The organism is Oceanobacillus sp. GQ8, assembly GCF_059758495.1.
In genome coordinates, this window is record NZ_JCAXEV010000005.1 from 171,422 (window position 1) to 286,764 (window position 115,343).

Here is a 115,343-nt window from a genome sequence, read left to right on the forward strand (position 1 = left end):
AAAGTGAGCGTGTTTCCACAATCTATGCTGCTCCCGGCAATGCCGGAATGCAGCAGGCAGAGTGTATCGGAATTGACGAAATGGACATCGAGGCACTTGTTGCGTTTGCTAAAGAAGAGCAGATTGATTTAACGATAGTTGGACCGGAAAACCCACTGAATGAAGGGATTGCCGACCGTTTTATCGAAGCTAACCTGCAGGTGTTTGCACCACAAAAAGCTGCAGCACTGCTTGAGGGAAGTAAAAGCTTTGCCAAAGAATTTATGAACAAATATGCTGTGCCCACAGCGGCTTATGCTACTTTCACCTCAGCCGACAAGGCCAAAGAGTATATTGAAAAACAAGGCGCCCCCATTGTAATCAAAGCGGACGGATTGGCAGCTGGTAAAGGGGTTATCGTAGCCGAAGCGAAAGAGCAAGCATTGGCTGCGGTGGACGAAATACTAGTGGAAAAAGCATTTGCGGATGCCGGAGCAAAAATTGTGGTTGAAGAGTTTTTATCCGGAAAAGAATTTTCTTTAATGGCTTTTGTTCATGAACGTAATGTTTATCCAATGGTGCCGGCTCGTGACCATAAGCGTGCTTTTGATAACGATGAAGGGCCTAATACAGGCGGCATGGGTGCGTTTTCCCCAGTTCCTGATGTTACTGAAGATCATCTTGATTTTGCAATGAAAGAAATCTTGCAAAAAACAGCTGATGGCATGATGGAGGAAGGACGACCTTTCACAGGCATTCTTTATGCTGGGCTGATGATGACAGAAGACGGCCCCAAGGTCATTGAATTTAATACCCGATTCGGTGATCCTGAAACGCAGGTTGTTTTACCACTGCTAAAAAATGATCTAGATCAAGTGATTCTTGATGTAATCGATGGCAAAGATCCTGAACTGCAGTGGGTTGAAGCTGCATGTGTTGGGGTGGTTCTGGCTTCCCAAGGTTACCCTGGCTCCTATGCCAAGGGAGTAGATATTCCGGCATTAAGTGAATCGGATACGTATACCGTACACGCCGGAACCAAACAGGTGAACGGCAACCTTGTTTCTGATGGCGGTCGAGTGCTACTTGTTGGGGCTAAAGAAAATAGTTTTGAATTGGCTCGTGAGAAGGTGTATCAGGCCCTCGCTCCAGTCGTGAATGGTAAGGATTATTTTTATAGAACGGATATAGGGAAATAGGAAAAAGCTTGAGGGCATTTAGGTGTCCTTAAGCTTTTTGTATCCCAACTTAAATTTAGCAAGACCATATGTGAATTGAAATAGCAATATCATTTCTTTATACGGGCTTTAGTTTATAGAACTTATCAGACTGTAGAAACCATGAGTAAAGAAGGAGAAAATAACGTTTACGTTGAATCATATATTAAATATCAAAAGCAATAATTAATTAAAATCAAAAACTAAAGGAGCATTCTAATGAATAATATTTTTGATATCACATATACAGATGAAATATTAGAACGTATCGAAAACTTAAAAATAAATTCAGAACCGCAATGGGGAGAAATGGATGTCTCTCAAATGTTAGCTCATTGCTCATCTTTCCAAGATATCGCAATGGGATATTCTTTACCCCCACGAGGTTGGCTAGGGCTATTAGTGGGTGGATTTGCAAAGCCCATTTTTTATAATGACAAACCTTTAGCCCAAAATATGTCTACTATTCCATCTATATTAATTACAAGTATAAAAGATTTTGAAATAGAAAGAGAAAAACTGAAGCAAAAAATTATAACATTTCAAAAGAATGGACCAGACACTTGTACAAGTCACCCGCATCCTTTTTTCGGAAATCTGACTTCCGAACAATGGGGAAAAGGAATCTATAAACATCTTGACCACCATTTAAAGCAATTTGGTGTCTAGTGGTAGGAGTTTAATTAGACAGTACCGTCTTAAAGTACTGCTTAGTTAGGGCAGTAATTTCAATAAAAAGAGCGTTAATCCATCTTCGATTAACGCCCCCGTTAGCTGATTAAGCTCATTTAATAAATTTACTAATAAGTTGTTCTGTTGTAAGAATTGTAGCAAATTCATCATGCAATGTAGCTATAGAAATATTATGTATGGATTCTGCATCATAATATTTTCCATTTTGATCCTGTATACCAAATGATGCTGTTGCATCCGAAACTAAGTATGTATTAAAGCCCAAATTACCACTCATCCTTGTGGTTGTTGATACACAATGTGGCGTAGTCAGGCCAGTTATTACAACAGTTGTAAATTTATTTGTTTTTAAAAACGCTTCTAAAACTGTACCAATAAAGCTACTATTAACTTTCTTTGTTATAATTAACTCTTCACTTTCAGGCTCAACAATTTCCTTTATAGCATATCCCTCATTGTTAGGGTGAAATACCGACGTAGGATCATCAGACATATGTTGTATGTATATAACCTTCCAATCTTTTTCTCTCCATAATTTCAATATCCTGCTAATGTTTTCTTCGGCATTTTGGTTATTTCGCTCTCCCCATTTTTTATCATCAAATGCTTTTTGTACATCTACTATGATTAAAGCCTTCTTTTCCATACTGTTCCCCCCGAAAATATTCTTTCACTTTAAATGCTGACTTCACTTATTCTGTTGTTCATTGTGGGTTTAATTTCATCATTGCTCCAAAATATTGTGAAGCAGAAGTAAAAGAAATAAATGCACAAAGCTCACTTATTTCTTCCTCAGTAAAGCCTCCATGCAAAATTTCAAAAGTTGAATTTGGTATGTCACCCTTTTGTTTTAAAAAAACCTCCGCAAACCCAACCGCAAGAGATATTTTTTCATCAAACTTATCCCAATCGGGTTTACCTTTCGCTTTACAATACTCACATCCATTACTTTGAGCTAATGTTCTCCTTACTTGTTCTTTTAATTCGACAGATAGCAACCCTTCTTTTTCTACTACATTTCCCAGTTGAGTCCACCCTTGCATTACTTCTATGTTATGTCCCAAAAGTCGTTGAAATGGTGTATCTCCAAAATTTGATTCCTTGATTCTTGCCATTTAAAATCCCCCTTTGTTATATTAATTATAGAGGGTTAAATTGTTAAATAACATTAAAATAGTAAATAATTATTGGGAAATACTTTTTAAAATTAACGATTATGAGGGGAAAGTTTAAAAAATGAAAACTGATAATATTGATAGGATGATATTAGATGAATTACTTAATAATAGTCGTTTATCTATGAGTGAGCTCGGAAGAAGAGTTAATTTATCTTCCCCTTCTGTAACAGAACGGGTTAGGCAGATGGAATCATTGGGCATTATAAAAGATTATACATTAGAAATTGACTTTGAGAAATTGGGTCTATCTATACAATGTATTATTGAAGCAACAATCAAAAACGGCAACTATAAGTCATTTAAAAATTTAATTCAGAAACTTCCAAACGTAGAGTTTTGTTATCGTATTGCCGGAAATGCGTGTTATATGTTAAAAATGCACTTTGAGAACTTTTCAGAAGCGGAGCAATTTATTGATGAAGTAAACCCATATGCACAGACGGTAACACATTTTATCTTTTCAAAAGTTCCTACAGTTACTCGAACTAACACTTAACCCTTTCCATATATAAAATATGGAAAGGGTATTCTCATTAGTAATCAATCCTTCAAATTTAGTTTAGTTACTGCATAAGGAGAGCGAAAAGTAACATATTCACTATCAACCCATTTAGCATTATCCACTCCTAATACTTCTAAATTGTCGGCTTGGCTCCTAGTGGTTATAATCTGTAATTGTTCACTATTTAATTGCTTCATTAATCCAAGAAAGTTAGTTTTAATATAAAAATTATAGAAGTGGTGTGTCTCCCCGAGGGTTGCGTCTCTATGCTCTATAATTACGATGTCTTCACCTTTTGGAGACTCTGTAGCTTCATAAGAATTACTCAAATCTACTATTAAATGTATAAAGGCGAATGGAACTAAAAGAAGCAATACTAAAACTGCAATTATTGGTCCCCAGAACTTTACTAGTTTTAACCCTTTTAATAAAACAAAAATGGCAACTAATGCAAGGGAGGTTGGGATAATAAAGCTTGTTGGCTTAAGGAAAATAAAGTAATAATTTTGATTTGATAATAAAATAACTAGTAAATCAACTAACGCTACTGTAACAATAAATATCTTTTGTGGGAGACTTAGCAATTTTAGTCTGCTGAAAATGTTACAGTTCCTTTTTCTTTTTTTACTTGTTTCCTTATTTTCTCCAAGATTTCTAATAACAAATCTGAAAATAGTTGCTACCAACCAAAGTATGATTAGGATAACAATAAAAGTATTCATTTATAACATCTCCTAGGTTAGACTAGATTGCTTCGTTTGTCTTCTTTATACATTCCCTTCAAGGAGATTCATTTCCTAAGTTACCATTAAATTAACATTCTTTTTGTATTAAATAGTTACGAGCTATTGCTCTATCATCAAATTCAATCGTTTTATCTTTAATTGATTGATAGGTCTCATGTCCTTTTCCTGCAATAATAACAACATCTTTAGAATTAGCCATATTGATAGCTCTTTTAATAGCTTCTTCTCGATTAACCGACACTTCATAGCTAGAGGAGCCAATTTTTTTAATGCCTTTTTCGATGTCACCAATTATTTCTAAGGGATTCTCTGAGCGTGGATTATCAGAGGTAATAATTACAAAGTCACTGTAATTACTAGCGATTTCTCCCATAATAGGACGCTTTGCTGTATCACGATCTCCTCCACAACCGAACACAGTAATTATGTTACTTTCTGCAAACTCTTTAACCGTTTTAAGTACATTTTCCAAAGCATCAGGTGTATGTGCATAATCAACCAACACGAGGAAATCTTGTCCTTCCTCAATTATCTCCATTCGACCATCAATGCTTTTAATTTGTGATAAACTTCTCTTTATACTGTCAAGTGGAATGCCCTCAACCAATGTCGCTGCTATACCTGCTAACGCATTATAAATATTGAACCGTCCAATTAATTGGAGATCCAACTCAAGGTCTCCTTTAAAGGTATTTATTACTAAATGAAATCCTTGGGATGTCATCCTAATACCTTTAGTTGTAACATCAGATTGACTGTTAATTCCATATGTAATAATTTCTACAGATGTTGCCTTTTTAAAGTATTCAAAATGAGGATCATCTTCATTTAATATTGCATATTTCCTTTCATTTGCGGTTAATGAGTTTCCAAGTTTTGAGAACAAATGACTTTTCGTTTTTCTATATTCTTCAAAACTCTTATGATAATCCAAGTGATCTTGCGTAAGATTTGTAAATATAGCCGTTCTAAAGTTACAGCCTATGATACGTCCCATATCTAACCCTTGGGATGATACTTCCATTACACAATAATCCGTATCGTAATCTCTCATTTTTCGGAGGTTGCCTTGTAGGATAGGGGGCTCTTGTGTGTTTATATCAGTTGGATACTTTTGCTGAGCTATTTTTATGCCGTTGTTTCCCATTAATCCTGTATTAAAACCATAGTCGGAAAAAATCTTTTCAATAATGAATGAGGTAGTGGTTTTTCCGTTTGTTCCTGTAATCCCTATCAGTTTCATCTCATTTGAAGGATAATTAAAAAAATAAGAAGCAATAACTGCCATTGCACGCCTTGCATCTTTAACAAATATTTTCGGCACATTTATGTCCACATCTCTTTCGACGACTAGTGCAACCGCTCCGTTCCTAACTGCTTCCGCTGCAAAAAGGTGTCGGTCTTCTAGGAAGCCTTCAATAGCAGGTACACAGATGAACAAATTTCCCTGCTCTATTTTTCTAGAATCCATTTGTAACCCTGTAATATCAACATTCATGTTCCCTTGTGTTTCTTTAATCATAAATAGGTTTGCTATTTCTTTTAGTCTCAAATTAGGGCACCTCTCTAAGAATTATATTACGATACAATGATCTTTTAATTTGGGCTTACCTTAAGTTTAATAACTGGTATTTTCGCGTTTAAATCGTCCCATAACAACAGTATTATAGTAATTACCATCAGACAGAAATTTGTCCTTTTTTAAAATACCTTCCACTTCAAAACCATATTTTTTATACAGAATTATAGCTTTATCATTTGTTTCAAGCACATGTAAAGTCATCTTTTTAATATCATTCGAGTCAGCCAAACGAACAGACTCTCCTAAGAGGTTTTTTCCTATACCGTAACCCCAGTAGTCTCTTAATACACAGACTCCGATTTCTACCTTATGAGAAGTTCTTTTTAATTTGTTCCCTTCACACCTGGAAAATCCTACAATCTTCTCATTAACTTCTACAACTAAAAATAAGTTATTAGTAGTGTCGGTATCCTCTGCAATAATTTGTTTAAAGTTTGGCTCATCTATGTATGCCTCGCCTTTTTCTCTATCTAGATTCTCTGTTTCCCCATCAATCTGGAGGCGCAGTTCAGACAAGCTTTTAGCATCCTTTTCTTTGGCAGACCTAACAGTATAATGTAAATTATTAACATGATACTTTTTTGGATTAAGCTTCATAATAAATTCCTCCATTGTTTAAGTTTAAACCTCATACTAGTTACTTTGCATAAAATTAATCAGTATATTTGTTTTAATATATGAACCGAATCACCATCATCTTTTATACTATATGTACTTGTAAGTCCCTTTAATAAAATTACTGCCTGTAAGTCACCTCTTGAAGCATAAAGGTTAATTACCCACACAAATAAGGTAAACCAGATTCCTGCTCCTGAAATGATAAAAAATAGCAACGAACAAATAACTCCAAAAACAATCATAGGTGCCAGGGTTATTATTATGTATGCATTTTTTGTGAAAATCGCTTCACTTTTAGCAAATATAAAAGGTCCGCTAAAGCCGTATTGTGGGCTTACTCCACTGTAATATCTCATCAAAATTCCATGTGTCAATTCGTGTAAAACGGTATACACAAATGCTATAAGAGGGAATGCAAGTATCAAAAAAGGAATTTGTTTTATTAAATCAAATAATTCAAGGAGTGGCACCAAATATTGTACAATCAGGGTACTAATCACAATAAGGCCAATTGTAACTATATTTATTATCCTAGGAATTTTAATTTCTTCCCAATTCAGAGACTTTGATTTTTCGTAATTTGAATACAATTATCCTTCTCTCCTAAATGTTTATAAGTAATTTAATAGATACACGCCTACAAATAGCGTCTAAGTTCAGTTGTCCTCTCCCAAAACGTAACCAACAATAGGATCACCATTAGATTTTACAGTCATTAATAGAACTAACCGACATATTGGAGGATTAACTGATAAATTGCTATGCAAAATCCTAAAATACTTGCTTTCAATTTTGAAGGGTGGTTTCTTTTGTTAAGAAACAAGTATAGGATAACGGCTATAAAACCCAAGGGGATCCATAATTCAAATATACCCTCTTCAGTAACTTGGGAATAAATTGGAGTAATGTAAGTGCTAATTAGAAAGTAAAAAAACACTCTAGAACGTTTGGTTTCTAATTGTTTACTCCACCTTACTAAAAAGAAAATGACGATAATAGCAATAACCGTAATGTGTAAAGGGGGTAAAACAATAGCAGAATTTCCAAATTCAAATACCATTTTGAATAGCCACCTTAAGTCTCTAAGTACATACCCATTAATCGAATGACTAAGTTGTTAGCTGAAGAGCATATTATTAGATGTTTTTAACTATATTTTACCATATTGTAATACCGATATTAGATTTTTCTAATATGATTATATGATTACGACGATAGCACGAAACCACTGATATAGTGCTAATGAAGGGAGTTACTATTCCAAGCATTTATAGCGAAGAAAGTGAAACGACAGCATCGCAAAGTGAAACGACAGCACCCAAAAGTGGAACCACAGCACCGCAAAGTGAAACCACAGCATCGCAAAGTGGAACCACAGCATCGCAAAGTGGAACCACAGCATCGCAAAGTGGAACCACAGCACCAACCGACGCACCACCCCAAAATAATTCACAAAATGGACATACCAATTTAATGGTAACTTTACAGTGTTAAAGTGTTATGTATGGTAAAATAAAGAAAAAGAAGTATTGGAGCGTTGTCTATGTTAGAGAATGGTTATTACTGGAGAAACCGTGAACTGAGAAAGCATGTCAGCGTGATTGATGGATTGGATAAGCCTGACCTGCTTTTAACGAATGCTGTTTATTTAAATGCTTATACGAAAGAGTGGATCTCAGCAAACATTTGGATTGTTGATGATCGCATTGTCTATGTAGGGGAAAAGCTTCCTGTTAATACTGAGGATATAGAAACAATGGATTGTGCAGGGAAGTATCTTGTTCCAGGATATATCGAGCCACATGCCCACCCGTTCCAATTATATAATCCTGAACAGCTCGCGAATCATGTAGCACAAACAGGAACTACAACACTAGTAAATGACAACATTTTATGGTTATTGTTATTGAAGAAAAAGAAAGCGTTTTCTTTATTAAATGAACTACAAAAGCATCCTGTCTCCATGTATTGGTGGGCACGCTTTGATGCGCAAACCGAATTGAAAGATGATACACAACTTTTTAATACGCAGGAGATCCTTTCATGGATAAAGCACCCAGCTGTCGTTCAGGGGGGAGAGCTGACCTCATGGCCTGATTTACTAGCAGGAGACGATCGGCTTCTGCATTGGATACAGGAAACAAAACGTCAAGGCAAGCCAGTAGAAGGGCATTTGCCTGGAGCCTCTGAAAAAACATTAACTAAGATGAAGCTATTGGGTGTAAATGCAGATCATGAATCCATGACAGGTGATGATGTTATTCGTAGGTTGCGCCTTGGTTATCAGGTAGGACTGCGCTATTCATCTATTCGTCCAGATTTGCCGAAGTTGCTTGAGGAATTGCTGGCTATGAATCTAAAAAGCTATGATAATCTTACAATGACCACGGATGGAGCTACGCCAGGATTCTATGAAGATGGCATGATGAACGTTTGTATTGAGATTGCGATAGAAAAAGGCGTACCAATTGAAGAAGCCTATATGATGGCAAGCTATAATGCAGCAAAACATCTTAGCTTAGAGGAGCAACTTGGAAGCATTGCACCAGGTCGAATTGCCAATATCAATATTCTTTCAGATAAGGATAATCCGCACCCTGAAAGTGTTTTGGCTAAAGGACAGTGGATTGTAAAGAATCATAGCCCCCAAGAGATTTCCAATGTAGTGAATTGGGAAGAATATGGGATAGGGAAACTAACCTATGATTGGGAGCTTACAGAAAATGAACTGCAGTTTTCTGTGCCTATCGGACTTGATATGGTGAATGATGTCATTATAAAACCGTATGCGATTGATACAGACATTGCAACAGAACAGTTACCAGAAACGAAGAAGGATGCTTTCCTTCTCCTACTAGATCGTAAAGGGAAATGGCGCGTCAATACGACCATACGTGGTTTCACAGATCGTCTTGGCGGTATGGCAAGCTCTTATTCTACGACAGGTGACTTCATCTTTATTGGAAAAAGTAAAGCCGATATTATCTTAGCAGGCAATCTATTAAAGGAATTAGGCGGAGGAATTGTGATCGTCCATGAAGGGGAAATTTTACTGCAGATCCCACTCACACTATCGGGCACTATGTATGATGGAAACATGCGGGACTTAATAGAGAAGGAAAAGCAGCTTAAAACGATATTAGTAGAATATGGTTATCCTTTTTCAGATCCGGTTTACTCGATATTTTTCTTATCTTCAACACACCTTCCTCACATTCGGATAACACAGCAGGGGATTGTGGACGTGAAGAAAAAAGCAGTGCTATTCCCAGCGACCATGTGTTAGCGTATAATGGAGGAAAATCTAAGTTAACAAGGGTGTTGTGAAAAAATGAAGAAAATCGTATGGATGCTGGTCTTTGCATTCATCTTGTTAGTTGGTTGCTCCGAAAAACAAGAAGCGGAGAACAATGAAACGAAAGATATAGACATGCAGGAGAAGACAGACCAACCGGATGTGTCGGAGTCGGAAGAAATCGTAGCTCCTTTGACAGGAGTGGCAATAGAGGACCCCACTGATAACCGCATTGTCGGTGTGATGGTGAATAATCATTCCAAGGCAAGGCCGCAAACCGGATTGTCTAAAGCGGATCTTGTGTTTGAAATATTAGCTGAAGGGCAGATTACACGTTTTCTTGCTATGTTTCAAAGTGAAATGCCGGATGTTGTTGGGCCTGTAAGAAGTGCACGGGAATATTATTTCAATTTGGCCAATGACTATAACGCACTTTATGTTTATCACGGGGCAGCAAATTTTGTTAATGATATGATTATGAACAGAGGAATTGAACATTTAAATGGATCCCTATATGATAATGATGGTAACTTATTCAAGCGAGAATCATTCCGTAAGGCGCCACACAATTCCTATTTACAGCTCGGGGCTGTATATGACGTTGCCGCAAGTAAAGGCTATGAGACAACTGCTGATATTGAGCCACTTACTTTTGTGAAAAGCGATAAGGAGATTTCTGGTGACCCAGCTCAGCATGCAGAAATTGTTTATTCCGATCAACCAATGGAAATTGTCGAATATGACTATAGTGCAAGCGATGAAGTGTACACGCGCTATAATGACCGTGAACAAACAGTAGAACTGAACACAGAAGAGTCTATACAGGCAGCTAATGTATTTATAGTGGAAACCCCACATGAAGTGATTGATGATGCTGGACGGAGGGCCGTCGACATGGAATCGGGCGGAAATGCATACCTTTTGCAAAAAGGGAAAGTACAACAATTGCAATGGGAGAATAGAGAAGGAAGAATTGTTCCTGTAAAGGATGGAGAAATAGTGGGCTTTGTCCAAGGGAAAACTTGGATCAATGTTATTCCTACCAGTCCTGGATTAACCGAGTCCGTCAACATAACTAATTAGAAGCAGGAGGGCTTGTTTGTGCAAATAGATAAACTACGAGGAGAACAGCTCGATCAATTGTTCGATGCAATTCTTACACTAAAGGACCGGGAAGAATGCTACCGCTTTTTTGATGATATTGCGACTATGTCGGAGATCCATGCCATCTCCCAACGGCTACAAGTGGCAAGAATGCTAACTGAAGGCCGTACCTACACGGTGATTGAACAGGAAACGAATGCTTCAACTGCAACCATATCGCGTGTGCGTAGATGCATTAATTATGGTAGCGAAGGATATAAGATGGTCTTAGACCGACTTACCGATGAAGAGAAGTGACAAACAAAGAGATGCTGGGTCATAGCCCAACATCTCTTTGCTTATACTTAAGAAGATGAGATATAGCTAACACATAAGATTACATCAGACCGCTAAACATGGGAGGATATCATGGAAAAGTACAACAATAATTGGAAAGCGATAGGGTTCTGTTTAGCTCTGACTTTTATCATCACGTTGGTGGGGTGTTCCCAGAATACCGAAAACGGTGTGGATCATGAAAACCAATCAGAGCAAGGCAATAAGGGTGATGGTAAGGAAGACGAAGACAAAAGCAGTGCCCAAGATAATGCTACAGAAGAAGACGAAAAGGACTCCGAAGAATCCTCATTAGATGCAATGAAAGAAGCAGTCCAAGATAAGATCTCTTCTATGACAATTGAAGAAAAAGTGGGCCAGATGCTTATGTTTGGGTTTGAAGGTACCCAAGTGAATGATCAAACGAAGAATTTCATACAAGAAAATCATATCGGCGGAGTCATTTTGTTTGGAAGGAACATTACCGACTCAAAACAATTATTAAATTTAAACAGGGAACTAAAGGAATTGAACGCTGATTCTCAAGATATCCCTCTTTTTATTTCTGTAGATGAAGAAGGTGGGGTTGTATCAAGAATGCCTCCCAAAATAGTAAATTTACCAGACAGTAAAGAGATTGGTGATCTTAATAATACGGAGCTTGCATACCAAGTTGGGGAAGCGATTGGAGAAAGGGTAAACGCATTCGGGTTTAATGTAACAATGGCCCCTGTTATGGATATTAATAGTAACCCAGAGAACCCTATTATCGGAAAGAGATCTTTTGGAGATAACAAGGAGATTGTTTCGGATATGGGCGTTGAAGAGATGAAGGGTATCCAATCAAAAGGCATCATTCCCGTCATCAAACATTTTCCTGGCCACGGGGATACAGATGTGGATTCCCACTTGGGGTTACCTGTAGTGCATAATAGTTTGGAAAGCATCCGAGAAATGGAATTGGTACCATTCCAAAAAGCGATTGATTACCAGGCTGATATGACGATGGTTGCACATATACTGTTACCTGAGATAGATAGTGAATATCCCTCTTCCTTATCTAAAAATGTGGTGACCACTATTTTAAGAGGTGAATTGGGATTTGACGGAGTAACCATAACCGATGATATGACAATGGGGGCTATTCTAGAAAATTATGACATAGGTGATGCTACCGTAAAAGCGGTTCAAGCGGGAAATGATATTGTTTTAGTATGCCATGGTGATGAAAATAAATTGAAAGCTGTTCATAGTTTAACCAAGGCTGTGGAAAGTGGAGCTATTAAGGAAGAAAGAATCGATGAGAGTGTGGAGAGAATTTTACACCTAAAAGAAACATACAACCTTTCCACTACTTCTCCAAGCAATATAGAGCTGGATAAAATCAATCAGTCATCCGAAGAAATAATTCATAAGCTTGAAGAAAATGAATAGTATTCTAAGGAAAATTCATCTAGACCTAACTTGTATTTTGTAGCAATCTATGGCAGAGTAATAGTGTAATGTTGTTAATTGAATAGTACGTTTCGATGTAGGGGGACCAGTGTTGCTGGTTGAGATCATATCCGTAAGATATAGACCCTTGGAACCTGATCTGGCTTAAACCAGCGTAGGGAACATATAGAAGTGAATGTGACGATATATGCGCCTGGGTGAGCCCTGAGCGCATTTTTTTGTGCATGAAAACAATATGTTCCTCCAAACAACAGCATTATGTGTCTTAACAAAAAAGGAGGAAGGAAGAATGAAAAAGCTTTTACTTAGTATGGTTGTCTTGTTCACCTTGATCATTGCAGGCTGTAATCAAGAGGCAACAGGAAATGATCAAGAGGACAGCAGTTTAAAGAAAGTGACAATGGTGCTCGATTGGACACCGAATACGAACCACACAGGATTATATGTTGCCCAAGCAGAAGGGTATTTTGAAGAAGAAGGTTTGGATGTAGAGATCACCTTGCCAGGTGAATCAGGGGCAGACCAGGTGGTGGCATCCGGAAAAGCGGAATTTGGGATAGGGGCACAAGAAGCTGTGACCGAAGCACGTATCCAGGACATCCCAATTGTTTCACTTGCTGCAATTATTCAGCATAATACATCGGGCTTTGCTTCCCCTGTGGATAAAGAAATTACGTCACCTGCTGATTACGCCGGAAAAACATATGGCGGCTGGGGTGCACCTGTCGAGAAGGCAGTTATTGATTCATTGATGAAGCAGGAAGATGCCAGCGCAGAGGATGTCAATATTATAAACATGGGAAATACCGACTTTTTCACGGCTGTCGAAAGAGATGTTGATTTTGCCTGGATCTATTATGGATGGACTGGAGTGGAAGCAGAGCTACGCGATGTTGATTTGAATATGCAATATTTAACCGATTATAGTGACAAACTAGATTACTATACGCCAGTCATCACCACGAATGAAAGTCTGATAGAATCCGATCCAGAAACGATCCAAGCATTTATGAAGGCAGTGGCGAAAGGATATGAGTATGCAATCGAGAACCCTGATAAAGCAGCTGATATTTTAATAGAGGCAGTGCCTGACATAGACCCAGAATTGGTAAAAGCAAGTCAGGAATGGATCTCCCCGAAATATCAAGAGGATGCTTCCCAGTGGGGAGTGCAGGACGAGAAGGTTTGGCAGAATTACGGAGATTGGATGTATGAGAATGGACTATTGGAAAAAGAACTAGATGCGAGCAGTGCCTATACAAATGAATTTTTACCAGAAAAATAGAATTGGAGTGTGAGGAATAATGGCAAATGCGTTAGTAAGTATACAAATTATCCCAAAAACTAAAAACGGCGAAGATAGTATTCCATATGTTGATGCGGCTATTGATGTAATAGAACAGTCAGGAGTAAAGTATCAGGTTAATCCGCTAGAGACCACAATGGAAGGGGAACTGACAGCGTTATTTTCCATCATTGAAAAAATGAATGAAAAAATGGCCAGCCTTGGGTGTCCGAGCATTATTTCTCAAGTGAAGGTTTATTACAAGCCAGATGGAGCATCGATGGACGTGTTAACGGAAAAATACCGTTAAGAATGGAGGTGGAGGGTACTGCTTCTGGCAGTACCCTGATGATTATGAAAAAAATTGTGGAACAAGGATGGCGTCCTGTGTTGGTCGTTATCCTTTTACTTATTTTGTGGGAAGCTAGCAGTCGTTTGTTTGCCATTCCAGCTTGGTTACTGCCATCACCATTGACCATAATGGAAGAAGGGTTAAGCAGCTGGTCTAATTATGCACATCATCTTGTCTCAACCACAAAGCTATCAATACTAGGGTTTGTAATTGGTACAAGTATAGGATTACTTATTGCTGTCTTATTACATTTGATGCCTCGTATACGGCAGGCGTTTTATCCATTGCTTATTCTATCTCAGAATATCCCGATCATTGTGTTGGCACCATTGTTAATTATATGGTTTGGATTTGGAGTCTTACCGAAATTATTTATCATTACCCTTGTTTGTTTCTTCCCGGTTGCGGTAGCGGCCTTGGATGGATTCCGTCAAACAAATGCCGAGATGAAGCATTATATGTACATGGCAGGCGCATCAAAACGGCAGGTTTTTTCGAAGCTAGAATTGCCACATGCGTTGCCGTCTGTATTTTCTGGTTTGAAAATATCTGCTACTTACAGTGTGATGGGAGCAGTCATTTCGGAATGGCTAGGTGCCAACAAGGGCATCGGAGTATATATGACATTGGCACAGTCCTCTTTTAGAACAGACCGGGTATTTGTAGCGATATTTTTCATCATGCTGTTATGTTTACTATTTTTTAGTTTCATTATTGCACTGGAAAAGTTTTGTATTAAAGGACGACCAGAACAGGAGGCGAAATCATGAGTGAACTTAAGGTAAGCGAGGTATCCAAGTCATTTGGGGAGAAAAAAGTTCTTCAGTCTGTTTCCTTTTCTGTAAAAGAAGGTGAATTTGTATCCTTGCTCGGGCCTTCTGGGAGTGGGAAAAGTACACTGTTTCATTTAATTGGCGGTTTATATACACCGGATGAGGGCGAATTTTATTTAGGTGGAGAAAACATTAACGGAAAGCGTGGGGAAATCAGCTATACACCACAAAGCCCTTCTTTGTTTCCATGGCGTACAGTCCTCGATAATGTCGTTCTCGGTGAAGAGTTACATGCAAAGCCTAATAAAGAGAGGGCAAGCGCCATGCTAGAGAGGGCAGGTCTTGCAGATTATATAAATGCCTACCCCCATCAGTTGTCCGGTGGTATGCGACAGCGCGCTGCTTTTGTTAGATCATTGCTAAGTCCGCAGCCTTTCATTTGTCTGGACGAACCATTTTCTGCCTTAGATGAATTTACAAGACTCGACATGCAAAAATGGCTGCTGTCCATTTGGGAAGAAAACCGTAAATCTGTTTTATTTGTTACACACAATATAGAGGAAGCTATTTACTTATCTGATCGAGTATTAGTGCTATCCAGCAACCCCGCCACATTGAAGCGGGAGTTCACAATTCCTTTCGAGCGCCCCCGTCGGGAAGACCTCGTGCTGACGGAAGAATTTTTGGATTGGAAAAAACAAATTTACCATGAGTTGCGGAGTGAAGCATAATGCGAGCTGTTATCGATGCCCATATTCATTTGGATATGTATACCAAACAAGAGCAGCAAAGGATATTGCAAGATTTAGATGATGCGAATGTGGCGGCGCTGATTTGTGTGTCGAACCACTTGCAGTCTGCTCAAAGGCTATTAGAGATAGGGAAAGAGGACGTGCGGGTAAAGCCGGCCATAGGTTACCATCCTGAGCAAGAATTGCCAACTGAGGAAGAACAGAAAGCGCTATGGGAATTAATTGATCAAGAACAACATAGATTCGTGGCAATCGGCGAGGTTGGCTTACCGTATTATATGCGAAAGGAAAATCCTGCATTAGACCTGAGCGCGTACATTAATCTTTTGGAGCGGTTTATCAGAAAAGCCGCCCAACTTAATAAGCCTATTGTGCTGCACGCTGTGTATGAGGATGCACCTGTTGTTTGTGATCTACTGGAAAAATATCAGGTGAAAAAGGCGCACTTTCATTGGTTTAAGGGGGATAAGCAAACAGTAGAGCGAATGATTAAAAATGGCTATTATATTTCCATAACACCTGATTGCATGTATGAAGCGGAAATTCAGCAATTGATTTCTGCTTATCCATTAGAGCAAATAATGGTGGAGACGGACGGGCCATGGCCGTTTGAAGGAGAATTTGAAGGTAGGCTCACCCACCCTCACATGCTGCATCGCATCGTTGAAAAAATAGCCTTTTTAAAAAGGATCGACATAGGGCAAGTTTATCTCCAGCTATATAAGAATACAAAGGAATTTTATAACCTCACAGATTAATGTGGGGTTTTTCTTATTGCTGGAGAGTGAATCGAAAGGGCGGTGAAGTGAAACGACAGCACTCCAAAGTTAATCGAGAATACCTCAAAGTGAAACGACAGCACCCCAAAGTGAATCGAAAATACCGCAAAGTGAATCGAGAGTGACGCAAAGTGAATCGAGAGCGCCCTCAAGTGAATCGACACCAAAACAGACACGCCACCCAACAAAAACCCAGCTCCATCACCACCCACGACACCTTCTAAAAAATTTCACCCTTATCCCTAAATTCCGCTAGGTTTTTTTGGTATAATAAAGTAATGGATTAAGTTAATGGAGGATTAACAATTTGTATACTACAATGAACGAATGGAAGCATATATTTAAACTCGACCCTGCCAAGGAAATTTCAGATGAACATTTAGAAATGATTTGTGAATCAGGAACGGACGCTGTGATTGTTGGCGGTACAGATGACATCACATTGGACGGGGTACTTGATTTGCTTGCCCGTGTCCGCAGATATACTGTCCCATGTATTTTAGAAATATCCTCAATGGACGCGATCACCCCAGGATTTGATTATTACTATATCCCTATGGTTCTGAATTCAAAAGAGAAGAAGTGGATGATGGATATCCAACATCAGGCGATTAAAGAGTTTGTCGACATGATGGAATATAGTGAGGTTTTGTTTGAAGGATATTGCATTTTGAATGAGGAAGCCAAGGCTTTTACCCATACAAACAGTTACTTGCCGGATGAAGAAGATGTCATTGCATATGCATATATGGCGGAAAAAGTCTTCCACTTACCGGTTTTTTATATGGAGTACAGCGGCAAATATGGTGACCCCGAGCTTGTGAAAAAAGTGAAGCAACAGCTTGATGAAACAAAGCTTTTTTACGGTGGAGGAATTGAGACGGTGCAACAGGCGCGAGACATGAAAGAGAATGCTGATGTGATTATTGTCGGCAATATTATATATACAGACATTAAAAAAGCAATAAAAACAGTAAAAGCGATAAAAGATAATTGAGTTAGGCGGTGGAAGTATGAGTCAGACAATGGATGACTTATTAAAAGGATTAAATAAAGAACAACAAGAGGCAGTGAAACATACAGAAGGCCCTTTGTTAATCATGGCAGGGGCGGGAAGTGGTAAAACACGCGTGCTTACACATCGAATTGCTTACCTACTTGGTGAGAAAGAAGTAGCAGCTCGCAATGTGCTTGCGATTACCTTTACGAACAAAGCTGCAAGAGAGATGAAGGATCGTGTCCGCAAACTAGTTGGCCCGGAAAGTGAGTATATGTGGGTATCCACATTCCACTCCATGTGTGTCCGCATACTCCGCAGAGACATCGATCGGATTGGCTATAACCGTAATTTTAGTATTTTGGACAGTGGGGATCAGCTATCTGTAATAAAACAGATTCTAAAAAACCTGAACATCGATCCAAAGAAATTTGATCCCCGAGCGATGCTAGGGCAAATTAGTGCAGCGAAGAACGAACTAATAACAGCAGCTGAATACAATAAGAATGTCGGTAATTTCTTTGATCGACAAGTCGGACAAATTTATGAATCATATGAAAAGATACTGAAAAAGAATCAATCTCTTGATTTTGATGACTTGATCATGCAGACGATTCATTTATTCAAACGTGTTCCAGAAGTCTTGGAATATTACCAGCGCAGATTTCAATACATTCATGTTGATGAGTACCAGGATACAAACCATGCCCAGTATTTTCTCGTTAAGCAACTTGCGAGTCGGTTCCAAAACCTTTGTGTAGTGGGGGATTCCGATCAGTCAATTTATCGCTGGCGTGGTGCAGATATTTCGAACATTTTATCCTTTGAAAAAGACTATCCAACATCACGGACCGTTTTTCTAGAGCAAAATTACCGTTCGACTAAGTCAATTTTATCTGCTGCTAATAAAGTGATTGAAAACAACTCTGGACGAAAACCGAAGAATCTTTGGACGGAAAATCCGGACGGGAAAAACATTCACTACTTCCAAGGGGCAACAGAGCAGGAAGAAGCGCTATTTATTACAGATAAAATTCAAGAGCTGACCCGCCGCGAAGGTTTCTCGCCGGGGGATGTGGCAATCTTATATCGTACCAATGCGCAGTCCCGTGCGGTCGAGGATACGTTAATGAAATCAAATATCTCTTACCAAATGGTTGGAGGTACAAAGTTCTATGAGCGAAAAGAAATTAAAGATATGGTAGCCTATCTGCGCCTTATTACAAATCCTGATGATGATTTGAGCTTTGAGCGGGTAGTAAATGTACCGAAGCGGGGTATTGGAAAAACATCTATCGACCGTTTGCGTGAGCACGCTGCTGCGCATGATATCTCCTTTAACGAAGCGGTAAAAGAGGTAGATTTCACAGGTGTTTCCAAGAAGGCAGCCAATGCTTTAGCGCAGTTTGGCCAGCTCATCCAATCGCTTTCCCAGCAACAGGAATTTCTAACTGCTACAGATATGGTTGAAGCGGTCCTCGAACGGACAGGCTATGAAGAAATGCTGAAAAACGAGCGTACCATTGAGTCACAAAGCCGTCTGGAAAACTTAGAAGAATTTATGACAGTAACAAAAGATTTTGAAGCAACCGCAGAAGATAAAACATTGGTCGCGTTTCTTACAGATCTTGCTCTAATTGCAGATATTGATCGTGTTGATGAAGAAGACCCGGATAATGAGGAAAAGATAACTTTAATGACCTTGCATGCGGCTAAAGGATTAGAGTTCCCTGTCGTCTTCTTGATTGGGATGGAGGAAAATGTCTTCCCACATAGTCGTTCCATGTTTGATAACGATGAAATGGAAGAAGAGCGCAGACTCGCCTATGTAGGAATTACGAGGGCGGAACAGCAACTTTATTTGACACATGCAAAAATGCGTACCTTGTATGGTCGTACAAACATGAACCCGATTAGCCGTTTTATTAGTGAAATCCCTGAAGAATTAATTGAAGGCATTGAACAAGCGAAGTCGTCTATGTTTGGTAGCCCTCTCGGCCAACCAAAAGATAAACCTGCACCATTAAAACGGAAAGCAGAGCGCATGCAAAAGACAACGGGTGCCGAAAGTGAAACATGGGGACCAGGAGACAAAGCAAATCACAAAAAATGGGGGACTGGAACTGTCGTTAAAGTGCAGGGTGAAGGGGAAGCAATGGAACTGGATATTGCCTTTCCTGCACCAACTGGAATTAAGCGAGTTCTAGCTAAATTTGCCCCAATTACGAAACAATAGGAGGTGCTTGGATGGATCAACAGCAAGCACAGAAAGAAATTGAAGCATTACGAGAAGTATTAAATCAATATGGTTATGAGTATTATGTGTTAGATAAACCGAGTGTTCCAGATGTGGAGTATGATCAAAAGCTCCAGGAATTGCGCAAATTAGAAGAAGAATTTCCTGAACTTGTTACCCAGGATTCGCCTACTCAAAGGATAGGCGGAGAACCACTGGAAGCTTTTCAAAAGGTAGAGCATAAAGTACCGATGCTTAGCCTCGGAAATGCATTTAACGAACAGGATTTGCGAGACTTTGCTAAGAGAGCAGCACAGGGAACAGATGAACCTGTCAGCTTTGTCTGTGAACTTAAAATTGATGGGCTCGCCATTTCCCTTACTTATGAGAATGGAAAGTTCATCCTTGGCTCTACGCGCGGAGATGGGTCAATAGGTGAAAATATCACAAGCAATTTAAGAACGATCCGGAGCATTCCTTTAACGATAAAGGAAAAAGAAAACCTGGAAGTTCGTGGAGAAGCCTATATGCCCCATAATTCATTCCTAGCTTTAAATGAAGCAAGGGAAGAGAATGAGGAAGAGCCATTCGCCAATCCACGCAATGCGGCAGCAGGGTCACTAAGACAATTAGATCCAAAAATTGCTGCTAAGCGTAACCTTGATATCTTTTTGTATGGTGTAGGGGAGTGGAATAACAGTAACCTGACAAGTCATAGTGATAGACTCAAAGCGTTAAGCAAGCTTGGTTTTAAAACAAATCCAGAATGGAGAAAATGCGAAACCATCGAGGAAGTGCTCGAGTATGTTGAATACTGGACAAACGAGCGTCCCAATTTAAGCTATGAAATAGACGGGATTGTCGTGAAGGTTGATAATCTTGATCAGCAAGAAGAGCTTGGTTATACAGCAAAAAGCCCTCGATGGGCTATTGCATATAAATTCCCGGCAGAAGAAGCTGTAACGAGATTAACAGACATAGAATTGAGTGTAGGACGAACAGGTGTAGTAACACCTACTGCCATCCTAGAAGCTGTAAAAGTAGCTGGTACCACAGTAAAAAGAGCTTCCTTGCATAACGAAGACCTGATCCGTGAACAGGATATCCGTATAGGAGATACGGTGGTCATTAAGAAAGCTGGCGATATTATTCCGAAAGTAGTACGTGTACTTACTGAAAAACGTACAGGTGATGAAGAAGAATTTCACATGCCAACAGAATGTCCAGCATGCGGAAGTGAGTTAGTGCGACTGGAAGAGGAAGTGGCCTTGCGCTGCATTAACCCCAATTGCCCTGCTCAACTGAAGGAAGGGCTCATTCATTTTGTCTCCCGCAATGCGATGAACATTGATGGACTTGGAGAAAAGGTGATCATCCAGCTTTTCCAAGAAAACTTAGTAAAAACCATTGCGGATATCTACCGCTTAAAACGTGAAGCATTACTTGAACTCGAACGAATGGGCGAGAAGTCTGTTGACAATTTGCTTCAGGCAATTGAGGTGTCAAAGGGTAATTCACTTGAAAAGCTATTATTTGGTCTTGGGATACGATTTGTTGGTTCTAAAGCAGCCAAAACGCTTGCTACAGAATTTGAAACAATGAAGAATATTCAACAAGCAACCTATGAAGATTTGATCGCTGTAGACGAAATCGGCGATAAAATGGCTGATTCGATCGTTCAATATTTCCAAGAGGAAAAGGTAATTAATCTACTCGACGAGCTTCGAGAGCTTGGTGTTAATATGGAGTATAACGGGCCGAAACGTCCAGAGGCAGATGAAGATTCGATATTTGCAGGAAAAACGATCGTTCTTACTGGGAAAATGGAAAAATTCACTCGGACGGAAGCAAAAGAACGGATTGAGGCAAAAGGCGGATCTGTAACAGGAAGTGTTAGTAAAAAAACAGATATTCTGATCGCCGGTGAAGATGCTGGGTCGAAGTATGACAAAGCACAGAAGCTTGGCATCACGATATGGGATGAGCAGGAATTAGAGACTGCTCTTGAGAAATAGGGGAGTGTAAGGAAATGAAAAAATGGACCATATGTCTGCTGGGCGCACTTCTACTTATTACGGCATGTTCACCGGATACCAATGAAGAAGTCGTGCAAGAAGAGGATACGCAACAAGAAACATCGATTGTACCGAGCTACCAGCTTTCAGATGAAAACTATAAAATGATACTTCCATATGAGCCTAGCAAGGCAAGGGGTGTTATTGTAAACCAGGTAGCAAACCGTATGGATATTGATGAAATGGAAGAAGGATTGCGGAGGCACTCCAAAGAAGTGTATGATCCGAACAAGTACTTCTTCCAAGAAGGACAGTATTTAGATGAAGATACAGTTTATGATTGGTTAGGCCGGGAATTGACCGAAAGTCAATTAGAAGAGGCTGTAGCAGATAGAATAGACTATCTAAAGGAAAATGAAATGACGGTAAATGAGGAGAATATTCGCCGTGAATTCCAATTAGGTTTAAACCCACCAATTGAAGATGAATACAATCAAGAGGAGCAGGAAGCTAATCCAAAATATCTTTCCCATATTCTAGAACATAACTTTTTATCAAAGAATGAAGATAACACAGTTAAGCTAGAAGGAATTTCAATTGGTCTTGCAATGAAATCAGTTTACCGTTTCCAGACTAAAAAAGATGGACCTTATAGCTATCTAGATATCTCTCAAAGTGAGATGATGGAACAGGCCACAGTCATTGCAGAGAAAGTGGTAAAACGTATTCGCAATATGGAAGGGCTTGAAAATGTTCCGATCATGATTGCAGTATATAGAGAGCAGGAACGTAGCTCCCCAATTCCAGGGAATTATGTAGCAAAAATGAATGTAGCCGGTGGAGAAACATCATTGAGCGATTGGGATAACATAAATGAGCAACATATTTTATTCCCATCAGATGAAGGTAAGAAAGAATACTTTGATGATCATGAATTAGTAACCAGCTTTGGTAATGAGATTGCAAATTACTTTCCTAACTATGTAGGTATTATAGGAGAAGGCTTCTATATAAATGATGAATTAAAGAAGTTGACAATTGAGATTCCTATTGAGTTTTACGGAAAAGCCGAGGTAATAGGGTTTAGCCAATATGCGTATGGACTTGTGCAGGATATGTTTGAGGATTATTATGATCTCGAGTTGATGATCACCTCAAGCGATAAAGTAGAAAGTACAATCTTTCGTGAGGCTGGATCCGATACACCAACCGTTCGTATTTTCCATTAAGAAAAAAGATTCGTTGAAGTCTGACAATAAATGGGGTAAAATAAGGGGTGGACATGCGCCACTCCTTATTTTTTATGTTTTTTAATAGATAATAATTTTAATCTTTAGAGTGTCTAGCTCCGAGCGACGACAGTTACGTCTAAACGGACGCTTTAAGCTTTTCCTTTGAAAACGCAATCAATAAGGAGAATAGGATAATTTTTAGGAGGTTTTAATATGGTAGTACCTTACAAACATGAACCTTTTACAGATTTCACCGTAGAAGAAAACAGACAGCAGATGCTTGAGGCTTTAAAAAAGGTGGAAGCCGATCTAGGTAAAGAATATCCACTAGTAATTGGCGGAGAGCGTATTACAACAGATGACAAGATTGTATCTGTTAATCCAGCCAACAGAGAAGAAGTAATTGGATATGTGTCCAAAGCAAATAAAGAGCTTGCTGAAAAAGCAATGCAAACTGCTGATAAAACATTTGAAACATGGAGAAAATCTGATCCTAAATTCCGTGCAGATATTCTTTTCCGTGCAGCGGCTATAGTTCGTCGCCGTAAGCATGAATTTACTGCACATCTAGTAAAAGAAGGCGGAAAGCCATGGAAAGAAGCTGACGCTGATACTGCAGAAGCTATTGACTTCATGGAATATTATGGCCGTCAAATGCTAGAATTAAAAGATGGCGTGAAAATTAATAGCCGTCCTATAGAATTTAACCAATATAATTATATTCCACTTGGTGTAGGTGTCGTAATTTCCCCGTGGAACTTCCTATTCGCTATCATGGCAGGAACAACTGTTGCAGCAATGGTAACTGGAAACACGGTATTATTAAAACCAGCAAGTGCTACACCAGTAATCGCTTATAAATTAATGGAAGTATTAGAAGAAGCTGGCTTGCCAGCTGGTGTCATTAACTTTATTCCTGGTCCAGGAAGTGAAGTCGGTGACTATCTTGTTGATCACCCACGTACACGTTTTGTCAGCTTCACGGGCTCACGTGATGTTGGGACCCGTATTTTTGAACGTGCTGCCAAAGTACAAGATGGCCAAAAATGGCTAAAACGTACCATTATCGAAATGGGTGGAAAAGATACGATTGTAGTAGATAAAGAGGCAGATCTTGAGCTTGCAGCACAATCTATCGTGCAATCAGCATTTGGCTTCTCTGGTCAAAAATGTTCTGCATGTTCTCGTGCCGTTATTCATCAAGATGTTTACGATGAGGTGAAAGATCGTGTAGCTTCTCTAACTAAAGAACTTTCTGCTGGAGATCCATATGATAACTCTCACTTTATGGGGCCAGTTATCGATCAGGGAGCATATGATAAGATCCTAGATTACATCGAAATTGGTAAAAAAGAAGGCGAGCTACTTGTCGGGGGAACTGGCGATGATAGCAAGGGATGGTTTGTGAACCCTACTGTATTCGCAGATCTTAAACCGGATGCACGTATCATGCAGGAAGAAATCTTTGGACCTGTAGTTGGCTTAACGAAAGCAAAAGATTTTGATGAAGCAATCGAAATTGCTAACAACACGGATTATGGCCTAACAGGGGCTGTCATCACAAATAACCGTGAGCACCAAGAACAAGCTCGTCAGGATTTCCATGTAGGAAACCTTTACTTTAACCGTGGATGTACGGCAGCAATTGTTGGCTATCAGCCATTTGGTGGCTTTAACATGTCCGGTACAGATTCCAAAGCAGGTGGGCCTGATTACCTAATTCACCACATGCAAGGAAAAACCACATCCGAAATGTTTTAATGATAAGAAAATAGTCACATGAACTCGATTAGCCCCCTTTCTAGCAAAAAAATGCTCAGAAAGGGGGTTAATTTTCCTCTCTCAGGAAAATAGGAAAGTTTTTAGGTCGATAATCGCTATAAACGCCTATATATTTTCCCAATATGAATTATCTGAAATTATGTTATAATAAGACTACAGAAGGCATTAAATATTAGTAGAGGATAGGGTGGGGTGAATTGATAGAAATAGGATCCTTTATCAAGCTGCAACGGACAAAACAAGAGATGACACAGGGAGATTTGGCTAAAGGTATCGTATCATTATCCTATTTATCAAAAATTGAAAACTTAAAAACAGAGGCAAGTCCTGAAATCATTCAAATGCTCTGTACACGCCTGGGTATTCAAATTGATAACTCACTCGATGCCACGATCCAGGAAAAATGTAAGAAATGGTACAGCATGCTTTTTGAAGTGAATGATAAGAAGGATATCATCGCTACATACAACGAGATACAGAATTTAATGGATACCAACCTTACCGAAAGCCTACTTCTATTTGAAATCCACAAGATTAGATACTATCTAATTCTAGGAGATTTTGACGAAGCATTAATCAAGATTAACGAACTAAATGAAATCTCAGGGACATTTGATAACTTGCATTTGTTTTATTGGTATAAGTTTAGAGGGAACTATTGTTCCGTATTGACTGACTTTAGTACAGCAATTTATTTTTACAAGCTAGCAGAAGAAAAATTAAACAAAATAGAATTGGAAGAACATGAGATAGCAGATCTTCAATATACTATTGGTGTAACGCATAGTAAGCTAAGAAATACATTAGAAGCTATTGATTATTCTAATCGAGCTTTAGAAGTATTTATGAAGCAATACAATTTTATCCGTTGTGCTCAATGTCACATCATTTTAGGAATCTCCTATAGGAGAATTCGAATGTATGACAAAGCCATAAAGAATTTAAATTTAGCGCTTCATTTAGGTCAACTAAGTAATAAAAATCAAATTATATTACTAACACATCAGAACTTAGGTCATCTTTACTCAACAAAAGGTGATCCAAAAGAATCTATCAAACATTTTCAAGAGGTAATTCAGGATGATACAGCACAAACGATTGATAATTTAAACTCAGTAGCTGCTTTGGTGAGAGAGTATTATAATATTCAAGATTATTCAAACGCTTGGAAATTTGTGGAGCAAGGGCGAGAGTTAATTAGACAAGATAGTGATAGGGAGCCTTATAGCAAGCATTATTATTATGTGATTAACACATACAACTATTTGCTAAATGATGAATTTGAAAAATTTGAGAAGTTTGTAATTCAAGAATTCATCCCGTATTTAAATAAGCAAAAGGATTTTGCTACGCTGAGTGTATATTCCGAATTACTCGCTAATCATTATGAGAAGTTTGGTAAGTATAAAAAAGCTTCAAAATATTATCAAGTGGCTAATTTTGCCTACAAGCAAATTACTAATATATAAAGACAAGAAAGGAGGATATAATTATGAAGAAATTAATTTCTGGAATTTTAATTGGTGCTGTCCTTTTCTCTGGCTATATGTTCACGCAGCAAGTTGATACAGCTACTGGTGGGGAAAGAGAGCCAAGTGTACTTTCAATTCAACAATCAAGTTTTTTTTAAGCTAATGTGATAATTCTTTACAAGAATTAGTCAGTAATTTTATACCCTATTACAAATATGATAGATTTGCCCGGGATAGTGTGGAAACTATGCTGGGCTTTTTTTGTTCATTATTTCCTGATGGGATCTTAAAGTCAGATGCAATTTTCCAAGCAAAAATGCCAACCTAACAACAACGTCTCAAAAGTTAAAAATCTATAAAATTAACGAAATTTACCTGTTGAATTCCTGTTTATTACAAAAAAACTAAAAAAATTTTGTTGTAATAAATAGCGCGCATACTAAAGAATACAGTCGGTAAAGCCTAAATAACTAACTAAACCTTTATTAATTCGTTCAAACCTTAGTAAATAAAGATTAAAACGATTATATGAATGTATACGATGTTTGGTTCTTAATGAAAGTGTATGGATAAGTTGAAACGAAGTACTGGTCCGCTTGAAATTGACAAAAATATATGAAACCATAGTCTTTGTGTTTTGTTTCATCGATAGACAGATGAATGAAGTACGGAAACGAAAGGGGAGCAATACATGGAATACGCAATAACTGGTGCAACATGGTTTTGGTTGTTTGTGCCAATGCCAGTTGTACTTTTGGCATCCGTTATCACAATGTTTACAGAGAGGGGAAAGTAAAACGTGGGTCTAACAACACTAATAACATTTATCGTATATCTACTAGGAATGCTTGTAATTGGACTAATCATGTACCGCATGACAAATAATCTATCGGATTATGTATTGGGCGGTCGTAATCTTGGACCTGGGGTCGCTGCCTTAAGTGCAGGTGCTTCAGATATGAGTGGTTGGTTGTTACTTGGTTTACCAGGAGCAATTTATGCATCTGGAATGTCAGAGGCATGGATGGCAATCGGACTTGCTGTCGGAGCGTATTTAAACTGGCAATTTGTCGCCAAACGTTTACGCATTTATACAGAGGTAGCAAATAACTCTATTACAATACCGGACTTTTTAGAAAATCGTTTTAAAGATAAGTCACATATTCTTCGTGTTATCTCCGCATTGGTAATACTACTATTTTTCACATTCTATACATCTTCAGGTATGGTGGCAGGTGCGAAACTATTTGAGGCCTCCTTTGGTCTTAGCTATGATTCTGCACTTTGGATAGGGACAATTGTGGTAGTTTCCTATACGTTGCTTGGAGGTTTTCTAGCAGTAGCATGGACGGATTTCTTCCAAGGGATCCTCATGTTCTTAGCACTTATCGTCGTGCCTATCGTAGCACTGAATCAAATGGGTGGTTGGTCAGATGCAGTTCAAGCTGTGGGAGAAATTGATCCAAGTCATCTGAACATGGTTCAAGGTGTCGGCATAATGGCGATAATTTCCTCACTAGCATGGGGGTTAGGATATTTTGGTCAACCGCATATTATTGTTCGTTTTATGGCATTACGCTCACCAAAAGACGTTCCAAAAGCAAAGTTTATTGGAACAACATGGATGATTCTTGGGTTATATGGTTCGATCTTCACTGGTTTTGTCGGACTTGCATTTATTAGTACACAAGACGTATCGGTGCTAAGCAACTTGGGGATTCAAGTCACAACAGAAAATGGATTACAGGTGCTTGCAGATCCGGAAAAAATCTTCATCGCCTTTTCACAAATTCTTTTCCATCCTGTAGTGGCTGGTGTCCTCCTTGCGGCAATACTATCAGCGATTATGAGTACAATTGACTCTCAGTTGCTTGTTTCATCATCTGCTGTGGCAGAAGACTTTTACAAGGCTATCTTCCGAAAGAAAGCAAGTGGAAAAGAACTTGTATGGATTGGTAGAGTTGCAACTATAATCATCGCGCTGATTGCTGCACTCATTGCCATGAACCCGGAAAGTTCTGTGCTAGAACTTGTAAGTTATGCTTGGGCAGGTTTTGGAGCAGCCTTTGGACCGATTATTCTCTTATCCTTATTGTGGAAGGGAATTACGCGAAATGGTGCGCTTGCTGGTATTTTAGTAGGAGCCATAACGGTTATTGTATGGGGAGAGTTTCTCTCAGGAGGATTATTCGATCTATACGAAATCGTGCCAGGGTTTATCTTAAACGTAATCGTAACTTTCATAGTCAGCTTATTTGGTTCCAACAAACCAGAAGTTGTTGAGGAATTTGATAAAACAGCTACATTAATGAAGGAATAAGTTTAAAAGGGCCGTCTCTTTTCTATAATGAAGAGATGGCCCTTTTAAAATTGATTAAAAGTTAATTCACTCCAGCCGCTACGTGGGCCCGGAGGATCCGGGTCATGCCGACGTTGACCTAGGATGGATCGCTTTTAGTCGGCGTTCCCTTGTAGGTGCTCTGCGCTTTTGGTGTCATCTAGCTCCGAGCACCAAAAACTAGGCTGCTTCGCGAATCGCCCTACGATAAGTCATCATCGGTTCGTTCCTCACCGTGATTCCTTTATCTCAGTTGATTCACTCCAGCCGCTACGTTTTTTAACGGTACTCTGCGCTTTTGGTGTCAATATTTGATTATGGGTGGTTGGTTCTGCTATTATCAATAGTGTTATACTTAGAATTAAGACAGGTATGTACTTACAGGTTTTACACGAAGATGTAAATAATGAATAACATTATAAATAGGAAGAGGGAGGGCTAGTTCATGGCAGATATCTCTAAGGATCAAGTAAAACATGTTGCGCATTTGGCAAGGCTTGCCGTAACAGATGAAGAAGTGGACAAGTTTACTGAACAGTTAAGCTCTATTATCACGTATGCAGAACAATTAAATGAATTGGATACAGACGGGGTAGAACCAACGACGCACGTACTGGACTTGAAAAATGTATTACGTAAGGATGAGCCAAAGGAATGGATTACACAGGAAGAAGCATTGAAGAACGCTCCTGATAAAAAAGATGGCCATTACCGTGTACCATCAATCTTGGAGTAGGGAGGGAAATACATGTCATTATTTGATTACACTATAAAAGAGTTAGAACAAAAGCTACATAATAAGGAAATAACCATTGAAGAGCTTGTTGATACGTCGTATAAACGAATTAATGAGGTAGATAGTGAAGTACATGCCTTTTTAACATTAAATGAAGAGGCGGCTCGCAAACAGGCGAAAGAACTAGATGAAGCAGAGGACAAGTCTGCAGCTCTATTCGGTATGCCGAGCGGAATTAAGGACAATATCGTAACAAAGGCATTACGCACTACTTGTGCAAGCCAATTCCTCGACAATTTTGACGACCCTTTATACAACGCAACTGTCGTTGAAAAGCTAAATAAAGAAAAGACTATTACAATTGGAAAACTCAATATGGATGAGTTTGCGATGGGTTCATCCAATGAGAATTCCAGCTACGACCCTACACGAAATCCTTGGAACACGGATTACGTACCAGGTGGTTCTAGTGGTGGATCAGCCGCAGCGGTAGCAGCAGGAGAAGTGTTATTTTCACTTGGTTCTGATACTGGTGGTTCTATTCGACAACCTGCAGCATTCTGTGGAGTGGTTGGGTTAAAACCAACTTATGGCCGTGTATCTCGTTTTGGATTGGTTGCATTTGCTTCTTCTCTTGATCAAATTGGACCGATCACACGTACAGTAGAAGACAGTGCACGCGTGCTAGAAGTTATTGCTGGTCATGATCCAATGGATTCTACCAGTGCGAATGTTGAAGTGCCAGCATATACAGAGGCACTTACCAATGACGTGAAAGGCTTAAAAATTGCGGTTCCAGAAGAATATCTAAGTGAAGGTGTAACACCTGAAGTACGCGATTCTGTCATGGAAGCACTTAAAGTATATGAAAACTTAGGAGCTACATGGGAAAAGGTGTCCTTGCCACATTCGAAGTATGCCGTAGCTACCTACTATCTCATTTCATCTTCTGAAGCTTCTGCTAACCTTGCTCGCTTTGACGGTGTTCGTTATGGTGTACGTTCAGAGAATGCGGACAATATGATTGATATGTTCAAAAAATCCCGTAGTGAAGGGTTTGGCGATGAAGTAAAACGCCGTATCATGCTCGGTACGTTTGCACTTAGCTCAGGTTATTATGATGCGTATTATAAAAAGGCTCAAAAAGTACGTACGTTAATTAAAAATGATTTTGATAAAATCTTTGAAGATTACGATGTTGTTATTGGCCCAACTACCCCGACACCGGCATTTAAAGTCGGCGAAAAAGTGGACGATCCTTTAACAATGTATGCGAATGATATCTTAACCATCCCAGTAAACCTTGCTGGCGTACCGGGTATCTCTGTGCCATGTGGTTTCTCTGAACAGGGCTTACCGATTGGCCTGCAAATCATTGGGAAACATTTCGATGAAAGTACGGTCTTCCGTGCTGCCCATGCATTTGAAAAAGCAACAGATCATCATACGAAGCGACCTCAGCTGGGAGGTGCCAAATAATGAACTTTGAAACAATAATTGGCTTAGAGGTGCACGTTGAACTAAAAACAGATTCAAAAATTTTCAGCCCAAGTACAAATGAGTTTGGAACAAATCCAAATACGAATGTGAACCCAATTGACCTCGGGTATCCTGGTGTTCTCCCGGTTCTAAATGAACAGGCAGTAAACTTCGCGATGAAGGCTGCAATGGCGCTAAATTGTGAGATCGCTACAGATACGAAATTTGACCGAAAAAACTACTTCTATCCAGATAATCCAAAAGCATATCAGATCTCTCAATTTGATAAGCCAATTGGCGAAAATGGCTGGATTGAAATTGAAGTGAACGGCAAGAAAAAACGTATCGGGATCACTCGTCTGCATTTAGAAGAAGATGCTGGAAAACTAACGCACGGCGATGATGGCTATTCCTATGTGGACTTTAACCGTCAAGGAACACCGCTTGTAGAGATCGTATCGGAACCGGACATGCGTTCACCAGAAGAAGCATATGCCTATCTTGAGAAACTTAAAAGCATTATCCAGTACACAGGCGTATCTGATGTGAAAATGGAAGAAGGCTCTCTTCGTTGTGATGCCAACATTTCGTTACGTCCAATTGGGCAAGAGCAATTCGGAACGAAAGCAGAATTGAAAAACTTAAACTCCTTCAGCTATGTACAAAAAGGTTTAGAGTTTGAAGAGAAACGCCAGGAGAAGGAACTTCTTACTGGAGGAGAAATCCTGCAGGAAACACGTCGCTATGACGAAAAAACAAAAGAGACTATTCTTATGCGTGTAAAAGAAGGTTCTGATGATTATCGTTACTTCCCGGAACCAGACTTAGTACCACTTTACATCAATGAAGCATGGAAAGAACGCATCCGTAACGAAATCCCTGAGCTACCAGACGCGAGAAAAGCACGTTATATAACGGAACTGGGGCTCTCAGAATACGATGCTTCTGTCTTAACTAGTTCCAAGCAAATGGCTGACTTCTTTGAAGAAGCGGTTAACAGTGGCGCAGATATGAAGCAAGTGTCCAACTGGTTGATGGGCGAAGTATCTGCCTATATGAATAAGCATTATAAGGAATTAGGCGATTTGGCTATAACGCCAGAGGCATTAGCTAAAATGATTAACTTAATCGAAGATGGCACTATTTCATCTAAAATTGCGAAGAAAGTGTTTGCTGAATTAGTTGAAAATGGTGGAGATCCGGAGCAAGTTGTAAAAGATAAAGGGCTTGTCCAAATTTCTGATGAAGGACAATTGCGTGAAATTATTTCTAGTGTCCTTGCAGATAACGAACAATCGATTATCGATTACAAGAATGGGAAAGATAAAGCAGTTAAATTCCTTGTCGGTCAGGTTATGAAAGCAACTAAAGGACAGGCAAACCCACCAATGGTAAATAAAATTTTGCAAGAAGAACTAGACAAAAAATAGATCCGAACAACTACTGGACTGCCACCAAGCATTTTACATTTCTTGATGGTAGTCCAAATTTTTATCAAGACCCCTTTTCAAATCGTGAGAAAAGGTCTATGATATTGGTTGGACTTAAAAACAAAAAATAGTGACCATTATATATAGCAATGGCCCTGCACATATGTAGCAATGGGGGGAAAAGAAATGAAGAAAGCGAGAATCATTTACAATCCAACTTCCGGAAGAGAGGCTTTCAAAAAAGAATTGCCTTATGTCCTAGAGAAGCTGGAGACGGCCGGTTATGAAACATCTGCACATGCAACAACGTGTGAAGGTGATGCGATTGAAGCAGCAAGAGCAGCTGTTGAGAGGGGATATGAATTAGTTGTGGCAGCCGGTGGGGATGGCACAATTAACGAAGTGATCAATGGTATAGCAGAAGAAGATCATCGTCCTAAGCTGGGTATCATACCAGTTGGTACGACAAATGACTTTGCTAGAGCCTTAAATATTCCTCGCGATATAAAAAAAGCAGCTGATATTATCGTGAACGGCAGAACCAAGTTCTTGGATATTGGAAAAGTAAATGATTATTTCTTTATGAACATTGCCGGTGGCGGGAAGCTGACAGAATTAACATATGAAGTACCAAGTAAACTAAAAACGATGCTCGGCCAACTAGCATATTATATGAAGGGGATTGAAATGCTGCCATCCCTTAAGCCTACAAGGGTAAAAATTGAGTATGACGGCACCGTTATTGATGAAGACATTATGCTCTTCCTTGTAGCCAATACAAACTCCGTTGGTGGCTTTGAAAAGCTAGCTCCAGTCGCTAGCATGGATGACGGTTATTTCGACCTTCTTATATTAAAAAAAGCAAACCTAGCAGAATTTATCCGGATTGCAACACTCGCACTCCGTGGAGCACATCTAGAAGATAAGCATGTTATTTATACAAAAGCAAAGCATATTAAAGTAAGCACAGAAGAAAAAATGCAACTTAACATTGATGGAGAGTTTGGTGGATTACTTCCAGGAGAGTTCATCAACCTGCAGCAGCATATTGAATTCTACGTGCCAGATGATTTTACAACTGAGTGATTATGTAGAGAGAAGATTACTTAATGGGTAGTCTTCTTTTTATTTGGTTCATCTACTGGTAACATAATGAAAATGTGAATCCAGTAGAAGATATGATAAGATAAGAACCACATACTATGAACGTAAAGGAAGATAGAAATGGGAAAACAGGAAGTACCTGTAAAGAAAAATGAAACAATAACCCTAACCTTTGAGGACCTTACACATGAAGGTAATGGTGTAGGCAAGGTGGACGGTTATCCCTTGTTTGTACCATATGGCCTTCCAGGTGAAGTAGCAACAGTCAAGGTTGTAAAAGCAAATAAAAACTTCGGATTCGGCAAGTTACTAGTAGTAAAACAATCAAGTGATCAGCGAGTAGAGCCGCCTTGTAATGTTTATTATCAATGTGGTGGCTGTCAGCTACAGCATATGAGCTATGATCTGCAATTGCAAATGAAGCAAAACCAAGTAAAAAGTGTGATGCGTAAAATAGCTCATCTTGACCACGTGCCAGTTCATCCAACTCTCGGAATGGAAGACCCTTGGCGCTACCGTAACAAAGTGCAAATGCCAGTTGGCGAGCATGATGGTGAATTAATTACTGGATTTTATCGCAAACGTAGCCATGACATTATTTCAGAAATGGAAACTTGTGTCATCCAGGACGAGCTAAATGATCGGTCTGTCCATGCCGTACGAAGAGTAGCAAATCGGTTAGGCATTAAAGCATATGATGAAAAAGCAGACCGCGGTGTTCTGCGCCATATTATGGTCCGAACTGGTAGAGAAACCAATGAAACGATGATCGTACTCATCACTCGAACCGACAAACTTCCACATCAAGAGGAGTTAATTCGTGAGCTAACGGAAACGTTCCCTCATGTTAAATCCATCGTTCATAACGTCAACAATAAACGTACGAATGTGATCCTTGGGAGAAAGACAAAGGTTATTTGGGGAGAAGAATACATTTACGATACGATCGGCGATATTAAGTTCGCCATTTCAGCAAAATCGTTCTATCAAGTTAACCCACCTCAAACAAAGGTGCTCTATGACAAAGCGTTAGAATATGCACAGATTGGTACAGACGATATAGTGGTGGATGCCTATTGTGGAATTGGAACGATCTCCTTATTCCTCGCACAGCAAGCCAAGAAAGTGTACGGCGTTGAAGTAGTGCCAGAGGCAATTAGTGACGCGAAAATGAACGCGAAGCTAAATGGCATCACCAATGCTGAATTTGTTGTTGGAGAAGCGGAAAAAGTCATGCCTTGGTGGAAAGCACAAGGACTACGCCCAGACGTTATCGTCGTCGACCCTCCACGCAAAGGTTGTGAAGTAGACTTCCTACAAGCCATGATTGAAATGGAACCTAAGCGTATTGTGTATGTTTCTTGTAACCCTTCTACTCTAGCTAGGGATTTAAGCATTTTAGAAGACGGTGGCTATGAAACGAAAGAGGTTCAGCCTGTTGATATGTTCCCGCAGACAAATCATGTGGAATGTGTGACGGTTCTGGAGACAAAATTGTCTAACTAAAATAAACACCTGACAATTAAAATAAACATTTGCTATTCCGGCCCTGATTTCGTAAAAATAAACATTTGCGAATTCGGGGTCTTTTTCGTCCAATCCCTTGTCCTGCCTGTCTTATCTCGATTTTATTCTTTCTTCTGTTATCGCAAAACTTTATTCCAAATACGGAAAAAATGGTGGAAAAACAGGTGAAAAAGAGGCCAAAAACGTCCATTTTTGAACCAAAAAACGTCCAAAATAGATGATTCGTAGCAAAACTTTATTTTAACTTGAACGGTGGAATGCGGGTTGGAAGGGGGAGTTTTCGGGGATGTTTATTATGGTTGTACAGAAAGTGTCCAACTAAAATAAACACTTCGTGTAAGCATTATAAGTTTTTAGGTAGTTGCTGAAGGCCAAGCCTCTGGTAATAATTTTGTATATAAGACAAAAAAGGCCTCGAAATATCAGAGGCCTGTAATTCCTTTCATTTTATATACCGTTTAGGATTTAATTTGTATTTGCTGTATAATTCCCCTTCGAAACTCTCTGTAAATAATTTAATCGACTCTATAAGAGAGTCAGTTTTCGCTGTCGCAATTATTTGACTTTGCCCCCATGGCGAGGAAATAAAATACTTGTTATCAGAAGCAACAAACTTTATTAAAGGATTATCTTCATCTTCGACCTCAATAGTATTATAATAAAAACTTCCATCTAATTTATTTCTAAACCATTTCTTCACCTGAATATAAAATTCAAGTAGAGCTATTTCTTCTGAGAAAAATAATTCATTATTTATCCTTATATTCAACATCCCTTGAATGTTGTAGACATTAGAATAATCTTTCTTTTTCTTATAGTCGATATTAAAAATATCACTAGTTAATTTAAAACTTATATTTATTTGACTGGATGTGTTGTCCATATTTCTCCGTTCGCCCCTATTACTATCTTAATTTTTGTTTGCCCTTTTGTTCCAATTTTCTTTCCAAGATTTTTAGTTACAACAAAAGATAATATGTCATTATCATTCAGGGTAAAAGAGAAGTCTTTGGAGTTTAATGCCTCTTCCATCCATCTTTTAACAGTACTTTGACTACTCGTATTAAATTTTGCCCATCTTCCACCAGTAGAGGTCAAATGTTTGGATTTCACTGTAAAACTACCAATTTTTTTAACAGCTTGTTTTGTTACATATCCCTTAAATGTTTTTAAAGATAAGTTTTTTTCCGTATTTTTTTACTAGTTTTTTTATACCAAGTTTACCTGCAAAACTTATTAATACTGCCACAAGTGGGGCTACTGAAGCACGCATTTCGGTTGAGTCATAGTGATACGAAGTACCATTATTTTGGTCAACAAAAGCAGCTTTAAAGTCTTCACCATTTATTTCTGTGATAATAACATCAACTGATTTCTTTTCTTTTTTTCCATTAATCTCGTTGTCTATTTCCACGTCAAAAACAAGTTCCTCGTCTTCTAAATTTAATTCCAGATTATTTTCTATAGATACATTATTGTTGTCTAGTGTGTAATTTATAATTTCTCCATTTTTTTGAATAGTATTTTCTACTTTTACAGCAGTACCTTCATTAAAACGCTGGTTTTCAATTCATAGTGGGGATCCACTTCTTGCCCAATCTTTTCAGTTTCATTACTAAATATGTAATTATTATAGTTCACCTGAGCATTAGCATTCTTGCTGATAACACTAACTAGAATTTCTAGTAATAAATTCTCCGGTATATACCTTTTTAATAGGAGTTTGTTTTACTCCATTAACCTTATTTACTAAGTGATTCACTAAGTCATTAGACATATCATGAAGACGATTACAAATGGTAGAAATTTGTGGATTAGTAACTAATGAGATTGGATGATTATCAAAACCAACTATTGATAACTGTTGTGGTATTTGAATGTTATTTCTAACAGCCGATCTTATTAATCCAGCGGCAACGAAGTCACTTCCAGCAAGAATACCATCTAGTTCTAAATTATCCTTAAAGAGCTTCTCACCTAATATGATTCCATCTTCTATAGTTGATATCTCGTTAAAGAGAAAGTCTATATTATAATTTAATCCTTTTTTATTGTGAGCTAAAATAAATCCCTTTAATCTTGCTTGTTGTAAAGGAGAAGAAATGTTGTCTGAACAAAAGCCTAATTTCGTAAATCCTTTACTTAGGAGGTGCGATGTTGCTTCCATCGTTACCTCTTCTTCATTTAAACAAAAGACATCAAAATAGTCTCCATCATAATTCTCATTACAAGCAACAACTAAATTATCTCCTGTACATTCAGCGATTTCCTCCTCTGACAATGCAGAGGAAGTTAGAATAAGGGCATCAAATTCTTTTCTCTGAAGCTGAGTGTATACCTCTCGCTCTACATTTTTGTCTGAAAAGGTTTGATGAACGACAGTTTTAAATCCACTTTTATAAGATTCAGCAGATATGTATCTAACCAATTCACTAAAATAAGGATGCTGTAGATCAGGGATAAGAATAGCGATACACTTTGTTTTCCTTTGACGAAATTGTTTAGCAAGAGAATTTGGAACATAATTATGTTCTTGCATAACTTTTATTACTTTGCTTTTTGTTTCAGCTGATACATAAGACTGATTTGAAATAACCCGAGAAACTGTTGATTTAGACACACCACTTAGTCGAGCAATATCATATATAGTTACCATTTTGCACCTCTAAAAAAGTATTGACATGGGACCAATCCCAGGAATTATATTATAACAAAGTAAAACAATGGGGTGATTAATAGTGAATTATAAAATAAATAAATCTTTTTCAACTTCTGGTGATGTAAACTATCTAATCTTTTTTGATTTTGATGAAACTTATTTCCCTCACGATTGTACAAAGGAATTATTGGATAAATTATGTGAAATGGAGGAGTACCTTAATAATCTCGTTCAGAAAAGATGTGTCAAAATCGGTTGGGTAACTGGAAGTGACCTAAACAACATTGTTCATAAAATGGAGCGGGCAAATATTACTTATGGTCCTCATTTTATAGCAAGTAACTTAGGTACTGAAGTATATAATGTAAGAGAAAATGGAGAATTGATAATTAATGAGAAATGGAAAAAGAGATTGAGGAAAGCTAATTTCTCAAACTACAAAGTAAAAGAACTTATTAGTGAATTGTATAATGTATATAAAATAAAACTTGTAGAGCAAACTCAGTTTGGACAAAAACGTTATAAGTTTAACTACTACTATTTTGAAAATTCCAAGCCGCAAAGCCAATATGATTTAAAGATAATTAGACATTTAGCCAAAATAAACGGTATAGGAATAAATATAAACCGATGCAATCCAAAAGCAGGAGACCCTGAAGGTGCATTTGATGTTGACTTTATTCCTCTTAATACCGGAAAAAAAGAAATAGTAAGGTTTATGATGAACTATTATCAAGTCCCTTTAGCTAACACAATTGCTTTTGGTGATAGTGGTAATGATGTAGGGATGTTAAAGACAGTAAAACACGGCTATTTATTAGGAAACGCCACCGAAGAGGCCAAGAGATTACATAATAAAGTAACAACATCTCAATATTCTAGTGGGATACTAGAAGTTCTTAAAAAACTCTTCTAAAGGATAATGGGCAATCGACCAAAGGAAACCCATTATTTTAAAAAAGAGAATCCATACCCGATAAAAGTAAAATTCCCCTTTTAATGATTTATCTGGGTCAAAAAATGAGCGGTTACTTTTGTTACTAGTAGAGGATAAAAGAAAATAGGTTATAGAATATTGTTTAACATCGCACCTTAACAAATGTTATCGCCCAATCAAAAAAATGTGGCAAAACATTCTTGTGAACAGGAATCTGAAGATTGACTATGAGACAACATGGATATGTCGATCCATAAAAAATAAATATGAATATAAACGGTTGATGAACAACGCCGAAACCTCTTTAAGGGGCTTCGTCCTTATAGGAAGCAACTATACGCTCGTTTTATGGATGGATAGTTGCTTCGTTCAATATTCCCTCAATCCCTTAGTGTCTTCATGAGCTATCCATTTCCTATTAGTAGTTTTCTAACTGTAATGCCATCCCGAAATTGCTATAGCCCCAAACTTTTATCATTACTCTTACGTCAATTATAAAAAAGAACTTAACAACACAACTTCAATTTGTTGCAACAATTATTTGAATGAAAATTCCTCGTTGCTTGAATTATTGGAGTCGATGAAGACACTTTTAGCAACCTTTAAAAATTCTTTAACAGCTGGAGATGCTTCAGAGATTGAAGAGCAAGCTAATGAAACTTCACGGTAATTTAATAAATTTAGATTTCCAACTTTGATATTTTGCTGAGTTTTTAAAAACAATTCCGGTCCGATTGTGATACCAAGTCCTTCTTGTACCATATTAGCAATGGTATTGCAATCATGTACTTCAAAACGGATAAACGGTTTAATTTGTGCTTGTTTAAATAACTCCTCTACATGTGATTGGTACATTCCTGTTGGCATGATGAAAGGTTCTTTCTCGATATCGTGCATATCTATTGTATCTTTATGAAGGAATTTGTGCTCGGCATGAAAGGCTACAACCATTTTATCCTTTATGAGAGGAACTGTATCAAATTCAGTATTTGATTCGACTTCTACAACAAACCCAATGTCAATAATTCCAGATAGCAACCATTCTGTTATCTCTTCATATGTACCTTCATAAAATGTAAATTCAATATTAGGGTGTTTTTTTTGGAATTTCACAAGCAATTTTGGTAATAAACAGGAAGAGGCACTGGCAAAGGTACCTATACGAATTGTTCCTGTCTCTATGTTTGTTGATAACGAAATCTCTTGGTTAATAGTTTCCAATCTATTCAATACTTCTCTTATATGCGGGATAGTTTTTTGTCCTATTTCAGTAAGTGATATCCCTTTTTTACGGTCACGAATTAATAATGAAATTCCCCATTCCGTTTCTAAACTAGAAATAGCATGGCTTACTGCTGATTGTGTCATATTTAATCTTTTAGCAGCTTTGGTAAAACTCCCTAACTCTATTACTTTAGAAAAAACCTCAAATCGAACAATACTCATGAGTTATAACTCATCTCCTTCATCAAAATTATCAATTTTACTAATGGTAGCATGACCCTTAAAATGAAATCAACTTGTTAAATACTAAAGGAGATGTACATTTTGCAAAAAAATATTAATGAAGTAATTATTATTCTATTATCTTTAGGAGCCTTTGTAACAGGAACAGCAGAGTTTGTTGTTTCGGGTATATTAGGAATTATATCTTCTGATTTAGATATATCTATCTCAACAGCAGGACAATTAATAACCGTATACTCGTTATCTTATGCGATTGGGGCGTTGGGTCTTGTTATGTTAACGGCAAAATTTGAGCGGAAAAAGGTGTTATTATATTCTATTATCACTTTTATAATAGGTAATGTAGTCGCATTCTTTAGTTATAATTATTTCTTATTAATCCTTTCTAGGGTCATTATGGCAATGAGCGGTGGACTATACATAGTCGTTGCGACAAACTATGCCGCCCAAATTGCTACAATAGAAAAAAAGGGTAGTGCCATAGCAACAGTTATCACTGGTTTTACTGTATCATTAGTACTTGGTGTGCCTATAGGGACATTTTTAGCTGCTTATTTGGACTGGCATTATATTTTTCTGATCATTGCTGTCTTTACAGTTCTCCTATTATTATTACTTTACAAATTATTACCTAGTATAAAGGGAAGTAGGCCCGTGCCATTTAAACAACAAATTAAAGTTATCAAGGATAAACGAGTAATCACTGGGTTAACAACTACTATCTTTTGGATATTAGGGTATACGATGGTATTTGCTTATATTTCTCCGTTATTAAGTAACAGTGCAAACTTTTCTATAGAAATGACTAGCATTGCATTATTAGTTTTAGGCACTTTTGCTTTTCTAGGATCACGTTTTGGCGGATATGCTGTTGACAAGTGGGGACCAAATCGAACGATATCCATTAGTTTGTTAGTTCATGCAATTTCTTTGTTTGTATTAACAGTTACACAACATTCCATAATAGGAGTGTTTATAACGTTGGCAGTATGGGGTGGAGCGACTTGGACAACAACACCTGCAAAGCAATTTTATTTGATTTCACTAAAACCACAATCATCTGAAACCATACTAAGTTTTAATACTGCTTTAATGAATATTGGGATGATGTTTGGTTCAGCTTTAGGGGGGATCCTTATACAATATACAGATATTATAAATTTAAGTTGGGTTGGCGGATTATTTGTAATTCTAGCTTTCATTTTTATAAATTATTCATTTAATTTAAATAAATTAAATCCAAGGAATACTAAATAGCGTGTTTTGGCACTTTTCTCGGGTATTGAAAATAATTTTCTTCATGTAAAGAAGCCGGATGATATCGCTATAATTAACAATCAACGAGGTATTGTGATCAGGGAAAAATTAAGGAGATTTCCTGCTGTTTATGTTGTTCCATCAAATTCGAAAGAACCAAGAGTGAAGGTTAGGGCTTTGAGCTTACTGAAAACTAAAAGGAATAGAACCAATAGATTTAATCCTGGAAGAAATAGAACAATTTATTGAATAGCAAATCAGAAATAAGTTAGAAGATTTATTGGCCCCTAAAATCAAGAAGGTGATTAGGGATAAAGCTCCTCTAAGAATGGACAAACATAACAAGGACATGGGTAAGGGTGCTTCCGACTGTGTCAATCGAAGGAAATAATAGAGATGAAGGACTAATATATAATTTCCTGAAATCATGAACATAAAATTTTTTAAAGTATTTTATTTGAATTTTACCTAATGAAGAAGAATTATGGGTTATTTTGATAAAGTGTTTTTAAGTAGGTGATGAAAATATTAGATAAATTTATTAATGACTTCTTTGTTTTTTATGATAAAAGAACCAAAAAGGGGTATCAAGTGATAGGGAAAAAGATGACATTTACATTCTTTGGAACTATAATACTCCTAATTGTTGCTTCTTATTTGTTATCAGTTAACCAAGAGTTATGGATGCTATTACTGGTAGTGATCTTAGTATTAGCATTATTTAAGACGAATAAGAAAGTAGATAAAATACTTTTAAGAAGCGTAGAGAAAAAGAGGTCAGAGCATAAAGAATATATATCAAAATATTTAAAAGATGAACTAGGTTTCAATAAATCTATACAGTATAAAGAAATCTCATTGTTACTAAAAAATAAAGGAGATAGGGAAACCCTTACTTACAATCTAACTCCATATCTAGCCATGATATTAACAGCTATTGTTACTACATTAGGTTTAATTGCCAAAGAGGGTTTGAGCCATGTTACGTCTCTAATAGAACTCCTAATTATTATTACGGTGGTTCTTGTTTCAGTAAACCCAGTAGTTAACGGGTTTAGCAACTTATTTTTAAATACCAGACCAAAAAAGGTTTTACAAATCTCCGAAATTATTCAGGAATTGTTTATTGAGAAGTCGGTGCAAGAACATAGTATGGAAACAAGAGATAAAATAATATGAATAAACAGGTACTGGGGAAATACCGTTTTTCAAATTAAAAGACCAAATACCGGTGGTAGAGTAGCATACGGATTATATTAGAACTAATTGAAAGAGAAGATACTACAAGGTATGAGTGAATAAAGTGGTGAATCCCCTTTTTTAATTCTTTTCTCCTTAACTCTTTCTTCAACTATGTCTAACTAAAATAAACACCTGACAATAAGAATAAACATTTGCTATTTCGACTCTGATTTCGTAAAAATAAACATTTGCGAATTCGGGGTCTTTTTCGTCCAATTCCTTGGCCTCTCAATTTTCTCTTCCTTCCATTATTCCCAACACTCTATTTAAATCTTGAAAAAAGGTGAAAATGATTTTTATTAAAATTAAAAGTTAAAATGTAGGAGTTCCGCAGTAAAACTCTATTTTAACTGCGGGTTGGAAGAGGAGGCGAAATCAGGTGTTCGGGTAGAATTATATAGCAGAAGGGAAAAATGAAATTCTTTGGGGAGTGATTTTTAGTAGGTACATATAATAGACGAAGAACAAGAGTCTTATATAGAGGAAAATAAAAAGGACTGTTCTGATTTAACAGGTCAGCCCTTTATTAAGGAGAAAATTTTTTTATTCAAAGGGAGTTAATTCATTCTCCGTTACCCATTTATGATTTTCCACTTCTTCTCCGGTTTCCGTATCTGTATAGCTTACCATGTAGACAGTAGTACCTTTTGCAGAATCAATGGTAGCAGTAGCTCCTTCCATGCCTTCCATATGATCTGCCTCAAGAACAACTTCATCTCCTTGTTCATTTGGTTGTTCTTTTGTATTCTCGATTTCTTCATGGATAACCCACTTATGGTCTTCTACCTTTTCTTCTCCAGAAGTTGGCGTATAGGTAACAGTATAAACAGTCGTGTCATAAGCACCATGAATAGTTGCTATAGCTCCATCCATGCCACCCATATGATTGGCCTGAATCACTGCTTTGCTACCTACTGGATATGTTGGATCTTCAGCATTTGCTAATCCTTCCGGGACTTTACCTGAGCTTGAGTGATCCATATCTCCGTGTGGATTAGATTCAGTTTCCATATCTTTTTCATTTGTGCTGGATTCCGCTTCTGTGTCTGTACTTTCATCTCGACTTGTTTCCTTATTATCACCAGTACATGCAGCTAAAATAAAAATCGAGACTAAAGAAATGAATCCTATCATTAACTTTTTAATTGTCATATAAAGACTCCTTTCACAATGCTGTGCTTAAAACTTTACCTATAAAATGTGCAAAAAATATGCAGACTTAATTACAACTTCATAAAAATTCATTTTTCATAGAATAAAGGTAGTAACTAATGCAAAATTTAACTTTTTATTTGAAAAAACTTTTTAAATAGAAGTTGGAAATATTGCATTTTCTTCATGGATATAAATCAATTTGACCAATGTTAATTATGATAGATTTCTTGGATGGGATTATTAGTTAGTGGGTATTTATCTCATCTTAAGCTATGTTAATGGAGGTCGAAAAAAGAATCATTAGGAATTTTAAAGTAAAGAATAGCAAGGCGAAATAGAGTGTGAACGACTGAAATTCAATTTTAACTAAAAAATTAATTTGCATAAAAAATGGATACTTTTATTGTATTCTATTATAAACTTCACTTACCAAAATTAGGGTTTGAGCAAATATTAAAATAAAATAAGAATATTTATCCTATAAGGGATAAGCCTATCTAGCAATATGATAGATTAGTTTCAAAGAGAGTTAGGCATTTTTTTATGAGGGTAAGTTTTTCCCTGGCATTTTGTCCAACGATGTTTGTACAGGTATCCACGACATAATGCCGTCGTTATGATTACATCATATATTGTTATATTACATTCTGATTTGAAATTGGGACATCCCTTCCATTTTGTTGATAATATTTCGGACTTGGTATTTTGGTGCAAGTGGAATAATCTTATAGAAAAGCAAAATAATAAGTGATATTACTCAAAAAATTACAGGCGGGTTTCCTCCTTCTTGGTATTTTGGATACAATAACTTATTGGTTGTAGCGAGGTCAATTATGTTTAATAAAATATCTTTAAAAATAGGTTTCTTGTTTTTCGTGTTTATTTTAATCATTGAGTCTATTTTATTTTTTATATTGTACACTAATTTAGTTGATGACCGAATCGAAGAAATAATGGATAGCTTATTAGCACGTGGTAATACTCATAGTGCTGTCTTAGAAGATGACTTCAACAGTCCAACATTAGAGCATGTAGGGCTCATGGAGTCTGCTTCCGATTTCGCTGTTATTATAACTGACCCAACAGGGAGTATCATTATAAACTCTGATCCAGTCAATCAAGAAATGAGAGAAATAATTGAGCATAATGATTATGAAAATATTCCAACAGAGGGCAAAATCGTTGAAGAACAATGGAAAGAGAAAGAATATATAGTAGCAGATAGCCCAATTACTATTGAGGGTGAGCATCAAGGACACGTCTTTATGTTTGCACATACAAATGGTGTGAAAAAAGTTGTCGATCATTTAAGTGATCAATTTCTGGTTGGCGGCATAATAACTGTATTTCTGACTATTGTCACGATTTTTATTCTGTCTAGATTCATCACTCTTCCATTGATTAAAATAAAAGAAGCGACGGAACAATTGAATAATGGGAATAAAAAAGTTGAATTAAATTTAGAAAGAAAAGACGAACTTGGAGAGTTATCAAATTCTATCAGAACATTATCTCAAGACTTGGACCGTTTAAGAAATGATAGAAATGAATTTTTAGCAAGTGTATCTCACGAACTTAGGACGCCATTGACCTATATTAAAGGTTATGCGGATATAATTAGTCGCTCTGATATTAATGTGGAAGACAGAAGAGAGTATATAAGTATTATTCGTGAAGAAACAGAACAACTGAATAGTCTTATAAAGAATTTGTTTGAATTAGCCAAGGTTGACAAGAACAATTTTGTTATTTACCCTGAAAAGGTTTTATTAGAAGAGTTAATTAATACACTTGCAAATCGTATAAAACCCGCCTTGGCAGAAAAAAATATAACATTTTCAGTATACTGTCCGAAGAATATAGTAGCATACGTCGATTCGGAAAGATTTCAGCAGGTTTTGCTAAATATATTAGATAATGCCGCAAATCATTCATTTGAAGGTGGAAATGTTAAATTAGAGGTAAATGAGACAAATCAAGACATTCATATTATTATTTCGGATAATGGGGAAGGGATTGCACAAGAAGACCTACCAAAAATATTCGATCGTTTATACAGGGTTGAAAAATCGAGGTCACGAAAAAGTGGTGGTTCAGGTTTAGGATTAGCAATCGTTAAGGAAATTATAGAATCACATGAGGGAAAATTGGAAGTACGAAGTGAATTAGGGAAGGGTACAAGTGTAATAATTACGTTAAGGAGAGTCAACAAAGATGAATAAAGCACTATTAGTAGATGATGAGAAACGCATGTTGGACTTATTAGCTTTGTATTTGCAACCTTATAATTATGAGTGTACAAAAGCTCTTGGCGCAGATGAAGCCCTGATTTTTTTAGAAGAAGGATTATTTGATATTGTATTGCTTGATATAATGATGCCCAAAATGGATGGGTGGGATCTATGTAAAAAAATCAGGCAAATTTCTGATGTTCCAATTATTATGGTAACTGCCCGTGAACAAAAAGAGGATATTGTTAGGGGTTTGAAATTAGGCGCAGATGATTATATAACCAAACCATTTAATGAAGATGAATTATTAGCCAGAATGGAAGCATTATTACGCAGAAGAAATCCAAATGATTCAATTGAAATAAATGGGTTAATTTGGAATGAAACGAAGTATGAAATTTCCTATCAAAATAAACCAATTATGTTAACCCCAAAGGAGTTTGCCATGATTGGGTATTTGGTGAAAAATCCAAATCAAGTATTTGAAAGGGAACAATTAATTGACTTAATTTGGGGATTTGAATCGGAAACAGGAGGAAGAACGATTGACTCCCATGTACGAAATATAAGAGAAAAAATCCGGCAGGCAGGATTTCCTATTGATGAACATTTTATAACCGTTTGGGGTCTAGGGTATAAATGGATTAACACTCCCATCAATTGATTTCTAAATTAGAAAAAGAGGTTTTCTTTCTTAAGAAACCCTGTTCTTTTTGTCATTAATTTGTAACGCCTTCTTGATATTTAATTGAAAAACTTTTTTTAAAAGTTACTCTATGGATTATAGAATTATCAAAATAGGATGGGACTTTATTAATTAAAGATTTAAATTACCTTACAGGGGTATAGTATTATAGAGTGTATTATTGAAAAGTAGAATACAAAATAAATTCATATTATACAAGGAGAGTTATACAAGTGGATAAAAATAGAACCGAAAACCAAAAGTACAATCATAGTGAGCACAATCAGCCCCATGACCAAGGCGGGCATGAAAGTCATGGGGATCACAATAATCATCATGGTGGTCACGGAGATAATGGACATCATGATCATGGGGGTATGGTAAATAATTTTAAGAAACGCTTTTTTATTTCATTAATTATTACTATTCCAATTCTCGCACTTTCACCGATGATTCAGGATTTTATTGGAGTAGATTGGCGTTTTACCGGTGATATGTACATTTTATTTGGTTTATCCTCTATTCTATTTTTCTATGGTGGCTTGCCGTTTATAACTGGGGCTGTAAGTGAGTTAAAGGAAAAGAATCCTGGAATGATGACGCTAATTGCGTTAGCTATAACCATTGCATATGGCTATAGTACTCTTGTTGTATTTGGTTGGGAAGGTCATCAGTTATTTTGGGAATTAGCAACACTGGTTGACATTATGTTATTAGGTCATTGGATTGAAATGCGTTCTGTTATGGGGGCATCCAATGCACTTGAACAGCTTGTAAAACTAATGCCAAACGAGGCTCACAGATTTGACGAGAATGATCAAATTCAAGATATCCCGTTATCGGATTTGAAAAACAATGATCGGGTGCTTGTAAAACCTGGTGAGAAGATTCCTGTTGATGGAAGAATCTTAAATGGGAAATCAGCAGTTGATGAATCCATGCTAACAGGGGAATCTATTCCAGTTGAAAAGAATAAAGGCGATGAAGTAATCGGCGGATCAATTAATAAAGAAGGTTCACTAACGATTCAAGTTGAAAAAACTGGTGAAGATTCATATTTATCACAGGTTATCACAATGGTTAAAGAAGCTCAAGAATCAAAATCCAAAACACAAGATCTAACAAATCGTGCTGCAAAATGGTTGTTTTACCTTGCTTTAATAGCTGGATTTGCTACTCTATTTATTTGGTTATTACTTGGTTATTCATTTGATATAGCAATAGAACGCATGGTAACAGTGATGGTAATAACATGTCCACATGCACTTGGGCTAGCAGCTCCACTTGTTGTTGCAGTTTCTACTGCAATTTCTGCAAAAAAAGGGCTATTAATCCGAAATCGTGCAAATTTTGAAGAGGCACGAAAACTAAATGCAGTTGTATTTGATAAAACCGGAACCTTAACTAAAGGAGAATTTGGTGTGACAGACATCATACCTATTGATGGGTATAGTGAAGAAGAAATTTTGAAATTTGCAGCTGGTATAGAGCAAAACTCCGAGCATCCAATAGCAACGGGTATAGTAAAAGCAACAGAAGAGAAAGGGATTCATATAGGAAAGATTACAGACTTTGAATCCATCACAGGTAAAGGCATTCAAGGAAAAGTAGATGGAAAAAAAGTAAATGTTGTTAGTCCAGGTTTTGTGAACAGTAATAATTTGATATACAACGAAAAATTATTTAATAAAATGTCAGAAGAAGGGAAAACGGTTATATTTGTCCTTCTTGCGGATGAGCTAATAGGCATGATTGCACTTGCAGACATGGTTCGGGATACAGCAAAGGAAGCAATTGCAATACTAAAAGAGAATGGAATCCATTCAATTATGCTTACAGGTGACAATAGAAAAGTGGCAAATTGGGTCGCCAAGCAATTGGGTATAGATGAAGTTTATGCTGAAGTGTTGCCAGATGATAAGGCCAATCAGGTGAAAAGAATTCAAGAAAAGGGGTGGAAGGTTGCAATGACAGGGGATGGAGTCAATGATGCTCCTGCACTTGCAACAGCAGACTTAGGTATTGCAATCGGAGCGGGAACGGATGTAGCGATGGAGACTGCAGACGTTGTTCTTGTTAGAAGCAATCCAAATGATGTAGTCGACTTGATGGACTTATCAAGGAAGACATATCGTAAAATGGTTCAAAATTTATGGTGGGCAACTGGTTATAATATATTTGCAATTCCACTTGCTGCCGGTGTTCTAGCCCCAGTTGGAATTGTTTTAAGTCCCGCAGTAGGTGCTGTACTGATGAGTTTAAGTACAATTATTGTTGCTATTAATGCAAGGTTGTTGAAAGCATAAAATCCACACTTAAAGTAAATATAAACCAATAAACCCTAGGATTTGTTCTATTGGAATAGTTCTAGGGTTTTTAATCGTAAGACAAGTAGTGTTTATATCTGTTTGTAGAATAGTTAAGTTATTTGTCTTAACACAAAAGAACTTAATTATAAGAGTTAAGAATATTATTCTGTTTTAACTAAGCTCTATTATAGTTTTTACTTTTGAGTAAAATAACTGATTCGTCAATAGATATATAAATATGAAATACTTCGCCCTTTTTTAGATATAATGTTCTCATTAATTCTTCTGGAATTCGAATGGATCCCTTGTTTGAAATTATCATTATGTTTTCTAATGTTTGGCCTATTAGTTTCTGAATTAACAGCTCTTTTGAATTGCTAGTTAAACCAACTATAACCTCATCCCCTGCCGTTAATGAGAGTGTATCTCTGATAATAATTGGAATTGTTATAGATTGGATTCTATTTAAGATACAAAATAAACCTGTATCAGTTAGCTTATCTGAAAAAGTACCTATTTCATACATATTCAAACACCCCATCGTTTTAAAAAAATAATAACTAGAAAATGTTAATAAATTATGCAGAAATTGAAAATGTGTAAAAAGAAAGAATCTAGTAAATAAACCTTGATTAAACCCGATTCTAATAGTTCGTTTTCCTATGTTACAAAAAGAAAACAATTAGAAAATAACACTATGTTAACTGCATTGTTGTTATACAGGTATTCTCCCCTTCAAACGTCGAAATCTCAGATTCTGCTAGTTTTCCATCATATTGAACCTTTACATTATATGTTTTGTTACTAGGCAACCAAAAATCAATAAATCCATTTTTAAACGATGTCATGGTTTCATCAACAAGCACATTACCATCCTCATCTTCAATGTATACATCGAATTCTGTTTCTGCTAATTCTCCTTGGCAGCCAGTTAAGTTATGATTAGTACAAGGATGTGTTGTCTCAACGAATGGTGCAATGGATACAAAAAATATATCATCAGGAAGTTCATATGTAGTCTCTTTATTATTACTATCCGTTACGATAAGGTCGTTTGAAGTAATGGATGCTTCCACACCCTCAGAATTTCCTCCACTGTAATCTTGGACAATTTTCTTGATATCTTGTGTCTCTTCTTCGCTTGATGTACTCTCGGTTACGTTACATGCTACAACAATTAAAATTAGTAATAAACCAGTCACTCCCAATAAACTTTTTTTCATATATCGTCTACTCCTTTTCTAGTGAATCAGTTAAATTTAGTATATTTTGAAGTATGAGTTAAGGTAATACTCATTAAGCAAGTTTTTTACATTACTTATGAAACAAATTATTATATCTAAATATATGACTATGTTTTCTTATTCACTTTAATTTGCCAATAAAGAATGTTATTAATAGAAACGGAAAAGAAAAGCCTAATACATGTCAAAATTGATATTTGTTGCAGCGAGTGACCAGTAGTTCGTCCCAAGAATGCCAGGTCTAAAGTAACCTCCTGTCGATATTGAGTGCAAAAGCACTTAGAATTGGAAAGGTTAAACCTATGCCTCCCAAAAGTAAAACCTCATGACATGTCGCTCTTCTATTTTTAGGGAAGTATGTGCATAAAGTGTCAAGATTTATTGAAAATTTTATGAAATATTAAACTCTCGCTCATAAATTACTAAATTCTAAATTAAACTGCTATGAAAATCTAAGAAAGTGGAATAAATTAGTGCATTTTAATTTCTTAATGAGGAGTTTAGTTGAAGAAGAGATGGTGAATTTTTATATCTTATTTGAAACAATTAACAAAACATTTTTACTAAAAAACGCTCAACGTTATTGACTACGTAGAAGCCTCATCATTTCAATTCTTAATGAGGTGGCTATTATTTATATTTAATTAACAAATGCTTTGATGAAAAATAGCTCATTAGCATTAGGATCTCTTTTATTTTCTGCCTTAAAGGACTCTATTGCATTTTCATAGTGGCGATATGTTTCAACTGAACCATTTCATCTATCCAGCACACGGGAGCTTTTTATTCTCTATAGTTCTTGCCAAAAGAGAAGTCGCATGTTAAATTTATAATGATCGTTCAATATAAAAGGAGTGGTTATACATGAAAAAGTCTAAAAAAAGAGAAGCTATATTGAATGAGGCAGAGAAATTATTCTATCAACATGGTTTTCATGCTATTGGTGTGAAATCTATACTGGCACAAGCTGGAGTGGCACCAATGACGATGTACTATCATTTCACCTCAAAGGAAGAAGTAATTAAAGAAATATTGGCCCGTAGAGAAAATCAATACTTTGAATTATTGGCTGATAAAACCAATAAAGGTGTTGATATTCATTTTTATATAGAGTCCCTGCTTCAAGCTCATTTGGATTGGATAGAAGCAGAAGGCACAAATGGTTGTTTGTTTTTAAGGGCAAAGCAAGAGTATGAAGGTGTAAATGAGGAAATCGCTTCTATAACTAGAGAACATAAAAAAACACTGCTAAACAGGATAGAAAATGATTTAAAGCTATTTCATGTTCCAGGATCACTAGGTGTCCAGTTATCTATTATATTAGAGGGGTTAACATCAATAGCCCAAATTCAGGATTTAGAGGAAGTAAAAGAAGCTGCAATGAATTTAAGGAAAAGTATAAGGGTTTCTAATAAATAAACTATAATATTTAGTGGGAGACAAATGTTGTAAATAATATATTACTTTGATCCCTATTTTTTTGGCCATTTATTATAATGATCGTTATATATAAAAAGGGGTGAACTATATGTATGAAAAGAAATTGATAGTAGTGGGTTTACCAATGATTGCCGTAACTTATGGCTTATCTCGATTTAGTTATGGACTAATGCTGCCATACATTAACGATACACTTAAAATGGATCAATTTACCAGCGGCGTCATTTCGTCTTTATCCTACATCGCTTACTGTATCGCAATCGTATTAGCAATGGTACTTTCTAATAAGGTTTCCTCAAAGTCTATACTGATCATAGCTGGATTATTATCGACTATTGGTTTGGCGATTATCTCTATCTCACCTAATGCAGGCGTACTAGGCCTAGGTATCTTCTTGGCAGGATTAAGTACAGGTTTCTCGTCGCCACCATACGCTAATATTATTGATCAAAATGTTGAATCAAGATTACAGAATCAGACAAATTCATGGATTAACTCAGGTACGAGCATTGGTACTGCTTTTACTGGGGTAGTTGCTATCATAATGGCAGATAGTTGGAGAGAAACGTATTTTATATTTATGATCATTGCTATATTTGTATTGATCTCTAATTACAAAGTGCTTCCAAAAAATCAACCTTTAGTAGGAAATGGAGCAGTTGGTTTTATAAAAGAAGAGTGGAGAAGAGCCACACCTTTAATCCTGGCTTCTTTATTATTAGGAATATCCTGTTCGGCCTATTGGACGTTTTCAAGAGATTTCATGTTAAATAACGACAGTGTACCTGGATATCTTGGAGAGTGGCTGTGGGTAATTATAGGACTTGCAGGTTTAGTAGGAGGGGCTGCTGGGGCATTTATAAATAAGTTTGGTTTAATGCCTGCATATAAGATTTCTGTAATAGCACTCTCAACCTCTTCTCTGCTACTTGGGGCATTTGCAGATCACATTGTAATAGGATTTCTATCGCCTTCCCTTTTTGGTAGCTCGTATATATTTATGACAGGTGTTTTAATCGTGTGGGGGATTTCCCTGTTTAAGTCCAATCCATCATTTGGTCTAGGAGTACCTTTCTTAATACTAGCACTTGGTCAAGCAATAGGGGCCTTTTTCTCCGGGATGATCGCAAGTATAATGGGGTTTCATGCTCTTTTTATAGGAGCTTCTATCATAGGTTATATAACGTTAGTATTTAAACAAGAAAATTAAAAAATGTCTTAATTTCATAGACTGTATAATAAGGTGTATTAATTAATTGATCAAAACAGGAGGGAATACCTAAAAAATCACTCAATGGATATTTTGAATTTAAGGTAAAACAAAGTTAAAGAAATTTTGAAATAGTGTTCTTAAACCAGCACAACAGATTAGTTGAACAATTGCCTTTTTCGAAACCCATATCCTTACCGACAGATTTAAAAGCCATCTCATTTCAAATTGTAATGAGATGGCTATGGTTGATATATTATATAGAATTATAGTGATTCAATAATATGGTCGTTAACAAATGCTTTTATGAAAAATGACTCATTATCATTGGGGTCTCTTTTATTTTCTGCCTTAAATGACTCTAATGCATTTTCTAGTGAGGTGGACTTTACAGCTTGACTTGCTGCTGTTAACTCTTCCCAATATAGATTCATTTCATTTAAATCACAGATAGATTCATGACCAAGTAGGAACATTTCTGCACCATATTTTTGAATGTCTTTGATCATAGGCGATAACAGTGATTGCTTGTAATGAAATAAAGAATTTGTGGTTGTACCATATGCACAATCCCCTAAAAAAACAACCTTTTCATCCGGAATATAAATTATTGTAGCGTCATCTGTATGAGTACTTTTGATTCTTTCGATAACACAAATTTTATTACCCAAATCAATCGTTAATGTATTTTCAAAGATTATGTCTGGAGATTTTAACTTAAAACTCTCCCTGTTTGGCATATCAGTTTGGATAATCTTCATACATATTGGACTCATCTGTTGAGTAGTCACATACTTTTGTAGTGAACACTCGTCATAGGACAAACCTTGCCATTCTTTTATCTTTTCTTTTGTTAGACTATTAACTATAGCAGTAGCATCAAATTCATTCATTCCTAGGAAATGATCCCAATGTGCATGGGTAATAACAACATATTTAACTGGTGGTACGTTTAGATTCTCGATTTCTAGTAAAAAATCCTGAGCATGCTGAGGAGAATTACCAGCATCTATTATAAGGCTAAATTGATCACCACATACCAGTCCTAATGTTGGTCGTTCTTTATCATCTTGATTAGATAAATAATAAATCGTATCACTTAATTTATTTAACATGTTATTTTTCCTCTTTTCTATATATCATTCTACGAAAGAGAAAATCTACATGTTTATTCTAAAATTATTAAAATAATTTAAGATTTTCTCTTGTTATTTTTTTACCATTGGACGAGTGCCTCCTTGTTTTATTAGGAAAAGTATAACACACACCAACTATAGATTAAGAAATTTCAAAATATTAATGGTTTGCATTTCAGTTATTTATAGTTCGCAGTTCGTACCTTAGTTGTAATTGAAAGGAAGGACAGTTTAGTTTAAGATGACATAATTAAACTAATTAAATTTTTTTAAGGAGAAGTATAGTTTTGGATGAAAAAGTTATTAAATTCTATGAATTCGGTAGTCCTAAAGATGTATTAAAAGTTGAATATAAAAGCATTGAACCACCTAAAGAAGATGAAGTCCTTGTTCGAATGTTAGCACGTCCTATCAATCCTTCTGACTTAATCCCGATTAGAGGAGCATATTCTCATCGAATTATATTACCAAATATTCCTGGTTATGAAGGAGTTGGAGTTGTAGAAGATGTTGGTTCTTTCGTTTCTCCAAATCTTATTGGTAAACGTGTTTTGCCTTTACGTGGGGAAGGAACTTGGCAAGAATTCGTTAGGAGTAGAGCAGAATTTGCAGTTCCTATACCAGATTCTATTGATGATTTCACGGCAGCACAGATGTATATCAACCCAATAACAGCATGGGTGACTTGCACGGAAGTTTTAAAATTAAAGCCAAATGATATTTTATTGGTTAATGCATGTGGTTCTGCTATTGGTTGCATTTTTGCTCAATTATCGAAGATTTTAGGATTTAAATTAATTGCAATAACTAGAAATGGTAACTATTCAGAGGAATTACTTAATCTAGGTGCGTCTTATGTTATAGACACCTCTATTGTTCCACTCTATGAAACAGTTATGGAATTAACAAGCGGAATTGGTGCAGATGCTGCTATTGATTCTATTGGAGGTTCATCTGGTAACGAATTAGCTTTTTGTGTACGCCATAACGGCAATTTTTTAACCATCGGTCTTTTATCCGGGATACAAGTAAACTGGGCAGATATTGTAAATAAAGCCAAAGTTAATGCTAATATGTTTCATTTGCGGAATTGGAATAAAGACGCCTCCCTAAACAAATGGCAGGAGACCTTTAGTTGTTTGATAAGGTTAATAGGTGAGGGAAAATTACAGCTTATGAGCGTAGATTCTAAGTATGACTTATTGAATATAAAAACAGCTATTAATGTTGTTGAAACTAAAAAGATAAAAGGGAAAGTGTTTTTAACAAGCTACTGAGTTAATTCTTATTCAATTAACTGGTAAAGAGAGGGATGGGTATGATTAAACTTGTTAGAAGTGATGTAAATCAAATAGATATTGAACAGAAAATCTTCAATTCTAACTCTGAATATAATTCGATAGCATTTAATAAAAAGCATTTAGAAAACAAGGACATTTTAAATCAATACTCTGAATCGGAAAAGTTAAAAACAGAAAGATATTTAGTAAGTAAAGAGGAAAGCTTTATCGGAATCTTAGAATTCGGGATGTCGAGCCCCCGTGCAAAAAAACCTTGGTTAAGTTTGCTTATAATAGACAAACAGTATCAAGGACAGGGATATGCAAAAGAAACTTATTTCACTTATGAAAATCAAATGAAGAATAACCAAGTTAAAAGTATTCAAATTGCAGTTCACGCTATAAACAAAAATGCGCTAAACTTTTGGACTTCTTTAGGCTTTGAAAAGTATGATGAAAGATTTTTTGAAGATATTCATTTTTACAGTTTTGAAAAACAATTAAAATAAAAAATAAAGGAATTTTAAAGTTTTCAAAAATAACATAATGATATTTATCTAATGAGTCAAGATGCACAGAGCACTTCACTACGTTCGTATGTTTGTTGTTTTCATGCCATCTCAGTCTTCTCTATATAATAGGGGAGGGGGGTGACAAGGTATTTATTTCAATTGTACAATATTATCTGACTTAAATGAATATTTCACTAAGAGAATAAACATTCCAACCAGATTGATAAAAAGTATGGAATCATGGTATAAATATAGAAGGAGCAGGGACATTTTCTGCTTTTTTTATTTTGTGAGATTAAAGTTTAACTTGTTATTCCGTAATGAGAGGATTTGAATATATATGAAAGAAAATTTCTGGCGTGATTTACCACGGCCGTTTTTTATATTAGCACCAATGGAAGATGTGACAGATGTAGTATTTCGTCATGTAATAAGTGAAGCAGGTAGACCTGATGTGTTTTTTACTGAGTTCACTAATTCTGAGAGCTATTGTCATCCAGAAGGAAAGCAAAGTGTACGTGGGCGTTTGACCTTTACAGAGGATGAGCAACCGATTGTTGCGCACATTTGGGGAGATAAGCCTGAATACTTTCGCCAAATGAGTATAGGAATGGCAGAACTAGGATTTAAAGGACTAGATATCAATATGGGCTGCCCTGTAGCAAATGTGGCAGGGAACGGTAAGGGAAGTGGCCTGATCCGACGCCCAGAATTAGCAGCAGAGCTGATCCAAGCAGCGAAAGCGGGTGGATTACCTGTAAGTGTGAAAACACGACTTGGTTACACACAGGTAGATGAATGGCATGATTGGTTAAGGCATCTCCTAGAACAAGATATTGTGAATCTTTCCATTCACCTGCGTACAAGAAAAGAAATGAGTAAGGTAGATGCTCATTGGGAGTTAATCCCGGAAATTAAGAAACTTCGTGACGAGGTCGCACCAGATACACTGTTGACAATTAATGGGGATATCCCAGATCGTCAAACTGGTATGGAGCTTGTTGAGAAATATGGTGTGGATGGAGTTATGATTGGACGCGGTGTTTTCACAAATCCATTTGCCTTTGAAAAAGAGCCGAAAGAGCATAGTAGTGAAGAGTACCTTGATCTTTTAAGAATGCAGCTGGATCTTCATGATAAATATGCCAAAATAGAACCACGGCCGATGAAGCCGTTGCGTCGCTTCTTTAAGATTTATGTGCGAGGATTCAGAGGGGCAAGTGAATTAAGAAATCAATTGATGAGTACAGAGTCAACAGAAGAAGTACGAGCATTGCTAGATAGCTTCAAAGAGCAGAGTGCTGAGGAAGCAGTGGAACAGGGAAGCGTTAAATAAAGGGACAAGCGTTAATTAATTTATATCCATTAGATTATTGGCTGGAATTGAGAACGGTATTAAATCGAGCTCACTCCAGCTATTTTTGTATTATAAATTTTTATTTAGAAAATTAAAAGAACGAATATAGGAGATTACAATTTTTAACCTGAATATAGTTGAGATAGTATGAGAGGATGTATGATTGATAAAAGATGGATTATTGATAGGCCCTTTTGCATCAGTCCCTTTAAGAGAGAAAAACTTATTCATTAGGACTAACCTACATCATGCTACTTTACATTAAAGCTGTATATTGTATGTTGAATGGTAATAAGTGATCGTGCATTTGAGTTTAGAAATATTGAAAGGTATCTTTAATGTGTAAAACATGTAACGGTACAGGCGTTGTTAACACAAACCATAATTGCGTAATAACTGCCGATTCGCGCCCGCACAAGCTTACAGATGTGTGGAAAAGAAGTGATTGATGAAGCAGTAAGAATTTTGAAAGGGAAGATAAGAGAGATAGAGGAAAAAAGGGAGATCAGTGTAAATTATTACTTATACAAAAAGGCTATTGCCCTCCCCCATTGAATAAATGGGGAAAGGGATCTTACTAGCTATTCTAATTTTGTTGAGATAATTATGTTGGGATTAGTAAACCATACAGTGGTTGGTGTAGCAAGTAACCCATCCTTCATAATGCCCCATTCTATTACCAGGAATATCATGAATGAATTGTAAGTACAACGTGCCACTGTAACCATTTCGTTTGTAATTATAGGTGGTAGGAACACTTCCTTCATTGTAGGTAATATCTAAAGAAATATATCTAGAGTAATTTTGAACTGTAACCTCTTTTCCTTCTAAACTAGTAGGTGTAATTGCTCTAGTGTTAGCAGAAACTACACTGCCAAACGATGCAATTAAAATCAAACTTAATACAATTAAACATAAAAAATTTTTCAATAGATTACCCCTTCTCTATTTTAAGAAATTTTATAATTATTAAATAATTCTAACATAAATTCTATTTTTTAGTCAACCCCCTCGTTGCATAACATCGATCTATGGATCTAAGCCAACTGTATCCAATATTTCAGTGAGACAAACAATTTATTTTTTTATCAGCTATAAATTTATATAAATTATTGAATATAATCGTTGAATTAGAGAAAAATAAATTCATCTACTTATTGGAGGGATTTTATGCAGGGAGAACAAAACTCACGATTAACATCATCAGAGATTTCTGTTATATGGAGTGCCTATCAGAACAGCAGCTTTTCTGTATGCGTAATGAAATATTTTTTAGCTAATGTTGATGATTCAGACGTGAAATCAGTCTTAAAATTCTCATTAGATATATCGCAGAAAAATTATGAAATGAGCAAGGAAATTCTTAAAAAAGCGAATCAACCCGTTCCAGTTGGATTTACAGATGAAGATGTGAGCCCAAGTGCGCCTCGCCTATTTTCGGATGCATATTACTTATATTATCTTAAAAATATGGCGAAAGTTGGTTTGTCTGTTTATGGTGTTGCTTTAGCAGCTGCCGCAAAATCAGATGTTCGTCAATTTTTTAGTCAAGCGATTCAAACATCGACCGAACTCTATAATATGACAGCCGACATTTTATTATTAAAGGGATTATTTATTAGACCACCTTATGTTTCAACTCCTGATACAGTTGATTTTGTCGACACAAAGAAATATTTAGGGGGAGTTCTAAATTTCAACAACAGACCTTTGAATGTTGTAGAAATTACTCATGTTGAAGCAAATACGGATGCAAATTCAGTTGGTAAAGTCCTTTTAGAAGGCCTTGCTCAAGTGGCGAAGTCCAAGAAAGTTAGTGATTATTGCACCAGAGGTTCGGAAATTGCAAAAAAACATATGAAAGTGTTTCAAGATATTTTAACTAATGACGACGTACCAACTCCTTCTGCTTGGGACGTTGAAGTAACCGATTCGACTGTATCTCCTTTTTCCGATAAATTAATCATGTTTCATACAACCTTGTTAATTGGATCAAGCATTTCGAACTATGCAACAGCTTCCGCAGCAAGTTTAAGAAAAGATATTGCTGCATCTTATGTTCGCCTTACCACAGAAAGTGCACAATTTGCAAAAGATGGAATGGATATCATGATTAAAAACGAATGGATGGAACAGCCCCCTCAAGTCCCTGATCATAAGGGGTTGGCAAAGGATTAAAATTTTCAAATAGTCCTGTACTAACTTTTAACAATGCTATAATCTGAAGCTTTCACGGGGATATTTTTTGTACTGATTCAAGCATCAGCACATGTTTTATACTTGTTTATTTTTTTCGCTATATGGGATGCATATAAGGATGGCAAAGGAGAGAAATCTCCTTTTTTTATGAACATATTAGGTGTAATATATTCGCCTGTTGCGGAAGTTTTTATGGAGTATTAATTGGATTCGTATTTATACCGTTGTTATTTTTATTTCAGTTTTTTTGACTGGTCTTTTTATTTGACACTTCTGTTTTACATATACTATTTATAAAAAATGGAAGTAAATGAAATATTAAAATCCATTTACATTAACTATGTAAAAATTAGAAGATATTTTATCGAATATGGTTTTATGAAACGTAGTAGGTATTGTACAGAGTATTGGGTGAAGGGATAAATAGAGTGTATGGAAAAGTATTAGAAGGACTGTATAGTTGACCCATATAAAGTCGCATTGTAAATTCGCAATGAATTTCGCATGTAGCTTTTCTTTCGATCGAGATCTATAAAATAAAGTTGGTTCAGTCGGTAGGATTAGCAAGTGGTTTCGCATTTTGAAAACAATAATTGTATAGGTGGATCGTTTGTGATTTAATTAAAAGGTTAAATAGAATTTACATAAATAAATCAAATAAAGAGATTGTGAACGAGTACACTTAAGCTAACGGACAGTTTAGTATAACTTTTTTGCCACTTGCTTAATTAGGAAACGTTTTCTAATTAGTAGACGTGGTTATTTGCTTTACACACTAATTTCTCCTTCCACTTTTAATTCTAAATTGGGATGGTGAACACCCGCATATTTTTTTAAAATGTCTGTAGAAACTTGAAAAATTCTTGTATCCTACTTGAAAGCAAATTTCAGTGCTATTAAGAACTGTATTCAATAATAATTGTTGCGCTTTATGAATTCTAATAATTTCTAAGTAGTTATGGGGGGAAATGCCTAATTTTCCTTTGAAGATCCGGCTTAAATAATATGGGCTCACCCCAATTTTGAAGGCAAGGGAGTTTAATGTTATTTTTTCATGATAGTGTTGTTTTAAATAATTAATTGCTTCTTCCACTATATCTTGCTGAGGATCATATGTCACAATAGATAGTTCAGATTGGCATCTTTTACATGGCCTAAATCCTTGTTTTATAGCATCCGCAGCATTTTCAAAAAAATATATATTATCATAACTTGGAGCTTTAGATTTACAAGATGGTCGACAAAAAATACCAGTTGTCTTTACCGCATAAAAAAACTTCCCATCATATTTTTTATCACATTTAACTACTGCATCCCACATTAACTCGAAAGAAAATTGGGTATTTGGCTTCATGAAATAATCTCCCTCCAATCAATAAAGAATCTCCATGCTAACGTACAGTATTGGAACACCCTATTATGTTAAATTTTAAATTCCTTCTAACTTGATTGCTTTTTATTCGAAGATATAACCCATTTTTGAAATGTCATATAGCTAACGTATAAAGCGACAATGATTATCGGAACAAAAATGTACAATTGAAAAAACGGCAATACAATAATACAAAAGATTATTGATACTAAAGAGGACCACCAAGGTAAGGATTTATTCTTAAAAAGTTTAACACCTGCAGCCATAGAAAAAATATACACAAACACTCCTAACGAGGTCGGGATAAATAAAATATCATTAAATGTCATTGAAAAGAATTCTGTAATAATAACTCCGATACTTGCGAAGACAATTACAAAAACAACCATACGTCTTGGAATTTGTTTAGTTGGGTGTATATGTGATAATTGTTTTGGAAAAGCACCGTCTCTGCTCAAAGAGTATCCGAGTTGCGTCAGACTTGCAACAAACGCATTCGAAGTTCCGACACATATAAAAAATGCCAAAATGGCGGTCACAATTTGTGCACCTATTCCTAGTGTTGCCCCCATTATAGCACCAATAGGTGAAAGATCACTCTCTTTACTACCATAAGTCCCAGTTCCGATCGTTACAAAACTTAAAGCTAAAAATAATATCCCAATAATTATTACGCTAATGATGGTACTATTCACAATGTTTTTATTGGGGTTTTTAAAGTGGTTCGCAAGATTACAAATAGCCTCCCATCCAAAAAATGCCCAAAATATCGCTGTTATTGCTATTCCAATTGAATGCCATCCATTAGATACAAATGGGGTGAAATTCTCTAAATCAATACGCGGTATTGAAACAATAATAGCGAGTGTAAGTAATAATAGTAAACAACCACTCAAGATTAATGCAACTCTACCGCTTACCTTAACTCCATTATAATTGGCTATACCTGCAATAACTAGAATTGTGAATGCAAGTAAACTTCTTGTAAAGTCAGAAATTCCAAAAGCCTGACTAACGTAAAATGCCCCAGTTAAAGACACAACTGTTTGTCCAACTGCAGCAGTGACAAAGTAAAACCAACCTACAATATTTCCAGAATGAAAACCAAAGGATTTTCGGACAAAAGTAGCTGCACCCCCGGCATCCGGATATTCTCGTGCCAGACAAGCAAATGTGTAGGCAAGTGGAAGATTAGCAAGAATCACAATTATCCAAGATAATATGGATGCAGGGCCCGCAATAGAAGCAGTAACTGATGATATAAAAAGAACACCGGAGCCCAGTATTGCGGCAATATATAATGCTATACCTTCATATAAACCAATTGAACGATTTTCCATAATACATCCCTTCCTTTAGTAAAACTTTATCACTTGGAGGGAGTATATTACTTCTCATTTCTTGCGTTCTAATTTTAATTATCCTGAAATGTTATTGATTTTATCTTGTGGTTTTTAACGAAATAGATATTTTTCAATAAAGGATGCTTTAGTTGAACATTATAATACCCAAAAAGAGCTTGGATTACCGAGGCTCTTTTTAAGTGATTACACTTATCTTTTCTCAGTGTTTAGACTTGTATATTGCACAGTTATTTCTAGTTAATTGACGTTTGCACTTCAAAATGGAAACAAGTGATATTTGACAAATCTACTTTTTTATTTGGTACTTTTGGATTTTATCCATACAACTAAAAGCACATACAAAAAGAGGAATTATTATATAAATATAGAATTTAAAAGCTAACCCTAATTTAAGGTGTAAGGAAAAATGATGAATTTTTTATTAAAGTCACACTGTATATTTCCGACATCTAATATTAACGAACAAGATGAAGTATTATTACGAAAAAGACACGATGGGAATTGGGAATTACCAGGTGGTTTAATGGATCTAGGAGAAAGTTTTGAACAAGTAGCTAAAAGAGAGGTTTTTGAAGAAACAGGATTAGTGATCGATAACTTAAAATTAATTAATATCTTCTCGGGTTCTGAATACTATTTTAAAGTTTCAAATGGCGAGTAATTATATTTTGTAACAGCTGTTTATCATACTAATAATGTAAGTGGATTATAGCGAGTCGGAAAAAATGCAGTACTTCCCAACAAGTGATTTGCCAAATGACTTAACAGATGAGTACAGAGGGTTTGTTGAAGAATATATAAATTGTAAAAAATGTACTTAATATGAGTGACCTCCTTTTTCAAAAAAATAGAAAAGAGTTGGAGGGCAATATATGAATTTTAATCTCAAAGAAGCAATTGAGGTTTTAGAAAGAACGCCAAAGACATTAGAAAGCTTCTTGGTTGGCTTATCCGACGGTTGGTTGCAATGCAACGAAGGAGAAGGAACATGGAATTCAACCCAGGTGATTGATCATTTAATTGAGTGCGAGAAAAGTAATTGGATTCCAAGATTGAAAACTATTCTGGAGGAGAGAGGAAATAGGGTATTCCCACCATTCGATCGTGATGCTCACCTATCGAATCCGACGCAGACCTCTATCATTGTAAAGCTGGAGGAGTTTAAACGTCTACGAGCACGAAATATTGAGTTTGTTAGGGCAGAAATTATAGCGGATTTTCAGTTTGAATTAGCAGGAGAACATCCCGTATTTGGGAAAGTGAAACTGCGAGAATTACTCTCCACATGGGTGGTTCATGATTTAACACATGTATCCCAGGTAGTAAGAGTGATGTCAGAAAGGTATAGAGAGGATGTCGGGCCGTGGGTAGAATATTTAAGTGTGCTCAAAGACTGAAGATTAATCCTCTTTCTAAAACAGATGGAAATATAAAAAACACGAAGCGTACAATTTTTGCAGGGGTTCTTTTTATATTCGTACTGACAGGGTGCATTGGCGAGGATTATGATGTTGGTGTTCCAGCTGCTCATTTACAAGCTGGTTCAAAAAATTAATCCAACACAATTAACAGAAGCAAATGTTAGTTGGCGTTCATCGAGTGGAGTAGTAGATGAAACAATCGATAATATCGAAGAATATGGATTAGCACAAGGTGAAATTAGGGTTTCTCCAAATCAAAAAGCCTCCTTGGAATTTAAAGAGAACGAAGAAAATGGTGGAGATATTTGGACGGATCCAACGATAACAGCTTCCTTTTGGAAAAATGGAAAGCAAACTAACATTGATTTAGAAGATAGTACAGAATTCCATTTCCCAACAATTGAAGGAAATTATGTATTAGAGGTTAACTTTATAGATTCGGCTAACAAGGCTCAATACTTAGGGAATATTGTTATTGATAAAACAAGCCAGCAGACTGAAGTAACTGGAGGAAAGCTTCCAAAGTTTACATTTATGGCAATGCCTACTATTAAAAAAGTCAATTCAGATGGTCTGGTATTTGATAATAGTTACTCCGAAGTATGTTGGAATAATTGTAGTAACGACAGCACATATAAATATCCCGAGATCCATTCTGGCGATGTGGAAATAGGCGATAAGTTATTAATTGAATGGAACGAGATGACCCCCCATCCGACTGAAATATATTTACATCAAATAGATACCGAGAATTATAAAGCAATAGAAAAGGTTGAAATAGACCAGAACACTGCTTCTTTAGAAGTTGAAGTGGGGGAAGAGAATAGCAATGCACAGTATGCTGTAGAATTTTTGTGGACAGAAGGAAACGAGATTGTTGGAAAAAGTATATTGAACTTTAGGTTTGAATAGTTGCTGACTATTATCAACTGAATATTTAAGTGGGGGAGAAAAGCATAGAGTCTCGGATTGTGACAAGCTTATTCACAAAGAAGATCATTCAGAATAACTCACTAAATTTATGCTGGATTCAAATAGGATCCGGTTTTTTATTTCCGTCTATAACATTTTCAACTGCATCTAAAGGTGAAAAACTTTAATAGATTATTTTGAATATATGGTAAAATATACTTGGTAAAAATTAAAAGGACAAGAAGGAGTGATTACAGTTAGCATTTTTGAGAAATATAAAACATTTAAAGTTGAAGATATACAAGGGTACTCGCCTCAAATAGGTCATTTGGTATCTATGATGAATTATACAAGGTATACCACATTAAAAGCGGTTGAAGGATTAAGTATTGAACAGTTGGATTATTTGCCACAAAAGAATGGCAATTCAATTGGTGCGTTATTACTACATATGGCTGCGGTTGAATTTGGATTTCAAGTTGAGTTCTTTGAGAATAGAAAGCCGAATGAGCGAGAGATGGAAGAATGGGGAGCTGCTTATGACCTTGGTGAATTAGGGAGAGAGCAGATTAAAGGTAACCCCTTAAAATTCTACATTAAAAAATTGGAAGATGTTCGTAGTAGAACGTTGGAAGAGTTTAAAAGCAAACAAGATGAGTGGTTATATGAAGAGGCACCTTGGGGCGGTGTGTCTGCCAATAATTATTTTATATGGTTCCATACCTTTGAAGATGAATTAAATCATAGGGGCCAGATTCGGATATTAAGGAACACGCTACCTTCTAACTTATAACGGTAATCAATCAATTAAAAAAACTATTAATAAGTAAGAAATAAATTGGTTAGGAGGTGTCTGTAATTAATATAAATTTTACTTTTAATATCATAACGATTTTAACTGGGGTTTTAGCATGGAGCGTCATTGCCTTTTTTACTTATCGTATTTATAAGAAGCAAATGGTAAAACCAAAGATATGGAAGATTTTAATTGTTATCCTGGTTGGGCTTTTCTCATTCTCTATTAATTGGAAGATGTTTAACGCATTAATAGAGTTTGCGGTCCTGCCACTCGGTGTATGGATATTCTATTTATTTCTGAGAAGAAAGAATGGGCGGTGGCAGGTTTATCGTCCTTATGCCTGGTTAGGATTTTTTGCGAATTATCTATTCTTGGCATCTACTTTACTTGCATTACCAATCCATGAAGTTATTTATCCAAAAGATGATCCAACTACATATATAGCAAACCTTGATGACGCGTCTCTGATAACTATCCACCCATCAGGGAAGGAGGCTTCACTAGATGAAGAAACTCTATTAAATCAACTCCCAACCTTGGAACAAGAAGACGTTGATAGTATCCCATGGTACGAAGATACAGTCATAGATATTGATTCAAATGAAATAAATGAACGTTTTCCTTATCAGCTCATTGGAACTTCACCTAAATGGGGCAGTGGTCTTCTTTCTATGATCTATATTGAAGCGGATGGAAAAGGCATATTACTTTCAACAACGAATGAACAACTTTATTTTCGTGCTGAAAAAGCGGTTATAGAGGGGGTTGAGTAAAAATAATGAAAAAAAGACTTTGGCTTATCGTAATTAGTATTATAATTCTTGTAGTGCTTGCAATTATATATTGGTTTTATTTTTCTAAGCCCGCTTCTTTTCCAACTAATGAACGACTAGTCGAAGAAATGAATAACAGTTTTCCTAGTGCGGCAGCAAGCGAGATCCAAGATACGATTCCTGTTGATGACAACAATGTGCTTGTACCTTTTATCTCCAAAAATGATGACTACAGTTTAAGCTATTGGGTGTGGAAAAGACATAAATGGAGAATTGCCTCCATTGATACAAATGGAAGGCCAATGCTTTGGAAAATTGACAAAAATGATCCTTATTCATACAGAGTAGTTTGGAATATCCATCCCGAAGATCAATTGAGCTATGCAGCGTTTTATTTACTGAAGGATAGAGGATACCGTATTTCTGAAGGGGTAGAACATTACGAACCAGGAGTACAAATGATGAAGGAAGTCTCCCTCGAAGAGAAATCTTATGGTACGTTTATGCTACCAGAGGAATGGGCGGCCTTTATGGATTCATTTTCAGAATTAGGAGCAGCTAAACAACAGGATTCATTTTTTCATCGTTTTTTCCCCGAACAGTATATATCTATTGGATGGATTCCATATGATCACAAGAATCAAGAAACCTATCCAGAGCGTTCTGTTAACGGAAGCGGGTTTTCAAATGAGAATGCGTATTTGGACTACGTAAGGATATTGGATGAAAGTGAGATTGAGACTGCGGAGTAATTCTTTTAATCATATATTGAAGTAACAATAGGGTGGGAGGACATTTGTATGACAATTCTTAGGCCTGGGTATGGCTTAGACGCTAATGGTTTTATTGTAAGCGATGTGAGCAGAGAGAAGATTGAAGATGTTTATATGTCCTGTATTCAAGAATCTATCGAGAGCCTAAAAGACTTATTTCATCAGCAATTGCACAGTGTTTATGTGTACGGTAGCGTAGCGAGAGGGGAGGCAATTGTAAGAAATTCAGATTTGGACCTTATCGCTATGGTTCATGGTAAACTGACCTCTGCTAAGTTGAATGAATTTAAGGAGCTTACTGTAAAATTGTCTCAGAAATATCGCTCTCTGGTACGTGATGTGGGTATAGCTATTGCCTATTACGATTATACAATGGACCCCTCAAATTACTACGAAAATGCATTTCTAAAGGAAATCTGTGTTTGTGTCGAGGGAGAGGATGTAGGAGATCAGTTTGGCCCATACAAGCTAACACCGGAGATAGCTATTCGCTTTAATGGTGATATTGGTGATTCTCTTACTCGAACATTAGCTAAGTTAGAAAACGCTTCTAGTCAGGATTTCAAAACATTTTCACAAGGATTCGCTCGTAAGCTGATTCGAACATATTATTCAATGGTAATGGCGCGCTCTCAGATTTGGACTACACGACTTCACGAGCAAGCGGAAGTCTTTCTTCAGTACTTCCCAGATAAAAAAGCGATTGTTGACACTTTGGTAAATTGGATAGACCTACCTCCGACAGGTCGTGAGGCTGTTTATGAATTGTATAAAAAAGAGGGAGAGTGGGCTAGTGAAAACTTTACACGTGAGGCAACTATTTCTTCCGTACTATGAGGATATGCACATGCCAAATAACTATTTTGTTCATCTCATCATAGTAAGAAGAGTCCGATATCAAGAAAACCTATCATCCCTAGAAGACTAATTAAACCATCCTTATGATAAAATAACTCTAGTAGATCTCCATGAACATGAATTCTCAAATGGAGAGCCGTCAGTGGAATTTGGTATTATGAACACATTACCAGAGTTCGCAGGAGTGCAATTAGACGATTTAGTGATGCATAAAGAAGGGGAAGCGAAGTATTATTTATTAACTCAAAGACAATATTTGCTGTTTATGAGGCTTCATCTCTGGATAGTTACCGGCAGATCAGAATAATAATAAAGACCTTAGGAAAATTGATTTTTTAAAAGATATGATAGATAAATAAGGAGGGGATCAAATATGACTCAGAGTAATAAGAAGGAACTATCACAAGAACAACGTGAAACATTATTAAATACATTGAAAACACGCTTTGAGAAAAACATGCATCGCCATAAAGATCTTGAGTGGGAAAAGGTGCAAGCAAAGCTGGAAGGAAGCCCTGAAAAACTATGGTCACTAAATGAAATGGAAAAAACAGAAGGGGAGCCGGATGTTGTCGACTATGATGGTGAGAAGGACGAGTATATTTTTTGTGATTGTTCAAAGGAGAGTCCTAAAGGTCGTAGAAGTGTTTGCTTTGACCGGAAAGCCTTAGAGTCAAGAAAAAAACATAAGCCAGATAATAACGCGGTAGATATGGCTGCAGACATGGGCATTGAAATACTAACGGAAGAACAGTATAGAGAAATACAAGAAATAGAGGAATTTGACAAGAAAACATCAACGTGGGTGCAAACACCTTCTGATATTAGAGAGCTTGGTGGCGCCCTCTTTTGCGACCGTCGGTTTGGGCACGTTTTTTTGTATCATAATGGAGCGGAATCCTATTATGGTTCAAGAGGTTTTCGTGGCTCATTAAGGGTTTGAATGAAAAGACTTACATGAAAAAATACAAATTTTGTCGGGAGAGTTTTTATGCCTAATTTAAAAGATCTTGTCATCCTCGTAACAGGAGCGAATCGGGGACAAGGGAAAGCAATTGCAGAACATCTAGCAGATTTAGGTGGAAAGGTAATCGTTGGTGCTCGAAATTACGAAAGTGCATTAGAAGTAGCAGAGGAAATAGGGAATGAGCGTGCTTATCCAGTGCAATTGGATGTTACCAAGGAAAGTGGTTGGAGAACAGCGATTAAGGATATTGTCGATGAATTTGGGAGAATTGATGTATTAGTAAATAACGCTGGTATTTTAAAACGTAAGCCATTTACGGAGATTTCTGCGGAAGAGTATCTGGAGTTAATTAACGTCAATCAAGTTGGGGTATTCCTTGGAATGCAATCAGTGATTCCTTATATGGAGAAACAAGGAAAAGGTGCAATTGTAAATAATGTTTCGATATCTGCTTTTTCCCCGATAGCGCATTCTTCCGCTTATGCTGCAAGTAAAGCGGCTGTAGTGGCGATGTCTAAATCAGCAGCTATTGAGCTAGGTTCAAAAGGTATTCGGGTGAACATGATACACCCAGGTGGGGTTAATACCGACATGGCGAAAAATGGGAATGAGGTTCCTACATATTATCAAACTCTACCTTTAGGACGGATTGGGGAACCAACTGAAATCGCCAAAGCTATTGCCTTTTTTGCTTCTGACGAAAGTTCATACTGTACAGGAGCAGAGTTGGTCGTTGATGGCGGGATGACATTGGGAAATGGAAATGATGAATGATTAAATGGTGCACAAACTGGGAGAGCTCATAATCTAATGGAGCTCTCCTTTTCCTTAAAGATCAATGTAAGAAAGGATGAGTAAAGAGCGAGAAATAAAACTAGATCATTTCCTTCCCAAGCATGGGATCATTAGTGAAGATAATGAAAAAATTTGAAAATTTTTCTATTAAAGTGCTCAGCATAAATGTTACGATATACTTGGATGCATACACTTCTTAATGGGGTATTCTAATTCTTTAATAATCTTCTACTACATATTTTTTACTACTTACTGCAGTGTTTGCCGGTCAGATTTAGGGTATATAAGGGAATTCAAAATTCGGTATTCATGAGGTGATGTTTTTGGTTAGTATATTGGAAAGCATATTTCAGTTTTCAATAATACTGTTATTTTTATGCTCCTTCTATTTTTACCGACATTTTAAAAAGATTAAGAGAGAAAGGAAATTAACCGCAACTGAGCTTTCTGTCTATCTGATAGCTCAAGTTGCTGCATTTCTTTGTGCAGGGAGTTATTTACTTCTAATCTTGGACAGGAGCTTTGGTTAATAAGTATTGTTTTATCAGTAAAAATAGGAGGGGATACGATGGAAACGTTGGAAGAATATGTAGCGCAAATTGACCCGCAACATAAAGAGCGAATGATAGAGGTTTTGACTTGGGTAAAGGAAACCTTTCCTAATTTAAAGTCCAGAATAGCTTGGAACCAGCCTATGTTCACGGATCATGGCACCTATATTATTGGATTTAGTGTCTCCAAAAAGCATTTAGCTGTTGCCCCAGAGGCGGTAGGAATTAACCATTTCGCTCATGACATTGGAGAGGCTGGTTACGATTATACAAAGCAGCTTGTCCGCATCCCTTGGGACAGTTCTGTTGAGTACACATTACTCGAAAAGATGATTCGTTTTAATATAATGGACAAGGCAGAGTGTACCACGTTTTGGCGAAAGTAAGGGGAAAGGTGACCTAAAACAGGAAATCTTTCTATATAATTTTCTAATTAAGGAGAAGTTATGATGAATAGTAAGAAGAAAACAGGTATGATATTAGGTATTGCTTCACTACTAATGGTGTTTATTTGCTTTATTATATTTCTCTTTAGAGGGCCTAATCCTAATATTCACATAGACGCTACAATTTTTATTGTGTTATCAGCCATTGGGATTGTATTAGCTATCCTTTCTTGGGTTAAGTCTAAACGACTTACCTTTTTAATTGTTGGATTGCTAGGGAATGGTGTTGTTATGGGGTTTGGATTTCTATTATTATTAGCGATGGGGTTAAGTGAAGCAATGAATGAGGTAGGGCAAGCACCTTTTCTTATATGAAGGATCAACTGGATATGTGAATGAAGTTCATATCTAAACCTGCGTTAGTGTTAGCGCTAGGGTGTAAGGGGTGGCTATAATGAAAAAGTATATTCTATTTGCCGTTAGTTTTATATTGCTGGTCACATTATTTCAAATTTTAAATGGTTTATTTCTAACACTTGCTTATAATCCAGATATAGAAGAGGCTTGGGACAGGAGCGCTAGTTTCCCTAGGGAAACTGTTATCATTAAAGGGGAACAAACCTCATTTTCGTTTACATTAATATCTGCTTTTTTGCTGCCTCTGTTGCATACTTTATCCCCAAAATGATTAAAAATAATCCGACTAGTAATTGAGGAAGTCATCCAGTTGTATACCTTCACAGCTCTATTATAATTAAGCGTACCCTCTATAATTAAAATAGTCTACAAACTACGGTTTTCTAGGCTCTTATGAGTTTTAGATTCTTTTTTAATAAAAAAATTTCCAATAATACTTGCCATTCTATATTTTATCTGTTATTCTAAAGAAGAATTATTTTTGTTCGGTCTCGATCTGAGAGGAAAGTATCGCAAGACACGCTTCACCTTTTATCTAAATTGAGCATTAATAGTAATAAATTGTGGGAATACCACGCAGGAGGAAACAAACATGCAACAAGGTACAGTAAAATGGTTTAACGCAGATAAAGGCTTCGGTTTCATCGAAGTTGAAGGTGGAGATGATGTATTCGTACATTTCTCAGCTATCCAAGGAGAAGGCTTCAAAACTTTAGACGAAGGTCAATCAGTTTCTTTTGAAATTGAAGAAGGTCAACGCGGACCTCAAGCGACTAACGTTACTAAAAATTAATTATAAAAGGACTCTTTAATTAGAGTCCTTTTTTTATGCGTAAAACTTCAACACATGTCCTTAACTTCTTTGAATAAGGTCATGTGTTTTTTAGTTTCTTAGAATAAACTTTTTGTTTTCTTTAAGAGGGTGAAACCACTTATATCGAATCTCCCGTTACGCTACACCTATTCAATCCCCTTGTAGCAAACTGTATTAATAATATCTGCAATTTGTTGAGGTGTCCTGTCCATATTGCGGGAGAGCCAGTGTTTAATGACATGAATGCTTCCACTAATAATGAATGTACTAATATAGGCAGAATCAGCAGAATCCCTGTCATACTCATCCGTCCAATTATCAATTAAGAAGCTGCGGGCTACCTCCATAACTCTTTCCTCGAAAGATGTATCTTTATTTTCAATTAGAAGGGTATAGCAAATTTCATGTTTTGATTTAATGTACTCTAATAGTTTAATCGTGGTTTGCATTGCTTTTTCTTTCTGGGCGAAGTTATGAGCGTTTAAATAAGTATTCATATCTGCAATAATCTCTTCTTCAATTTTATTTAGCAGATCGTAGTGGTCCTTGTAATGTGTATAAAAGGTAGAGCGATTAATATCAGCGTGATTACATATCTCTTTTACAGTGATTGTGGAGAGAGGCTTAGACTTCAATAATGCGATCAAACTATCCTTTAAGACCATTCGAGTATATTTTTTTCGTCTGTCTAGTTTTTCCGTCATAAAAAATTCACACTTTCTACACATATTTATCCAACATTATTACTATTTCCGTCGGATATTGTACGTAAATTAACATACTGGTTGTTGTTAATCCAACACCGTGTATATTATAATATATAGGATTTCAATAAAGGACGCAAGAGAGGGTGAGCTTCAATCGGCTGGACATCACAGATTATTAAACGAAAAAAATCGATTGTTATTACATTTATTATAGTAGCTATACTTAGTGTGTTTGCGCAATTTGCGGTATCTGTTAATTATAATATGGTGGATTATTTACCAAAGGATACGCCGTCTACAACAGCAATGGACGTCATGGAAGAGGAATTTGATGGGGCTGTTGCAAATACCCGTGTGATGATGCGGGATGTCAGTATTCAAGAAGCCTTGGCATTTAAGGAAGAACTTAAAGCAATTGAGGGCGTATCTGAAGTAACATGGCTGGATGATGCCCTTGATGTGAAAACACCAATTGAAATGGCCGACCCGGATACCGTTGAATCCTATTATAAGGATGGAAATGCCTTGTTTTCTTTTCATATTGAGGAAGGCAAGGAAGTGGAAACAACGGATGCCATTTATCAATTAATCGGAGAAGACAATGCGATGTCTGGTGAAGCACTAGATACCGCAACTTCACAGAAGATGACAGGGAAAGAGTCTATGTATGCAGCAGCATTGCTCATACCAATTATTATTTTAATTTTGGTCCTATCAACCAATTCTTGGGCAGAACCAGCCCTTTTCCTAACAGCTATCGGAATTTCTGTGCTGATTAATTTAGGTACAAATATCTTTCTTGGTGAGATCTCTTTCATAACACAATCGGTGGCGCCAATTTTGCAGCTAGCAGTATCGCTTGATTATGCTATATTTCTACTGCATAGTTTTGCAGATTATCGCAAGACAGAAAAGACGCCAGCGAAGGCGATGCAGATGGCTATGAAGCGATCTTTTCCAGCAATCGTGGCAAGTGCCTCTACTACCTTTTTTGGTTTTATTGCACTGACATTTATGGATTTCGAAATTGGAGCAGATTTAGGTGTAAACCTGGTGAAGGGTATTGCACTTAGCTTTATTAGTGTCATGGTATTCTTACCAGCATTAACTTTAATGTGCTACCACTGGATCGATAAAACGAAGCACAAACAGTTGCTGCCGAGCATCCGCAATGTTGGGAAAACCTTAATTAAGTTCCGTATACCAGCATTGCTCATTCTATTATTATTGATTGTTCCTGCATACTTAGGACAGGGTAAAACAGACTTTATGTATGGAATGGGGGAACAACCAGATTCAACAAGGTCTGGTAGTGATTCTATTGCGATAGAACAAGTGTATGATAAACACACCCCGATGGTTCTGTTAGTTCCAAAGGGAGACATTGCAAAGGAAGAAGAATTGGTTCAAGAAATAAAAGATTTTTCAGAAGTAAAAAGTACTGTATCGTATGTAGATGCGATTAGTCCGGCGATACCGGCTGAATATCTCGATGAATCGGTTACGGAACAATTCTTTTCAGAGAATTACAGTCGGATTATCATAAACTCAGCTGTTGATAATGAAGGGGAGGAGACCTTTGCCTTCATTGAGCAATTAAAAGAGAAAGCTTCCCACTATTATAATGATGACTATCATCTATTAGGTGAGAGTGTCACCCTGTATGACATGAAGAATGTGGTGGAAGATGATAATACGGTTGTTAATGTCTTAACAGTAGTGGCAATCGCAATCGTGCTGCTTATAACATTCCGTTCTCTTTCCTTCCCAGTTGTACTGCTGGTGACTATTCAGTCTGCGGTATGGATTAATTTATCCATCCCTTACTTTACAAATATATCACTGGTTTACGTAGGGTATTTGATTATAAGTACAGTGCAATTGGCAGCAACTGTCGATTATGCAATTTTGTTAACGGAAGCCTATAAAGAAAATCGCAAAGAATTGCGTGCATTACCTGCTGTAAGGAAAACCATTGATGAAAAGATATTCTCTATTGGAGTATCTGCATCCATTCTATCAAGTGTCGGATTTATTTTATGGCTGACATCTTCCAATCAGATTGTTGGCTCAATTGGATTATTATTAGGACGTGGAGCATTACTTGCGTTCATTATGGTAGTCCTCGTACTTCCTGCAATGCTAATTGTACTTGATCGTATTATCGAAAAAACAACATGGAAACCAAACTTTTACAAGGGGGAATGATCCATTGCGCAATAAAAAAACTGTTCCAGTACTATTGGGCACAATGCTCGTGTTTTCCTCCTTCTCAACAACTGCTTTTGCTGATGAAGTGAAGGAAGAAAAAGCGGGCGACTATACGTCAAAAGATGAAGTGATCTATGGAAATATGGCTGCCAGCGGCCAATTGCAAGACATGTATGTTGTAAATACGTTTCGTGTGACAGACCCAGGAGAGATTGTGGATTATGGTGCATATACCTCTGTTCGTAATTTAAGCAATCTGACTGACATTGTAAAAAATGAAGATACAGTGGAATTTAAAGCTGAAGATAAGGAATTTTATTACCAGGGAAATATGGAGAATAAGGCACTGCCATGGGACATCTCGATCACGTATATACTGGATGGAGAAGAAGTAAAGCCACAGGATCTAGCTGGACAGAGCGGGACATTAGAAATACAGATTTCTACCTCTGCAAATGAAGAGGGGGATGCTGAGTTCTTTAAAAACTATTTGCTGCAAATTGCGGTTACCCTAGATCCAGCGAATTTTGATAATATACAGGCACCAGAAGGAACAAAAGCCAATGCAGGGCAAAATAAACAAATTACGTTCTCTGTCATGCCTGATAAGGAAGAAACGTACATTATTTCCTCAGATGTTACCAATTTTGAGATGGATCCAATCGAAATTAATGCTGCGCCATACTCCATGTCGATTGAAAGCCCTGATCTTGGTGGGGTGACAGGTGAAATGCAAGATTTGGCTGATGCTATTAGTCAAATCCATTCAGGTGTTGGTGATCTGAAAAATGGTGTCTCTGAACTTGATCAAGGTGCACAGGAATTAGGGGATGGGTCTACTGAATACCGGAACGGGATGGAACAACTAAATTCTTCCTCCAGTGAATTGGTTAATGGATCTGCAGAAATAAAGAACGCATTAGCCACTATTAATCAAACGGTTCAAGACAGTACAGGAAATTTAGATGTAAGTGCACTTATGGAATTTCCGTCCCACTTACGTGACGTTGCAAATGGCTTGAACGAATCTGCACAGGCACTAGGGGAATTGGAAAAAGGATACAGCGAAGCTAATCAGCAACTGGAAAAAGCAATGACTGCTATTCCTTCCTATGAAATTAGTGAAGCGCAGATAAAGGCATTGAATGGAAGCAACGCAGATGAAGAAGTAGTCGCGAAACTAGTCGAAACGTACCAGGCTGCAAATACAGCCAAACAAACGTACAATGCCGTGAAAGAAGCATTTAATGGGGTATCAGGAGCAATAGAACAATCCTCTGGTGCTACGCAAGAGATGGCTTCCAACTTAGAAACAATGGCAACAGAGATTGAGAATGCCATGGCTTCTACAGGAGGCTTAGACTCCATTGCTCAAATGCAACAAGGATTTTCTGCTCTATCTTCGCAGTATCAGACATTCCATAACGGATTGGTAGATTACACAGATGGTGTCGGACAATTGACTTCATCGTACCAAGAGCTAGATGCGGGGATTCAAGATTTGGGAAATGGAACTTCTGCAACTCGTGATGGGGTAAGTGAGTTACATGACGGTACGAAAGAATTGCAGGAAGCTACTAGTGATCTGCCTGGTCAAATTGAAGAGGAAACAGATGAAATGATGGAAGAGTTTGCTAACTCTGATTATGAACCTAGCTCCTTTATTTCCGATAAAAATGAAAACGTGGAAGTAGTTCAATTTGTCCTAAAAACGGAAGGGATTGAAATTCCTGAACCGGAAACAAAAGAAGAACCGAAAGAAGAAGAAAAAGGAATCTGGGAAAAATTCTTAGATCTTTTTCGGTAAATTAATATATGCTTTTTAGCGCTCAGCTCAATGATAAAAACCTCCTTGTGAATAAAACAAGGAGGTTTTTATTTTACTTCCAAATTGATATGAATGTATTTTCTGCATTTGAAGTTCTTAGAAAAGATATAAATAGCTTCTAATAAATTGATTTTTGAAACAATTAATTAGAATAAATGGTAAAATTATAGGTAACACCTTTTGCACTTAGATGGAATACCCAATGTTAGGTAATACGTAAGATATTAAGACAACAGTTAATTAAAATAAATTGTACTAAAGTTAGGGCCATAGATTTTCTAACAAACAAATAAACTACTTTGCGAAATACATAATTTGCTTTGGTATGGAATCAATTCAAAAGGAGGCTATACAAGTGCAACCACCAAAACATATCGTTTCAGCTGCAACAATCGTACTTAATGACAACCAAGAGATCCTTCTAATAAAAGGACCTAGAAGAGGTTGGGAGATGCCTGGAGGTCAGGTAGAAGAAGGGGAGTCGCTGAAAGAGGCAGCAATAAGAGAAACAAAGGAAGAGTCAGGTATAGAAGTAGAGATAACAAGATTTTGTGGTTTGTTTCAAAACGTAGAAAGATCGATTTGCAATACATTATTTTTAGCAAAGCCGATAGGTGGAAGACCAACGACAAGTCCTGAGAGCTTGGAAGTAGGCTTTTTTCCCATTGAGCAGGCGTTAGAAATGGTCAAATGGGCAAATTTTAGAAAAAGGATTGAATACTGTTTAGATGAAAAGCTGCACCCATTTTGTATTGAATTTTAAAAGAAGCGGGTGATTTCGTTGTCGAATAAAGGAAAATTTGTGCTATGTATGGTTGCTATCATTCTTGCAACCATACTCGTTCCAGAGCTCGTTACACGTTATATGCGTGGAGGACAAGAAAGTGTGATGCTGACAACAGATTACTATGTAACATACTTTTCATATGTTTTTAGCGCACAATTAGGGCTCTTTTATCTCGTGTTTCTTTCCTATGTTGTTTTTGTGAAGAAAGATAAATAACTTTTAGAGGTGAACTAGATTGAAAGAATGGTGGAAGAGGAAGAAAGCCAAGACGAGAAGGGCCAGTAAGGATTACCAGCACTATACGAAGTGGGATGTTTTAGTGGATATCCTTATATGGGTTCCGGAATTAATTATCTTACCTTTTAGGATCATTTTTTGGCTAGTTAAGGGACTAGGGAGATTCTTAGATATTACATGAGGTGGGGATTTCGTAGAACAGTAGACAAGTGTTGGAACCTATTTCGGAACAACTTTGAAAGTTATGGTAGTGGAGTGGAGGGGGTAATCATTGAAGGACTTTATAGAAAAAGCAAGTAATTTAGAAGAATTGTCCTTATTCCTAACCAGGTTGAACAATCAAAAATGCTCGCACATTGGCTATTGTGGAGATGAGGCAAAGGAAATCTATCACACATTAAAGGATGACTTCACCGGTGATAATGGGGATGTAAGGTTTCTAGTAGCACGGAGTAATACAGGAGAAATTGAAGCAGCAATTGGAGTGGATATCGACGGGGATACTGCAGAAGTATGGGGCCCGTTCAACCAGACTTCTTCTATTCAACTACAACATCTACTGTGGGAAAAACTACTTCAGGAAAATCCTAAACTTAACGTGTTCCATTTTTTTATTAATAAAGAGAATGTGCAACAACAGCATTTTATGGATGAGATAAAAGCGGAAGTAACAGGAGAACACCTTCTTTTGGAATTGAAAAAGGAAGAGTTTGAAAAAGTAACCCAGATGGAAAGTACCTTGTTTAAAGAAAGTGACTTTCTTTCATTTAAAAAGTTACACAACCAAATTTTTCCTTCTACGTATTATAACGCTGATGCAATTAAGGAAAGGTTAAGCTCTGTAAATATTTTAAAGGTTCTCAAAAAAGAGGGGAAAAAATTCAAGCTTATGCCTACTTTGAAGTGAATCCAGATATAGCAGAAGCTTCCCTAGAATATGTAGGGGTAGCAAAAGCTTGCCGGAATAGTGGGCTGGGGGCAAAGATGTTAAAAGAAGCAGTGAGCGAGATGTTTTCCTTTCCATCTACTAAAGAGATTAAATTGGTTGTACAGTATTCCAATGGTCCAGCAAATCACATCTATTTTAAAACAGGGTTTAAACGGCAAGATACGTTAATAAGTTATGTGTTAAAACGGTGAGGGATTACACGGAATAAAATTAATTAAATAAATTAGAAGACTGGAGGGAACTCATTGCGGAATGAACAAGAAATGATGGAGCTTATACTACATACAGCTAAGAATGATGCACGAATTCGAGCAGTGTATATGAATGGGTCTAGAACAAATTCGAATGCCCCAAAAGATACCTTTCAAGACTATGATATTGTGTATGTTGTGACGGAGACATACCCGTTTATCAAAGATAAGAAGTGGCTTCGGGTTTTTGGTGAATTACGTATGATGCAAGAACCTGATAAGAACGACTTTAGTAGAGAAGCGGAGAATAATAAATCTTCTAGCTCTTATGGATTGTTAATGCTTTTTACAGACGGCAACCGAATCGACCTTCAACTCTTAACAAAAGAAAAAATGGTGGAGGAGTATGAAAAAGATAAGCTCACCATCCCCTTATTAGACAAAGATAATATCTTGCCATCAATTGCGCAGCCGACTGATGTGGATTATCATGTACAGAAGCCATCCGAAGCTATATATGACGGTTATACAAATAACTTTTGGTGGTGTTCGCAAAACGTTGCAAAAGGTATATGGCGTGATGAACTACCTTACGCAAAACAGATGTTTGAGCTAACAATGAGAGATGCACTAGACAACATGGTTAGCTGGTGGATTGGAATAAAAACAGGTTTTCAAGTTTCACCAGGGAAGCTAGGAAAATATTTTAAAAACTATCTACCTGATCCGTATTGGAAAATGTATGAGAAGACATATTCGGATGCAGATTATGAAAATATGTGGGAATCTATATTTTCTACATGTGAATTATTTAGAGTCCTTGCTAAAGAGGTTGCGGCACATTTCAATTTCTCATACCCAATAGAAGATGACCAAAATATGACGGCTTATTTAAAACATGTTCGTGACCTACCAGCAGAAGCAAAGGATATATTTTAGACTGAAGAAGCATTTACCTAGATGCTTCTTTTTTTTAATTTGTTTTAAGGACAAGTATTTATTTGACACACATATTAGGAACCGGTAATATGATGCTAAGAAACATATTAGTATTAGCTAATGTAACCAGGGGGATAATGAAATGTTGCAGGTTGATATCGATACAAAAATGAAGTTTTTACATGGACTTTCTAATAAAACAAGAGTACAAATTCTTGAGAGTATAAAAGAAGATGAAAAGACCGTTTCGCAAATAGTTCAAGACCTTAATGGCAATCAATCGAACATATCTCAGCATCTAACATGTTTAAAAGGCTGTGGGCTAGTTGTAGGGAGACAAGATGGAAAATACGTTTATTACCGTGTGCGTAACCAGCTAGTTCGAGATCTATTAACAATGATTGATGTGGTTCTAGAAGATGTGGAAAAGGATGTTGCTTGCTGTGACAGTCATATAGATTAAGGAGTTGAAAATAAATGGCAGACAAATGCTGTGGACCAACTGAAAGTGAAGTTGCTCGAGATAAACAAGGTTGCTGCAGCAGTCAACCTAAAGCTGTACCCATAGAAGCAAGCGGTTGCTGTAGTGGGGCGTCCAATAATCAGGAGGAAACAACATCTTGCTGTAGTAATGAAAAGGATGAACCAGAATCTCATACATCAAAGGAAGAGGAATCTAGTTGTTGCGCTAGCCCCGTTCCTCCAATGGAACATAATCCTAAATCGTCTTTAACAGGTGAGGCAATGGAATACAGCGTACAAGGAATGGATTGTCCATCCTGTGCTTTAACCATTGAAAAAGGGGTGCGTAGCCTAGATAACATTCAAGAAGCTAAGGTAAATTATAATACTGCGAAATTAAAAGTAGTAGCAAGCGGGAATGATTCCCTCGACCAAGTAGAAAATACGGTTGAAAAGCTAGGCTACAAGATAGCTCCAGTGCATCAAAATAAGAAAATTAAAACGTATGATGTAGAAGGCATGGACTGTGGAAGTTGTGCTAAAAGTATTGAAAACCACTTCAATCATCATCCTGCTGTTAAAAGTGTAAATGTCCATTTTTCGACTGGTAAAATGAAACTTGAACACGAAAATTCAGTTGAAGATATCGTTTCAGAAGTATCTAAACTCGGTTACCGTGCTACATTGCTTTCAAACAAAGGCCAACCTGTGGAAACAACGAAAAGAAAGCGCACTTATGGCGGCGCCACTACTCTATCTGGTTTATTAATAGCATTTGGCTTTATTGGTTCTTTTAGTGGGCTTGCTCCAATTATATCCACGATTCTTTATGCAATCGCAATTGTGATAAGTGGTGCTAAACCGGTGAAGAGCGCTTATTTTGCCATAAAAAGCGGTTCATTAGACATGAACGTTTTGATGTCAGCAGCTGCGATTGGAGCCGCAATTATAGGTGAATGGTTTGAAGGGGCAACGGTAGTATGGTTGTTTGCAATCGGTACTGCACTTCAAAATAGGTCTATTGAACAGACAAGGAAATCCATTCGTAATTTAATGGACTTGGCGCCAACAGAGGCTTGGATTAAGGCTGGCTCAGAATTAGTCAAAAAGCCAGTAGATGAGGTTACAGTTGGAGAGGTCATTGTCATCAAGCCTGGAGATAGAATTCCACTCGACGGTGAAATTATCCAGGGTGAAACAAGTGTTAACCAGGCACCGATCACAGGAGAATCTATTCCAGTTGATAAGATGAATGGTGATACTGTCTATGCAGGTACGATTAATGAAAGTGGCTCACTTGAAGTGAAAGTTACAAAATTAGTTGAAGATACGACTATTTCAAAAATCATCCATTTAGTAGAAGAAGCACAGGAGCAGAAAGCACCGACGCAAGCATTTATAGATAAGTTTGCTAGTATCTATACCCCTATTGTGTTTCTGCTGGCCCTATCTGTGATCGTTATTCCACCAATTCTCGGACTGGGAACATGGGGTGAATGGACATACAAAGGACTTGCATTATTAGTTGTTGCCTGCCCTTGTGCATTAGTTATCTCCACACCTGTAGCTATTGTATCTGCTATCGGAAATGCTGCGAAAAATGGTGTGCTTATTAAGGGCGGGACATTCTTAGAGAGTGCTGGCGCTATTGAGACTATCGCGTTTGATAAAACAGGCACATTAACAGAGGGGAAGCCACAAGTTTCTGATATTACGCCACTAACCATTTCAGAAGGCGAGCTATTTTCTGTCGCTTTGACATTAGAGGAATACTCCACACATCCAATCGCGAAAACAATTGTTGGATATGCAAAAGACAAAGGCTTTCAAGCGAAGGATGGGGAATTATATAAAAGTATTGCTGGTAAAGGCGTCCAAGCAACCATTAATGGAGAGATTTATTTTGCTGGTAATCTAAAATTATTTGAAGAGATGAATATCCCGCTTAGTGAAATTAAACCTGAACTAAATGAAATACAGGGTCAGGGAAAAACAGTTGTCATCATAGGTACACAGACAGAAATACTTGGTGTTATTTCTGTTTCGGATACGATTCGCCCGACGACTCTAAAGGCATTAGATGGCTTGAAACAGGTTGGGATAAACCAAGTCGTCATGTTAACAGGAGATAATGAAGGCACGGCAAAAATGATCTCAAAAGAAGCGAACGTCACGCGTTATTTTGCTGAACTATTACCGGAAGATAAGGTTAAGGTAATTAAACAGTTACAAAGTGAAGGCCATAAGGTTGCCATGGTGGGGGACGGAATTAATGATGCTCCAGCACTTGCGACATCTGACTTAGGTATCGCTATGGGTGGGGCCGGAACTGATACTGCAATGGAAACAGCGGATATCGTGTTGATGGCGGATAATCTGGAAAAACTGCCACATACCATTAAGCTAAGCAGAAAAGCATTAGCCATTATTAAACAAAATATATGGTTTTCGGTAATTGTTAAGCTTATCGCATTTATTTTGGTTTTCCCAGGCTGGCTCACACTTTGGTTAGCCGTATTGAGTGATACAGGAGCAGCTATCATTGTCATCTTAAACGCTCTACGCCTATTAAAAGTTAGGGATTAAATATGAAAGATGATTGTTCGGTATTTTTATATCATTTCGAATGAAGGACACGTCAATTAGCGAAGGAAAATACATTCCGACCGAAAAAAACCCCTCCTGATTTATCAGGAAGGGGTTTTTCTTATGCTTTTACCCAATACGCTGCATCATTACTTGAAGGGGAAGGAGGGAATTGTTCTCCTTTTTCGATGTCAATGGTTGTATCATCGTTGTTTGATCCACCATTTACTAGACTATCAACCTTGTATTTACCGCTCTCTGGTGCATTTTCACCTGTTTTATACTTTTCGTTTGTAGCCATCTTATCCACCTCCGTTAGTTTTTTAAAAGAATCCTTTATGACTCTACTATACTGTTACCGGGATTTAACTCTATTAAACATATAAATTTAAGATAGTTTTTTAAAACATGGCTTTTTTACAATGCCTTCACATCGATGGTTTGAATGAATTGCACAAAGGCTTTTACAATATTTAATTCAAGGGTATCTTCATGATAATACATCCAAGTTTTTCGTGTAATTGGCTCCCCGTCAGGCAGGTATAGTGGTTTAATGAAAAGCTCTGGGTGTGGACGCACAACTAAATTAGCTAAAATCGCATAGCCCAATCCGTTTGTGACCATTTCTTTACACGTCTCAACTTGGTTCACCTGGATATTAATATTTGGTTGTTGCTTGTAATTGTTATACCACCAATGTTCAACAAGAGACCGCATTTTTTCATCTGTATAGTAATCAATCCGTGGCAAGGTTGGAAGGTCTTCCATTTGAAATTCCCACGGTGAGGCAATACAGATCTCTTCCTCATAAAGAAGGTCTTTTTGTTCATTCCACGCATAGTCCCCTTTAATAAAACTAATATGGACATCATGATTCGAAATAAGACGATGCATATCACTGCTCCATCCTGTCACAACTTGAAATTCTACATCTGGATAGCTTTGCTTAAACAAGCGGAGGAGCTTCGGCATTTTATTTAGTGCAAAGAAATTGGAAACACCTACTCGAAGTGTCCCTGCTACTTGATTTTTCATGTTATGTAATTTTTCCTCAATCTTACGCTGCTCATACAGCATTCTTACGGCATGTTGTGCCAGTTGCTCACCTTCAGGGGTAAATGTGATTCCTCGTTGTTTCCGGTTCATTAGTTGCACGCCATAATAGTTCTCCATATTTTTTAATCGGGATGTTAAAGTCGGCTGGGAGAGAAATAGTCGTTCTGCTGCCTGCGTAATGTTTTCTGTCTCATACAAGGTCGCGAGCATTTCCCAATCCTGAAATTTCATAACGCTGCCTCCTCCGTGCCATTGAAAAAATCTATGGCTAGTTATTAAAATTATATATTTTTCTTATCTTTCATTCAATTTTATAATAAAATTATAATAAGATAGCGAAGTTTTTGAAATTTCAAAGGAAAACTGCACAATAAATCAGGAGGTTAAAAATATGGACACGAAAGAAAAGTATGTTCCTGGCCTAGCAGGGGTGGTTGCTGCAGAAACGGAGATTTCTTTTTTAGACACGGAACAGGAAAAGATTATTATAAGAGGGCATGAACTCATTGACCTTTCGCAAAAAAATGATTACCTCGATATGGTGTATCTCCTTTTAGAAGGAAGCCTGCCGGATGAAGCAGTGAGAAGCGACCTAAAAGAAAAACTTATGACTCATTACGATATCCCGCAAAATGTATTGAAAGTGCTTGATCTCTTACCAGAAAACACCCATCCAATGGATGCTTTGCGGACAGGTTTGTCAGCGCTTTCAGGATATGATGACGATATAGAGAACCGCTCGGTGGAAGCAAACAAGGAAAGGGCATACCGCCTGCTTGGGAAATTACCTGCCATTACTGTAAACAGTTATCGGCTAATCAATGGGCAAAAAGCAGTGCAGCCAGATCAGGATTTGTCCTATAGTGCTAATTTCCTTTACATGATAACAGGGGAGAAGCCGGAGCCATGGCAAACGGAAATATTTGATCGTTCCCTTCTTTTATATAGTGAACATGAGATGCCGAATTCAACGTTTACGGCAAGAGTTATCGCGTCTACGAACGCTGATCTATATGGCGCCCTAACTGGTGGTGTTGCTTCCTTGAAAGGAAACCTGCACGGTGGAGCAAATGAAGCGGTCATGTACATGTTAAACGAAGTAAAGTCGGCAGCAGCCTTTGAAGAATTACTTATGAAGAAGCTTAGTCAAAAAGAAAAAATAATGGGGTTTGGGCATCGTGTATACATGAAGAAAATGGACCCAAGGGCGCTCGTGATGAAACAGTCCTTAAAAGAGTTATGTGATAAGAAAGGCGATCATACATTACTGGAAATGTGTGAGGCTGGTGAAAAGGTGATGCGTGAGGAAAAGGGACTATATCCAAATCTGGATTACTATGCCGCTCCTGTGTACTGGATGTTAGGGATTCCAATCGGCTTGTATACACCGATTTTCTTTAGTGCCAGAACTGCTGGTTTATCCGCACACGTGATCGAACAACATCAACATAATCGTTTGTTCCGCCCACGTGTGAATTATATTGGAAATAGCTACTAATCGAAAAAGGGGAGAAGGCTTTTGCAAACAACGAGTGAACAAAACAAAACAGACGTTTTACTAGAGGAAATTGCGGATTATGTGTTGAATAAAGATATTACGAGTACTGAGGCATACAGCACAGCACATTATGTGCTATTGGATACATTGGGATGTGGAATTCTTGCATTAAATTATCCAGAATGTACGAAGCTACTCGGACCAATTGTTCCGGGCACCGTCGTGCCTAAGGGGGTAAGAGTACCAGGCACTTCTCATGTGTTAGATCCAGTCCAAGGAGCCTTTAATATTGGCGCAATTATTCGCTGGCTTGATTATAACGATACCTGGCTGGCAGCTGAGTGGGGTCATCCATCAGATAATCTGGGTGGTATATTGGCAGTCGCGGATTATGTTAGCCAGGAAAGACTAGCAAAAGGCAAAGCGCCATTAAAAGTGCAGGACGTACTAGAGATGATGATTAAAGCACATGAGATTCAAGGTGTGCTTGCCCTGGAAAATAGCTTGAATCGTGTTGGACTAGACCATGTATTGTATGTGAAAATTGCCTCCACAGCAGTTGTTACAAAAATGCTTGGTGGTGGCCGTGACGAAATTGTAAATGCATTATCAAATGCTTGGCTGGATAATTCAAGCTTGCGGACGTATCGTCATGCACCAAATACAGGCTCTCGAAAATCCTGGGCTGCTGGTGATGCGACTAGTCGTGGAGTACGCCTTGCGATGATGGCAATGAAAGGTGAAATGGGCTACAAGACGGCACTTAGTGCACCAGGCTGGGGATTCCAGGATGTATTGTTCAATAAGCAGGAACTAAAAATAAATCAGCCTCTTGATAGCTATGTGATGGAAAATGTGCTGTTTAAAGTGTCCTATCCTGCAGAGTTCCATGCACAGACAGCTGCAGAGGCAGCCGTACAGCTTTATCCGGAAGTGAAGGGTCGCTGGGACGAAATCGATCAAATTACGATCTCTACCCATGAATCAGCAATTCGTATCATTGATAAAAAAGGACCATTGCACAATCCGGCAGATCGCGATCATTGCTTGCAATACATTACAGCAATCGGCCTTTTAAATGGGAACATTGTGGCAGAGGATTATGAAGATGAAGCTGCTGCTAATCCACTCGTTGATAAATTAAGAGATAAGATGGTCGTAACAGAAAACAAAGTATACACCAAAGACTATCTAGATGCTGACAAAAGGTCTATTGCGAATTCTGTACAGGTTCACTTTACAGATGGAACATCGACAGAAAGTGTAGCTTGTGAATATCCACTCGGACATCGTTTCCGTCGGGATGAAGCGATACCAAAAGTATTAGAAAAATATGCAGCAAACCTAGCTACACAATATTCAAGAAAACAGTTGGAGCAAATTGAAGCGGTCAGCTACAATTACGAGACACTTGCAGAAATGAACGTGAATGAATTTATGGAGCTTTTTGTTAAATAGGAGGAATATACGATGGCGTGGATTGTAGACGAAGCTGTACCACAGCAGAAGCTAGCCGAGCAATTTAAAGAATTAATTCAACAGGAAACCATCTTGCAAATCCCGGGTGCCCATGATGCCATGGCAGCACTTGTTGCCAAAAAGGCGGGATTTTCCGCCCTATATTTATCTGGTGGGGCTTATACCGCAAGCAAGGGACTGCCAGATTTAGGAATGGTCACCTCAACTGAGATGGCTGATAGGGCACGTGATCTTATTCGTGCAACGAACCTTCCTGTGTTGGTTGATATTGATACAGGATTTGGCGGGGTACTTAATGTCGCACGTACTGCAAGGGAAATGGTAGAAGCAAACGTAGCTGCCGTACAAATTGAGGACCAACAGCTTCCAAAGAAATGTGGGCATTTAAATGGAAAACAACTTGTAACGACAGAGGAAATGGCGCAAAAAATCCAGGCCATTAAGAAAGCAGCACCTTCTCTTGTCATTGTCGCTAGAACGGACGCCAGAGCCGATGAAGGCATGGAGGCAACAATAGCGCGCGCATTAGCGTATGTGGAGGCAGGAGCAGATGCGATATTCCCAGAGGCCCTACAGTCAGATGAAGAATTCCGCCTCTTTGCCGAGAAGGTGGATGTCCCTTTACTTGCGAATATGACCGAGTTTGGTAAAACACCATATATTTCTGCCGAAGCATTTCAGGATATGGGCTTTAAGATGGTGATCTATCCAGTTACCTCATTACGCGTAGCGGCAAAGGCATATGAACGGATTTTCCAATTAATAAAAGAGGAAGGGACACAAAAGGAAGGTGTCTCAGATATGCAAACAAGAAAAGAGCTATACGAAACAATTTCCTATCATGATTTCGAAGAGTTAGACCAGAACATCGCCAAGACGGTGCTGGATAAATAGGTAGAATTGAAACTCCTTTAGCAAGGTGAGTCTTTCTTGCTAGGGGAGTTTTGTTTTGTGGACATGCTTGCTGTGGAGTGAATCGAGAGTGAGGCAAAGAGAATCGAGAATGAGACAAAGAGAATCGAGAGCGAGACAAGTGAAACCAGAACACCACAAAGTGAATCTCTATGTGGATTGTTTCAAGATGCCTGGTTAAACTAGGGCTAGTCAAACATTGTATAGAGAGGAAGATTAGCAAAATGCCCCAATACAAAAAGCCGGAAAAGCCAGTAATACTGTTAAACATAGATTCATTAATGTCCTATCCACTTGAGGTAGCTGTTCAGACAGGGCGTGCACCAGCACTAAAGTTCCTAATGGAAAATGGTACCTATTTTCCTGAGATGGTCAGCTCGTATCCGACCATGTCCGTTACTATAGATAGTAGCCTTTTAACAGGCACCTACCCTGATCAACATCATATTCCGGGTCTGAATTGGTTTGATACGAACAAAAAGCAATTTGTTAACTATGGAACTGGCGTTAGGGAGACCTTTCGAATTGGTATGCGCAAATCTATACATAACATGCTCTACCGACTAAATAATGAGCATATGGGTACAGCAGTAACTACCATTTATGAAGATCTTGCAAAAGAAGGGGTGTCCTCAGCGTCTATTAATTCGTTCGTCTATCGGGGAAATACGCCTAAAAGGTTGAAGGCACCTCTGTTACTGCGTGGATTAACGAGATTTGAAAAGGGCACCTGGATTAGTCAGACGACGCCTGTTTTTTCCTTGGGTGTCTTTTCTAAAATTAGGAGATGGGGTTTTCCTACACAGCTAGCTGCAGGGAATCACAAATTTACGGCACGGGAGCTACGCCATTTAATTCACACGAATAAACTTCCGGGCTTTACCTTTTGTATATTTCAGGACTTGGACGCTCGGATTCATTTTAGAGGACCCATGGATATAAAAGGAATTACAAAAATTGACCGTGAAATACAAAAGACATTAAACCTATACTCAAGCTGGGAAGAAGCTCTAAAAAAGAATATCTGGCTTGTAATTGGTGATAATGGCCACGCACCTTCTGGGATGAGTTACAAGCAAGTTGTGATTGATTTACGCAAATCACTCTCTAATTATCGGATCGCAAAGATTCAACGCCCTGTTCAGAAAAAAGATCAACTCGTTTTTAGTGTGAACCAACGTATGGCTTATATTTACGTGCTAGATGAAAAGCTGCCATTGTCACCATTAATAGAGCCCCTTAAAGCGGATGAGCGAATTGATGTGATTGCCTGGAAGGATCAAAACAGTATTCAAGTTGAATCTGGGATAGTAGATGGACATTTAACCTTTTCTCCAGGTGGATGCACACAAGATATTTATGGTCAAAGCTGGCATATTGAAGGGGATCTTGAAGTGCTTGATTTAAAAAGGACCGATGGAGACAGACTTGCCTTTGGTAAGTTTCCAGATGCTTTATCCAGGTTGTACGGTGCCCTTCATTCCCAATCGGGTCGGTTTATTGTGGTAAATGCCAAGCCAGGATGTGAATTCAAGGCCCAGTCGACACCATTTCATTTGGCAGGGGCAGCGCACGGCTCCTTGCATAAACAGGAGTCGCTCGTACCGTTAATTATTGCAGGTTCAACGGACAAGCCCATTTATCCACGATTTGTAGATCTAAAGGCGTTTATATTCCAGCAAATCATGAATCAATTCCACTCTAAAAAGGACGATCCAAAATTATGAGGACATTATTCTTCACGTACTAATATAGCAAAAGCATATATTGCTGTTCCAATCAGTTCACCATCCCATTCTGTAATAATGTTACAGTAGTATTTTCCTTCTTCAGTGGGTGCAGTCATACTGCTATTTTCTACATTATGACGGACTTCTTCTACAAAATGAAGCAACATGGTATCAAAGTTTTCCAGCAGTTTTCCTCCTGGCGGTTCTCCTGCTTGGATGGAGCATACATATGTTCAAATCTAGTAAACGAGAAGGGTAAAGTATTATCCTTACTTATTGACTTCGATTATGAATTGGTATTATGCGGAGAGTAGATAGCGGGGTATGATAAAAGAAAAACAGGTGGGGATGACTATGGACATAACTGTTCGTTTTCGTATAGCTAGGGAAGAGGATGTAAGCGAGATTGTGCAAATGCTTGCAGATGATAAGCTTGGGAGAAGGCGAGAGCGTTATGAACAGCCACTACCTTTGTGCTACTTGGAGGCTTTTCAGGCAATTGATCAGGATCATAACAATGAATTAGTTATCGCGGTAAAAAGTGAAAAAGTTATCGGGGTTCTCCAGCTAACCTATATCCCGTATTTAACCTACCAAGGTGGGTGGAGGGCTTTAATTGAGAGTGTTAGAGTAAATTCAGGGGCACGTGGGAGTGGAATTGGAGAGCAGCTCATGAAATGGGCTATTCAACGTGCAAAGGAAAAAGGATGCCATATCCTGCAACTGACGACAGATAAACAGCGGCCAGACGCACTTCGATTTTATAAAAAGTTAGGCTTTATAGATTCTCATGAAGGAATGAAATATCATTTATAGAGTTGACATGAAGCGTAATTTCAGCTATGATTACAAAAATTATAAGTAAATTCTGTGAAGAAGAGAGTAATTATCATAGATTCTTAAGCGAGTTAGGGATTGGTGTGAGCCTAACAGAACAGTGATAATGAAGCGGACTTCTGAGAAGCAGCCTGAACGAGTGCTAGTAGGGTGTGCCGGTTGATGAACGTTAATCATTTTAAGCTTGGTTCAATTTGAACAAAAAGAGTGGTACCGCGGGTAATCTCGTCTCTATATAGAGGCGGGATTTTTTTATATTCAAAAGGAGATGATGGGGTGAAGGGTAAACAGTTATTTGCTAAGAAAATAGCGGAAAGTACGGTAGGGGTATTAACAGAGGATGAAGTATTAAAGAGAATAGAGTTACCTAAGTATCAGGAACAAGGGGATCTTGCTTTTCCGTGTTTTGAACTGGCAAAGGTATACAAGAAAAATCCAGCTTCCATTGCAACGGAACTTGCAACTAAAACAAAAGCTTCTTATTTTAGTAAAACCGTCTCTGAAGGACCCTATGTAAATTGTTTTTTAAATAAGAAACGCGTTAGTAAGGAAGTATTAGCACACATCCAAACAAAAAAAGAAGCATATGGGTCACTGTCTATAGGGCAAGGAGAAAAGGTAACCATAGACTTTTCTTCTCCCAATATTGCAAAGCCCTTTTCAATGGGCCACCTCCGTTCCACGGTAATAGGAAACGCTTATGCCAATATATTAGAAAAATGCGGTTACAAGGCGGTACGTATTAATCATTTAGGAGATTGGGGCACACAGTTTGGAAAACTCATTGCTGCTTATCATCGATGGGGAAATGAACAAGATGTTCGCCAAGAACCAATTAAGGAACTATTAAAGCTTTATGTTCGTTTTCATGAGGAAGCGGAAGTGGACTCAAGGTTGGAAGAGGAAGGACGTCTCTGGTTTCTTAAACTTGAGCAAGGGGATGCGAGAGCTTTGGAATTATGGCAGTGGTTTCGAAAAGTCTCCTTGGAAGAATTTAAAGGGATTTACAAGCTTTTAAACGTAACCTTCGATTCATACAATGGGGAAGCTTTTTACAATGATAAAATGGAGGAAACGATTCAGTTACTAAAGGGAGAAGGGTTGCTATCTAATTCTGAGGGAGCAGAAGTCGTTTCCTTGGAACAACATAATTTACCGCCTTGTCTAATTCGCAAGTCAGATGGGGCAACACTTTATGCGACAAGAGATTTGACTGCTGCCATCTACCGACATAAAAAATATCAGTTTGCCAAATCAGTCTATGTTGTTGGACAGGAGCAAAGTCTCCATTTTCAGCAAGTCTTCCTTGTTTTACGAAAGTTAGGGTTTAATTGGGCAAGTCAGCTACAGCATCTTCCTTTCGGGTTTATTTTGCAAAACGGTAAAAAGATGTCAACAAGAAAGGGAAAGGTCGTCCTTTTAGAGAATGTATTAAGAGAAGCGATTGCGATGGCAGAGAAGCGTATTGAAGAGAAAAATCCTACTTTGCAAAACAAATCTAAAGTCGCCCACGATATTGGAATTGGGGCAATCATTTTTCAAGATTTAAAAACAGAGCCACAGCATTCTGTTGAATTTTCCCTTGAGGACATGCTGCGATTTGAGGGTGCGACCGGTCCATATGTGCAGTATACGCATGCAAGAGCCTGTTCCATTCTAAGAAATTCGAATCGTTATAAGGGTAATGAAAGCCTTGATGGGTTGTCAGATGAGCCTAGTTGGTCTGTAGTGAAAAAGCTGATGGATTTCCCGTATAAAGTTCAAGAAAGCTATGAACAGGCAAAACCTTCTGAGATTGCAACCTACCTTATCTCGTTATGCCGAGAATTTAATAAATACTATGCGCACTGCAAAATTCTACAAGAGGATAATCAGCTAGCAAGTCGATTGGCCTTGGTCGAATGTACTATCATTGTCATAAAAGAGGGACTACGCCTGCTTGGAATGCAAGCTCCAAGCGAAATGTAAAACGACAAGAAAGGTGATTAACTATGCTTGAGATAGAGAAATTACAGTTAGAACCAGGTAAAAGAGTTATCATTGTCTCTGATATTCATGCAAGCAAGGAATTATTTAAAAGACTGCTAGATAAAGTAGTCTACACGTCAGAGGATTATCTATTCATTAATGGCGACCTTTGTGAAAAAGGCCCAAATAGCTTGGAGGTTGTACGTTATGCCATGGAGTTGCAACAATCTTCAAATCGTGTGTTTATAACAAAAGGTAACTGCGACATTCTCTTTCAGTATGTACTGGATGAGAAGGAAGCAATATGGAACTATATCAAAAATCAACCCAATTCTCTTTTTCATGACATGCTTCATCTTAAACAAAAGAAGCTAGATGACTTTTCAAGCTTAAAGGAACTGGGTGATTTTTACAGAGAGCATTTTTCTAACGAGATGGAATGGCTAATAAGCAGGCCACTGGCTTATGAAACAGATGCATTTATCCTTGTACATGCTGGAATTGAGAACAGGCTTGACTGGGAAAATACAAGTGAACAGTCAGCTCTTGCTATGCCTTCCTTTTACCAGCAAGGTCACGAGGCAGAAAAGCCAGTTATTGTTGGCCACTGGCCCGCGGTAAATTATACCGCGGATAAAATCAGTTCCAATAATCCAATCATAGATACAGAAAAAAAGATAATTACCATGGATGGTGGGAACCAAATAAAATCAGATGGCCAGCTGAACGCGGTCCTCTATGAGAATGGGCATTTTTCCTATACATTTGTAGATGAAATATATAAGCGAGCCACCGTCCGACAAGAACATAAGGACCTGACAGGACGTATTGGCACAGTCACCTATCCCAATTATGAATTTACGTTGCTAAAAGATGATACGTTTTTTACAATTCTGTGAGAATAAGAGCCTAGGAGTAAAACAATGGGTGAAAAATGAATATCTTATCCATTCAGGAAGAACAATACGTAGCAAAGGTGATGTGAGTACAACTTTCTTATCTGTACACGAAGGTGACGTGATTTCTATTATAAATGCTGACTGCACTGGCTATGTATTAATTAAAAACAAACAAGGTGAGGTTGGCTGGATACCGAAATCCTGTTTATAAGCAAAACGAAGAGTCATGGTGATCTATCTGAGTTCTTTACCCAGTTAGCGAAAGGGTTGATTTTAACTGTTTGTTTAACAAGACATCAAGCTGCTGGCTACACAAAACGGTACGACGGTCGGTCATGCCATAACGTTTAGCATAATCTAGCATTTCCTTTTGTTTGTTGATAATTGCTGAGTTTAGTTTGGCTTCGGCTGGTTTAATAACTTTCATAACTAAAAAGCTCCTTTTCTTCATATATGAAAATATTTTGGGACGTTCGTCACAAACGCACAAAAGTAAGTATGCAAAACTTTGCTTGGTAATGCAATAGTTTCTACAAAACAAGCTAAAACAGCATAAAATGTGACAAAATTCGCTTGAGGAGATAAAACGTCCATTATCATATAACCTCGACAAATGAATTGTAAATCAAATCCATATTCCTGCTTATTTATCTACTAAAAAACGAAGTTCCAAATTTAAATATCAAGTAATTGGGAAAACTATCCGATTTATAAAAAAGAAGAGCCTAATAATCGTTGTTCACGCAAAAAGTGGATGGACAACCATGTAAAGTTAAAAAGAAGAATGTTTGTTCATAGCAGACATGCTTCTTTACTCTTCAAAAAATTTGTCAATCAATTTTAGTTTGTTACTTTCAATTATTTTATAATTAGAGCTGTCTCCTTCATCATAGTTAAATATGGATACAAAATCGTCTTCTTTACCTAACATAAGCGTTACTCCATATCTTCTCTGCTTTTTTTCTTTGATTGTAATCCAATATAGCTCATTAATATTGGAATAATCGCCATCCGTTTCTTTAATTTTTCTAATACCTGAAAAGATGTTTATCACTTTTTCGATCTCATTTGCATTTTCCATAGTTTTAACAGCACTATCAGAAGATCTGATAATATCAATCTGGGATATTTCTTCTTTATGAATATCATTCAGATTTTCAAATGAAGTATGATCATTTAATTTTAAAAAATATAGCAAACCAGCCATTGCAATAAGAAACACACTAATTATAAGTAAAAGACTTTTCTTATTTCTCATTAAATCCCTCCAATCTGTACGTGTTTTTTATTCTATATAAATTATAATATTCTATATATAGAATTAAATTAACACATAATGCTTGAACATAGCATCATGGATTACCTATCAATTAAAAGAAGCACCAACGACCTAAAGTAGGTTGCCGGTGCTTATATAACTATTGTGCCATATGCGTCTCTCTGCTAAGAGAGACGTCCCTTGGAGCACTTATTCCATTGCTACAATGATCTTCCCAATATTTTTATTTGCTTCCATATGGCGATGTGCCTCAGATATCTCTTCCATAGGGAATACACGGTCCACGATTGCTTTTAGTTTACCCTGCTTAAACAGTGGCAAGGCGTTTTTTGCAAAATCATTCGTAAGTTCTTGTTTATAGTCATCACTTCTTGGGGTGAGAAGTGTCCCTTTAAGATGGACTCGTTTGCCCATAAGAGACATGAGGTCAACCTCATCTACCTTACTTCCTCCAAGCATGCCAATTAAGACCCAACGCCCATCTACAGCGATGCTTTTCAAGTTCTTTTCCCAGTAGGAGGCACCGATAAAGTCTAGAATGACGTCAGCACCAACACCATCTGTTTCTTTTAAAACTTCTTCAGCAAAATCTTGTTCTTTATAATTAATCCCAACATCTGCTCCAAGTGATCGGCAGTTATCTAACTTTTCCTTGGAACCAGCCGTTGTAATGATTTTAGCATTGGTTAACTGGCTGGCCAACTGAATAGCAGCAGTTCCTACACCACTTCCCCCTGCGTGAATTAACACGGTTTCTTTTTCGGAAAGTTCACCAAGCCAAAATAGGGTTTGGAATGCGGTAAGAAACACTTCGGGTATAGCGGCAGCTTCTTCATAACTGAGACTATCTGGGACAATCATTGCCCGATCAGTTGGCATCACTGCATATTCTGCATAACCCCCACCATTAACAAGCCCCATTACACTGGTACCGAGTGGGACAGTTGCTTCCTCTCCACCATCTACGACTTCTCCCGCTACTTCAACCCCGAGAATAGGGTTTTTCATATAGCCTGATTTTCCTTCACGTGAAATAATATCTGTACGGTTGATAGCTGCTGCTTTTACTTTTATGAGAAGCTCCCCTTTTCCGGGAGAAGGCTTGTTAACCTCTTCTACTTGAAGCTGTTCTGCACCACCAGGTTGATTAACGACAACTGCTTTCATGACGAACGCTCCTTTAAATCATTATTTTGTAGCACTTATCCCGGTGAAACCGTCCGTAAGATCCCACTCCAAAGCATGAAGTGATACAATGATGTTTAAGTGGGAGTAAACGGACGCTAACACCCCGATTCGTTTAACTAACAATCAGTGGGGAAAGAACGAAAACCCCCACTGATTGAAGTTTCACTTTATACTACGCCAAAAAGAAATTACCGGCAAACGATTTGAACTAACATTTCGAGACGCTTCTCATTAAAAAAAAGTGTTCCCATTTTTCACAATAAAGGATAAGCTTATGAATAACGTCCACAAAGAGAAGGGGGAGTTGGATGAGAGAGTCCATTGTCTCAGAAATAGCAACATGTATGGCAGTTAAAGGGGAAATTCAAACAGATCAAACAGAACATCGCGTAAAGCTAGCGGAATCATGGGGGATCGAAGCAGGGAGTAAGATTCTAGAAATAGGGTGCGGACAAGGTGATACGACAGCAGTACTGGCATATTTCACAGGGGAAAAGGGACATGTCCATGCAATTGATATCGCAGGTCCTGATTATGGAAGTCCTGTGACACTTGGAGAATCAAGAGATTATTTACTAGCATCTTCATTGGGTAAGCAAATGGATATCCAGTTCCAAGTCGATATGTTAGCTGACAATGTAACTTTTCCAGAAAAGCATTTTGACTATATCGTATTTTCGCATGCCTCATGGTATTTACGTTCCGCTGATGAACTTGCTGCGATATTGAAAAAATCCAGGAGTTGGGGAAAAAAATTATGTTTTGCTGAATGGGATCCTGCCATCCAACATGTTGAGCAACAGTCTCATATATTAGCGGTCCTTCTGCAAGCGCAGTACGAGGCATTTAAAGAGAGCAGTGAATCAAACATTCGGAGCCTTTTTACTGTGGAAGATATCAAAGATATTATAGAAGGCACAGGTTGGAATGTTGTGAAAGAGGAATCCATTTATTCACCAAAGCTTAAGGATGGAGAATGGGAAGTAGACATGGCACTAGAATTTGCCGAAGAGGAATTAAAACAGTTACCACAAATACCAGGAAAACTGAAAGAATTAATTCAATCCGAAATACGTATATTACAGAGAAATAAAAGCATGTTCCCAATTCGTCCGTTATCTACTATTGCGCTAACCGCAGAATAATATTAAAGGGAATCAGCTGTCAGCTGGTTTCTTTTTTTACACATTAGGAAGTATTAAATTTTAGCTAGGAAGCAATTACGATGCAGTTAAAATTTTAATGTCCAAGTATGAGAAAAACGTATAAATTCGCTAAAAGACGAGCGAATGCGAGATTTTATAATAAATTCACATGTAAAGGCTTTGCTTTTTTTGCTACAATTATAATAATTGTATGAATTGTTTGTTCTTGTTTTAAGTAATGAATCCAATGAAAAAAGGGGGAGATAGTTTGCAACAGTTATTTAAGTATAATTGGCAGGTCCGCGATGAATGGTTCGATTGGTGTGACCAATTACCTGACAGTGAATTAAACAAGAAAAGGATTGGTGGAACAGGAAGCATTTTGTATACACTCTTCCACATTATTGATGTCGAGTACAGTTGGATACGTGCTATTGAAGGAAAAGAAGACGTGGCGTTCTCCTTTGAAGAGTATCAAAGCATAAACAAATTAAGGAAACTCTCAGATACCTTGAGACTTGAATTGGACTCGTTTCTAGATAGGTTAGAAGAAATAAACATGGAGGCAAAGGTAAAGGCATCATGGCAGGAGGATGAATACATAGCAGAAGATGTTATGAACCATGTTCTCGTACATGAGATCCATCATATTGGGCAGCTTTCCGTGTGGGCAAGGGAGCTAAATAAGAAACCAGTATCAGCTAATTTGATTGGGAGAGAGTTATAAAAAGCGGTAAGGGGGAGAGTCTTTGGGGTATAAAGGATCGGCTGTATACGATAATGAAGAGTTTAATAGAAATTACATTGCTAGAAGAAACCGCAAAGAGAGTCCGAACAACATAATAGAGTACCCCACATTGATGCGGTTTATCGGTGACGTGAAAGGTAGTGAAATTCTTGATCTAGGCTGTGGAGACGGGTTGTTTGGGCTAGATCTTTTAGAAGCCGGCTGCAAAGGCTATGAGGCGGTAGAGGGTTCAGAGAAAATGGTGGAAGCTGCTAGAGAGAACCTTTCAAATGAATCTGCTTCTATTCATCATGCGCCATTAGAAAACTGGAACCTTCCGACAAACCGCTATGACTTGATTACATCTCGACTTGTTTTTCATTATATAGAAGATCTTTCTGGCATTTTTGAGAGAGTCTATCAGGCATTACGTGCAGATGGTAGGTTTATTTTTAGTGTCCAGCATCCAGTGCTTACTGCATCAAAATACGGAGCCTTGGAGGGAAAAAGAACGAGCTGGAATGTAGACCATTACTTTGATTTAGATGGAAGAGTGGAAAATTGGATCGATAAAGAGGTAGTGAAATACCATCGAACAATAGAAGAATATTTTCGTCTGCTAACGGAAGCGAGTTTTCAAATAAAAAACCTAAGTGAATGTCCTCCTGAGCGGGAGAATTTTAAAACAGAAGAAGAGTTTGAAAGGAGAAAAAGGATCCCTCTGTTCCTTCTGTTTTCTTGTGAAAAATAATATCGGAAGGGTGTTGAACTATGCTGACAAAACCGAACAAACTGCAACCTGGTGACAAGGTCGCTACCATTAGTCCTTCATGGGGAGGAGCAGGTGACCCTGAAATAAGGTGGCGTTATGAGCAAGGTGTACAGCGTCTAGAAGAAGTCTTTGGCCTAAAGGTGGTGGCAATGCCGCATAGCTTAAAAGGGACGGACTATATCGATTCCCATCCTGAAGCAAGAGCGCAAGATTTAATGGAGGCATTTCAGGACAAAAGCATAAAAGCAATTATTGCTAATATCGGGGGCAGTGACAGCATACGAATGCTTCCCTATATTGATTTTGACATCATCCGCCATAATCCAAAGATCTTTATGGGTTACTCCGATGTAACAATTTCCCATTTGCTTTGTCACAGGGCAGGGCTCTCTTCCTTTTATGGGCCTGCGATTTTAACAGACTTTGCTGAAAATGTAGAGATGGATGCTTATACAGTCGATCATATAAAACGAACATTGTTTCAAGATAGCGCTGTAGGTGAAATATTACCAGCGGAAGAGTGGACTAGTGAATTTTTAGAGTGGGATATTGCGAATAAGAATCAGAAAAGAAAAAAGCAGAAAAACAAAGGGTTTGAGTTGCTACAAGGGGAAGGAACTGTAACAGGTCGATTAATCGGCGGCTGTATCGAAGTTCTTGAATTTGCAAAAGGAACTAAGATTTGGCCAGAGGAAGCTTATTGGGGAGATGCTATCCTGTTCTTTGAAACTTCAGAAGACAAACCAGCCCCACAATCGCTCATCTTTTGGTTACGAAACTATGCTGCTCAAGGAATCTTAGAAAAAGCCAAAGGGATCATCTTTGGTAAACCACAGGATGAGAGGCATTATGAATCGTATAAAGAGTCCATTCGCCTAGTCCTTAAAGAATATGGGCTGGAAAAAATGCCAGTACTTTATAATCTGAATTTTGGGCATACAGAGCCAAAAATTGTGTTGCCTTATGGAGTGAAGGCAGAGATAAATTGTCAGCAAAAAACATTTTCAATTGTAGAAAATGCTGTTGTATAAGGGAAACTGTTAGACAAAGGATTGTTTGAAGTGGAAAACATAAAAATAGTTGAACTCATCACGACGATTTTGGGGATTGGTTGCATTCTTTTATTGGTATATTACTTTTATAAAAGAATGGAAAAAGGGAATCCGAAGCCGTGGCTGATCCTAATCATTACTTCTATTGGTCTTCTCAATATCAAATATGAAATCGCCTCCTACTCGGTCCCTGTTATCCCAATAGGCGTTATGATAATATATTTCGAATTTCTTATAAAAAGGCGCAATTGGCATTGGTACCGTAAATATGCTTGGACCGGCTTTTTGGGAAGCTATATTTTGTTTGCAACAACAATGCTAAGCCAGCCAATCCAAGACTTTTTTTATCCAAATGAACCAGAGACTTATTTAGCCAATATCCACGAGCCCGAATTAATTACCAGCAACTTCATCAGTGCGGGAGGGAAGACTTTACATAAAGAAAAACTAAACGATGCACTCGCTAATCTCGAACGACAAAAGCTAAAAAATGACAAATGGATAGACAGCCTTTATGACGAAGAAGAACGTTTCCCCTATCTTATAACTGGCATAGATCCAAAATGGGGCAGTGGAATCGACACCATGGTATTTATAGAGGATGATGGGAAGGGTTGGCTCATTACAACGCCAGAAGCGCATTATTATTACCGCTCTCCGATTTCTATTTTTAAGGAGGAGAGTAACGAATGAAAAAGATGATCCCTCTAGCAATATTGATTGTTTTAGCAGCTACAGGAACACTTCTTTATTACTTTTATCCGTCTTCTCCAGAGAAATTTTATACGACAGATGAAGCAAAAGAGCTAATAAATGAGGTGTACCCCGAAGCGAAAGTGGATGTAGTGCAGGAAATAGTGAAAGTGACAGATTCTCATGCTTTTGTTCCGTTTATCTCAGAGGATAACTATATGGGCGCAAGTTTTTGGGAATGGAAAAACCATAAATGGAAGCTGACTATTGTAGAGAACAGCTTGTTACCAAAAATTTGGAGAATAGATAAAGAAGATCCAGAAGAAGCGTATATAGTATGGAATATCCATCCAGCTATGGAAACAGATAAATTAGGCATCTATATGCATCGACCACGACATTTTTATGAAATGAATGAGGAAGAGCATTATGAGCCCCAATTACAGTTTGAGGAGATTTATTCTTTAAAAGAACACACCTACGGGGCAAAGCAAATCCCAGAAGAATGGGCAATCACCCTAAAAAATTATTATCGGCTAGGAGAGTTAGACAATTTGCAAGAATTCATCACCGGTAATGCGCTTATGAGGATAGGCTGGTACCCCTTAAACGAGGCCGAAGAAGAGACGTTACCAGAAGGGGGATATTATCAAAAGAGTGGAGTCTATGATAATGATGAAAAATACCAGACATTACAATACTTACCCATGTTATCTGAACAGGAATTGGAAAGGGATCTTGGTGAGAAAGAGTAGAGGAAGATGAGGAAGTGATATATCCCCAATTTTGACTACTCATGATTCTATCATTTCTAGAACGTTGTTTTATAGACATGATACAGGGAAAAACTAATACTAGAAGAGTCTCCATGAGGATGGTGAGAGAATGCAGAGGCTTATCTTGTTTGACGGGGTATGTAACTTTTGTGATAGAAGTGTTCAATTTGTAATGAAGAGAGACCCGGAGGCTAAGTTTACATTTGCCTCGTTGCAAAGTGGAGCTGGTGAACGAGTGAAGGAATATTACAAGATTGATCCTTCACTAGATAGTATGATTCTAGTTGAGGATGGGACCTTTTACACTAAGTCCACTGCAGCATTAAAAATATGCAAAAACTTGAAAGGATTATGGAAAGTATTTTCTGTGTTGCTTGTTATACCGAAGCCGATACGAGATTTATTTTATAATATTGTGGCCAGGAACCGATATAAGTGGTTTGGCAAAAGGGAAAGCTGTAAACTGCCCTCCCCTGAGGAAAGATCCAGGTTTTTGGAAGAGCGTACAGAGGTAAATCTACCGTAATTATAAATAGAATTATCAAGTGAAACGATGCCCAATACAGTTTAGGGCATCGTTTTTTTGTCTTGCCCGGGGGTTAAATTGAAATTGATACAGGGACAACTTCTCGAATGTTTCTTCCTATCTAATCAAATCCTGACAATCTACTACAATCTCCATACGATAGTTGTCTAACGAATCTTTGCATAAAATAATCATGGGTGAAAAATAGAGTAAACAAAAGAAATTTAGAGATATTTAACTATAAATGAGATAGAACACTAGATTTACTAGATTGCATTCTAAACTTTTGTGTTCTATAATACGATTTAAATGTTCTTGATATAGAACGAAAGAACTCGAAGTCCCATACGATTCTTAAAAAGGGGGGAGATCTATTCATGTATTTGCTTAAAGGAAAGGTTGTATTGGAATGAAGCGGTTGGGCATGGCTCTATTAATGCTCCTAGTTCTATTGCATGCAGGGACTGCGTTTGCTGAAAAGCACGCATCACCAAACAACTGGTGGGATGCTTCTCACCAAATTGATACGTATATCCAGTCGATTGCAATCGCAAGGGAAGTTGTGCAAAAAACGGTAGATACAGTGTTGGAAGAAAATGCGGAACAACTGCAAACACATGGTGTAACGGTTACCAAAAATGCTAAGAAAGAAATTATCAAACAAAAAGAAGCCTACTTAACACAATTGAAAGAATCAAAAAAAACGTTATTGGAATCTGACATTTTTCATAGCTTACATGACGAAAAGAAAGCTGAGCTAGATGAATCCTTAGAAGTGGAAACAAAAGCCATTATAAAATCAATTCTTATGGAATCCAAAAATGAAACCAAATAGAAAAGGGGTATTTGAATGAAAGTATTACGTACAGTAAAAGGGAAACTTGCAGTTGGTGTGATTACAGTAGGAGTGATCTCCGGTACAGGCGCGGCATTAGCAGGTACAGACGCAGGTGCTAATTTGAAGAGTTGGTATGATGGTTTGTTTAATGAAACAGCGGCTGAAATTGAAGCCGATGTAACAGCATATGGAGAAGGGAAATTGCCAGGACTTACTGCAGAATATAATGGTCTTAAAGCAGATGCTAGTGGGGACATTGATGGAAAAAGAGCAAGCGAAACCGAAAGTGCTGAAGCGGCCATTACCCAAGTGAAAAATAGCCATATCGAATCACTTGAGGGAACAAAAGCTGAGATTTTAGAAGGCATGGGTGTCAAGTTTTATAATCTCTTCCTGGAAGGGTATTTCGAGATTGAGAGATTAGGAGAAGAAGGAGTCAATTATGCAACAAATGACTTGACAGCCTTCACTGGTACAGAAGGCGAAGAAGCACTTGGACAATTGACCGATGATTTGACTGTAGCGAAAGACTCTGCAGTTTCAGAATTGGAAGAAGCAATTCGACAAGCTCGAGAGGAAATTGAGGCTGAGGTCGATAACCAGCAAGAAATCAACACTAGGAACCTTAAAAACCAAATTAATTGGAAAATTGATGATGTGAGAGAAGTTGTAGAAGAATTACTTGAAGATCTGGTAGAAGAACAAAAGGCAATCATCACTGCCGCAGCTCAGACTCTAGAAGATGAAGCAAAAACAGCTTTAGATGATGTTGTTTCTTCTATGTCAAGCAAAGAATAAAAGGATGGCAACGTCTGTGCAGTGGCATAGGCGTTGCCATCTATTAAAGGAGTGACCAAATAGTGGAAGATAGTAGATTGGTCAAGCACCAACAACGGAAAAAAAGACGGTTTTTAGTTGGCGCTCTTATTCTCTTTATCATCTTAGGTAGTGGGATAAATGTAGTGTTTGCCGATGAGGACGTAAAAGGAATGCTGGCAGGTTGGTTTGATCAAAAGAAGACGGATGCTATTAGTGAGATTGAAGAGGCACTTGCAGACGAACAGATGAAGCAAACTAAACGGATTAAAAAAGAACTAGAAACAGAATTACAAGGAACATCAGAAAAGCTGCAGGAATTTACTACAAAGGAAAAAGAGCAACGCGTAAAGGCTTTGCAGGATTATGCGGATGAGCTATTAATTACTTTGGAAGACAGCGAGAAAGAAGAAGTACAAGCGATGTTAGAATCCATTTTTCTAGAAGCAAAAAAGGAGATGGAACAAGTAAGTAAGGGACAGGGAAAATAATTGCTTGCTTTGCTTTAGAGTGGAGAACGAAAAGGGATTTGTAACTATTAACAGCAGAGGAAGTACCATCTTGCTACTGCTACATATGAGAGAAGGAGGACTATGACTTGAAAAAGGTGCTGAAAGGCTTGGGGAACATAGGCATTGTTCTCTTAATCGTTTTTATTCTTCTACTTGGTTATTCATTGATCCAAACGGTAAAGCAACCGGGAAGCAATCCTAACCTACTTGGTTATCAGCTAATGAATGTCCTTTCTGACAGCATGGACCCAATCTTTCATGCGGGAGATATGGTGGTGTTATCTGATGATGTTGATAGCGTGAAAGTTGGAGATATCATTACGTTTGAGCAAGAGGGTGGGACCTTGGTCACACACCGTATAATCAATGAACAAATGACGGATCAAGGGACAGTATATGAAACGAAGGGTGATGCTAACAATGTGGCAGATGAGAGCCTTGTAAATGGAGAAGATATTCACGGAGCCTATTCCTTTCATATTCCAATGGCAGGATCTGTTGCCATGTTTCTAAAGTCGCCTAGTGGCTGGGGTGTGGTGGGAGCAATCCCTCTACTATACGTAACAATCGTTTGGATGAGAAAGCTATATGTTCGGCGAAGAGAGCAAAGTCCAACTTAAATAACAAGGTTACTTTTATTTATGAATCCTAAGGAGGAGAAAGAATGAGGAAGAAATTAACACTTGGCTTAATTGCTTTATCTTTTGTATTGATGGCCATTATTGGAACAGTCGCTTATTTTACAATAGGTTTCTCAAGTGAAGACAATATTGCAAAGGCTGCTGACTTTGATGTCGAAGCAGTTAATAAGGAAGGCAAAGTAATTGGGGACGCAGAGTTTGATCTTGACGAAGACCTAGTACCTGGCATGGAGAAAAAAGAAGTATATGCTTTTGCAGTGAATAAAAACAACACAACAGTACCAGTAGAGTATCAAGTTAACCTTGGATTGTCGGGTGACTTATTTCCTAATAATGGACAATCTCCAATAAACCTGGAGTTCGAACGTTTAAAAGACGGAGTCTGGGAGCAAGTGGAGTTAGAAAATACCTTCCATCCAGAACAGGATTCTGAACAGTTTAGAGTTATGGTAGATTGGCCACACGGGGAGAATGACATTGCTTTTCAAGGGAAAACAGGAAACATTCATTTAGAAGTAGTTGCAACACAAGTAGATAAAGAAGAGGAAGGACCGCCATACATTACTGGCGAAGTTGCTTTTAAAGCAACACCACATGGTGCAACAAGAGTAACAGAAGGAAAGGAACTAAACTTCTATACAAAGGATGACGGCTATAAATTTATTGAATTATCGGTTGGCGATGGCGACGGTGAATTTGAGAAAAAGGTTGGAAATATCACGGTGCGTGAATACGAAGCAGGTGGTATAACGTGGTTTCAAGTTTATACAGACCATGAATACTATGCCAGTGAATCCCAAATGTGGCGGGTAAGAGATAGCTATCTTGACTTTTCGGAGGAAGGAAAAGTTATATTTCCTAAACTTAACGGTCCACATCTAACGATTGAATCAGACGCACTCTATAACTGGTTTACAAAATAAGCAAGAACGTACAGGTGATAAAACATCTGTACGTTTTTTACATAGAACATTTTCCATTGAACATACTTTTAAAGAACAGTAGGCTTTCAACTTAAAAGGTCATACTTAGACAGTAAGTACTTATCATCTTTTTTCGGCTGTATACAAGCTATGCAAAAAATATTACGTACACATTCGGAGATTCTTACTACATGTAGTTTGGTTTGACGAAAACAATTTAAAGGAAAAGACTTAAAAAAGGATAAGGAGCATATAAAAATGACTACAATCAAAGAAGGTTCACAATCATTTTATGTTGGCGAGAGTGAAACAAATCCCGAGGCAGAAATTGGCTATACTTTTTCAGAGAACGGTGACATTGTCATTGATCATACTGTAGTATCTGAATCACTACAAGGCCAAGGACTTGCCGGAAAGCTTGTCGAACGGGTCGTAGAGCAAGCCAGACAGGATGGAAGAAAAATCGTTCCCCAATGCTCTTATGCCAAAAAGAAATTAGAGGAAACCTCAGACTATCAAGATGTGCTGAAACAGTAATACAAACACCCTCCAAACAAACTTCATGCTGGAGGGTGTTTGTACATGTGCATTGCTCTTCTGTTATACTAGTATAGTTCAAATAATCACATGATGTATAAGTAAAGAGGGGAAATAGATGTATCTTAACATTGAGGAAACAGCAGAATTCTTATCAATGGATGAGTCAAAAGTAAAAGCACTGGTGTTGAACGGGCGAATTCGTTCTCTTCATGATGGAAAACAGTACCTCATTAATAAAGAACAGTTCAACACACACTTTGAGCAGGTGGAGAAATACCGTAAGCTTATCCAGGACTACCTCAATGAACCAATTCCAGAAGATATTGATGTGCATGATGAGGATTAAACCTATATGTTTTAAAGAGAGCAATGTCTCTCTTATTAAAGGAGAATAAATATGCCCAAAAATCAAAAAGCCCAGGCGAATACACTTATCTTTCGTGTAAAAGAAAAATCAGAACTGCTTTCCTTTCTTTTAGAAGCAATGCCTAATCGTAGCAGGAACTCTGTGAAATCTATTTTGACACGAGGACAGGTTACAGTGGATGATCATATTGAAACAAAGCATAACTATCCATTAAAGCCAGGACAAACGATTACGATACTTAAAAATAAAGCAGCTGTAAATAGACAGGCATTAATTGGGATGACGATTTTATATGAAGACGATGATATTATCGTCATAAATAAAGAAGCTGGTCTGTTATCCATTGCCACACAAAAAGAAAAAAAGCAGACGGCCCATTATCAGTTAATGGAGCATGTGCGTATCCAAGATCCTGCAAACCGCATTTTTGTAGTGCATCGACTCGATAAAAACACATCTGGTGTAATGATGTTTGCTAAAAGCGAAGCAGTGAAGCTTAAGCTACAGGACAATTGGAAGCAGGCTGTCAGGGAAAGAAAATATGTGGCAGTAGTAGAAGGAAAGGTCAAACAGGAGAAGGGTTACGTTTCCTCCTGGCTGTTAGAAAGTAAAACACATGTTATGTATTCAACGCAAAATAAAGACAACGGCCAATTTGCTAAAACGCATTATAAAAGGTTGAAAGCAAATGATAGTTTCTCTTTGATGGAATTAGAGCTAGAGACAGGACGGAAGAACCAAATTCGTGTCCACATGCAGGATCTCGGACATCCGATTGTTGGAGACAAAAAGTATGGCTCCACTCAAAATCCAATTGGACGAGTCGGGCTTCATGCACATGTATTATCTTTTTACCATCCAACAACAGAACAACCGATGTATTTTAAAGCAGATGTTCCGAAATCATTTTTAACGAAAACAAAATAAGCAACGTACAGAATAACCTGCTATTGAAGCAGGTTATTTTTCTCGTAAAAAACAGAAAAATCGAAAAAGTGATTGAGTCTGGTAGAATTTTCTAGGTATAATGGAAGAAAAGGAGGTACTATGAATAAAAAGCTTATCTTGCTTGATATTATATGCTATGCCGTTGTCCCATATCTTATCTGGAATTACGGGAGAGAGATTATAGGGGATTATTGGGCGATTATATTGTCAACCGTACCTGGTTTTATCTACACGGTTTATCGATTTTTAAAGGAAAAACAATTCAATATTGCTGGCTTATTTATCTTGGGTTCCCTGGCAATCAGCACGACTGTAAACCTTCTTTCCTCCTCTGCGGAAAGTATGCTCTGGAATAAAGTTTATTTGGGCATGGCCTACGGAGTAGTATTCTTATTATCCATTTTTATCAAACAGCCGTTAGCTTTACATTTTATGGTGGATTGGGCTTACTTACAGGGGTTTGCGCGGCAAGATAGTAGGACATTATATTTCAAACCGCAATTATTGAAGTGGTTTCAACTTTTGACGTTGCTATTTGTTGCTCGAAGTATTTTTATGAATGGATTGAAAGCTTTCTTGTTACAAACATACGGCGCAGCGGGCTATGGTAAAATGCTTATTTATATGAATATTAGCGGGTGGACCTTTTCTGTCGTGCTGACTTTGGGATTTGTGTTCATTGGTGTGAAAATCAATCAATACGTAAATGGTGGAGAAGAAGGAAAAGTAGCTGTTAAGTAAATGGAGCGACAAGGAAGGTGGAGATGGTCATAGACCCTATTAATTTCAAAGAAAAATTATCTTTATTCCACGAGCACTAGTCACCAAAAGTCATTGGAGAAATGGATGATTATCAGTTTAAACTGGTTAAGGTGGAGGGTGAGTTTGTTTGGCACTCCCATAAAGATACAGATGAAGTATTTATCGTACTGGAAGGTGAAATGAAGATAGCCTTTCAAGATGGTGAAACGCAGCTGTCCAAAGGAGAAATGTATATCGTCCCAAAAGGTGTCGAGCACAAACCTATTGCCGAAACAGAATGCAATATTATGCTTGTCGAACTAAAAGGCGTGGTGAACACAGGTGAGGCTAGCTCTAAGTTAACAGCTGAACAGGATGGTTGGATTTAGCTTGAACAAATACATAATGTACTAGGGAGAAGGTAGAAACTATGAGCAAACAAAATGGAAGAGTTGTAGGTTTTGAGATAAATAGCCAGGAACCTGAGAAAGCAGCTGCCTTTTATGCGAATGTTTTTGGCTGGGAAGTCGCTGAGCCAAAATGGGATTATTGGGCTGTGAAAACTGGGGAGGATGGGATCGGAGGCGGGATTGCAAAAGGACCACAGGATTACCCACACGGGATAAGAGTGCAAATTGAAGTAGAATCGATAACTGAAACGATAGCTCAGGCTATTGAAAACGGAGCTATGGTTGTAAGAGAAAAAATGGATTTTGATACATTTTACCTCGCTTATCTTGTAGACCCCTCTGGAGTAGGCATTGGTTTAGTAGAACAGAAATAGTCTGCAAGAAGGGGCTCGATTTTGAAGTGAATCAAGAATGCTGCAAAGTGAATCGAAAACGCCAAAAGTGAATCGAGAATGCGTCAAAGTGAATCGAAAGCGACATAGAGTGAAACCAAAAGGCGTCAAAGTGAATCGAAAGCGACATAGAGTGAAACCAAAAGGCGTCAAAGTGAATCGAAAGCGACATAGAGTGAACCCAAAAGGCGTCAAAGTGAACCCACAGCACCCGAAAGAGCAAGCGAGACTAATACGTCTCACCCGCTCTCGCCAAGCAATAGCTTAAAAAGGTGCTTTTTCTATTGTTCTACCTTGTCTCCCATGGGTGGTTTCTGCCATTTGCAATGAACGAATAACTGCTTCCTCTGTTGTTTCCACTACAGCTTGGAATAGCTGATTCATAACCTCATGATCATCTCGCAAGTAGACCATTGTCTCATCAGTTTTCCCAGCATGGTGTTCATAGGTATTTGCTGTCGAAAATGCAATGGCGATGTCCCCACTGCCGTTGTCCAGATGACTTCCTGTTCTACCAAGCCCAGCTGCGCAGCGTTTGGCTAGTCTATTTAATTGCCTGTCATAGAGAGGGGCATCTGTTGCAACAATCATCATAATCGACCCGTCTGGTGTCTCAAGTTTATGTTTGCCCCAATCTGCAAACAAAGCTTCTTCCCGTTTTCCGAAATTACTTACCACCAGGCAACCCAGCGTGTAATGTTCTTTTTCAGTTGAGATAATGCGAGATGCTGTCCCTACACCACCTTTATAACCAAAGCAGACCATGCCTTTTCCTGCTCCTATAGCGCCTTCCTTAGCCGGCTGTTCAGTGGCTGCTTCTATTGCCTGTATCGCATGGGCTGGTTTAATAGCTTGCTCCCGAATCGAGTTCAGGTAACTGTCATTACACTCCCCAACTACAATATTGATTGAGCTTGTTGTATCCCCAATATCCTTTGTCGTCTGAAGCATATACTCCAATGTCCCTTGCCAAACCGCCCCCACACTAAAAGTGTTGGTGAGCATAATGGGAGCTTCAAGTAGCCCTATTTCCTCTAGTTGTGCTAGACCTGTAGTTTTCCCATAACCGTTTATAATAGCACTACCAGCACGGACTTTTTTGTAAAATAAATTATCTTCGTGGGGAAGAATGGCCGTTACTCCCGTACAAATTGTCTTATTTTTGTCCAGCTCTTCATACAATGTAACATGTCCTACTTTTACACCATTTACATCAGTAATACAGTTTGACTTTCCCTTATTAAGTGCCAAATGCCCAGCTCCCTTTCTCTATTTTCTATAGTATAACAAAATAGAATATCAAAAACGCTGTGATTTTAGTGAGCGAACTCTGCTTTTCTTAGTATGTTATGTGCTGGAAAGAGACAGACTATACATAACTGAATGAAACGGAGGCATCGTGATGAAAAGGATTTTGTTCATCGTATTTGCTATTAGTATTGTAATAGGCTCTGTATATAATCTTATGCTTGCCGATAAGAAGGCAGAGCACTCCAAAGGTTTATACAATGGGGAAGAAAGTGTGGAAGTTAGCGGAACCGTTCCTCTAAGCGTGAATGTAGGGGATAAGGCACCGGACTTTGAACTGAAAACACTAGAAGGTGAACAAGTGAGGCTCTCTGACTATAGAGGAGAGCGAGTATTGTTAAACTTTTGGTCTACCTGGTGCCCACCGTGCAGACAAGAGATGCCAGATATGCAGCAATTTTTTCAGGATAAGGGTCCTGTCATCTTAGCCGTTAACCTAACTGATACAGAAGTGAATCAAAAGACAGTGAGAGAATTTATAAAGGAATTTGGCGTCACCTTTCCAGTCTTATTGGACGAAAAGGCTAAAGTAAGTCAGTTATATCGTATACAACCAATTCCTACTACGTATTTCATTGATGCTGAGGGGAAAATAAGGTATAAAGCCTTTGGTGCCTTAACCTACGAACAGATGATACAGGAATATGAAAAATTGAGTGAAACATCAAAATAGCCGTTTAATTATTTGGAGATAGGGTATAAAATACCTAGCGTAGCGCGCTACTGGGAGGATATATTAGTGGAGTATACGAAAGAAGAGCTGTTTTATTTTAAAAGAGACCGAGAGTATTTAACGGAGCTTCTTCAAAAATATGAAGATGACCAGATAAAAATAAAAATCCAGGAAGAGATCCGTTTTCTTGAATCGATCCTAACACATTAATTTAAGCCCTTTATGGATGCAAAATATACACCTGATTCTGATTCAGCAAGAGCTCCAAATGCGGGGCTTTTTTTGTATGTTAAAAGTATTAGCCAAGAGGCAATGACAGTAGCTATAACTTTAAATTCCCAGTATATGAAAAACGTAAGTACTCGGTAAAAGAGGCGAATGCAAGTATTTCTATTATGTCAGAAATTGTTATCGATGTATGTGAAAGCAACAAGATACGTATTGATTGAGTTGCTTGCATTCTAAATAAATTTAAGTTATAACATAGATACAACCGAATAATTAGAATTTCCTTCGGGGTCGGGTGAAATTCCCAACCGGCGGTGATGAAGTGTTAAGCTTCTAAGTCCGTGACCCGTGCGGCGCAATGCCAAGCGGTGGATCTGGTGAAACTCCAGAGCCGACAGTAAAGTCTGGATGGGAGAAGGAATTGAAAAGCGAGCATGTTTATGATAAAACGCCTTATTATGCTATGTGCATTTTCCACTGTTATAGTGGAAGTTTGTTTTATCAGCGTGCTTTATTAGCTTATTAAATTCTGCCCTTTTACCCTCTGAAGCGATTTTCAGGGGTTTTTTAATGCAATTAAATTTGAAGGGGAGGATCGTATGTTTACAGGAATAATAGAAGAAAAAGGAACATTGCAGAGAAAAAAACGGGTGTCAGAACGTGCTGTTACGCTAACTATTAAAGCAGAACATACCCTGTCAGACATGAAAATTGGAGATAGTATTGCGATTAATGGTATTTGTTTAACGGTTACGCGTTTTTCTGATCATTCATTTGAAGTGGATGTCATGCCAGAAACGATTAAAGCAACGTCCCTTAACGCCACACAAGAGGGGGACTTCGTCAATCTAGAAAGGGCGATGGTTGCAAACGGTAGATTCGGTGGTCACTTTGTATCAGGTCATGTAGATACTACAGCTGAGATCATACACAAAGAACCGCAAGAAAATGCGATCTATTTTAGGATCAAACTACCTGCTAACTACAAAAGCTTATTGCTGCCAAAAGGATCGATCACAATTGATGGTATTAGTCTGACCATATTTGACGTGCAGGATAGTACTGTTACGATTTCGATTATTCCGCATACATCAGCACAAACTACATTAGGTACAAGAGAAGTGGGAGATTTCGTGAATATTGAGTGCGACATGCTAGCCAAGCATGTACAGCACCTATTGCAGTTTTCGGATCAGACACCAGAAAGCAATCTAAATAAAACATTTCTACAAGATAAAGGTTTTTTATAAAGTTAAAGAAAGGAGTGCTGATTATGTTTCATACTATTGAAGAAGCAATCGCGGACCTACAAGAAGGTAATATTGTGATTGTAGTAGATGATGCAGATCGTGAGAATGAAGGAGATTTCGTGGGTTTAGCAGAAAAAGCGACTCCTGAAATGATAAATTTTATGATTACACATGGCAAGGGGCTCGTTTGTACAGCTATCACATCAGACATTGCAAAGGCTGCAGGGCTAGAATTAATGAAGCGTAACAGCACGGATCCGCTGTCGACAGCCTTCACTGTCAGTGTAGACCACATTACGACAACAACGGGAATTAGTGCACCAGAAAGAGCTAAAACTATTCAAGCGCTAACGGATAAACAGGTAACAGCTGATCAATTTAAACAACCAGGACACGTCTTCCCACTGATCGCTAAGGAAGATGGGGTACTCGCCCGCCGAGGTCATACAGAAGCTGCGGTTGATTTAGCTTTGCTAAGTGATGCAGCTCCCTCTGGTGTGATTTGTGAGATTGTCAAAGAGGATGGCACAATGGCGCGAGTTCCTGATTTAGCCGTTATGGCCGAACGGTTCGGATTAAAAATGATCACAATAGAAGACTTGGCTGCATACAGGAAAAAACAGCAACAGTATATAATGGAGAGGGGATAATGAAATGGGAAACGTATTTGCAGGTAACTTAGTTGGTACTGACATGAAAATAGGAATAGTGGTTGGAAGGTTTAATGACTTTATCACTAGTAAATTATTAGAAGGTGCAAAGGATACATTGATGAGACATGGCGTGCCTGAAGAAAATATTGATGTGGCTTGGGTTCCAGGAGCATTTGAAATTCCACTTGCTGCAATGAAAATGGCAAAAAAGGAACAATATGATGCTGTGATTACATTGGGGACGGTCATTCGTGGTTCCACTCCTCATTTTGATTATGTGTGTAATGAAGCAGCAAAAGGTGTGGGGCAAGCTGCAATGCAAACAGAAAAACCAGTCATCTTTGGTGTGTTGACAACCGAAACAATTGAACAGGCAATTGAACGCGCTGGAACGAAAGCAGGAAACAAAGGTGCAGAGGCAGCAACAGCCGCCATTGAAATGGTAAGCTTACTGAAACAATTTTAATTAAACGTGAGGAAAGACCGGGGGCAGTGCCCCGGCCTTTTTTTAATGTAGAGAAAACAGAGTTATAAACAATGCTTACTATCCACTGATTTTTCAGCTAATACTCCCCTTGTTAACTTATGTGAATTTATTAGTAGTTAAGTTGTAATGTTATTAATGGGGAGATGGATTTTAAGAATAAACCAGTCATCATTAAGTTCTGCATCGATATTTCCATTCATTTTTTCCACTAATTTTTTAGAAAGATAAAGACCTAATCCACTTGATTCGGTGTTCGTTCTACTCGTAATTTCTGTGTAGAATCGCATAAATACTTTTTCTATAGCGACTTTGCTATCTGTTTTAATGTCATTTTGAATTGTGAGAGTTAGATGGTTTTCTTTCATGTTATAGTCGATAATCGTTTTGCTTTTAGCGTAACGTAGGATGTTTTGGATAACATTTTGGATAACACGTATAAGCATTATGCTGTCAGCTATAATTTTCTGTTCATATATTTCTTCTGGAAATTGAACTTCAATTTCTTTTTTCTCCAATTGATCGTAAAAGTCTAAGAAAGTTTCTTCTACTAGCTTGGAGAGAGAGAAAGTAGATAATGCTATTTCTTTTTGATTCGTTTCAATACGTGCTAAGTCATAAAAGTGATCGGTCATTTCCATAAGTCGCGTGATAGAGTGTTCAATAATCCTGAGATAGTTCGCCCTGTTAGCTTCATCTGTAGACGCATGCAATAGTTGAACATAACCTTTAATGGACGTAAGAGGTGTCCGTAAATCATGAGACAGACCAGCGATGGATAACTTCACATTCTCTTCCATTTGTATTGCTTGGCGATTTTTTTCTTCATATTCATCAATCATATGATTCAATTCATCGACTAAATCTAGCAATGTCTTCTCACGGAAATCTAAAAATAACCTGCTTCCAAAACTGGACTGAGCTGGGATTTCTCTGATCTTCCATGTTAATTTCCTTTGTTCTCTCTTTAAAAAGAAAATATAAAGAAGAAGTGATAATGCCAGGAAAGCAAATATCCATCCCCACATAACCTTCACTTCTCCTTCCTTAGTTAACAAATTTGAAGCCTATGCCCCATACCGTTTTAATATAGTTTGTGCCATCTATGTTAAGCTTATTTCGTAAATTACTAATATGCATGTTAATCGTTTTATCGCTGTCAAAATAAGGTTCATTCCAAACACTTTCATAAATATTGGCACGACTAAATACCTTTTGTGGATTCTCGAGAAATAATAGAAGGATAGCATATTCCCGGCCAGTAAGATGTAGTGTTTGATCATTTATCTTCACTTCACGCGTCTCTAGATTGACATTAATATTTTTGTAATAAATTTCTTTCGTATTGGTAATCGAAGGTTTTGTTGCATGCCGTAATTGAATGTTAATCCGCGCAAGCAGTTCTTTTAGATCAAAAGGTTTTATGATGTAATCATCTGCCCCATTTGTCAAAAGTTCCAATTTTGAATTTTGATCATTCTTTGCTGAAACTACAATTACAGAGGTAGTTGAATTTCGACGGATGTCTTTAAGGAAATCTTTTCCATTCATTCCTGGAAGCATCAAATCTAAAAGAACTATATCAACTTGATTTTGTTCAAATAGCAATTTTCCCTCTGTCCCTGAGTACGCACTAAGGGTTTTAAAATCCTGTAAATCTAACGTATCTTTGATAAGTGAATGAATTGCATTATCGTCTTCAATGATTAAAATCGTAGCCATATCTATTCGACCTACTTTATATCTGTTCTATTAAAATGAAGGATTCCTAACGTTGATGATAGCACAATGGTGATAAGACTGACTAATATCATTTCAGGATATTTTGCGATATCAGCTAGGTTTGCAAAATCTGAATAGTTCAAGTAAGTTTCCGTAAACCAGAACGTGATATATTTAAAATGCTCGGTTTGTAGGAAAATTTCAGGTAAAAAAGCCGTCGCCATTGTATATAGAAAACTCCAAATAAGTGAGATACTGCTATTTTTTGTTAGAAAGCTAATCATCACATAGATCGATACATTCGCCAAAATTAATAAATAAAGCGTGCTAAAAGTCTTAATAGCATAACCTAAGTAATCGCTAATCCCTGCAACTTCACCAAAACCAAATACTAATGAAAAGAGTATAATACCGATTGCCGTTAAGATGATTACGCCAATGAAAGAGATTAAGGCAGTTATCACTAGCTTTGACAAATAATAGAGAGTACGACCACGACCTAATGATAGCGCATTTCGAATTGTTCCATTTTGAAATTCTTCCCCAACAAAGAAACTAATAAAAGCACTGAAGACAAGTAAAATTGTAAATCCGTTTTTTTCCATCATCAGAATACCAGTAGCTCCATTGATGACTGTATCCTTTACTTGGACGAGTTCCTTCCCATTATCCACTTCTAATATACTGTTGACGGCTTGCATAATCGGGAGTAAGAGTAAGATACCTAGGACGATCCATAACTTTTTACTTCTATATAATTTAAATTTTTCCGCTGTTAAAAGATTAAGCATTTGGTGTTCCTCCAGTTAATTGTAAGAAATATTCTTCAAGTTTTTGTCTGGTAGTACCAATTCTCGAAATATCCACGTTTGCTAAGACTAACGAACGGTTGATTTTTGCAACATCATCTAAGTGTTCATAGATGTTGATTCCCGTCCCACTGATTACTTCATAATCACGAATCCCTA

General features: G+C 37.5%; 124 protein-coding genes, 2 pseudogenes, 2 riboswitches and 1 other annotated feature (2 of these 129 running past the window's edge). Of the genes and pseudogenes, 95 read left to right on the top strand and 31 right to left on the bottom strand.

The window, feature by feature from the left end:
* Positions 1–1,178: the 3' portion of a phosphoribosylamine--glycine ligase gene (gene purD / locus AC6CHS_RS16085; protein ID WP_498237657.1), read on the top strand. It extends 61 nt beyond the left edge of the window; 1,178 of the gene's 1,239 nt are visible here — the last part of the coding sequence; its start codon lies off the left edge, out of view; its stop codon occupies positions 1,176–1,178.
* Positions 1,179–1,415: 237 nt separating this feature from the next.
* On the top strand, positions 1,416–1,865 hold the full coding sequence (locus tag AC6CHS_RS16090) for a DUF1569 domain-containing protein (RefSeq protein WP_498237659.1): 450 nt from the start codon (positions 1,416–1,418) through the stop codon (positions 1,863–1,865).
* Between the two features lie 115 nt (positions 1,866–1,980).
* Here AC6CHS_RS16090 and AC6CHS_RS16095 read toward each other — a convergent pair whose 3' ends face one another.
* A complete protein-coding gene (locus AC6CHS_RS16095) occupies positions 1,981–2,535 on the bottom strand; it encodes a cysteine hydrolase family protein (protein ID WP_498237661.1) in 555 nt (184 codons plus the stop codon).
* 58 nt (positions 2,536–2,593) lie between these two features.
* Positions 2,594–3,004: a carboxymuconolactone decarboxylase family protein gene (locus AC6CHS_RS16100; protein WP_498237662.1), complete on the bottom strand. Its 411-nt coding sequence runs from the start codon at positions 3,002–3,004 to the stop codon at positions 2,594–2,596.
* Between the two features lie 121 nt (positions 3,005–3,125).
* Here AC6CHS_RS16100 and AC6CHS_RS16105 point away from each other — a divergent pair, with 121 nt between their 5' ends.
* The gene (locus tag AC6CHS_RS16105; RefSeq protein ID WP_498237664.1) at positions 3,126–3,563 is read left to right on the top strand and encodes an Lrp/AsnC family transcriptional regulator; all 438 of its coding nucleotides are present in this window, start codon (positions 3,126–3,128) and stop codon (positions 3,561–3,563) included.
* Between the two features lie 44 nt (positions 3,564–3,607).
* Here AC6CHS_RS16105 and AC6CHS_RS16110 read toward each other — a convergent pair whose 3' ends face one another.
* From AC6CHS_RS16110 to AC6CHS_RS16130, 5 genes are all read right to left on the bottom strand, one after another.
* The gene (locus AC6CHS_RS16110; RefSeq protein ID WP_498237666.1) at positions 3,608–4,291 is read right to left on the bottom strand and encodes a hypothetical protein; all 684 of its coding nucleotides are present in this window, start codon (positions 4,289–4,291) and stop codon (positions 3,608–3,610) included.
* A 91-nt stretch (positions 4,292–4,382) separates the two neighbouring features.
* Positions 4,383–5,867, bottom strand: coding sequence for a UDP-N-acetylmuramoyl-L-alanyl-D-glutamate--2,6-diaminopimelate ligase (locus tag AC6CHS_RS16115; RefSeq protein ID WP_498237668.1), 1,485 nt, complete (start codon positions 5,865–5,867; stop codon positions 4,383–4,385).
* A 66-nt stretch (positions 5,868–5,933) separates the two neighbouring features.
* On the bottom strand, positions 5,934–6,494 hold the full coding sequence (locus tag AC6CHS_RS16120; protein WP_498237670.1) for a GNAT family N-acetyltransferase: 561 nt from the start codon (positions 6,492–6,494) through the stop codon (positions 5,934–5,936).
* A 59-nt stretch (positions 6,495–6,553) separates the two neighbouring features.
* Positions 6,554–7,105, bottom strand: coding sequence for a DUF3267 domain-containing protein (locus AC6CHS_RS16125; protein ID WP_498237672.1), 552 nt, complete (start codon positions 7,103–7,105; stop codon positions 6,554–6,556).
* 134 nt (positions 7,106–7,239) lie between these two features.
* Complete coding sequence (locus AC6CHS_RS16130) at positions 7,240–7,575, bottom strand: hypothetical protein (protein ID WP_498237673.1); 336 nt, start codon at positions 7,573–7,575, stop codon at positions 7,240–7,242.
* A gap of 182 nt (positions 7,576–7,757) precedes the next feature.
* Here AC6CHS_RS16130 and AC6CHS_RS16135 point away from each other — a divergent pair, with 182 nt between their 5' ends.
* From AC6CHS_RS16135 to rlmD, 23 genes are all read left to right on the top strand, one after another.
* Positions 7,758–8,009, top strand: a complete 252-nt coding sequence (locus tag AC6CHS_RS16135; RefSeq protein ID WP_498237675.1) for a hypothetical protein — start codon at positions 7,758–7,760, stop codon at positions 8,007–8,009.
* A gap of 49 nt (positions 8,010–8,058) precedes the next feature.
* Entirely contained in the window at positions 8,059–9,801 is a 1,743-nt protein-coding gene (locus tag AC6CHS_RS16140; protein WP_498237677.1) for an adenine deaminase C-terminal domain-containing protein, read from the top strand.
* A 45-nt stretch (positions 9,802–9,846) separates the two neighbouring features.
* Positions 9,847–10,893 (top strand): DUF3048 domain-containing protein, encoded by a 1,047-nt coding sequence (locus AC6CHS_RS16145; RefSeq protein ID WP_498237679.1) that lies wholly within the window; start codon positions 9,847–9,849, stop codon positions 10,891–10,893.
* 18 nt (positions 10,894–10,911) lie between these two features.
* Positions 10,912–11,211 (top strand): YerC/YecD family TrpR-related protein, encoded by a 300-nt coding sequence (locus tag AC6CHS_RS16150; protein ID WP_498237681.1) that lies wholly within the window; start codon positions 10,912–10,914, stop codon positions 11,209–11,211.
* 111 nt (positions 11,212–11,322) lie between these two features.
* Positions 11,323–12,663 carry a beta-N-acetylhexosaminidase gene (gene nagZ / locus AC6CHS_RS16155; RefSeq protein WP_498237682.1) on the top strand — a complete coding sequence of 447 codons (1,341 nt, stop codon included), beginning with the start codon at positions 11,323–11,325 and terminating at the stop codon, positions 12,661–12,663.
* A gap of 89 nt (positions 12,664–12,752) precedes the next feature.
* Positions 12,753–12,862, top strand: a riboswitch (TPP riboswitch).
* Between the two features lie 111 nt (positions 12,863–12,973).
* Entirely contained in the window at positions 12,974–13,969 is a 996-nt protein-coding gene (locus AC6CHS_RS16160; protein WP_498237684.1) for an ABC transporter substrate-binding protein, read from the top strand.
* A gap of 19 nt (positions 13,970–13,988) precedes the next feature.
* Complete coding sequence (locus tag AC6CHS_RS16165) at positions 13,989–14,279, top strand: thiamine-binding protein (protein WP_238020253.1); 291 nt, start codon at positions 13,989–13,991, stop codon at positions 14,277–14,279.
* A gap of 44 nt (positions 14,280–14,323) precedes the next feature.
* Positions 14,324–15,091 (top strand): ABC transporter permease, encoded by a 768-nt coding sequence (locus tag AC6CHS_RS16170; RefSeq protein ID WP_498237686.1) that lies wholly within the window; start codon positions 14,324–14,326, stop codon positions 15,089–15,091.
* Complete coding sequence (locus AC6CHS_RS16175; protein WP_498237687.1) at positions 15,088–15,825, top strand: ABC transporter ATP-binding protein; 738 nt, start codon at positions 15,088–15,090, stop codon at positions 15,823–15,825. Before AC6CHS_RS16170 ends, AC6CHS_RS16175 begins: the two co-directional genes overlap by 4 nt.
* Complete coding sequence (locus AC6CHS_RS16180) at positions 15,825–16,604, top strand: TatD family hydrolase (protein WP_498237689.1); 780 nt, start codon at positions 15,825–15,827, stop codon at positions 16,602–16,604. The genes AC6CHS_RS16175 and AC6CHS_RS16180 overlap by 1 nt, the downstream gene beginning before the upstream one ends.
* Positions 16,605–16,944: 340 nt before the next feature.
* The gene (pcrB, locus tag AC6CHS_RS16185) at positions 16,945–17,622 is read left to right on the top strand and encodes a heptaprenylglyceryl phosphate synthase (RefSeq protein ID WP_498237940.1); all 678 of its coding nucleotides are present in this window, start codon (positions 16,945–16,947) and stop codon (positions 17,620–17,622) included.
* Positions 17,623–17,638: 16 nt separating this feature from the next.
* The gene (gene pcrA, locus AC6CHS_RS16190) at positions 17,639–19,858 is read left to right on the top strand and encodes a DNA helicase PcrA (protein ID WP_498237691.1); all 2,220 of its coding nucleotides are present in this window, start codon (positions 17,639–17,641) and stop codon (positions 19,856–19,858) included.
* An 11-nt stretch (positions 19,859–19,869) separates the two neighbouring features.
* Positions 19,870–21,873 carry an NAD-dependent DNA ligase LigA gene (gene ligA / locus AC6CHS_RS16195; protein ID WP_498237693.1) on the top strand — a complete coding sequence of 668 codons (2,004 nt, stop codon included), beginning with the start codon at positions 19,870–19,872 and terminating at the stop codon, positions 21,871–21,873.
* Positions 21,874–21,887: 14 nt separating this feature from the next.
* Positions 21,888–23,102: a CamS family sex pheromone protein gene (locus tag AC6CHS_RS16200; RefSeq protein ID WP_498237695.1), complete on the top strand. Its 1,215-nt coding sequence runs from the start codon at positions 21,888–21,890 to the stop codon at positions 23,100–23,102.
* A 216-nt stretch (positions 23,103–23,318) separates the two neighbouring features.
* A complete protein-coding gene (pruA, locus tag AC6CHS_RS16205; protein ID WP_106895853.1) occupies positions 23,319–24,866 on the top strand; it encodes an L-glutamate gamma-semialdehyde dehydrogenase in 1,548 nt (515 codons plus the stop codon).
* 218 nt (positions 24,867–25,084) lie between these two features.
* Entirely contained in the window at positions 25,085–26,356 is a 1,272-nt protein-coding gene (locus AC6CHS_RS16210) for a helix-turn-helix domain-containing protein (protein ID WP_498237697.1), read from the top strand.
* Positions 26,357–26,379: 23 nt separating this feature from the next.
* Positions 26,380–26,517, top strand: coding sequence for a hypothetical protein (locus tag AC6CHS_RS16215; RefSeq protein ID WP_238020260.1), 138 nt, complete (start codon positions 26,380–26,382; stop codon positions 26,515–26,517).
* 641 nt (positions 26,518–27,158) lie between these two features.
* Entirely contained in the window at positions 27,159–28,679 is a 1,521-nt protein-coding gene (gene putP / locus AC6CHS_RS16220; RefSeq protein ID WP_498237699.1) for a sodium/proline symporter PutP, read from the top strand.
* 463 nt (positions 28,680–29,142) lie between these two features.
* Positions 29,143–29,433: an Asp-tRNA(Asn)/Glu-tRNA(Gln) amidotransferase subunit GatC gene (gene gatC / locus AC6CHS_RS16225; RefSeq protein ID WP_036577287.1), complete on the top strand. Its 291-nt coding sequence runs from the start codon at positions 29,143–29,145 to the stop codon at positions 29,431–29,433.
* 12 nt (positions 29,434–29,445) lie between these two features.
* The gene (gene gatA / locus AC6CHS_RS16230; RefSeq protein ID WP_498237701.1) at positions 29,446–30,912 is read left to right on the top strand and encodes an Asp-tRNA(Asn)/Glu-tRNA(Gln) amidotransferase subunit GatA; all 1,467 of its coding nucleotides are present in this window, start codon (positions 29,446–29,448) and stop codon (positions 30,910–30,912) included.
* Entirely contained in the window at positions 30,912–32,342 is a 1,431-nt protein-coding gene (gene gatB / locus AC6CHS_RS16235; RefSeq protein ID WP_498237703.1) for an Asp-tRNA(Asn)/Glu-tRNA(Gln) amidotransferase subunit GatB, read from the top strand. Before gatA ends, gatB begins: the two co-directional genes overlap by 1 nt.
* A gap of 186 nt (positions 32,343–32,528) precedes the next feature.
* Positions 32,529–33,428: a diacylglycerol kinase gene (locus AC6CHS_RS16240; RefSeq protein ID WP_036577290.1), complete on the top strand. Its 900-nt coding sequence runs from the start codon at positions 32,529–32,531 to the stop codon at positions 33,426–33,428.
* A gap of 138 nt (positions 33,429–33,566) precedes the next feature.
* Positions 33,567–34,952 carry a 23S rRNA (uracil(1939)-C(5))-methyltransferase RlmD gene (gene rlmD / locus AC6CHS_RS16245; RefSeq protein ID WP_498237705.1) on the top strand — a complete coding sequence of 462 codons (1,386 nt, stop codon included), beginning with the start codon at positions 33,567–33,569 and terminating at the stop codon, positions 34,950–34,952.
* 463 nt (positions 34,953–35,415) lie between these two features.
* Here rlmD and AC6CHS_RS16250 read toward each other — a convergent pair whose 3' ends face one another.
* The 4 genes from AC6CHS_RS16250 to AC6CHS_RS16265 all read right to left on the bottom strand — a co-directional run bounded on the left by AC6CHS_RS16250 (position 35,416) and on the right by AC6CHS_RS16265 (position 37,629).
* Complete coding sequence (locus tag AC6CHS_RS16250; RefSeq protein ID WP_498237707.1) at positions 35,416–35,856, bottom strand: DUF7878 domain-containing protein; 441 nt, start codon at positions 35,854–35,856, stop codon at positions 35,416–35,418.
* Complete coding sequence (locus tag AC6CHS_RS16255; RefSeq protein WP_498237709.1) at positions 35,832–36,086, bottom strand: hypothetical protein; 255 nt, start codon at positions 36,084–36,086, stop codon at positions 35,832–35,834. Before AC6CHS_RS16255 ends, AC6CHS_RS16250 begins: the two co-directional genes overlap by 25 nt.
* Before the next feature lie 46 nt (positions 36,087–36,132).
* On the bottom strand, positions 36,133–36,543 hold the full coding sequence (locus AC6CHS_RS16260) for an SAR2788 family putative toxin (RefSeq protein WP_498237941.1): 411 nt from the start codon (positions 36,541–36,543) through the stop codon (positions 36,133–36,135).
* 99 nt (positions 36,544–36,642) lie between these two features.
* Positions 36,643–37,629, bottom strand: coding sequence for a LacI family DNA-binding transcriptional regulator (locus AC6CHS_RS16265; protein WP_498237711.1), 987 nt, complete (start codon positions 37,627–37,629; stop codon positions 36,643–36,645).
* Between the two features lie 82 nt (positions 37,630–37,711).
* On the opposite strand from AC6CHS_RS16265, the gene AC6CHS_RS16270 reads away from it, so the two are divergent.
* Positions 37,712–38,548 carry an HAD-IIB family hydrolase gene (locus AC6CHS_RS16270; RefSeq protein ID WP_498237713.1) on the top strand — a complete coding sequence of 279 codons (837 nt, stop codon included), beginning with the start codon at positions 37,712–37,714 and terminating at the stop codon, positions 38,546–38,548.
* Positions 38,549–39,106: 558 nt separating this feature from the next.
* Here AC6CHS_RS16270 and AC6CHS_RS16275 read toward each other — a convergent pair.
* The gene (locus AC6CHS_RS16275) at positions 39,107–40,015 is read right to left on the bottom strand and encodes a LysR family transcriptional regulator (protein ID WP_498237715.1); all 909 of its coding nucleotides are present in this window, start codon (positions 40,013–40,015) and stop codon (positions 39,107–39,109) included.
* Between the two features lie 93 nt (positions 40,016–40,108).
* On the opposite strand from AC6CHS_RS16275, the gene AC6CHS_RS16280 reads away from it, so the two are divergent.
* Positions 40,109–41,293 (top strand): MFS transporter, encoded by a 1,185-nt coding sequence (locus AC6CHS_RS16280; protein ID WP_498237717.1) that lies wholly within the window; start codon positions 40,109–40,111, stop codon positions 41,291–41,293.
* Between the two features lie 519 nt (positions 41,294–41,812).
* Positions 41,813–42,472, top strand: a complete 660-nt coding sequence (locus AC6CHS_RS16285; RefSeq protein ID WP_498237718.1) for a hypothetical protein — start codon at positions 41,813–41,815, stop codon at positions 42,470–42,472.
* Between the two features lie 606 nt (positions 42,473–43,078).
* On the opposite strand, the gene AC6CHS_RS16290 is transcribed toward AC6CHS_RS16285, so the two are convergent.
* A complete protein-coding gene (locus AC6CHS_RS16290; RefSeq protein WP_498237720.1) occupies positions 43,079–43,687 on the bottom strand; it encodes a YdhK family protein in 609 nt (202 codons plus the stop codon).
* An 836-nt stretch (positions 43,688–44,523) separates the two neighbouring features.
* Between AC6CHS_RS16290 and AC6CHS_RS16295 the strand changes: the two genes are divergently transcribed.
* From AC6CHS_RS16295 to AC6CHS_RS16305, 3 genes are all read left to right on the top strand, one after another.
* Complete coding sequence (locus tag AC6CHS_RS16295; RefSeq protein ID WP_498237722.1) at positions 44,524–45,912, top strand: sensor histidine kinase; 1,389 nt, start codon at positions 44,524–44,526, stop codon at positions 45,910–45,912.
* Positions 45,905–46,585 (top strand): response regulator transcription factor, encoded by a 681-nt coding sequence (locus AC6CHS_RS16300; protein ID WP_498237724.1) that lies wholly within the window; start codon positions 45,905–45,907, stop codon positions 46,583–46,585. Before AC6CHS_RS16295 ends, AC6CHS_RS16300 begins: the two co-directional genes overlap by 8 nt.
* 470 nt (positions 46,586–47,055) lie before the next feature.
* Positions 47,056–48,912, top strand: a complete 1,857-nt coding sequence (locus tag AC6CHS_RS16305) for a heavy metal translocating P-type ATPase (RefSeq protein WP_498237942.1) — start codon at positions 47,056–47,058, stop codon at positions 48,910–48,912.
* Between the two features lie 178 nt (positions 48,913–49,090).
* Here the strand turns inward: AC6CHS_RS16305 and AC6CHS_RS16310 are convergent, their stop codons facing one another.
* Both AC6CHS_RS16310 and AC6CHS_RS16315 read right to left on the bottom strand, forming a co-directional pair.
* A complete protein-coding gene (locus tag AC6CHS_RS16310; RefSeq protein ID WP_498237726.1) occupies positions 49,091–49,441 on the bottom strand; it encodes an AbrB/MazE/SpoVT family DNA-binding domain-containing protein in 351 nt (116 codons plus the stop codon).
* A 169-nt stretch (positions 49,442–49,610) separates the two neighbouring features.
* Entirely contained in the window at positions 49,611–50,138 is a 528-nt protein-coding gene (locus AC6CHS_RS16315) for a CueP family metal-binding protein (RefSeq protein WP_498237728.1), read from the bottom strand.
* Positions 50,139–51,023: 885 nt separating this feature from the next.
* On the opposite strand from AC6CHS_RS16315, the gene AC6CHS_RS16320 reads away from it, so the two are divergent.
* Positions 51,024–51,578 (top strand): TetR/AcrR family transcriptional regulator, encoded by a 555-nt coding sequence (locus tag AC6CHS_RS16320; protein WP_498237730.1) that lies wholly within the window; start codon positions 51,024–51,026, stop codon positions 51,576–51,578.
* A gap of 109 nt (positions 51,579–51,687) precedes the next feature.
* Complete coding sequence (locus tag AC6CHS_RS16325) at positions 51,688–52,809, top strand: MFS transporter (RefSeq protein WP_498237731.1); 1,122 nt, start codon at positions 51,688–51,690, stop codon at positions 52,807–52,809.
* 266 nt (positions 52,810–53,075) lie between these two features.
* On the opposite strand, the gene AC6CHS_RS16330 is transcribed toward AC6CHS_RS16325, so the two are convergent.
* Positions 53,076–53,924, bottom strand: a complete 849-nt coding sequence (locus AC6CHS_RS16330) for an MBL fold metallo-hydrolase (protein ID WP_498237733.1) — start codon at positions 53,922–53,924, stop codon at positions 53,076–53,078.
* 308 nt (positions 53,925–54,232) lie between these two features.
* Between AC6CHS_RS16330 and AC6CHS_RS16335 the strand changes: the two genes are divergently transcribed.
* The 3 genes from AC6CHS_RS16335 to AC6CHS_RS16345 all read left to right on the top strand — a co-directional run bounded on the left by AC6CHS_RS16335 (position 54,233) and on the right by AC6CHS_RS16345 (position 57,073).
* Complete coding sequence (locus tag AC6CHS_RS16335) at positions 54,233–55,222, top strand: zinc-dependent alcohol dehydrogenase family protein (protein WP_498237734.1); 990 nt, start codon at positions 54,233–54,235, stop codon at positions 55,220–55,222.
* A 41-nt stretch (positions 55,223–55,263) separates the two neighbouring features.
* A complete protein-coding gene (locus AC6CHS_RS16340) occupies positions 55,264–55,734 on the top strand; it encodes a GNAT family N-acetyltransferase (RefSeq protein WP_498237736.1) in 471 nt (156 codons plus the stop codon).
* A gap of 343 nt (positions 55,735–56,077) precedes the next feature.
* Positions 56,078–57,073 carry a tRNA dihydrouridine synthase gene (locus tag AC6CHS_RS16345; protein ID WP_498237738.1) on the top strand — a complete coding sequence of 332 codons (996 nt, stop codon included), beginning with the start codon at positions 56,078–56,080 and terminating at the stop codon, positions 57,071–57,073.
* A gap of 636 nt (positions 57,074–57,709) precedes the next feature.
* Here AC6CHS_RS16345 and AC6CHS_RS16350 read toward each other — a convergent pair.
* Positions 57,710–58,024 carry a hypothetical protein gene (locus AC6CHS_RS16350; protein WP_106895865.1) on the bottom strand — a complete coding sequence of 105 codons (315 nt, stop codon included), beginning with the start codon at positions 58,022–58,024 and terminating at the stop codon, positions 57,710–57,712.
* A gap of 240 nt (positions 58,025–58,264) precedes the next feature.
* On the opposite strand from AC6CHS_RS16350, the gene AC6CHS_RS16355 reads away from it, so the two are divergent.
* Both AC6CHS_RS16355 and AC6CHS_RS16360 read left to right on the top strand, forming a co-directional pair.
* Positions 58,265–59,272 (top strand): DUF3231 family protein, encoded by a 1,008-nt coding sequence (locus AC6CHS_RS16355; RefSeq protein ID WP_498237740.1) that lies wholly within the window; start codon positions 58,265–58,267, stop codon positions 59,270–59,272.
* A 321-nt stretch (positions 59,273–59,593) separates the two neighbouring features.
* Entirely contained in the window at positions 59,594–59,716 is a 123-nt protein-coding gene (locus AC6CHS_RS16360) for a DUF2087 domain-containing protein (protein ID WP_106895867.1), read from the top strand.
* A gap of 352 nt (positions 59,717–60,068) precedes the next feature.
* Here AC6CHS_RS16360 and AC6CHS_RS16365 read toward each other — a convergent pair whose 3' ends face one another.
* Together AC6CHS_RS16365 and AC6CHS_RS16370 are read right to left on the bottom strand one after the other, a co-directional pair.
* The gene (locus tag AC6CHS_RS16365; protein WP_498237742.1) at positions 60,069–60,647 is read right to left on the bottom strand and encodes a bifunctional transcriptional activator/DNA repair enzyme AdaA; all 579 of its coding nucleotides are present in this window, start codon (positions 60,645–60,647) and stop codon (positions 60,069–60,071) included.
* Positions 60,648–60,733: 86 nt separating this feature from the next.
* A complete protein-coding gene (locus AC6CHS_RS16370) occupies positions 60,734–62,005 on the bottom strand; it encodes an APC family permease (protein WP_498237744.1) in 1,272 nt (423 codons plus the stop codon).
* 430 nt (positions 62,006–62,435) lie between these two features.
* Between AC6CHS_RS16370 and AC6CHS_RS16375 the strand changes: the two genes are divergently transcribed.
* The 15 genes from AC6CHS_RS16375 to AC6CHS_RS16445 all read left to right on the top strand — a co-directional run bounded on the left by AC6CHS_RS16375 (position 62,436) and on the right by AC6CHS_RS16445 (position 71,474).
* On the top strand, positions 62,436–62,690 hold the full coding sequence (locus tag AC6CHS_RS16375) for an NUDIX domain-containing protein (RefSeq protein WP_498237746.1): 255 nt from the start codon (positions 62,436–62,438) through the stop codon (positions 62,688–62,690).
* A gap of 211 nt (positions 62,691–62,901) precedes the next feature.
* Positions 62,902–63,426, top strand: a complete 525-nt coding sequence (locus AC6CHS_RS16380; RefSeq protein ID WP_498237748.1) for a DinB family protein — start codon at positions 62,902–62,904, stop codon at positions 63,424–63,426.
* A gap of 96 nt (positions 63,427–63,522) precedes the next feature.
* Positions 63,523–64,362, top strand: a complete 840-nt coding sequence (locus AC6CHS_RS16385; protein WP_498237750.1) for a hypothetical protein — start codon at positions 63,523–63,525, stop codon at positions 64,360–64,362.
* Positions 64,363–64,699: 337 nt separating this feature from the next.
* The gene (locus tag AC6CHS_RS16390; protein ID WP_498237752.1) at positions 64,700–65,155 is read left to right on the top strand and encodes a DinB family protein; all 456 of its coding nucleotides are present in this window, start codon (positions 64,700–64,702) and stop codon (positions 65,153–65,155) included.
* A 56-nt stretch (positions 65,156–65,211) separates the two neighbouring features.
* Positions 65,212–65,934, top strand: a complete 723-nt coding sequence (locus tag AC6CHS_RS16395) for a hypothetical protein (RefSeq protein WP_498237753.1) — start codon at positions 65,212–65,214, stop codon at positions 65,932–65,934.
* A 5-nt stretch (positions 65,935–65,939) separates the two neighbouring features.
* A complete protein-coding gene (locus tag AC6CHS_RS16400; RefSeq protein WP_498237755.1) occupies positions 65,940–66,686 on the top strand; it encodes a hypothetical protein in 747 nt (248 codons plus the stop codon).
* Positions 66,687–66,734: 48 nt separating this feature from the next.
* Entirely contained in the window at positions 66,735–67,544 is an 810-nt protein-coding gene (locus AC6CHS_RS16405; protein ID WP_498237757.1) for a nucleotidyltransferase domain-containing protein, read from the top strand.
* Positions 67,545–67,707: 163 nt separating this feature from the next.
* Complete coding sequence (locus AC6CHS_RS16410; protein WP_498237759.1) at positions 67,708–67,872, top strand: hypothetical protein; 165 nt, start codon at positions 67,708–67,710, stop codon at positions 67,870–67,872.
* Positions 67,873–67,938: 66 nt separating this feature from the next.
* Positions 67,939–68,508, top strand: a complete 570-nt coding sequence (locus AC6CHS_RS16415) for a DUF4256 domain-containing protein (protein WP_498237760.1) — start codon at positions 67,939–67,941, stop codon at positions 68,506–68,508.
* Between the two features lie 48 nt (positions 68,509–68,556).
* Positions 68,557–69,306, top strand: coding sequence for an SDR family NAD(P)-dependent oxidoreductase (locus AC6CHS_RS16420; protein WP_498237762.1), 750 nt, complete (start codon positions 68,557–68,559; stop codon positions 69,304–69,306).
* 338 nt (positions 69,307–69,644) lie between these two features.
* Positions 69,645–69,857, top strand: coding sequence for a hypothetical protein (locus AC6CHS_RS16425; RefSeq protein WP_498237764.1), 213 nt, complete (start codon positions 69,645–69,647; stop codon positions 69,855–69,857).
* Between the two features lie 38 nt (positions 69,858–69,895).
* Positions 69,896–70,264, top strand: coding sequence for an iron chaperone (locus AC6CHS_RS16430; RefSeq protein WP_498237766.1), 369 nt, complete (start codon positions 69,896–69,898; stop codon positions 70,262–70,264).
* Between the two features lie 63 nt (positions 70,265–70,327).
* A complete protein-coding gene (locus AC6CHS_RS16435) occupies positions 70,328–70,639 on the top strand; it encodes a hypothetical protein (RefSeq protein ID WP_498237768.1) in 312 nt (103 codons plus the stop codon).
* 79 nt (positions 70,640–70,718) lie between these two features.
* On the top strand, positions 70,719–70,952 hold the full coding sequence (locus AC6CHS_RS16440) for a hypothetical protein (protein ID WP_498237769.1): 234 nt from the start codon (positions 70,719–70,721) through the stop codon (positions 70,950–70,952).
* Between the two features lie 321 nt (positions 70,953–71,273).
* Positions 71,274–71,474 (top strand): cold-shock protein, encoded by a 201-nt coding sequence (locus AC6CHS_RS16445; protein ID WP_036577358.1) that lies wholly within the window; start codon positions 71,274–71,276, stop codon positions 71,472–71,474.
* A 167-nt stretch (positions 71,475–71,641) separates the two neighbouring features.
* Here AC6CHS_RS16445 and AC6CHS_RS16450 read toward each other — a convergent pair whose 3' ends face one another.
* A complete protein-coding gene (locus AC6CHS_RS16450) occupies positions 71,642–72,199 on the bottom strand; it encodes a TetR/AcrR family transcriptional regulator (RefSeq protein WP_498237771.1) in 558 nt (185 codons plus the stop codon).
* Between the two features lie 267 nt (positions 72,200–72,466).
* Here AC6CHS_RS16450 and AC6CHS_RS16455 point away from each other — a divergent pair, with 267 nt between their 5' ends.
* The 9 genes from AC6CHS_RS16455 (at position 72,467) to AC6CHS_RS16495 (ending at position 82,392) form a co-directional block, all read left to right on the top strand.
* Complete coding sequence (locus tag AC6CHS_RS16455; RefSeq protein WP_498237773.1) at positions 72,467–74,410, top strand: efflux RND transporter permease subunit; 1,944 nt, start codon at positions 72,467–72,469, stop codon at positions 74,408–74,410.
* A 4-nt stretch (positions 74,411–74,414) separates the two neighbouring features.
* Positions 74,415–76,220: a methyl-accepting chemotaxis protein gene (locus tag AC6CHS_RS16460; protein ID WP_498237775.1), complete on the top strand. Its 1,806-nt coding sequence runs from the start codon at positions 74,415–74,417 to the stop codon at positions 76,218–76,220.
* Between the two features lie 346 nt (positions 76,221–76,566).
* Positions 76,567–77,004 carry an NUDIX hydrolase gene (locus AC6CHS_RS16465; RefSeq protein WP_498237777.1) on the top strand — a complete coding sequence of 146 codons (438 nt, stop codon included), beginning with the start codon at positions 76,567–76,569 and terminating at the stop codon, positions 77,002–77,004.
* 18 nt (positions 77,005–77,022) lie between these two features.
* The gene (locus AC6CHS_RS16470; RefSeq protein WP_379549095.1) at positions 77,023–77,244 is read left to right on the top strand and encodes a hypothetical protein; all 222 of its coding nucleotides are present in this window, start codon (positions 77,023–77,025) and stop codon (positions 77,242–77,244) included.
* 292 nt (positions 77,245–77,536) lie between these two features.
* On the top strand, positions 77,537–78,172 hold the full coding sequence (locus tag AC6CHS_RS16475) for a hypothetical protein (RefSeq protein WP_498237779.1): 636 nt from the start codon (positions 77,537–77,539) through the stop codon (positions 78,170–78,172).
* On the top strand, positions 78,169–78,405 hold the full coding sequence (locus tag AC6CHS_RS16480; protein WP_498237781.1) for a GNAT family N-acetyltransferase: 237 nt from the start codon (positions 78,169–78,171) through the stop codon (positions 78,403–78,405). Before AC6CHS_RS16475 ends, AC6CHS_RS16480 begins: the two co-directional genes overlap by 4 nt.
* Positions 78,406–78,459: 54 nt before the next feature.
* Positions 78,460–79,344: an aminoglycoside 6-adenylyltransferase gene (locus tag AC6CHS_RS16485; RefSeq protein WP_498237783.1), complete on the top strand. Its 885-nt coding sequence runs from the start codon at positions 78,460–78,462 to the stop codon at positions 79,342–79,344.
* A 142-nt stretch (positions 79,345–79,486) separates the two neighbouring features.
* A complete protein-coding gene (locus AC6CHS_RS16490; protein WP_036577367.1) occupies positions 79,487–79,807 on the top strand; it encodes an ArsR/SmtB family transcription factor in 321 nt (106 codons plus the stop codon).
* Between the two features lie 14 nt (positions 79,808–79,821).
* Complete coding sequence (locus tag AC6CHS_RS16495; RefSeq protein ID WP_498237785.1) at positions 79,822–82,392, top strand: heavy metal translocating P-type ATPase; 2,571 nt, start codon at positions 79,822–79,824, stop codon at positions 82,390–82,392.
* Between the two features lie 121 nt (positions 82,393–82,513).
* On the opposite strand, the gene AC6CHS_RS16500 is transcribed toward AC6CHS_RS16495, so the two are convergent.
* The gene (locus AC6CHS_RS16500; protein ID WP_238020295.1) at positions 82,514–82,693 is read right to left on the bottom strand and encodes a YjzC family protein; all 180 of its coding nucleotides are present in this window, start codon (positions 82,691–82,693) and stop codon (positions 82,514–82,516) included.
* Between the two features lie 116 nt (positions 82,694–82,809).
* Positions 82,810–83,679 (bottom strand): LysR family transcriptional regulator, encoded by an 870-nt coding sequence (locus AC6CHS_RS16505; protein ID WP_498237787.1) that lies wholly within the window; start codon positions 83,677–83,679, stop codon positions 82,810–82,812.
* Positions 83,680–83,839: 160 nt separating this feature from the next.
* Here AC6CHS_RS16505 and mmgD point away from each other — a divergent pair, with 160 nt between their 5' ends.
* The 4 genes from mmgD to AC6CHS_RS16525 all read left to right on the top strand — a co-directional run bounded on the left by mmgD (position 83,840) and on the right by AC6CHS_RS16525 (position 89,064).
* Positions 83,840–84,946 (top strand): citrate synthase, encoded by a 1,107-nt coding sequence (mmgD, locus tag AC6CHS_RS16510; RefSeq protein WP_498237788.1) that lies wholly within the window; start codon positions 83,840–83,842, stop codon positions 84,944–84,946.
* Positions 84,947–84,967: 21 nt separating this feature from the next.
* Positions 84,968–86,404, top strand: coding sequence for a 2-methylcitrate dehydratase (prpD, locus tag AC6CHS_RS16515; protein WP_498237790.1), 1,437 nt, complete (start codon positions 84,968–84,970; stop codon positions 86,402–86,404).
* Between the two features lie 12 nt (positions 86,405–86,416).
* Positions 86,417–87,319, top strand: a complete 903-nt coding sequence (gene prpB, locus AC6CHS_RS16520) for a methylisocitrate lyase (RefSeq protein WP_498237792.1) — start codon at positions 86,417–86,419, stop codon at positions 87,317–87,319.
* A 242-nt stretch (positions 87,320–87,561) separates the two neighbouring features.
* Complete coding sequence (locus tag AC6CHS_RS16525) at positions 87,562–89,064, top strand: alkaline phosphatase family protein (RefSeq protein WP_498237794.1); 1,503 nt, start codon at positions 87,562–87,564, stop codon at positions 89,062–89,064.
* Between the two features lie 5 nt (positions 89,065–89,069).
* Here AC6CHS_RS16525 and AC6CHS_RS16530 read toward each other — a convergent pair whose 3' ends face one another.
* Positions 89,070–89,234, bottom strand: a complete 165-nt coding sequence (locus tag AC6CHS_RS16530; protein WP_498237796.1) for a hypothetical protein — start codon at positions 89,232–89,234, stop codon at positions 89,070–89,072.
* Between the two features lie 187 nt (positions 89,235–89,421).
* On the opposite strand from AC6CHS_RS16530, the gene AC6CHS_RS16535 reads away from it, so the two are divergent.
* From AC6CHS_RS16535 to AC6CHS_RS16550, 4 genes are all read left to right on the top strand, one after another.
* The gene (locus tag AC6CHS_RS16535; RefSeq protein WP_498237943.1) at positions 89,422–89,883 is read left to right on the top strand and encodes a GNAT family N-acetyltransferase; all 462 of its coding nucleotides are present in this window, start codon (positions 89,422–89,424) and stop codon (positions 89,881–89,883) included.
* Between the two features lie 45 nt (positions 89,884–89,928).
* Positions 89,929–90,140: a binding site (T-box leader), on the top strand.
* Positions 90,141–90,180: 40 nt separating this feature from the next.
* Entirely contained in the window at positions 90,181–91,872 is a 1,692-nt protein-coding gene (gene argS, locus AC6CHS_RS16540; RefSeq protein ID WP_498237798.1) for an arginine--tRNA ligase, read from the top strand.
* A gap of 23 nt (positions 91,873–91,895) precedes the next feature.
* Positions 91,896–92,771, top strand: coding sequence for a metallophosphoesterase (locus AC6CHS_RS16545; protein WP_498237800.1), 876 nt, complete (start codon positions 91,896–91,898; stop codon positions 92,769–92,771).
* A gap of 28 nt (positions 92,772–92,799) precedes the next feature.
* A complete protein-coding gene (locus tag AC6CHS_RS16550) occupies positions 92,800–92,982 on the top strand; it encodes an SH3 domain-containing protein (protein ID WP_498237802.1) in 183 nt (60 codons plus the stop codon).
* A gap of 36 nt (positions 92,983–93,018) precedes the next feature.
* Here AC6CHS_RS16550 and AC6CHS_RS16555 read toward each other — a convergent pair whose 3' ends face one another.
* The 3 genes from AC6CHS_RS16555 to AC6CHS_RS16565 form a co-directional block, all read right to left on the bottom strand.
* The gene (locus AC6CHS_RS16555) at positions 93,019–93,198 is read right to left on the bottom strand and encodes a Spo0E family sporulation regulatory protein-aspartic acid phosphatase (RefSeq protein WP_498237804.1); all 180 of its coding nucleotides are present in this window, start codon (positions 93,196–93,198) and stop codon (positions 93,019–93,021) included.
* Positions 93,199–93,582: 384 nt separating this feature from the next.
* Positions 93,583–94,029 (bottom strand): hypothetical protein, encoded by a 447-nt coding sequence (locus tag AC6CHS_RS16560; RefSeq protein ID WP_498237806.1) that lies wholly within the window; start codon positions 94,027–94,029, stop codon positions 93,583–93,585.
* Positions 94,030–94,239: 210 nt separating this feature from the next.
* A complete protein-coding gene (locus AC6CHS_RS16565) occupies positions 94,240–95,217 on the bottom strand; it encodes an NAD(P)H-quinone oxidoreductase (RefSeq protein WP_498237808.1) in 978 nt (325 codons plus the stop codon).
* Between the two features lie 329 nt (positions 95,218–95,546).
* Between AC6CHS_RS16565 and AC6CHS_RS16570 the strand changes: the two genes are divergently transcribed.
* From AC6CHS_RS16570 to AC6CHS_RS16660, 19 genes and pseudogenes are all read left to right on the top strand, one after another.
* Positions 95,547–96,383: a class I SAM-dependent methyltransferase gene (locus AC6CHS_RS16570; protein ID WP_498237810.1), complete on the top strand. Its 837-nt coding sequence runs from the start codon at positions 95,547–95,549 to the stop codon at positions 96,381–96,383.
* A 268-nt stretch (positions 96,384–96,651) separates the two neighbouring features.
* A complete protein-coding gene (locus AC6CHS_RS16575) occupies positions 96,652–97,110 on the top strand; it encodes a DinB family protein (protein WP_498237812.1) in 459 nt (152 codons plus the stop codon).
* A 22-nt stretch (positions 97,111–97,132) separates the two neighbouring features.
* On the top strand, positions 97,133–97,861 hold the full coding sequence (locus AC6CHS_RS16580; RefSeq protein ID WP_498237814.1) for a class I SAM-dependent methyltransferase: 729 nt from the start codon (positions 97,133–97,135) through the stop codon (positions 97,859–97,861).
* 20 nt (positions 97,862–97,881) lie between these two features.
* Positions 97,882–98,913 carry a S66 family peptidase gene (locus AC6CHS_RS16585; protein WP_498237816.1) on the top strand — a complete coding sequence of 344 codons (1,032 nt, stop codon included), beginning with the start codon at positions 97,882–97,884 and terminating at the stop codon, positions 98,911–98,913.
* A gap of 30 nt (positions 98,914–98,943) precedes the next feature.
* On the top strand, positions 98,944–99,627 hold the full coding sequence (locus AC6CHS_RS16590) for a glycosyltransferase family protein (RefSeq protein ID WP_498237818.1): 684 nt from the start codon (positions 98,944–98,946) through the stop codon (positions 99,625–99,627).
* Positions 99,624–100,382, top strand: coding sequence for a hypothetical protein (locus AC6CHS_RS16595; RefSeq protein WP_498237820.1), 759 nt, complete (start codon positions 99,624–99,626; stop codon positions 100,380–100,382). The genes AC6CHS_RS16590 and AC6CHS_RS16595 overlap by 4 nt, the downstream gene beginning before the upstream one ends.
* A 130-nt stretch (positions 100,383–100,512) precedes the next feature.
* Positions 100,513–100,929 (top strand): thiol-disulfide oxidoreductase DCC family protein, encoded by a 417-nt coding sequence (locus AC6CHS_RS16600; RefSeq protein ID WP_498237822.1) that lies wholly within the window; start codon positions 100,513–100,515, stop codon positions 100,927–100,929.
* A gap of 409 nt (positions 100,930–101,338) precedes the next feature.
* Positions 101,339–101,764, top strand: a complete 426-nt coding sequence (locus AC6CHS_RS16605) for a hypothetical protein (protein WP_498237824.1) — start codon at positions 101,339–101,341, stop codon at positions 101,762–101,764.
* A gap of 15 nt (positions 101,765–101,779) precedes the next feature.
* Positions 101,780–102,565 carry a hypothetical protein gene (locus AC6CHS_RS16610; RefSeq protein WP_498237826.1) on the top strand — a complete coding sequence of 262 codons (786 nt, stop codon included), beginning with the start codon at positions 101,780–101,782 and terminating at the stop codon, positions 102,563–102,565.
* Between the two features lie 62 nt (positions 102,566–102,627).
* The gene (locus AC6CHS_RS16615) at positions 102,628–103,074 is read left to right on the top strand and encodes a hypothetical protein (protein ID WP_498237828.1); all 447 of its coding nucleotides are present in this window, start codon (positions 102,628–102,630) and stop codon (positions 103,072–103,074) included.
* Positions 103,075–103,190: 116 nt separating this feature from the next.
* Positions 103,191–103,715 carry a signal peptidase I gene (locus AC6CHS_RS16620; RefSeq protein WP_498237944.1) on the top strand — a complete coding sequence of 175 codons (525 nt, stop codon included), beginning with the start codon at positions 103,191–103,193 and terminating at the stop codon, positions 103,713–103,715.
* 44 nt (positions 103,716–103,759) lie between these two features.
* A complete protein-coding gene (locus AC6CHS_RS16625) occupies positions 103,760–104,659 on the top strand; it encodes a hypothetical protein (protein ID WP_498237830.1) in 900 nt (299 codons plus the stop codon).
* A gap of 258 nt (positions 104,660–104,917) precedes the next feature.
* Positions 104,918–105,196, top strand: coding sequence for a GNAT family N-acetyltransferase (locus tag AC6CHS_RS16630; protein WP_498237832.1), 279 nt, complete (start codon positions 104,918–104,920; stop codon positions 105,194–105,196).
* Positions 105,197–105,314: 118 nt separating this feature from the next.
* Entirely contained in the window at positions 105,315–105,545 is a 231-nt protein-coding gene (locus AC6CHS_RS16635; RefSeq protein ID WP_036577402.1) for an excisionase family DNA-binding protein, read from the top strand.
* A 51-nt stretch (positions 105,546–105,596) separates the two neighbouring features.
* Positions 105,597–106,493 carry an RluA family pseudouridine synthase gene (locus AC6CHS_RS16640; RefSeq protein WP_498237834.1) on the top strand — a complete coding sequence of 299 codons (897 nt, stop codon included), beginning with the start codon at positions 105,597–105,599 and terminating at the stop codon, positions 106,491–106,493.
* Between the two features lie 120 nt (positions 106,494–106,613).
* Positions 106,614–107,255 (top strand): VC0807 family protein, encoded by a 642-nt coding sequence (locus tag AC6CHS_RS16645; protein WP_498237836.1) that lies wholly within the window; start codon positions 106,614–106,616, stop codon positions 107,253–107,255.
* Positions 107,256–107,278: 23 nt separating this feature from the next.
* Positions 107,279–107,644, top strand: a pseudogene (locus AC6CHS_RS16650) (cupin domain-containing protein).
* A 41-nt stretch (positions 107,645–107,685) separates the two neighbouring features.
* Entirely contained in the window at positions 107,686–108,039 is a 354-nt protein-coding gene (locus AC6CHS_RS16655; protein ID WP_498237838.1) for a VOC family protein, read from the top strand.
* A gap of 37 nt (positions 108,040–108,076) precedes the next feature.
* The gene (locus AC6CHS_RS16660) at positions 108,077–108,325 is read left to right on the top strand and encodes a hypothetical protein (RefSeq protein WP_498237840.1); all 249 of its coding nucleotides are present in this window, start codon (positions 108,077–108,079) and stop codon (positions 108,323–108,325) included.
* On the opposite strand, the gene AC6CHS_RS16665 is transcribed toward AC6CHS_RS16660, so the two are convergent.
* Entirely contained in the window at positions 108,322–109,308 is a 987-nt protein-coding gene (locus AC6CHS_RS16665; protein WP_498237841.1) for a DmpA family aminopeptidase, read from the bottom strand. The genes AC6CHS_RS16660 and AC6CHS_RS16665 overlap by 4 nt on opposite strands.
* A 151-nt stretch (positions 109,309–109,459) precedes the next feature.
* Between AC6CHS_RS16665 and AC6CHS_RS16670 the strand changes: the two genes are divergently transcribed.
* From AC6CHS_RS16670 to ribH, 5 genes and pseudogenes are all read left to right on the top strand, one after another.
* On the top strand, positions 109,460–110,038 hold the full coding sequence (locus tag AC6CHS_RS16670) for a redoxin domain-containing protein (protein ID WP_498237843.1): 579 nt from the start codon (positions 109,460–109,462) through the stop codon (positions 110,036–110,038).
* 66 nt (positions 110,039–110,104) lie between these two features.
* Positions 110,105–110,248 carry a hypothetical protein gene (locus tag AC6CHS_RS16675; RefSeq protein WP_155988311.1) on the top strand — a complete coding sequence of 48 codons (144 nt, stop codon included), beginning with the start codon at positions 110,105–110,107 and terminating at the stop codon, positions 110,246–110,248.
* 295 nt (positions 110,249–110,543) lie between these two features.
* A riboswitch (FMN riboswitch) is annotated at positions 110,544–110,690 on the top strand.
* A 175-nt stretch (positions 110,691–110,865) separates the two neighbouring features.
* Positions 110,866–111,516 carry a riboflavin synthase gene (ribE, locus tag AC6CHS_RS16680; protein WP_498237845.1) on the top strand — a complete coding sequence of 217 codons (651 nt, stop codon included), beginning with the start codon at positions 110,866–110,868 and terminating at the stop codon, positions 111,514–111,516.
* A gap of 23 nt (positions 111,517–111,539) precedes the next feature.
* A pseudogene (gene ribB / locus AC6CHS_RS16685) lies at positions 111,540–112,151 on the top strand (3,4-dihydroxy-2-butanone-4-phosphate synthase); the annotation flags it as partial.
* A gap of 19 nt (positions 112,152–112,170) precedes the next feature.
* A complete protein-coding gene (ribH, locus tag AC6CHS_RS16690; protein ID WP_238020326.1) occupies positions 112,171–112,635 on the top strand; it encodes a 6,7-dimethyl-8-ribityllumazine synthase in 465 nt (154 codons plus the stop codon).
* Between the two features lie 137 nt (positions 112,636–112,772).
* On the opposite strand, the gene AC6CHS_RS16695 is transcribed toward ribH, so the two are convergent.
* The 4 genes in view from AC6CHS_RS16695 to AC6CHS_RS16710 are tightly spaced (at most 11 nt apart) and all read right to left on the bottom strand, a layout consistent with a single transcriptional unit that may run on beyond the window.
* Entirely contained in the window at positions 112,773–113,711 is a 939-nt protein-coding gene (locus tag AC6CHS_RS16695; protein ID WP_498237847.1) for a sensor histidine kinase, read from the bottom strand.
* Entirely contained in the window at positions 113,701–114,375 is a 675-nt protein-coding gene (locus AC6CHS_RS16700) for a response regulator transcription factor (RefSeq protein WP_498237849.1), read from the bottom strand. The genes AC6CHS_RS16695 and AC6CHS_RS16700 overlap by 11 nt, the downstream gene beginning before the upstream one ends.
* A gap of 11 nt (positions 114,376–114,386) precedes the next feature.
* Positions 114,387–115,166, bottom strand: a complete 780-nt coding sequence (locus AC6CHS_RS16705; RefSeq protein WP_498237851.1) for a DUF2705 family protein — start codon at positions 115,164–115,166, stop codon at positions 114,387–114,389.
* Positions 115,159–115,343, bottom strand: the end of a protein-coding gene (locus AC6CHS_RS16710; RefSeq protein WP_498237853.1) for an ATP-binding cassette domain-containing protein. It continues 733 nt past the right edge of the window; only the last 185 of its 918 coding nucleotides appear in the window; its start codon lies off the right edge, out of view; the stop codon is at positions 115,159–115,161. Before AC6CHS_RS16710 ends, AC6CHS_RS16705 begins: the two co-directional genes overlap by 8 nt.

Bases quoted from the DNA above. Each gene is read 5' to 3' on its own strand.
- AC6CHS_RS16090 (WP_498237659.1), top strand. From the start codon at position 1,416: ATGAATAATATTTTTGATATCACATATACAGATGAAATATTAGAACGT.
- AC6CHS_RS16095 (WP_498237661.1), bottom strand. From the start codon at position 2,535: ATGGAAAAGAAGGCTTTAATCATAGTAGATGTACAAAAAGCATTTGAT.
- AC6CHS_RS16100 (WP_498237662.1), bottom strand. From the start codon at position 3,004: ATGGCAAGAATCAAGGAATCAAATTTTGGAGATACACCATTTCAACGA.
- AC6CHS_RS16105 (WP_498237664.1), top strand. From the start codon at position 3,126: ATGAAAACTGATAATATTGATAGGATGATATTAGATGAATTACTTAAT.
- AC6CHS_RS16110 (WP_498237666.1), bottom strand. From the start codon at position 4,291: ATGAATACTTTTATTGTTATCCTAATCATACTTTGGTTGGTAGCAACT.
- AC6CHS_RS16120 (WP_498237670.1), bottom strand. From the start codon at position 6,494: ATGAAGCTTAATCCAAAAAAGTATCATGTTAATAATTTACATTATACT.
- AC6CHS_RS16130 (WP_498237673.1), bottom strand. From the start codon at position 7,575: ATGGTATTTGAATTTGGAAATTCTGCTATTGTTTTACCCCCTTTACAC.
- AC6CHS_RS16135 (WP_498237675.1), top strand. From the start codon at position 7,758: ATGAAGGGAGTTACTATTCCAAGCATTTATAGCGAAGAAAGTGAAACG.
- AC6CHS_RS16140 (WP_498237677.1), top strand. From the start codon at position 8,059: ATGTTAGAGAATGGTTATTACTGGAGAAACCGTGAACTGAGAAAGCAT.
- AC6CHS_RS16145 (WP_498237679.1), top strand. From the start codon at position 9,847: ATGAAGAAAATCGTATGGATGCTGGTCTTTGCATTCATCTTGTTAGTT.
- nagZ (WP_498237682.1), top strand. From the start codon at position 11,323: ATGGAAAAGTACAACAATAATTGGAAAGCGATAGGGTTCTGTTTAGCT.
- AC6CHS_RS16160 (WP_498237684.1), top strand. From the start codon at position 12,974: ATGAAAAAGCTTTTACTTAGTATGGTTGTCTTGTTCACCTTGATCATT.
- AC6CHS_RS16165 (WP_238020253.1), top strand. From the start codon at position 13,989: ATGGCAAATGCGTTAGTAAGTATACAAATTATCCCAAAAACTAAAAAC.
- AC6CHS_RS16170 (WP_498237686.1), top strand. From the start codon at position 14,324: ATGAAAAAAATTGTGGAACAAGGATGGCGTCCTGTGTTGGTCGTTATC.
- AC6CHS_RS16175 (WP_498237687.1), top strand. From the start codon at position 15,088: ATGAGTGAACTTAAGGTAAGCGAGGTATCCAAGTCATTTGGGGAGAAA.
- AC6CHS_RS16180 (WP_498237689.1), top strand. From the start codon at position 15,825: ATGCGAGCTGTTATCGATGCCCATATTCATTTGGATATGTATACCAAA.
- pcrB (WP_498237940.1), top strand. From the start codon at position 16,945: ATGAACGAATGGAAGCATATATTTAAACTCGACCCTGCCAAGGAAATT.
- pcrA (WP_498237691.1), top strand. From the start codon at position 17,639: ATGAGTCAGACAATGGATGACTTATTAAAAGGATTAAATAAAGAACAA.
- ligA (WP_498237693.1), top strand. From the start codon at position 19,870: ATGGATCAACAGCAAGCACAGAAAGAAATTGAAGCATTACGAGAAGTA.
- AC6CHS_RS16200 (WP_498237695.1), top strand. From the start codon at position 21,888: ATGAAAAAATGGACCATATGTCTGCTGGGCGCACTTCTACTTATTACG.
- pruA (WP_106895853.1), top strand. From the start codon at position 23,319: ATGGTAGTACCTTACAAACATGAACCTTTTACAGATTTCACCGTAGAA.
- AC6CHS_RS16215 (WP_238020260.1), top strand. From the start codon at position 26,380: ATGAAGAAATTAATTTCTGGAATTTTAATTGGTGCTGTCCTTTTCTCT.
- gatC (WP_036577287.1), top strand. From the start codon at position 29,143: ATGGCAGATATCTCTAAGGATCAAGTAAAACATGTTGCGCATTTGGCA.
- gatA (WP_498237701.1), top strand. From the start codon at position 29,446: ATGTCATTATTTGATTACACTATAAAAGAGTTAGAACAAAAGCTACAT.
- gatB (WP_498237703.1), top strand. From the start codon at position 30,912: ATGAACTTTGAAACAATAATTGGCTTAGAGGTGCACGTTGAACTAAAA.
- AC6CHS_RS16240 (WP_036577290.1), top strand. From the start codon at position 32,529: ATGAAGAAAGCGAGAATCATTTACAATCCAACTTCCGGAAGAGAGGCT.
- rlmD (WP_498237705.1), top strand. From the start codon at position 33,567: ATGGGAAAACAGGAAGTACCTGTAAAGAAAAATGAAACAATAACCCTA.
- AC6CHS_RS16250 (WP_498237707.1), bottom strand. From the start codon at position 35,856: ATGGACAACACATCCAGTCAAATAAATATAAGTTTTAAATTAACTAGT.
- AC6CHS_RS16265 (WP_498237711.1), bottom strand. From the start codon at position 37,629: ATGGTAACTATATATGATATTGCTCGACTAAGTGGTGTGTCTAAATCA.
- AC6CHS_RS16275 (WP_498237715.1), bottom strand. From the start codon at position 40,015: ATGAGTATTGTTCGATTTGAGGTTTTTTCTAAAGTAATAGAGTTAGGG.
- AC6CHS_RS16280 (WP_498237717.1), top strand. From the start codon at position 40,109: ATGTACATTTTGCAAAAAAATATTAATGAAGTAATTATTATTCTATTA.
- AC6CHS_RS16285 (WP_498237718.1), top strand. From the start codon at position 41,813: ATGAAAATATTAGATAAATTTATTAATGACTTCTTTGTTTTTTATGAT.
- AC6CHS_RS16290 (WP_498237720.1), bottom strand. From the start codon at position 43,687: ATGACAATTAAAAAGTTAATGATAGGATTCATTTCTTTAGTCTCGATT.
- AC6CHS_RS16295 (WP_498237722.1), top strand. From the start codon at position 44,524: ATGTTTAATAAAATATCTTTAAAAATAGGTTTCTTGTTTTTCGTGTTT.
- AC6CHS_RS16300 (WP_498237724.1), top strand. From the start codon at position 45,905: ATGAATAAAGCACTATTAGTAGATGATGAGAAACGCATGTTGGACTTA.
- AC6CHS_RS16305 (WP_498237942.1), top strand. From the start codon at position 47,056: ATGATTCAGGATTTTATTGGAGTAGATTGGCGTTTTACCGGTGATATG.
- AC6CHS_RS16310 (WP_498237726.1), bottom strand. From the start codon at position 49,441: ATGTATGAAATAGGTACTTTTTCAGATAAGCTAACTGATACAGGTTTA.
- AC6CHS_RS16315 (WP_498237728.1), bottom strand. From the start codon at position 50,138: ATGAAAAAAAGTTTATTGGGAGTGACTGGTTTATTACTAATTTTAATT.
- AC6CHS_RS16320 (WP_498237730.1), top strand. From the start codon at position 51,024: ATGAAAAAGTCTAAAAAAAGAGAAGCTATATTGAATGAGGCAGAGAAA.
- AC6CHS_RS16325 (WP_498237731.1), top strand. From the start codon at position 51,688: ATGTATGAAAAGAAATTGATAGTAGTGGGTTTACCAATGATTGCCGTA.
- AC6CHS_RS16330 (WP_498237733.1), bottom strand. From the start codon at position 53,924: ATGTTAAATAAATTAAGTGATACGATTTATTATTTATCTAATCAAGAT.
- AC6CHS_RS16340 (WP_498237736.1), top strand. From the start codon at position 55,264: ATGATTAAACTTGTTAGAAGTGATGTAAATCAAATAGATATTGAACAG.
- AC6CHS_RS16345 (WP_498237738.1), top strand. From the start codon at position 56,078: ATGAAAGAAAATTTCTGGCGTGATTTACCACGGCCGTTTTTTATATTA.
- AC6CHS_RS16355 (WP_498237740.1), top strand. From the start codon at position 58,265: ATGCAGGGAGAACAAAACTCACGATTAACATCATCAGAGATTTCTGTT.
- AC6CHS_RS16360 (WP_106895867.1), top strand. From the start codon at position 59,594: ATGGAAGTAAATGAAATATTAAAATCCATTTACATTAACTATGTAAAA.
- AC6CHS_RS16365 (WP_498237742.1), bottom strand. From the start codon at position 60,647: ATGAAGCCAAATACCCAATTTTCTTTCGAGTTAATGTGGGATGCAGTA.
- AC6CHS_RS16370 (WP_498237744.1), bottom strand. From the start codon at position 62,005: ATGGAAAATCGTTCAATTGGTTTATATGAAGGTATAGCATTATATATT.
- AC6CHS_RS16375 (WP_498237746.1), top strand. From the start codon at position 62,436: ATGATGAATTTTTTATTAAAGTCACACTGTATATTTCCGACATCTAAT.
- AC6CHS_RS16380 (WP_498237748.1), top strand. From the start codon at position 62,902: ATGAATTTTAATCTCAAAGAAGCAATTGAGGTTTTAGAAAGAACGCCA.
- AC6CHS_RS16390 (WP_498237752.1), top strand. From the start codon at position 64,700: ATGATGAATTATACAAGGTATACCACATTAAAAGCGGTTGAAGGATTA.
- AC6CHS_RS16400 (WP_498237755.1), top strand. From the start codon at position 65,940: ATGAAAAAAAGACTTTGGCTTATCGTAATTAGTATTATAATTCTTGTA.
- AC6CHS_RS16405 (WP_498237757.1), top strand. From the start codon at position 66,735: ATGACAATTCTTAGGCCTGGGTATGGCTTAGACGCTAATGGTTTTATT.
- AC6CHS_RS16415 (WP_498237760.1), top strand. From the start codon at position 67,939: ATGACTCAGAGTAATAAGAAGGAACTATCACAAGAACAACGTGAAACA.
- AC6CHS_RS16420 (WP_498237762.1), top strand. From the start codon at position 68,557: ATGCCTAATTTAAAAGATCTTGTCATCCTCGTAACAGGAGCGAATCGG.
- AC6CHS_RS16425 (WP_498237764.1), top strand. From the start codon at position 69,645: ATGTTTTTGGTTAGTATATTGGAAAGCATATTTCAGTTTTCAATAATA.
- AC6CHS_RS16430 (WP_498237766.1), top strand. From the start codon at position 69,896: ATGGAAACGTTGGAAGAATATGTAGCGCAAATTGACCCGCAACATAAA.
- AC6CHS_RS16435 (WP_498237768.1), top strand. From the start codon at position 70,328: ATGAATAGTAAGAAGAAAACAGGTATGATATTAGGTATTGCTTCACTA.
- AC6CHS_RS16440 (WP_498237769.1), top strand. From the start codon at position 70,719: ATGAAAAAGTATATTCTATTTGCCGTTAGTTTTATATTGCTGGTCACA.
- AC6CHS_RS16445 (WP_036577358.1), top strand. From the start codon at position 71,274: ATGCAACAAGGTACAGTAAAATGGTTTAACGCAGATAAAGGCTTCGGT.
- AC6CHS_RS16450 (WP_498237771.1), bottom strand. From the start codon at position 72,199: ATGACGGAAAAACTAGACAGACGAAAAAAATATACTCGAATGGTCTTA.
- AC6CHS_RS16455 (WP_498237773.1), top strand. From the start codon at position 72,467: ATGGTGGATTATTTACCAAAGGATACGCCGTCTACAACAGCAATGGAC.
- AC6CHS_RS16465 (WP_498237777.1), top strand. From the start codon at position 76,567: ATGGAATCAATTCAAAAGGAGGCTATACAAGTGCAACCACCAAAACAT.
- AC6CHS_RS16490 (WP_036577367.1), top strand. From the start codon at position 79,487: ATGTTGCAGGTTGATATCGATACAAAAATGAAGTTTTTACATGGACTT.
- AC6CHS_RS16495 (WP_498237785.1), top strand. From the start codon at position 79,822: ATGGCAGACAAATGCTGTGGACCAACTGAAAGTGAAGTTGCTCGAGAT.
- AC6CHS_RS16500 (WP_238020295.1), bottom strand. From the start codon at position 82,693: ATGGCTACAAACGAAAAGTATAAAACAGGTGAAAATGCACCAGAGAGC.
- AC6CHS_RS16505 (WP_498237787.1), bottom strand. From the start codon at position 83,679: ATGAAATTTCAGGATTGGGAAATGCTCGCGACCTTGTATGAGACAGAA.
- mmgD (WP_498237788.1), top strand. From the start codon at position 83,840: ATGGACACGAAAGAAAAGTATGTTCCTGGCCTAGCAGGGGTGGTTGCT.
- prpB (WP_498237792.1), top strand. From the start codon at position 86,417: ATGGCGTGGATTGTAGACGAAGCTGTACCACAGCAGAAGCTAGCCGAG.
- AC6CHS_RS16525 (WP_498237794.1), top strand. From the start codon at position 87,562: ATGCCCCAATACAAAAAGCCGGAAAAGCCAGTAATACTGTTAAACATA.
- AC6CHS_RS16530 (WP_498237796.1), bottom strand. From the start codon at position 89,234: ATGTTGCTTCATTTTGTAGAAGAAGTCCGTCATAATGTAGAAAATAGC.
- AC6CHS_RS16535 (WP_498237943.1), top strand. From the start codon at position 89,422: ATGGACATAACTGTTCGTTTTCGTATAGCTAGGGAAGAGGATGTAAGC.
- AC6CHS_RS16545 (WP_498237800.1), top strand. From the start codon at position 91,896: ATGCTTGAGATAGAGAAATTACAGTTAGAACCAGGTAAAAGAGTTATC.
- AC6CHS_RS16555 (WP_498237804.1), bottom strand. From the start codon at position 93,198: ATGAAAGTTATTAAACCAGCCGAAGCCAAACTAAACTCAGCAATTATC.
- AC6CHS_RS16560 (WP_498237806.1), bottom strand. From the start codon at position 94,029: ATGAGAAATAAGAAAAGTCTTTTACTTATAATTAGTGTGTTTCTTATT.
- AC6CHS_RS16565 (WP_498237808.1), bottom strand. From the start codon at position 95,217: ATGAAAGCAGTTGTCGTTAATCAACCTGGTGGTGCAGAACAGCTTCAA.
- AC6CHS_RS16570 (WP_498237810.1), top strand. From the start codon at position 95,547: ATGAGAGAGTCCATTGTCTCAGAAATAGCAACATGTATGGCAGTTAAA.
- AC6CHS_RS16585 (WP_498237816.1), top strand. From the start codon at position 97,882: ATGCTGACAAAACCGAACAAACTGCAACCTGGTGACAAGGTCGCTACC.
- AC6CHS_RS16595 (WP_498237820.1), top strand. From the start codon at position 99,624: ATGAAAAAGATGATCCCTCTAGCAATATTGATTGTTTTAGCAGCTACA.
- AC6CHS_RS16600 (WP_498237822.1), top strand. From the start codon at position 100,513: ATGCAGAGGCTTATCTTGTTTGACGGGGTATGTAACTTTTGTGATAGA.
- AC6CHS_RS16605 (WP_498237824.1), top strand. From the start codon at position 101,339: ATGAAGCGGTTGGGCATGGCTCTATTAATGCTCCTAGTTCTATTGCAT.
- AC6CHS_RS16610 (WP_498237826.1), top strand. From the start codon at position 101,780: ATGAAAGTATTACGTACAGTAAAAGGGAAACTTGCAGTTGGTGTGATT.
- AC6CHS_RS16625 (WP_498237830.1), top strand. From the start codon at position 103,760: ATGAGGAAGAAATTAACACTTGGCTTAATTGCTTTATCTTTTGTATTG.
- AC6CHS_RS16630 (WP_498237832.1), top strand. From the start codon at position 104,918: ATGACTACAATCAAAGAAGGTTCACAATCATTTTATGTTGGCGAGAGT.
- AC6CHS_RS16635 (WP_036577402.1), top strand. From the start codon at position 105,315: ATGTATCTTAACATTGAGGAAACAGCAGAATTCTTATCAATGGATGAG.
- AC6CHS_RS16640 (WP_498237834.1), top strand. From the start codon at position 105,597: ATGCCCAAAAATCAAAAAGCCCAGGCGAATACACTTATCTTTCGTGTA.
- AC6CHS_RS16645 (WP_498237836.1), top strand. From the start codon at position 106,614: ATGAATAAAAAGCTTATCTTGCTTGATATTATATGCTATGCCGTTGTC.
- AC6CHS_RS16655 (WP_498237838.1), top strand. From the start codon at position 107,686: ATGAGCAAACAAAATGGAAGAGTTGTAGGTTTTGAGATAAATAGCCAG.
- AC6CHS_RS16660 (WP_498237840.1), top strand. From the start codon at position 108,077: ATGCTGCAAAGTGAATCGAAAACGCCAAAAGTGAATCGAGAATGCGTC.
- AC6CHS_RS16670 (WP_498237843.1), top strand. From the start codon at position 109,460: ATGAAAAGGATTTTGTTCATCGTATTTGCTATTAGTATTGTAATAGGC.
- ribE (WP_498237845.1), top strand. From the start codon at position 110,866: ATGTTTACAGGAATAATAGAAGAAAAAGGAACATTGCAGAGAAAAAAA.
- ribH (WP_238020326.1), top strand. From the start codon at position 112,171: ATGGGAAACGTATTTGCAGGTAACTTAGTTGGTACTGACATGAAAATA.
- AC6CHS_RS16700 (WP_498237849.1), bottom strand. From the start codon at position 114,375: ATGGCTACGATTTTAATCATTGAAGACGATAATGCAATTCATTCACTT.
- AC6CHS_RS16705 (WP_498237851.1), bottom strand. From the start codon at position 115,166: ATGCTTAATCTTTTAACAGCGGAAAAATTTAAATTATATAGAAGTAAA.